Origin of the sequence: Clostridium sp. 10cd*, assembly GCF_044336395.1 — a bacterium.
Taxonomy (GTDB): domain Bacteria; phylum Bacillota_I; class Bacilli_A; order Erysipelotrichales; family Erysipelotrichaceae; genus Clostridium_AQ; species Clostridium_AQ innocuum.
The window spans coordinates 3339643-3454985 of record NZ_CP172347.1; the positions used below are offsets into that span (position 1 = coordinate 3339643).

Sequence of the window (115343 nt, forward strand, 5' to 3'; positions counted from 1 at the left end):
GACGAAGGGCATGCAGAACATCAAGCTGCTTCTGATGCATATCCTCACCAAAGAAGGAGGAAGGCTGTTCCATGGCTGTTATGCTCAAGATCTGAAACAGATGATTCTGCACCATATCCTTTAATGCACCGCTTTGATCATAATAGCCGCCGCGGTTTTCCACCCCGACCGTCTCCATGGCGCTGATCTGCACATGCTCGATATACTTGGCATTCCATACATCCTGAAAAATCGGATTCATAAAACGGATTGCCTGCATATTGCGCACCATTTCTTTTCCCAGGTAATGATCGATATGGAACATCCGCTCTTTTGTGAAGAAGCGTTCCAAATCCTCATTCAGAACTCTGGCAGATTCCAGATCTTCTCCAAACGGCTTTTCAATGATGACCTTTCCCGTGCAGGCCTTTTCCACCTGTTCCAGACCTTTTGCTATCACCGCAAAGAAGCGCGGGGCAACAGCGAAGTAAAAGACATGATTGTGCAAATGCTGTTCTTTGTAAAACGCATTCAGCCTTTCGTAATTTTCCAGCCCTGTAAAATCCATCTGCACATAATGGATCCGTCTGGCAAAGCGCTCAAATTCATCCATGCGGTAGGGAAGACGGGCATACTGCTTGATCCATCCTGCAGCCTCCTCGCAATAACCGGCATGATCATAGTCTCTGCGTCCGATGATCACAATGGAGAAGTCCTCTTCCAGCTTACTTTGCGCCTGCAGATTATACAGTGCAGGCAGCAGCTTGCGAAAGGTCAGATCGCCGGTTCCCCCGAATATGGTAAAGGTCAGCTGCTTCATGCCCACCGCCTCCATTCATGGTGAAAGCTGCCTTCCTCATCCACACGCTCAAAGGTATGCGCACCAAAATAATCACGCTGTGCCTGAATCAGATTGGCTCCGACATGCGTTGCACAAAACAGGTCCAGATAGCTGATGGCGTTGGCCATCGCCGGAACCGGGATACCGCTCAGGATTGCCTGCGCACCGATCTGCCGCAAATTCTTTTCATAGGATACCACACGTTCCTGAAAGAAGCTATCCAGCAAGAGATGCGAAAGATCCGCCTGTTGTTCATATGCTCTGGTGATATCATTTAAAAATTTTGCCTGTATAATGCAGCCGGCACGGAAGATTGACGCGATTTTTCCCAACGGAAGCTCCCAGCCATAGGATGCACTTGCCTGCTTCAGCAGATCAAAGCCCTGTGCATAGGCAATGATTTTTGCCGCATATAAGCCCTGACGAACCTCCTCTTTAAAGGCATCCGGATTGGAGATCTCTGCAATTTCAACATGCGGATACTGCTTCTCAGCTGCTTTCCTGTTTTCATTATTCGACATTACACGGGTATTTCCGGCAGCTGCAATCATGGAAACATCCACACCCTGCTTCAGGGCTTCGATGCTTGTCCAGCGTCCGGTACCCTTCTGCTGTGCAGCATCCCGGATACAGTCTACCAGCTCCTTGCCACCTTTATCGTCCTGTTCACGGAAAATATCGGATGTGATGTGAATCAGAAAGCTGTTCAGCTCTCCCTTTTGATATTCACTGAATATTTCTGCCAGCTGCGCATTATCGAAATGTCCGACATGCTTCAACAGCAGATACGCCTCTGCAATCAGCTGCATATCCGCATACTCAATACCGTTATGCACCATTTTCACATAATGTCCGGCACCATTTTCTCCAATGTAGGTGCAGCAGGGTGTGCCATCCTCTGCCCGTGCTGCGACAGCCTCCAGAATCGGACGGATTTCCTCATAGGCTGCTTTGTTTCCTCCGGGCATGATGCTCGGTCCAAAGCGCGCACCATCCTCACCTCCGGAGATACCCACACCGAAATAATGCAGTCCCTTTCCTTTCAGATACGCCTCTCTTCGAATGGTATCCTCAAAGAAGGAATTACCGCCATCCAGTATGATGTCACCCTGCTCCAGCAATGGAATCAACTGCTCTATGATGGCATCCACCGCTTTACCCGCCTTTACCATCAGCATGACCTTACGCGGCTTTTCCAGCGATGCAACCAGCTCCTCCAGCGTGGAATACCCAGTGAAATTCTCATGCGGCCAAGCTTCCAGCATATGCTCTGTCACCGCATAGCTGCGGTTATAGCCGCCTACCTTATATCCGTGATCTGCCATGTTCAATGCAAGGCTTCTGCCCATGACAGCCAGACCTACCATACCAATATTGTTCGTTCTCATACGTGTTTCCTCCTATTCGTAAAATACGATGCTGACACCCTCCGGTATCGTATCCGTATGTGCCTTTTCCTCCAGCATTCCGCTTATGTGATCAATTTTAAAGGCAACCAGATTGCCACTGCTGCGGTTCGCCGCAAACAGATAATCCCCCTGTGGGGACAGATTGATGTCACGCGGATGATCGCCGCCACTGGAAATGCGCTGCAAAATGCGCCATTGGGCAATATCAATGACATATAGCTGATTGATTCCGCGCACGGAGACATACAGCGTTTCACCACTGCTGCTGATGCGGATTGCGGCACCTCCGCCCTGTTCCCCTTCTTTCAGCAGAGAAAGCTTTCTGGTGATAACACCACCCTGCTCCATATTCATTTCAAATACTTCACAGCTGTCCTCGCTGATCATATACAGGAATCTTCCATGATCGTCCAATACACCATGTCGGATGCCGGTTCCCTTCGGAAAGGAAATAGCGCGTATCAGCTCCATGCTCGTGCGCTCATATACATATACACGATCCAGAAGACGGCAGGGAACCAGTATGGTTGCACCGGTCAGTATTGCCTGATGAGCACCTGCCTCATGCTGAATATGCACAATGCTTTCCTCATGCAGCCCTTCCTCGCTGAAACGATAGCGTATCAGGGTACCGTCATGATAATTTACCGTGTAAACACAATCCTCATCCTGAACCACATAACAGGCGGTACTGTTTTCCAGTCCTGCAAGCAGCTCTCTGCCATTCGCAAGAACACAGAGTCTGGCATCCGCAAGCTGTGTGGGAAACGCCAGTCTGTTTTTATAATATGACAGATACTTTGCATCCTTGACAGGATAAAACAAATCCGTCTTTACAAATGCATCCTTCTGTACATCATATAGGAAGGAATAAATTCCTTTTGCGGGCGCATAGGTTCCCACAAAGCCTTTTATTTCATTCATAGTGAATACCTCCAGTATTTACTTTATTTTTTAAAGTCACATTGTATACCTATCATACAAAAGTATTTCCATAATTGCAAACATCATGCACAAAAGATAAGAAGCGAATATGAAAACCGGTATCCTTTTCAGCAAGCATGAAACTGTTACAGAGGATTGTATATCGATAAATTTATATGTAAATGCAAAAAAATCAAATCCCCTGTTTACATTAGAGAATTTGATTTGTAATCGTATTTAATTAAATTTTCTGGTGATCGGCCTGATTGCCTTACATACCAGCAGGGTCGCAACCGCTCCTAAAATCGCCTCGGCAATTCCATTGGTTGCCACAACGCCAAGCAGAACTGCGATCAAGGTATCGTAAGCAACCTTGATGGCATCCGCATAAGCACTCCCAAAAAACAGGTAAATACCACCAAGCACCAGAACGGTATTGGTAATTGCCCCGGTTAATGCTCCGGCGATGATTCCAACATTTTCGTTAATCCCCTTCCTGCACAGCTTTTCATAAATAAGACCGGCAAGATATCCCAGCAGAATCCTTGGCACAAAGGCGATAAGCAGACTCATCCAGTTTCCGCCGATTCCGCCAATCGTTACAAAGGGGGAAAAGCAGAATGATGTCAGTGTCGGACGGAATGTCGCATTAAGCACACTGGTCAGTCCGAAAACAAAGCCCAGCTGTGCACCTGCCTTTTTACCGAGTGCTATCCCGGCAATGATGACGGGTATATGCATGGTTGTCGCGCTGATCGGTCCGATTGGCAGATAACCCAGGGGTGTGACTACCAGAATGATCTGGATAGCCAAAAACATGGCCATGATGGACATGTACTGCGTTTTTTTCGATTTCATATGTGTCCTCCTACTCTCGCTCTCTTACAGATGCGATGTCTATCGAAAGATGTCCTTCCGTATTGTCCCATTCTTTACAGGTCCAAACAGATCCTGTCAGAATATCTTCTATACACGGATGACGCATTTATTATAATACAATTCCCATTCTCTGCCAATAACTTTGTGTATATTTTCACATGATGCTGAAGTGAAAAGTTAAATTCCACTTTCAAAGTAGCTAAGTAGAAAAGACTCTTACACAACAATCTAGTTGAATTTACACTTACAATTGCATTTAGTCTTTCATATATCCTTTTTTATATCTATGATGAAGGTAACCGCTGGTTATTATCATACACATTACAAAGGGTGATGAATATGGCAACGAACAAAAACAAACATCTGACTCAGGACGATCGCAATGTCATCGCGATCGGCATCGTTAATGGTTCTTCTAAAAAAGCTATTGCTGATAATCTAGGCAAAGATAAATCTACGATAGGTAAGGAAATCCGTGCTCACCGTTATCTCTCTCATAAATCTACACTTTCTCTAGAATGTGAGAACTATGCTCACTGTAAGTTTAAGAGAAAGAATTGTACTGTCAACTGCCCTGATTATTCTAAGTTCCGCTGCAAACGCAGAGATCGTACTCCGGGAGCTTGTAATGGCTGTGAGAAACTGAAAAGCTGCCGCTTTGATAAATACCTCTATAAACCTACGATCGCCTATGAGGAATACCGTAGCGAACTCGTTGAGTCTCGAACCGGAATCAATCTGACCTCATCAGAAGCTGTAGAGCTAGGCAATACCATCAAGCCTCTTCTATTAAAAGGTCATTCACCTTATCAGATCATAGCTGCACATCCCGAACTTGGAATCAGTGAGAAGACACTCTACAACTATATTGAACAAGGTGTATTCGAATGTGTTGGCATTGCTAATATTGACCTTCGTATAAAAGTCAAAAGAAAAATGACCGCTAAGAAGAAGACGATCTATAAAAAACGACAAGACCGTAAATTCCTTGTTGGACGGCTTTACACAGATTACCAATCCTATGTTGAGTCTGAGGAAATCACTCACATTTTACAAATGGATACAGTCTACAATGACATTTCCAATGGACCGTTTATCCAGACTTTCAAATTCATCAAATATGGGCTCCTGTTTGCTGTATATCACGACACGAAGACTGCTGCAGATATGGTTGACGGACTAGCTGTTCTTGATTCCATCCTTGGAAAAAGCCTGTTTGAACAGGAAGCTCATATAACACTCACCGATCGCGGAGGTGAATTTACTGATGCTGAGCATATGGAAAAAAGAGACGATGGTACCAGAAGGACACGAGTCTTCTATTGCGACCCTATGCAGTCCGGGCAGAAAGGAAGCCTGGAAAATATGCATCGTGAATTACGTTATATATTACCTAACGAAGTAGACTTACGCAGTATCGGCCTGACCGATCAGACTTCCTTGAATGTAGCCATCTCACATATCAATTCCAGTGCCAAGGAACATTTGAATGGAAAATTCCCATTTGAGCTATGTGAGTTCATGTGTCCGGAATTAGCGCAGAAACTTTATGAATTTGGTCTACAGAAAATAGATAAGGACGAAGTGATACTTCGTCCAAGCGTATTGACTCATAAGTAACAAACAGATGATATAAAGAATGATAAGAGCAGCGGCAAAGAACAGTTATTTATAGTGTAACTATAAAATAGAAGTGGAATTTAGTTATACATAGGCATAATGGAGCCTATTTTCAGTGCGCTTATTCATTTTATCTATCATTCGCACAATGACCACTTTCTTCACATTTTTACTTACTTCTACCTATTTGAAACCCTTTCTAACGCTATATTTATGCTCTGTATAGACTTTTGTAGAAGAAAGTTCCACATTTTTTATTCGCCTTTTGAAAGTGGAATTTAACTTTTCACTTCAGCATTTTCACATGATACCGATTACATGGCTTCTGTATTTTCCGTGTGCTATAATAAGTCCACAAAAAGGAGGCAGGATTATGGAAAGGAAAGCTTTTACGGTGCTCTCCCTGCGTGAACAACCGCAGCTTCTTAAGGTGGCAGCACAATGGTTTCACAGCAAATGGCAGATTCCCTGTCAGGCTTATGAGGATAGCATGCAGGAGTGTAGTACAGGTACTGCCTTCATTCCGCAATGGTATGTAATTCTGGATTCATCAGGAACAATCATCGCCGGTGCAGGACTGATTGCCAATGATTTTCATGAGCGTAAAGAATTAACGCCAAATGTATGTGCCCTGTATGTGGAGAATGCGTGGCGGGGCAACGGATATGCAAGGACGCTGCTAGATCACATTCGCAGGGAGGCAGGCAGCGAAGGGCTTTCACGGCTTTATCTCATCACTGACCACACCGTATTTTATGAAGTCTGCGGATGGGAATATCTATCCTTGATCAGGGAGGACAGCGGCGATTCTATCCGGATGTATACCGCCAAAACTCTATAAGCACGCAAACAGGCAGTATTTGCAGGATTGCGCTAGTTGCAGATAAAACCTTGGAAGCATTTCCTGTCTTTAAGGAATCAAAAAATCGAGGAGGAAAAGAAGGTCAAAAGAAGTCCAGTCTATAGGAAAAGCCAGTCCTTTTACGGATTGTGGTATGACCGCATTCTTTTTCTTCAGCTTCAACAGCAGCTTAACAATCAATGATGGTAAGCATTTAAAATAGGAAATCCACAGCCTTACTACACAGGCGTAAGAAGCTGGATTTCCTTTTTCATAAACACTTAAATGCGAGCCCTTCTGCTTCTCTGCATTATTTACCCCTGTACTTCCTTAATTGCTCAGATACCAGAATTCCACAGGATACCGCTCCCAGCATAAATAGAGCTGTGCGGCATGCAAGGACAGCTACATCCGGAGTATGCCGCTTTGCAGATAACGTACTTGCATTTGCCGTTACACACGAAAAGCATACACACATTAGAGAAATCCGAATTGCATATTTCACGTTGATACACCTCTTGTTCATCTTAAAAAACCTGCTCATGCATAGCTGTTTCTATTCCTATACGTTTTGAGATGGAAGGGATAGAATACAAGAATATCTAGTTTTTAAATGTTTGGAAGATGGAAAAAGGAGGAATACATACTGTATGAAAAAATTATTAACAATTGTTGCATCTATGGCACTCGCTGTCGGATGTATGTTACCGCAACCGCTACATGCTGAAGAATCAACAGAAGCTACAGTTAAAACAAAAGAACAATTACAGGAAGCAATCAAAAACGTCAATATTTCTACTATTCGATTAGGAGAAAATATCAGTGCAGATGTCGTGATACCAGAAAATAGATCAATAACTTTGGATTTAGGTGGAAAGACGCTGACTAATGAAACAAGCCACACAATTTACAACAAGGGAGTTTTGACTATTGATGGAACTGCTGGTACAGTTGACAATGTAACTCATGCTAAGGCAGCACTGGACAATGATGGTGTAGCAATTTTGAATAGCGGCAATTTTATTAGAAGTAAAGAAAATGGTATCAATAGTACCACTTCTGGTGGAAACTCATTTTATACAATACGAAATCATGGTGATATGACAATCAATTCATCAGTTTCTGTTTCACAAAATGGTCGTTATTCAAGTATGATTGAAAATGGATGGCAAAATGGTAAAGAAAACAAAACAGGAACTGCTTCACTGATGGAAATAAACGGGGGAACATTTTCAGGAGGATTAAATACGATTAAAAATGATGACTATGGTGAACTTACGATAAATGGTGGCTCTTTTTCAAATACAGTACAAGCAGCTTTACTGAATTGGAATATTGCTACTATCAATGGTGGTGAATTCACATCAGATGGTAATGCTATATTAAATGGCAAATTGGATGATGTAATGGATAAAGGACAGTTAGTTATACATGATGGAACCTTTAAAAGTGAAAATTCTTCAATAGCTCCTATGAATGGAAGTTTTGAGAAATTTGGAAGTGTATCGATTACAGGCGGATTATTTTCTTCTGATCCATCATTGAATAAAGGTCATGTTGCTGAAGGATACAAAGTTTTTCTTGGTCAAAAAGGTTATGCTGTTATTCCTTTAGCAACAAACATTGAATTATCAAAGAAAAACATAACCTTAGAGGTTGGGACGAGTGAAATCCTTGTTGCTACTTTATCACCAGATGAATCTAAAACAGAAACTGTAGAATGGTCTTCTAGTGATGAGAAGATTGCCTCTGTTAAAGATGGAAAGGTTACAGCGAAAGTTCCAGGAAAAGTCACCATTATTGCAACAACTGAAGGTGGATTGACAGCAAACTGTGAAGTAACTGTTACCAAGCCTGTAGCAGTAGAAACTCCTTCCATTGATACATCCAAACCTACTGATGAAATCAAGGTCGGTGTAAATGATGAGAAAGCAGAACAGTTATTGAAAGATGTAACTGATCAGATTATTGCAGGCTCCAGTGAGTTCACAGATGCAGATACAGCCAATGCTGTTATTGAAGCTGCAAAAGCAGGCAAGACAGTAACGGTTGTTGCAGATGTGCAGAAGGCTAATTCCGGTAATGCTCAGGTACAGGCTGATGCTAAAAAAATTCAAAAGGAACTGGAAGCATTGACCGCTGAAAGTAATAATACAGCAACAGTAGCAATGTATCTTGATCTGAGTGTCTTAATTAAAGCAGATGATATTGAATTAGGAAATATTACAAATCTGAGTACCCCTATGAAATTTACTGTTGTGGTTCCTGAGAATCTATTAGCAGAAGGAAGAGAATTCTATATACTTCGTGTTCATAATGGAGCTGTTAATAAAATAGTACCAGAGCGTAATAAGAATATTTTAACCTTTGGAACAGATCGTTTCTCTACTTATGCTGTCGTATATGAGGATAAAAAAGTTGAAGATAATGGAACTACCCCGGAACCAAAACCGGAGCCAACACCAGAACCGACACCAACACCAACACCAGAAAAGACGATTTATAATGTTGTCTTTGTCGATATGAATGGCGCAGTGCTGAGAACTGAAAAGGTTGAAGCTAACAAAGCGGCAACAGCACCAAAAGCACCGGAAGTTGAAGGCTATCGTTTTGTGAAATGGGATACTGATTTTACGAAGGTAACCAAGGATTTGCTTGTAAAACCTGTTTATGAAAAAGTAGCAGCTACAGAAAAACCGTCAACACCTGAAAAACCATCCAGTGATAAGAAATCACCGAATACCGGAGATACAACAAATGCAGGTCTCTTTACAGCATTTGCACTGCTTGGATTCGTTTCGATGGGAATTGTTGCTATTCAGCGTAAAAGAAAACAATTGATGAAATAATATCGTCATAAATAAAAACCGGATTGCCGGTTTTTATTTTGTCTCATTCTGTTCCTTTAGATATATGTCAACTTCATGTGAAGTTAAACGTCTTATTTCAGCGTTTGGATATCGTTTAAATCTCTCTCTTTGATATAGAGGTTTCTCATTGAGACATACCTTATGGTTGTTAGTATAAGCGGCTGCAATGGAGGTGCTATTAAAAATCTTATAGGAATGTCGTCCTTTTTTATTTTTGATTTCATAGATTCCGCAATTTGTTTCTGCACAAATATCAGCACTACGCAGATACAGCTTGGCGGTTTCCAGTGTTTTGAAAGGGAAATTCCATCTTTGCAGACCACTTTTCTCCGTCCTATTCACACAGATGCATCTGCCACAGGTTCCACATATGTATTGCAGATGATTTTCCAGACAATCTCTGGGATTCAATATAGGTGTTGAGCGGTTATTGATGCTGTAGCATTCTTCACATTCCTTCATGACAGTTCTCCTTTTTAAATCACAAAGCTGATTGCCGTTATTGTTTCCAATAAGGCATCCTGCTGCTGTATATGACAAGTATACACTATGACACACTGTCAGAGTCAAGGATTGTAATCACATATATAATTAGAAATAGAAAAGATAGTGATAGCAATTCCTAGGAAGACAGGGAATGCCCAACAGAATAGAACGTTTAGTCCATATGAAAAACTTTATCAAACAGAAAAAGGGTTATTATCGCCCTGTGAACTACCGCCAGCTATAGAGCAAGCGGCTTCTAATGAATGCTTGTGCATTCATCAAAACGCATTCATCCCCACCTGTTCATCGACCACTGAGGTGGGCGTTTTCTGCCTGCTTTTTAGATAAAATGTTTCCTTTGCACATTTGCATTATGCAACAGCATTCGTATCTATTTCATAAACAAGCAAAAGCCCTGCTTAGGTACATTCGCTGCAATCATTTCCAATATTATTATGAATTTGGGGAAACAAGCAGATGAAAAACTGTTTTATAAGTGTAAGCCTATAGAACAGTTTCTCTACGTATTTATGTATGATTATTGGCTAATCATAACCTGATCCTTTAGCTCCTGCAATGTATTACATGTCAGTATCAAGCTGGATACATTCTCTATCTGTTCATTGTTCAAAGAAAATAGCCAGACTGAGCAATCCTCATGGTATTTACTATCCAGCAGCTGGAGCAGCAGTGATATCTTTCCTTCTATTCTACCTTTGTGTATACCAACTTTCTCTCCTTCAATTTTACCTTCTTCTTTCCCTTTCATGATTCCTTCTTTCATCCCCTCTTCATAGCTGTCTTCCAAGCCATAGCGGTAACGTGCCTCTCCCATCTGAATCGCCATTGCGGTTGACCACAGCTCATCATCCTTCTGCATTTCCTCGTACTTATCCATGAATACCTTCACCAGCCTTTCCTTTGACTTCAGTATATCATTTTTTTCATTATTTTCAAACAGATACACCAGCTGTTCAAAGTCATTCAGCCTCTGCATTTCCTTCTCCTTTACGATGTCATTGATTGCCGGCATATGAATATAGGTACGAAGGATGAGCGGATAGTAGCTTTCATTCTCTCCCTGCTCATTGCGCATCTGATACTGATTAATCAGATTTCTGTTGTTCCATGCATATTCGTCAATGAAAATAATCTGATATACCGGCTTTAAATCCCTGTACTTCTTACCACTGTTGAGCTGATTGTTCAATGCTCTGGCACCGTAAAATTCAAAGCGCATCATTTCTGCTAATCCCTTGTAGGTCGTCTGCATCTCGATATTGAAATGGCGATTTTGTTCATCCTTCACATGAACATCCAGAATGATGCGCTTCTTTCCAATGATGCCCGGATCCAGATTGGGATTGAGCACGGTGCTTTCCTTTACCCTGATTCCGGTAACACGCTCAATGATGGTGTTGCGGGCGTACACAGAGCCTTCATCCTCACGGGAAAGGGTGTACTTAAAAAATAGATCGTTACTGTAGTTGAGTTGATTTGTTGCATCTGACATTCATATGTCCTTCATTCTGTAAGGGTTCCTTACACCCTTCTATACGTATGGAATCTGTCAAATTCCTAAAAAATCCACAAATTATTGATATTTCATTGATTCTAAACTATAAGATACATGAGCATGCAAACCACTATACAATCTTCTATAGGACCTTTCCGTATAAATTATCAGCATATTTGTAGGAGTTCCCTGTGAACTTTGGTAGCTGGTGGTTCGATTATCCTTTATGGGGCGCTTAATGGCAAAAAATAAAGACAAAGCCTTTGTTATTGCTAGACGCTGATACCCGTAGGTGTACTGCCATACACCGTAGAGTGTTAGCAAGCTGTTAGCAAATGAGCTTAGTTTTTTGCAATTTTTACTTTTTAAATATAAATCATTTGTCACTAGAAATCAAGATACTCGTACCCTTTGGACGTTCAGAAATGAGCGTCCTTTTTATATTTCAGAAAGAAAGGAGAATCAAAAAATTATGATAAAGATTATGAAACGATTGCTTACGGGTGTCCTTACCCTTGCAACCGTCTTTACCGCATTACCTACTACTGCGGTTCATGCAGCACAGACGCAATACTGGACGGAATCTGCGGAACGTGTGGGAATCGTTGAAAAGGTAATGAATGACGGTTCTATCGGCTCAACATTCAACGAGGGTCACATGACCGTTGAGGGCGAAGACGCTTACTGCATAGATATAAACACAAATTTTAAAAATGGCTATAAGACCAGAGATGACGCAAGCACACGCATGAGTGCCGACCAGATAGCTGACGTTGCCTTATCCATAGAATACGTCAAACAGTACACGGACAGTCACAAAGGGATAAGCAGTCAGCACGCCTACCTGTTAAGACAGTTAGTGGTCTGGCAGAGATTGAGCGTTCATTTAGGCTGGGGTTGCGATAACGTGCGAGCTGCCTATGATGAAATTCCCAAAGCGGTACAAGATGAAGTGTTCGCAGGAGCAAAAGCCTTTGTTAAAGAAAATAAAGGACGTTATGACTGTTATGGTTATATCTACTCTGGCGAGGGACAGGAATTAGGACAGTTTTATGCAAAGCTGGCTGTGGGAAATGGCAAGATTCAGAAATCTTCCAGTAATACGGGGATTACAGAATCTAACGACTGCTATTCAATCGCTGGTGCGACTTATGGTGTCTACGCTGATAAAAGCTGCAAAGAACAGCTTGCCACACTTACGACAGATAACAGCGGCAGCACTGAAACTGTGGAGCTAAAAGCTGCGACATATTATGTGAAAGAAACCAAAGCTCCCAAAGGATTCCAGTTAGATAAGAACATGTATACTCTTACGGTCAAAGTTGGCGAAACAGAAATCGTTGATTTAACAGATGAAGAACATTCCGTTTACAACCAGATTAAGCGTGGAGATATTGAGGGCGTGAAAATCGCTGCTGGCACACACAAGCGTCTTGCGAATGTTCCGTTTAGGATCACAAGCAAGACGACTGGTGAAAGTCATGTTATCGTAACGGACGCAAACGGTCAGTTCTCAACTTCTGCTGACTGGGTTTCCCATACACAGAATACCAATGAGGGTAAGACCAGCGAGGACGGTATCTGGTTCGGCACTTCCGCACCAGACGACAGCAAAGGTGCTTTGCCTTACGATACCTATACGATTGAGGAACTGCGCTGTGATTCCAATAAGGGAATGACGCTGATTCCTGCTTTTGATGTGGTGGTTTCAAGAGATAAGACCGTGATTGACTTAGGTACGCTGACAGATGAATACGAACCAGAAATCACTATCCATACAACTGCTGCTGATAAAGCAACAGGTGAAAAATCAATCGTCACTGGTAAAAGTGTGACTATCGTTGATACCGTTACTTTAGACGGTCTGAAAAAAGGTACAAAGTACCAGCTTAAAGGCTGGCAGATGGTAAAATCTGAAAACGCACAGCTACTTGTTGACGGAAAACCTGTAGAAAATGATTACACATTTACCGCAAAGGATTCCAAAATGGAAATCGAAATGGCATTTACATTCAATGCCAGTGCGTTAGGCGGCAGCGAGCTTGTAACCTTTGAGGAATTATACGACCTTTCCAATCCAGACGAGCCTATCAAAGTAGCGGAACACAAGGACATTGAGGACGACGGACAGACCGTGACAATCAAAGAAAGAGTGATTACGGTTCATACCACAGCTACCAGCAAGACGACTGGCGAAAAGATGATAGTTGCTGGCAAAGAAGTGACAATCGTTGATACCGTCACTTTAGACGGTCTGGAAAAAGACACACAGTACCAGCTTAAAGGCTGGCAGATGATAAAATCTGAAAATGCACAGCTATTGATTGATGGAAAGCCTGTGGAAAATGACCTTACGTTTACCGCAACGGACAGCAAGATGGAGGTTCAGATTGAATTTACTTTCAATGCCAGCGAGCTTGCAGGTAAGGAGCTTGTCACTTTTGAGGAATTATATGACGTGACGAATCCAGACGAACCTATCAAGATAGCGGAACACAAAGATATTGAGGACGAGGGGCAGACTGTGACAATCACAGAGCGTATCATCACTATGCACACGACTGCCAGTGACAAGGCAACTGGTGAAAAGACCATCAATGCCAACAAGGAGGTAACTATCGTCGATACTGTTACTTTGGACGGTCTGGAAACAGGCACACAGTACCAGCTCAAAGGCTGGCAGATGATAAAATCTGAAAATGCACAGCTACTGATTGATGGAAAGCCTGTGGAAAATGACTTTACATTCACAGCGACAGACAGCAAGATGGAGGTTCAGATTGAATTTACTTTTAATGCCAGCGAGCTTGCAGGCAAGGAGCTTGTCACTTTTGAGGAATTATTCGACGTGACGAATCCAGACGAGCCTATCAAGGTAGCGGAACATAAGGACATTGACGACGAGGGACAAACCGTGACCGTCAAGGAACAACCAGAACCCCCTGTCACACCAGAGGAATCCGATACGCCAGAAACACCTAGCAGAGCTGGCAACTCTTCAAAAACAGGTGACAATACACCTTTAGCTGCACTATTGGCTATGCTTGGAATTTCCAGTGCTGGTCTTATCTTCGCAGCCTATAAAAGATTTTATAAAAAGAAAGCTGACTAATACGGGAGGTATCAGCTGATGAAAGCAACGTCCCGTTCACCGCCCATCATAAAAAGTCAGCGTATATCTGACAATCTGGCTAAATTCTGCTTGATGATGGCGAATCTTTCTGAATGAGGATTGTCAAGGGTGCAACGCACAACGCCTGCCCTTGATAATCCACAAGCAGACAGATATTATCCCGACAGCAGAATGACACTATCAATAAAATATAGAAAGAAAAGAGGTATATTATGGAATTAAAACACGTTATCCCTAACATGGAAAAAACATTCGGGCATTTAGAATTTGCAGGTGAAAATAAGGTGGAACAGCGTAGGATCAACGGACGCATGGCGGTCGTTTCCCGTAGCTTTAACCTTTATTCGGACGTACAGAGAGCAGATGATATTATTGTCGTGCTGCCTGCGTCTGCTGGTGAGAAGAACTTTGAATCAGAGGAAAGGGTAAAACTCATCAATCCCAAAATCACCGCAGAGGGTTATAAAATCGGCACAAGAGGTTTCACAAATTATATCCTGTCAGCAGACGACATGGTGAAAGCATAAGGAGGTATCGAATCTATGAGATTAGCAAATGGAATCATCATTGACAAGGAAAAAACATTCGGCGTATTGAAGTTTTCGGCTCTTCGTCGTGAGGTACATATCCAGAACGAGGACGGTACGGTTTCTGAAGAAATCAAGGAGCGCACTTATGATTTGAAGTGTAAGGAACAGGGACGCATGATACAGGTAAGTATTCCTGCCACTGTTCCGTTAAAGGAATTTGACTACAACGCAGAGGTGGAAATCATAAATCCTGTGGCTGATACGGTGGCAACCGCTACCTTTCAAGGGGCAGATGTTGACTGGTACATCAAGGCAGACGATATTGTTTTGAAGAACATAGTAACTACTTTAAATGGTTCTCAAAACAAAAATAAGTAATTTTATTTATTCCCATATGATGTTACATAAGGTATAATTATTCTATAAATCAAAAGAAAAGAGGCAATTATGTATGATTAACTATAGTATTCTTAAAATAAAGCTGTTAAGCATTATTGAAAGTATTGATGATTATACCTCTGAACCAATCATATCTGTACCTTGCGCAACTTTAAAAAATGATTTAGAAAACGATACCATGACTATTGATGTTTTAGAATACTGCTGTAATATTATTGAGGATTGGTACAAGGATAACTTATCACATATTTGTAGCAATCAATATGTGATAAGACCTGAAAACCATAAAAAGAATACACAAACCATTAAAGAGATTAATGAAGATATTCAAGTTAATCGGGAAGAATATGAAAAATATTTTTCCAATCCTTCAATTAGTCAAGCTAATCCATCAATCAGCGGTGATAAAATATTTATTGTTCATGGACATGATAATGGCTTAAAAAATGAAGTTGCACGATTTTTAGAAAAATTAAAGCTAAAACCTATAATACTTCATGAGCAAGCTAGTGAGGGTGAAACAATTATTGAGAAAATTGAACGATATTCAAATGTTGGTTTCGGTATAGTATTGTATACTCCGTGTGACAAAGGAGGATTAGCTAACGATGGTGCGGAATTAAGGTGTAGAGCACGCCAAAACGTTGTCTTTGAACACGGGTATCTTATAGGGAAATTAGAAAGAAAAAATGTTTGCGCCCTTGTAAAAGATGATGTTGAAAAACCAAATGACATTTCTGGTGTAGTATATGTTTCCTATGATGAAAGTGGTGCTTGGAAGATTGAAATCGCTAAGGAACTGAAAGCGGCTGGTTATAACATCGATTTTAATAAACTGTTTTAAAATAATGTGTATACAGGCAGTGAATCTAAAAGGTTTGCTGCTTTTTTCGTGGAAAGGAGGATTTTATTTGCCACATTTTCAAAAGCGTGGAAACCGTATCAGAGCCAGCGATAAATCGCTGGTCTTTCGTTTTTCGGCTGGTTCGCTGCTCCTGCTTTTCCTTGCGGTGGTCTTGCTGCTAAACCTAAAGACAATCGCAGCAACGGACTGGAAATCGGTTCATTTCCTACAAGATGGCAGCGTCCATCTGACGGTCACGCCATACATGATAGTTTCTGTCATTGCGGCACTTCTAATCTGTGGGGCGGCTGCCCTCTTATACCGCAGATTCCAGTATGACAGGGTAAAGCAGCTCTTTCACCGTCAAAAGTTGGCAAAGATGATTCTGGAAAATGGGTGGTATGAATCGGAAACCACACAGGACAATGGATTCTTCAAGGACTTGCCAGCGACCAGCAAGAAAGAGAAAATCACTTACTTTCCTAAGATGTATTACCGCATGGAACACGGACTGCTGCATATCCGCACAGAAATTACATTGGGGAAATATCAAGACCAGCTCCTGCATTTGGAAAAGAAACTGGAAACAGGCTTATACTGCGAGCTGGTGTCCAAAGAACTAAAGGACAGCTATGTAGAATACGTCCTACTTTATGATACGATTGCCAACCGTATCACCATTAACGAGGTACAGGCGGAACATGGCAGCCTGCGTCTGATGAAAAATGTCTGGTGGGAATATGACAAGCTCCCCCATATGCTGATTGCTGGTGGTACTGGCGGCGGTAAGACGTATTTTATCCTTACCATTATTGAGGCTTTGCTAAAGGGCAATGCGGTGATGTATGTGCTAGACCCTAAGAACGCCGACCTTGCGGATTTATCCGCTATCATGCCAGAAGTCTATTACAAAAAGGAAGATATAACTGCCTGTATTGACCGATTCTATGATGGCATGATGGCAAGGAGCGAATCCATGAAAATGATGGAAAACTATAAGACAGGTGAAAACTATGCCTATCTCGGTCTTGCTCCCCACTTCCTTATCTTTGATGAATATGTGGCATTTATGGAAATGCTGACGACAAAGGAAAATGCCGCTGTGCTGAATAAGCTCAAACAGATAGTCATGCTTGGTCGGCAGGCTGGGTATTTTCTGATTCTAGCCTGCCAGCGTCCAGACGCAAAATATCTCGGTGACGGAATCCGTGACCAGTTCAACTTCCGTGTGGCATTGGGGCGTATGTCAGAGTTGGGATATTCTATGATGTTCGGTGAGGTTGACAAAGACTTTTTCTTGAAACAAATAAAAGGACGTGGCTATGTCGATACAGGAACGAGTGTTATATCAGAGTTTTACACGCCTCTTGTTCCCAAAGGGCATGACTTTCTAAAGGAAATCGGCAGACTGTCAAAAAACAGGCAGGACGGACAGGCGGCGTGCAGAGCGAAAGCCGCAGGTACGGACTAGCCTGTGTTGGTGTGGCTTGCCACAGCAACCATTCGCCCCCGTTATCTAACAGGGGGGCACAAATTATCTGGAAACAGTTCAATAAATATGGAAAAAACCGCTAAGACAGCGGACTTTTAGAAGATTCAAGGAAATGTGACAATACTGCCAACTATCACATTCTTTTTTTGATTGGAGGGATTATGGCTGAATGATACTGACTGGATAGACCATTTCAAGGAACAACGGACGCAGTACGGCGTTTCCCAGAATCAGCTTGCGGTCATGGCTGGTGTCAGCCGAGAATACATCAGCAGGCTGGAATCTGGCAAAGTAACCTTGACAGAAGAAATCAGGGTGAAACTGACGGACGCACTGGACAAACTGAATCCAGAGAATCCGCTGGAAATGGTCTTGGATTATGTGAGAATCCGTTTCCCCACACAGGACGTTAAGCACATTGTTGAGGATATTCTCAAAATAAGGCTTGATGTGATGATACATGAGGACTTCGGATTCTATTCCTATTCAGAGCATTATGTCTTAGGCGATGTGTTCGTGCTGACTTCGCCCGATGAGGAAAAAGGCACATTGCTGGAACTGAAAGGAAAAGGCTGCCGCCAGATGGAAAGCTATCTTCTGGCGCAGCACAGGAGCTGGTATGACTTTCTTATGGACGCTCTGTTGGAGGGAGGTGTGATGAAACGTCTTGACCTTGCCATCAACGATATGGCAGGAATCTTAGATATTCCAGAGCTGACAGAGAAATGCAACCATGAAGAATGTATTTCCGTATTCCGCAGCTTTAAGAGCTACCGCAGCGGCGAGCTTGTTAAAAGCAAAGAACAGGACAGATACGGTATGGGAAATACATTGTATGTCGGTTCGCTAAAATCGGAAGTCTATTTCTGTATCTACGAAAAGGACTATGAACAGTATGTCAAATACGAGATTCCCCTTGAAGATACGAAAATCAAAAACCGTTTTGAGATAAGGCTAAAGAACGAGCGAGCCTATTATGCGGTGCGTGACCTGCTGACCTACCATGACGCAGAACGTACCGCTTTTGATATTATCAACCGCTATATGCGATTCGCTGACAAGGAGGTGGAAAAGCGACGCAGCGAATGGAAAACCAATGAAAGATGGGCGTACTTTATCGGTTCTGATCGTGGGCGTTTGAAATTAACGACCAAACCAGAACCGTACACGCTCACACGGACGCTGAACTGGATAAGCAGGCAAGTTGCCCCGACTTGGAAAGTCTTGCAGCAGATAGATGATACCAACGGAACAACGTATCTCAAAGATATTTTGAACCATGCAAAACTTACGGAGCGTCATAAAAAACTGATTGAACAGCAGACAACTTCCACAGAAAAAATCACAACACAGGAGGAATAACAACATGAAAAACATTTTATTTGACCTGTTCCTGTTCACACTTGGGGCAGGCTTTGGTGTAGTTATCATGTGCTTTATGCAGACAGCAAAAGCCGCAGACAGAGAAATTGAGATGATGGAAAGGAGAAAAAAATAATGAATTTTGGACAGAACTTATGTGCGACTCGTTCCTTAGTGAAAAGCTAAGGCACTAATAAAAGAACGAAAAAGTTTGATTATTAGGAGAACTGATAATCTGACAGGTGGAATGATGAAGTAACGCTCTGAAACGCCTGCCCTGAGCCTCCGACAAGCATTGAATGAGGAAACTCAGAATGTTTGAAGCTCGGTAAAGACGGCTGAAAGATACCGTAATAGTTGATGAACATATATCTTCTATCGAAAACTATCCAGAGGTGGGTAGCGTATCCAACAGGTCGGGGGTCTATAAAATATCTATGGTTAGAATGTTCCACAAGGGACTGACGAAACAGCGAATGTACGGGTCTAAATTTGTACTTTGTAGAAATGCAAAGGTACGAGAAATCGTAGCTGGTGTGGCAAAGTAAGAATATAGGTTATGAAATGCCATATACCGTTACAGGCGGTATCAAGCCAGCAGGCTTATAGCTAGTGACCTAAGGATATATATGTATAGATAAGATTATCGGAACGAGGAAAGGTATTGGGTTCTCATCAAGAGAATAAGCTGACGAAGAACAATAAGCAGTTGAACCAATGCTGAAAAGCAGAGGGCGAACCTAAGAAATTCTTGTAATGGGAATGGAGGAATACCCTCAAGTCGTGTATATATTAGAAAAGTATTATGTTGCTTTAATAAGGATTACGAGTAAGATAAAAAAGCTCACTCAATTTCAAGCAAAGGAGTGAAGCCTTATGCCTAAAAATAAAAATGAAACATTGTGTGTAGAAGATTTAAGACACGCTGAATATTACGAAATGCAAAACACCTTTGATGATTTATATGCCAAAAGTAAGAATGGAGATATTTTCACTCATCTTATGGATATTATCCTATCGAGAGAAAATATATTACTGGCATATCGAAATATCAAAGCAAATGCAGGCAGTAAGACAGCAGGAACAGACGGTACAATAATTAAAGATATTGGCAAATTGCCAGCAGAAACAGTTGTCAAAAAGGTAAGATATATTGTCGCAGGCACTCCGCACGGGTATCGACCTAAGCCAGTAAGGCGAAAAGAAATACCAAAACCAAATGGGAAAACCAGACCTCTAGGCATTCCTTGTATGTGGGACAGGCTTATACAACAATGTATCAAACAAGTATTAGAACCAATCTGCGAAGCTAAATTTAGTGAAAACAGCTACGGTTTCAGACCTAATAGGTCGGTTGAAAATGCAATAAAAGCAACCTATAACCGCCTACAAATCAGCCAGCTACATTATGTGATTGAATTTGATATTAAGGGTTTCTTTGACAACGTGAACCATTCCAAACTGATAAAACAGATATGGGCTATGGGAATACGGGACAAGCACTTGATATTCATTTTAAAAAGGATATTAAAAGCTCCAATTAAAATGCCTGACGGCACAATAACATATCCAGAGAAAGGAACTCCACAGGGGGGAATTATATCCCCACTACTAGCCAACATTGTTCTTAATGAGTTAGACCATTGGGTAGAAAGTCAATGGCATGAAAATCCTGTTACAAAAAACTATGTGGTTCATATCAATAAAAGCGGTAGCCCATGTAAAAGCAACGCTTACAAAGAAATGAAGAAAACAAAGTTAAAGGAAATGTATATGGTTCGTTATGCAGATGATTTTAGAGTTTTCTGTCGCTACAAAGAAAGTGCTGAAAAAACCAAAATAGCAATTACTCAATGGATCGAGCAACGACTAAAATTGGAAGTATCACAAGAAAAAACAAGAATTGTAAATGTTAGAAAAAGATACTCCGACTTTCTTGGTTTCAAGATTAAAATGATACCGAGAAGAAAGAAGTTAGTTGTTAAATCACATATAAGTGATAAACAATTCAAGACCCAAAAAGACAAGCTGGTATCACAGGCAAAGAAAATTGCTTCTCCCTCAAAGGGAAAAACAGAATTAGAGGAAATAAGACTTTATAATTCAATGGTATTAGGTATGCAAAATTATTATCAGATTGCAACAAATGTAAATCTGGATTGTATGAAACTTAATAGAGCTGTAATGGCTATCTTCACTAACAGATTAGGTGCAAGCAAAAAGGGCAGATTGAGAAAAACAGGCAGACAACTTACAACAAAAGAAGCAACAAGATATGGTAAATCTAAAATGCTTCGATATGTTGCTGGCGAGGGCGAACCTATATTCCCTGTTGGATATATCCAACACAGAAAACCAATGGCAAAAGTGTATTCAGCAAACTGCTATACTCCAGAGGGAAGAAAATTTATCCATACCAATCTAAGTGTTGATAAATTACTGATGTATCAGTTGATGAAATTATCTTTGGAAAATCGCACAATAGAATACGCAGACAATCGAATTTCGCTATTTTCTGCCCAACATGGAAAATGTGCTATAACTCTGGAAGAATTTCAACAAGCTAATGAAATACACTGTCATCATATTGTACCAACTAGGGCTGGTGGTAATGACGATTATAAAAATCTTATTTTGGTAAAAGAGGCGGTACATCGTCTAATACACGCAAAAACAGAAGAAACAATACAAAAATATATAGCTCTATTGAAACTAAATAAAGTCCAGCTCATAAGACTAAATAAATATAGAGTATTAGCTGGCAATCAAGAATTAAACTTGATATAGGTCTACTACATAAATACTTTTCAATATAAACACGATGGAACGCGGAGTGCGGTGAAAGTCGCACGCTCCGTGTGAATGGGGGGAAAAGTTTGAGATATTTATAATATCAGGAACTTACCTATCCATATACAACTGGTTTTTATCTAACGCACAATCCCTTGTGCTTATGGCAATCGCTGTTATCGGAGTGTATCTCGGATTCAAGCGAGAGTTTTCAAAACTTATCGGGTTCTTGGTGATTGCCTTAATCGCTGTCGGCTTGGTATTCAATGCCGCTGGCGTAAAAGATGTGCTGTTAAACTTATTCAATAAGATTATCGGAGCGTAACTCAATTAGAACTCTTTTGTAAAATGCTTTGCTAAATGATATAATACCATTAGTAGAATCTTACATATTCGAGAGGAGAATACTAATGGCAAAGAACAAAAAAAGTCCGAAAATGATGAAAGTGGTTTATTTTGATGAAACAGCGGCAACGGACTATATTACTATACAAAACGGTGGACAAATTGACTGGACAACCACAGAAAATAAAGAAAGATTAGCAAAAATTATTGCCGAAATTGATGTACAAGCTAAAGGCGGATTTAATTTATTTTCATTTATCAAGTCTTCGGTATCTGGAAATACCAATGCAAACTTTGATGCAAACACTAGCAAGTTAATAAAAAGTACAGTTACCAATACTCTTCTAACAGATTATATTTCAATGGCAAGTGAAGATAAAAATATTCAACAATTCCATAATGATGGTGTTTATGCTCCAGAAAATTCTATTTCTATGTATAGGATGTATAGTTCATATCTAAATATTGTACCTAAAGAGCAAATTCCTATAGACCTTGAGGGACTTAATAATGCTCTTCTTGGTGAGAGAGGATATTATCAAATGCTTTTAAATAGTGAAAAAGAGCCTTCTTGTGTTTTGAGGTTTAATATAAACGCATTTAAAAATGATTATAGCTTAGCTGATTTATCGAAAATGAATTTATCGTATTTTGGTGTCAAAGTGGGGCAATGTACGAAAGAACAATTATCTTTAGAAAAGGAATTTGAAATAAAATCATCAACTAATATACCTAATGTTAAGGAAATTGTAACTGGAGAAATAAGTGAGTCCTCGATAAAATACTTAGATGTTTTTGATATTGTGTTGGCGGGGGTGATGAGTATTGAATAAAGTAATCATATATTATGGTTCAAAAGAAAAATTCAATCGAATTATTCCAAAAGAATATAGAAATTTAACTGATTTAGTTTATGAATCGGATAAAGACGGAAAGACCATGAAATTAGTAATACCAAATCAAAATGGTGACTATCCGAAAGAAGACAAGGAAGAAAAAATTTATGTAAAAAATTTTGTGATAAGTTCAGATGAATATGCTGGAGTTCGAGAACATGTTATTACAAATTTTATAAACTTTCTTGCTAAATTTGACGTAGAAAATTTGTATATTCAGAACCCACCACTACAAATAAGTGAACAAATTCTTAGATTATATCCAAATGCAGACGTGAAATATCAAAGATATAAACGGCTGACAACTTCTCATTTACTCAAAATAAATGAAGAATATGACAATAAAATTATAGGGCAGGAAGATGTTAAACTTGAATTATTGCAAGCTCTTTTCCCCCTTACTATGAAGTACAGACAAAAACCTGTAGTTTTATTATTTTATGGTAAATCGGGAATTGGTAAGACAGAAACAGCAAAATATATAGCTAAGATTATAGGCGAACCCATATTTAGAAAACAATTTTCTATGTATCAAAACAATCAATTTGCTACATATTTATTTGGAGGTGCGCATTATGAAAAAAGTTTTGCAAAAGATTTATTAGATAGAAAGTCTAATGTTTTATTGCTTGATGAGTTTGATAAAGCACATCCCTCTTTTCACAGTGCATTTTATCAACTTTTTGATGAGGGTGTTTACGAAGACCAGAATTATTATCTAACACTAAAGAAATCTATTATAATATGTACTTCAAATTATACAGATTTAAAAGACATCGAAGAGAATTTAGGTAGTGCGATTTATAATCGTTTTGATAAGATTATTCACTTTGAAGATTTAAGTGTTGAATCAAAAATGAGGATTGGACAAATGGCATTTGAAAAATATGAAACAAATTTCAAACATCGTTTGGACAAGGCAACAAAGGACAGATTAGAAAAATCATATATACAATGCGATAATGTTCGACAAATACATCATATTATTGAGAATACTTTTGCACTATCAGTAATTTTAAGCAAAACAAAAAAATAGGCATTTGAAGCAGTAAATCTTAACGGTTTGCTGCTTTTTTTATGCAAAATTTTAAGACAGGAGGACAACATGAAAACAGATATTTTTGAGGATATGAAAGATTGGGTCGGCTGCAAATACATTTCCGACCTGCCCTACCGCAAACGTGAGGTATGGGAAATCATCAAGCAGCACTCGCCGCTTGCCTATCCAGAAGAACAACTGGAAAAATTCTGCCATTATGTGTTCGGTGTAGATTACGCTGTCATAATGGGAATACTGGAAAACAGGAAAGGAAGTGATAAACCTTGTATGAAATGCGAATCTATCTTTTAAACAATACCCAGCCTTACCGTGACGACGAGGAAGAGGGTTACGCTGGCGGCTGGTTCAACTGCCCTGTGGATTTGGAGGAAGTCAGAGAAAGACTGGGCGTTGAAAATGAAGAACAGCTAGAGATAGCCGATTATGAGCTGCCTTTTGAGGTACACAGTGAAATGCCCCTGTGGGAAATCAACGTAAAATGCCGCATAGTACAGGAAATCGAGGGTACGCCTATCGGCAACGAAATGAAATCCATCATACAGAGATGGTTTTACGGGTTTGATGAATTTATCGACCATAAGGACGAGATACGCTATTATGACGTGGCTGACGGTGCGGCACTGGCAGAATACCTTATCTGCGAGGAATGTATTTTCGGTGAGATTCCCCACGAACTTCAAAAGCACATTGATTACCGTTCCTACGGAAACGAGCTGGAAATGCAGGACAGATACCTGTTTACACCCAGCGGCGTATTCTGCTATCAGTAAAGGGGTGATGTGATATAGAAGAAATGCGAATCTATATCGCCAATCTTGGAAAATACAACGAGGGTGAGCTTGTAGGCGCATGGTTTACGCCGCCCGTCAATTATGACGAGATGGCGGAGCGTATCGGTCTGAATAAATTTTATGAAGAATACGCTATCCATGATTATGAGCTGCCCTTTGAGATTGACGAATACACACCGATTGAGGAAGTCAACCGTCTGTGTGAGATGGTGGAGGATTTACCAGAGGATATACAGGACGAACTTTCTGAACTGTTATGCTGTTACAGCAGCTTGGAGGAACTTTGCGAACACGCCGACGAGATTATCCACTATCCCGACTGCAACGATATGACAGACGTTGCCTATTATTTTATAGATGAATGTCAATGTCTTGGGGAGATACCAGACAGGATAAGAAATTACATAGACTATGAATCCTATGGGCGTGACCTTGATTTAGAGGGGCGTTTTGTCGTTACGAATCATGGCGTGTTTGAATGTCCATATTAACAAAATATCAACGCAACGACCAGTGAAAACCACTGGCATTTTTTATGCAGCAGCTTGTGAAAACAGGCTGCTGTTTCCATTTAGAAAAGAAAGGAGCTGTGAACATTGAAGAAAATCAAAAGCTATACAAGCATATGGAGCGTGGAGAAAGTCATTTACGCTATCAACGACTTTCAGCTCCCGTTCCCCCTCACGTTCAGTCAGATGGCATGGTTCGTGGTATCGCTGTTCGTGGTGATTCTTTTTGGGGAGCTACCGCCCTTTTCCTTGATTGACGGTGCGTTCCTCAAATACTTTGGAATCCCCGTGGCTTTTACTTGGTTCGTGTCGCAAAAGACCTTTGACGGAAAAAAGCCTTTTGGATTCCTAAAGTCCTGTGTCAGCTTTCTGCTGCGCCCTAAAGTGACCTATGCTGGAAAGGCGGTTCGGCTGAAAAAAGAAACATTCAATCCCATGATTACAACAGTTAGGAGTGTGATATATGTTCCCGATTAAGTATATTGAAAACAATCTGGTGTTCAACCATGACGGTGAGTGCTTTGCCTACTATGAGCTGACACCTTACAATTACTCGTTCCTGTCACCAGAGGAAAAGTATATGGTGCATGACAACTTCCGACAGCTTATCGCACAGAACCGTGACGGAAAAATCCATGCCTTGCAGATTGCCACGGAGGACAGCCTGCGTGCGGTGCAGGAGCGTTCTAAAAAAGGAATCACAGGGCGACTTCGTGATGTTGCTTGTGCAAAGATAGATGAACAGACAGAGGCGTTGGTGGATATGATTGGAGAAAATCAGATTGACTACCGCTTTTTTCTCGGATTCAAGCTGCTGGTAAATGAGGAAGAAATCAACCTAAAGAGCATGAGGAAGTCGGCGGCTATGACCTTTGCTGATTTTCTCTATGAAGTCAACCACAAGCTCATGGGTGACTTTGTTTCCATGAGTAATGATGAGATTAACCGTTTTATGAAGATGGAAAAGCTGCTGGAAAGCAAACTCTCACGCCGCTTTCAGTTCCGCAGGCTGGATAAGAACGACTTCGGCTATCTCTTGGAGCATATCTACGGGAATACAGGAGTTGCCTACAATGATTATTCCTATGAACTGCCTGTAATAAAACGAAAACATGAAACGCTGGTAAAGCGTTATGACCTTATACGCCCCACACGCTGTCTGATTGAAGAAAACCAGCGATACCTAAAGATAGAGCGTGAAGATCAGACAACATATGTTGCCTACTTCACGATTAACAATATCGTAGGTGAGCTGGACTTCCCATCTTCGGAAATCTTCTATTATCAGCAGCAGCAATTTACGTTCCCTGTTTCCACTTCCATGAATGTGGAAATCGTCACCAACAAAAAGGCGCTGACAACAGTTCGCAACAAAAAGAAAGAACTAAAGGATTTAGACAACCATGCGTGGGAATCCAACAACGAAACGGGAAGTAACGTCATGGACGCCCTCGATTCGGTCAATGAACTGGAAACCAGCTTAGACCAGTCAAAGGAATCCATGTATAAGCTGTCCTATGTTATCCGTGTGGCTGCGGATTCTCTGGAAGAATTGAAACGCCGCTGTGATGAAGTTAAGGACTTTTACGACGACCTCAACGTAAAACTGGTTCGCCCATTCGGGGATATGCTGGGGCTGCATGGTGAATTTATCCCAGCAAGCAAGCGTTACATCAATGACTATATCCAGTACGTCACGTCGGATTTCCTCGCTGGACTTGGATTCGGCGCAACGCAGCAGCTTGGGGAAACGGACGGAATCTATATCGGCTATAACCTTGATACTGGAAAAAATGTGTACCTAAAACCCAGCCTTGCCGCACAGGGCGTAAAAGGTTCGGTGACAAATGCACTGGCTGCCGCTTTTCTCGGTTCGCTTGGCGGCGGCAAGTCATTCTGTAACAATCTGATTATCTATTATGCGGTGCTGTTTGGAGGGAAAGCGGTCATTGTAGACCCTAAATCAGAACGTGGCAACTGGCAGAAAACCTTACCCGACATTGCACATGAAATCAAGATAGTCAACCTTACCAGTGAGGGCAAGAGCAAAGGACTTCTTGACCCGTATGTGATTATGCGCCGCAAAAAAGACGCTGAAAGCCTAGCGATTGACATACTCACATTCCTTACAGGTATTTCTTCCCGTGACGGTGAAAAGTTCCCCGTCCTGCGTCGTGCTATCCGTTCCGTGACACAGAGCAGGCAGCGTGGCCTGCTGCGTGTCATTGAAGAATTGAGGAAAGACGGTTCACCTGTGGCAGAGAATATCGCAGACCATATCGAGAGCATGACGGACTATGACTTTGCACACCTGCTGTTCTCGGACGGGAACGTGGAGCAGTCCATCAGCTTAGATAGGCAGCTAAACATCATACAGGTGGCTGACCTTGTACTGCCCGATAAGGACACGAGGTTTGAGGAATACACCACAATGGAGCTGCTCTCCGTAGCAATGCTGATTGTCATAAGCACCTTTGCCCTTGACTTTATCCATTCCGACAGAGGGATTTTCAAGATGGTGGACTTGGACGAGGCATGGACGTTCTTGCAGGTGGCACAGGGCAAAGCTCTTTCCAACAAGCTGATTCGTGCTGGTCGTTCCATGAACGCCGCTGTCTACTTTGTGACGCAGAACTCTGGCGACGTGGACGACGAGAAGATGAAAAACAATATCGGTTTGAAATTTGCCTTTCGCAGTACCGATATAAAGGAAATCAAGAATACCCTTGAATTTTTCGGGGTGGACAAGGAGGACGAGGGCAACCAGAAACGCCTTAGGGATTTGGAAAACGGGCAATGCCTGTTTCAAGATTTATACGGGCGTGTGGGCGTTATCCAGATACACCCTGTATTTGCTGACCTGTTCGCTGCCTTTGACACCAGACCGCCGATACATACGGAAGAATCGAGGTGAAGTCTATGAGGAAACGAAAAATCCTAAGATTCTTCGGTATCACTCTGCTGGCTGTCTTTGGCGTGCTGGCGTTCTTATCCATCACGGGTACGGTGGCTCATGCGGCTGGTCTGGTAGATACTACGGTCAATGACGCTAACGCCTATTCCAAATATCCGTTGGAAAACTACCAGCTTGATTTCTATGTTGACAGTTCATGGGACTGGCTGCCTTGGAACTGGCTGGACGGTATTGGGAAAAGTATTCAGTATGGCTTGTATGCCATCACCAATTTTATCTGGACGGTGAGCCTTTATATCTCTAATGCCACAGGCTATGTGGTGCAGGAGGCTTACAAGCTGGACTTTATCTCTGATACCGCAAACTCTATCGGAAAGAACATTCAGACCTTGGCAGGCGTGACGAAAAGCGGCTTTTCCAGCGAGGGATTTTATGTAGGATTCCTGCTTATCCTCATTCTGGTAACAGGTATCTATATCGCCTACACTGGACTTATCAAGAGAGAAACCACAAAGGCGGTTCATGCAGTCGTCAATTTCCTTGTGGTCTTTATCCTGTCAGCGTCCTTTATCGCCTATGCCCCAAACTATATCAGCAAAATCAATGATTTTTCTTCGGATATTAGCAGCTCGGCTTTATCTCTCGGAACAAAAATCGTGCTGCCCGATTCCAGCAGCAAGGGAAAAGACAGCGTGGACTTGATTCGTGACAGCCTGTTTTCCATACAGGTAAAACAACCGTGGCTGCTGTTGCAATATGGGGAATCAGACATAAAAGAGCTAGGCTCTGACCGTGTGGAAAGCCTGCTGTCGGAAAGCCCCGACACGGACGACAGAGAGGACATTGTGATTGAGGAAATCGAGGATAAGGACAACGACAATCTAAGCGTCACAAAGACTATGACACGTTTAGGCATGGTAGTATTCTTGTTCATCTTCAATATCGGTATCTCGGTCTTTGTGTTCCTGCTTACGGGTATGATGATTTTCTCGCAGGTGCTTTTTACTATTTACGCCATGTTCCTGCCCGTCAGCTTTATCCTGTCCATGATACCAACCTATGAGGGCATGGCAAAAAATGCGGTCACGAAACTGTTCAATACCATTATGATGAGGGCTGGAATCTCTCTGATTATCACTACCGCTTTCAGCATTTCCACCATGTTTTACTCCATTTCCTCTGGCTATCCGTTCTTCATGGTCGCATTTTTGCAGATAGTCACCTTTGCAGGAATCTACTTTAAGCTCGGTGACTTGATGGCAATGTTCAGCCTGCAATCTTCCGACACCCAGCAGGTAAGCCGACGTATCATGCGCCGCCCTTATCTCTTCCTCAACCGTGGGGCAAGACGCTTGGAGCGCAAAATCGGCAGAACGGTTGCGGCTGGTGCGGCTGGCGGTCTTGTGGGCGCAGCGGCAGTATCACAATCCCGTAAGACGGACAATGCAAAACCAGCAGGCAGCGGTCATTCCAGACCAAACCATGACACTTCCGCCGATACGTCCAGCTTTGGGAAACGTGCCGGCGCAAAAGTCGGTGCGGTGCTTGATGGCAGGGAGCGCATGAAAGACAAAGCAAAATCTGTCGGTCAGCAGGTCAAGGATATGCCGACACTGGTACAGTATGCGTTACATAGCGGCGTGAACCAGATACAGGAAAACGTATCTGACTTCAAGCGTGGCATTGTGGAGGAAAAAGCGACCAGAAAACAAGGGCGTGCCAATAAGCAGGCGAAACACAGGCAGACCATTGCACAGAAACGCATGGCAATGGATAAAGTGAAACCGTCCAATGAATCAGCGACAAAAGGAGCTGCCCCATTGCATGAGCGACCAGTGGCAACGCCTGTACCTGCGAAAGTAGCTCCACAGGCAGCGGTTTCCAAAGGAGCGCAGACCATTAAGGAACGCCCTGTCACCACTACAAAGGGACAGCCGCCCGTAAAATCCAAAGAGCCTGTTACAAGGGTACAGGAGGTAAGGACGCAGACGGTCAGAGAATCCACTGCACCTGTCAGACAGCAGACTTCGCAGGCTGCCGCCGATACCACACGACAGACGGTGCAGCGTCACGAACACATACAAAGCGTACAGAAGAAACAGAAAAACAAGACAACCGTAAATAAGACGACCATCGGGAAAGGCGGCAAGAGATGAAACTAAGGCACTTCGTTTTGTTCGGAGGTGTTTTATCGGTGATTATCGCCTTACTGCTGTTCCTGTTTATCGTTACCGCAGATGATAAAGAAAGCAGCACTTCCCACTTTGATTTTTCTGGACTGAACCTTTCTGAAGAAGTGCTGAAACATCAGCCGACGGTAGAAAAATATGCGAAAGAATACGGAATTGAGGACTATGTGAACTATCTGCTCGCTATCATGCAGGTGGAATCTGGCGGCACAGCAGAGGACGTTATGCAGTCGTCAGAATCAATGGGGCTGCCGCCCAATTCCCTTTCCACAGAGGAATCCATCAAACAGGGGTGCAAGTATTTCTCGGAACTGTTAAAATCCGCAGAATCAAAAGGCTGCGACATAGACACGGTGGTACAAGCCTATAACTATGGCGGCGGCTTTATCGACTATGTGGCAGGACACGGAAAGAAATACACCTATGAGCTGGCGGTCAACTTTGCGAAAGAAAAATCAGGCGGCGTGAAAGTTACCTATAAAAACGAGATTTCCATTAAGGAAAATGGCGGCTGGCGTTACAAGTACGGGAATATGTTCTATGTGCGGCTCGTCAAGCAGTATCTGGCTGTCCCCAGTTTCAGCGACGCTACCGCACAGGCAATCTTTAATGAAGCATTGAAGTATCAAGGCTGGAAATACGTCTATGGCGGCAGCAACCCTAATACGTCCTTTGATTGCAGCGGTCTGGTTCAGTGGTGCTATGGAAAGGCTGGTATCAGCCTGCCCCGTACCGCACAGGCGCAGTATGACGCCACCCAGCACCTGCCGCTGTCACAGGCAAAAGCTGGCGACTTGGTGTTCTTCCATTCCACTTACAATGCTGGAACGTATGTAACACACGTCGGTATCTACGCAGGAAACAGCAGAATGTATCACGCAGGAAACCCTATCAGATATGCAGATTTGACAAGCTCGTACTGGCAGCAGCATTTGATTGGCGCAGGACGGGTAAAGACAAAATAGAAAGGAATGGTGCTATGATATTCAAGAAAAAAGAGAAAGAATCGAAACCAAAAAAAGAGAAAGAATCGAAACCAAAAAAAGAGAAGAAACTGCCTGTGATGAAAGTAGGCACGCATAAAAAATCTGTGATTACTTTGTGGCTGGTGCTGCTTGCAAGCGTCAGCTTTGGCGTATATAAAAATTTTACTGCTATTGATATGCACACGGTACATGAAAAGGAAGTCATTGAACAGCGCATTGTCGATACCAACAGAATCGAGAATTTTATCAAAGGCTTTGCAAAGTCCTACTATTCATGGAGCAATACGCAGGAATCCATTGACAAAAGAACCGCTGCCATCAGCAGCTATCTGACACAGAGCTTGCAGGACTTGAATGTAGATACGGTTCGGCAGGATATACCCACAAGCTCTGCGGTGACTGATGTAACGGTATGGGAAGTAGAACAGGCTGGAACAGACGACTTTACCGTTGTCTACTCCGTAGATCAGACGGTAACGGAGGGTGAACAGTCTGCCAGATACACTTCCGCTTACATGGTAGTGGTTCATGTAGATAGCGACGGGAACATGGTTATCACCCAGAATCCGACCATCAGCAGCATACCGTCAAAATCCAGCTATGAACCAAAAGCACAGGAATCCGACGGAACGGTGGACGCTGCCACAGCGGAGGAAGTGACAGAGTTCTTGGAAACTTTCTTCAAACTCTATCCTACCGCAACGGAAAAAGAACTTGCCTATTATGTGTCTGGCAATGCCCTTTCCCCTGTGAACTGCGATTATGCGTTCTCGGAACTGGTAAACCCTATCCTCACCAAAGACGGGGAGCAGGTCAAGGTATCGGTGTCAGTGAAGTATCTCGACCAGCGAACAAAGGCAACGCAGATTTCACAGTTTGACTTGACGCTGGAAAAGGATAGTAACTGGAAGATTGTTAAGTAAAGTTGATTTTATATAAGAGAATGTATATAATTATTCTATCTTAAAGAGAGGTGGTTGAAATGAAACGCTGCATTGTTTTAACTGGAATGGTTATTATATTTTAGCAATGATAGGAGGACTTTAAATGACTATTCCAGAAAATAAAATTTATCCACGTACTGGGGATAAAGAAACAATTTATTTAAAAAATGTAATCAAAAATCCTAATATAGAAGTTGGCGATTACACAATGTATAATGATTTTGTAAATGACCCAACGCTATTTGAAAAAAATAATGTATTATATCACTATCCTATAAATCACGATAAGTTAATAATCGGGAAATTTTGCTCGATTGCCTGTGGTGCTAAATTCTTATTTAATAGTGCTAATCATACATTATCTTCATTATCAACTTATCCATTTCCATTATTTTTTGAGGAATGGAATTTGGATAAGAAGAATGTTACTCAATCATGGGACAATAAAGGTGACATTATTATTGGTAATGATGTATGGATTGGATATGAGGCTGTTATATTAGCAGGTGTAAGTATCGGTGATGGGGCAATTATCGGTACACGTGCTGTTGTTACCAAAGACGTACCACCATATACTATTGTAGGTGGTGTTCCTGCAAAACCAATTAAAAAACGCTTTTCTGACGAAACTATTTCATCATTATTAAGTATTCAATGGTGGAACTGGTCGAAAGAAAAAATCTCTAAAAATATAAAGGCAATACAGGCAGGAAAAATTGACGAATTACAATAACAAATGTGCTAGAAATTAAGGTGATGATATAATGTGTCAAAACAAGAAACGAAAAAATGATGTTTTACTCCATGCAAAGTCAGTAAATATATACGCAATTTGCATGGAGTAAGAAAGCGTAAATGCTGGCTTTGCTTTTAACAATAAGATGTTAAAGGAGTGAGCCTGCATGAAATATATAAAAGCAAACTCAATACTTCCTATCTCTCTGATTGAAGAATTGCAAAATTACATTCAAGGCGGTTATATTTATATACCATCTAGGAATGAGAATAAAAAAGGTTGGGGAGAATTGAGTGGCTATAAGCGTGAGATTGAAAAAAGAAATAAAAAAATCAGAATGGATTATAAACACGGGAAAAGCCTTGAAGAATTATCAAAAAGCTATTTCTTATCCATTCATTCAATTAAAAAGATAATATATAAGTAATTTTAGGAAGAGGTTTGCCACTGTGCGACCTCTTCTCTTTTATGTAAAAAATAAGTCTGTAAATAACATTATATTGTAGTGCTTACTTTGCAATGTTACTATTTTCAAGGAGGTGCTATATGGAAAGAAATTTAATTTTGGTTGATTCTATACCGACTATCGTTTGGGGCAAAAAATCGGAGAAAATATATATTTATGTTCATGGAAAAAACGGGAACAAAGAAGAAGCTCTTTTTTTTGCAAATATTGCTGAAAGAAAAGGTTATCAAACTATCAGCTTTGATTTGCCATCTCATGGCGAGAGAAAAAACAAAGATATAGAATGTAATATATGGAATGGAATACATGATTTAGAATGTATCTGGAAATATGTTCAATGTAACTGGGATAGAATTTATTTATATGCTTGCAGCATAGGCGCATATTTCAGTCTGCACGCTTATAAGAACAGAAATATTGAAAAATCTCTTTTTCTTTCGCCTATACTAGATATGGATTATTTAATACATAATATGTTTTCATGGTTTGATGTAAGCGAGAATGAATTAAAGGAAAAACAAAAAATCGAAACACCGATTGAAACTTTATCATGGAAATACTACCAATATGTAAAAGACAATCCTATTAAACACTGGGATATACCAACAGATATTATGTATGGCAGCAAAGATATATTGCAATCAATAGAAATTGTTCGTCATTTTTCAATGAAATTTAATTGCCAATTATACATAGCAAAAGAAAGTGAACATTCATTTATGAGTGATTCTGATAGAAAAATTGTAACTGATTGGATAGAGGGAAGTATTTGAATCTCATATTTTGTATAATTGCTACTGGATTAGTTGAAAATCTAATGTTTCCCATCATTTTGATGATTACCATTTCAATAGTTTGTTTTGAAATTGCAATAAAATTTTTTAGATGGAAATTTTCTTCCGTCGTGTTCTGGTATACTTGCCAGATCAACGACAAGAAGAAATTATGTATCATTTTAAAAAAGTTGTTGAAAATCATTTTAATTGCCCTTACTATTTACGTGTTGAAGTCGACATCAACAATTTTATTTTTGGAGGTAATGATTTGAAAATAGAAGAATTTAAAGATATTACAATCGCTTATATGCGTAATACAGGTGAATATGGCAAACAAAATGAAAAGTTAATGGAAGATTTTAAAGAGTTTTTGAGAAAGAACAAATTGTTTACAGAAGAAACCACTATTTTAGGGATTGCATTAGATAATCCTGCCCTTACACCTACTAATAGACTAAGATATGATGTAGGACTTGTCATAGATAAAAAATCGGAAATAAACCTAGCTACTCGCAAAATTGATGATGGGAAATATGCGATATTTGAGGTCAGTCATACTAAACAAGATGTGTTGCAATTTTGGAAAAATATCCAAAATCTAACCGCAGATTTATCAGTGGACGATAAGCGACCAATTATTGAACGCTATGTCTATAATAAAGTTGCTAATCATTTATGCGAATTTTGTATTCCGATATTATAAGGCAGGTGAATTTATTAAATGGATAAAGAAACTTGGGTAATGTGTCCTATTTGCAAAAATAAGACACGAACAAAAGTAAGACCAGATACAGAATTGATAAACTTCCCTTTGTTCTGTCCTAAATGCAAACAGGAAAGTATCATCAATGTAAAAAGACAGCAAATAACCATTATAGAGCCAGACGCTAAGACGCAGAGCCGATAACACTGAGAGTGCTTAAAATTCTTGGGTTATCGGCTTATTTTATTTGAAAGATAAAAAGCGGAGGATTACTCGTCCTCCACTTCCTTAGATTTTATGATTCCGTCAGCAACGCTTTCCATGATGATTAAATCTTTATCAGATAAGCTATCAAGCTGTTTTTCCAACTGTCGTCTTCTGGTGCTTTTCACTAGATCAGACGCAGGCAGGAAAAATTCATCAACGGAAACTTCCAGTAATGATACAAGGTCATAGAACACCTGTAAACTTGGGTGCTGCCCTTTATTCTCGATATTTGTTAAGTAACGAGGGTCAATCTCAATCATTGTTCCCACTTGTTCACGGGTCAAACCTTTTTTCATACGAGCCTTTTTGATGGCAAGACCAAAAGCTCTAAAATCGTATTTATCTTCTTTTTTACGCATATGTAATCACCTCACCACATTTTACTGTTCCTATTAATTTTCTGAAAGGTATAGTAAAACGTATTGTATGGTTTATTAGTTCCTATTATGCGTATCAAAATCAAAAAGTGCTGCCTAGCGGTAAATAAAAAAAACCGCTATCGGCAGTACCACTTTTGCGTACAAATATTTCATTTCTATTTAAATAGCGGTTAAAAGCCGCTTTTTCTTTTTTCCAGCAGAAAATAGCATATTGGTTTTTGTTTAGCGGCTCTAGGAGATAGCCGCATTGAAAATACCATATAGACGATATTCTTCGATTTATCCGTTACTGTCAAAAAAATCTTAACTTACATAACGGTACAATCTACTTTTGGATGTGGTTTTTTACATCATATAACAGGAATAATTCTTAAAGCACAAGAACAGCATTTTCATCATGCTCTTGTGCTTTTTTGCTGTTTAAAAATATTTTTCAAATTCTTTTCTGAAAGCGCAACAAATAGCTGCTGCGTGGGTAGCTACTGTGCGGAAAGGGGGATAGAGGGAAAACAACCCTCACTCACTCTCACGCAGAAAGGAGGTGAAAATATGAAGTCATCTTCTTTCGAGCAGGCTATTCAAGCACAGTTTGATTGCCTTACGAAAAAAGTCATCAAGAGAGCAGCAATGAAGTATAAGCGCAGTATTTCAAGACGTTTGCAGCATGAAATTCCTTTCTCTGATGTATCGGATTTGGAATTGAATAAAGCTGGCGTTTACGATAATTATTCCTGCGATTATACCGTGTTCAATGTTCTTGGCATGGAAGTACAAGTATCTGACGACCAGTTAAGCAAAGCTCTTAAATGTTTACCAGAGAGAAAGCGCAATATTATTTTGTTGTCATACTTTATGGATATGTCTGACGCAGAAATCGGAGAGCTTATGAACGTGGTTCGCTCCACTGTTTACCGTCACAGGACAAGCACTCTGGAAGAAATACGAAAAATGATGGAGGAGGAATAAGTGTGGAAAATAACACAAAACGTATACCGTTTGCTGTGATTGTGGCGGCTACCAATGGTGATGAAACCGCAATACAGGAAATCTTGAATTTCTATGACAGTTACATATCAAAGTTGAGCCTACGCAAATTGTACGACGAGTACGGTAATGTCTATATGGTAGTCGATTCTGAACTAAAAGGCAGAATACAGGCTGCGGTTATGGATATGATTGCAAACTTTGAGATTATCGTAGTTTAACAATTCTGACGGGCAGAGCTTTCCTCCCTTTCCCTCTGCTTGTCATTCTATGAAAGTCTATTATTCGATAGTAGATTTTCATAGACTGGCAAACACAGTCGAGTGGTCTTTGAAAACTGAATAAACAATCAGATACGTTTGATATGCAGCGAGCCGACGGATATTGTACGCCATGACCTTTCAAAACAAAGTGAGCGATTCATGCAATGATCCGTGAGCGACTTTTGGAATGGTCGTCCTGCCATGACCTGTATATCTGTATAATGATACACCCGTATGACACGGTTCACCCATCAGAATGGGAATGGTGAAAGTCCAGTGAGCTTTTCCAAAGCTATTTGATTGTTAGAAAAAAGATATTTTCAGCAGCAAAATGTATGTTCGCTTTTTGTGAAGTTATGCTATAATGATTTCATTAAGCGAGTGTGTTTTGTTGCTGTCACAAAGAAAGGAGTCTTTTTAGTGATAAGTGATACACAAAATGCACACCCTCTAAAAAAGGAAAAAAAGACTTATACAGTGGAGGAAATTGCTGAACAACTGAATATTAGTAAGAAAGCAGCTTATTCATTGGTGAAAAGCGGTCAGTTTCATTATGTCCGTGTTGGTAAAGTCATACGAGTATCAAAAATTTCTTTCGATAAATGGTTGAATCAAATTTGACTATTAAGGAGAGAAATTATGGCTACAATCAAACAAAGAAAATCAACTTTTTCCGTTATTTATTGGTACTTAGACAATACAGGTAAGAGAAAACAAAAATGGGACACGCTGGAAACAAGAAAAGAGGCAAAGCAGCGAAAAGCCTTCGTAGAATACTATCAAGAAAAATATGGTTATGTATTAGTTCCTTTAGAGGAACAATTTGCACGCCAGATTGAGGATTCAAAAAAAGAGCTGGAAGTTGCTGACGAGGAAATTACATTGCGTGACTTCCTAAAAATTTTCGTCAATCTCTACGGTACATCTAAGTGGTCGCCTAGCACATTCAGCAGTAAGGTAAGCAGTATTGAGAATTATATCAATCCGATTATTGGTGATTGGAAACTCAATGAGATTACAACAAAAGGCTTATCAAAATACTACAATGATTTGTTGAGCGTACCAGAAGTACCACGTTCAAACAGAAAAGCAACTGGTCGTTGTGTGCAGCCTGCGAACATCAAAAAGATACATGATATTATCCGCTGCGCCTTGAATCAAGCTATCCGTTGGGAGTACATAGACACAAGCAAGAGAAATCCTGCGTCATTGGCGACTTTACCAAAAGTTCCAAAAGTCAGACGTAAAGTGTGGAGTATACAGACATTCCGTCAAGCGGTACAGGCTGCGGAAGATGATTTACTTTCCATCTGTATGCACTTAGCTTTTTCCTGTTCAATGCGTATTGGTGAAATTACGGGTCTTGCATGGGAAGATGTGATTATTGATGAAGAATCCATTGCTACGGATAATGCAAGGGTAATCATCAATAAAGAGCTTTCAAGAGTAAATGCTGCGGCTATGCAGAAATTGAAAGAAAAAGACATTATTAAAATCTTTCCTACACAGAAACCTCATTGTACGACAAGACTTGTTTTGAAAACACCAAAAACGGAAACAAGTAACAGAACCGTCTGGCTGCCTAGAACCGTTGCACAACTACTGGTACAGTACAAAAAAGACCAGCAGGAATTAAAAGAATTTCTCGGTAGTGCATATAACGATTATAACCTTGTCATTGCCTTAGAAAACGGAAATCCCGTAGAAAGCCGCATTGTCAGAGATAGGTTTCAAAAACTCTGTGAAGAAAACGACTATGAAATTGTGGTATTCCACAGCTTACGTCATTTGAGTACAGGTTACAAACTGAAAATGACAAACGGTGATGTAAAATCCGTACAGGGTGATACAGGACATGCAGAGGCAGAAATGGTTACAGATGTTTATTCCAAAATCATTGACGAGGACAGACGTTTCAACGCACAGAAAATGGACAAAGAATTTTATTCCACTCTCAATGAAGATACCAGCAATCAACCGCAAGATACTGGTTTTTCGGACAGCGATATGGCATTGTTGGAGCTGTTTAAATCCCTTTCGCCAGAGATGAAAGAACAGCTTTTAAAGCAAACACTCAAAAAGTAATTTTTCAAATGTGTTAGCAAATTTTCAAAAATCCAGAATTTTTTCATCAAAAATAAAAAAGTGTTAGCAAACCTACTTCCTTAAAAAGTCTTTATAAAGTATCGAATTGAAGTCATAAAGAAAAATAGCTCCCCTTTTCAGCTAGGATAGAAACGCCAGAATTAAAAAAGCTGAAAACCTAGAAAAATCAAGGCTTTCAGCGTTGTTTGTGGCGTCCCAGACAGGAGTCGAACCTGCGACGTTCCGCTTAGGAGTAGAACCATTTGCCAGCAGGCAGCTCCCTCTTAGTGTTATCTAATCCCTTTATTTCCTTGCTTGTCACGGATTCAAAATGTTATCTCGTACCGACCTGTGACTGCTGATTTTAAGGCGTTTTAGATGCTCCATTTAGCAAGCGATTAGCAAGGGAATTGAATTTAGGGAAATGTCACGCTGTAAAGCCTTTCCCGGTTAATACCTGCATTTCACAACTAATCCCAGAATAGTTTAAGCTGTTTGGATTTTCTAAGGTCGCAAATTGCGACCTCAAAGAGTTTCTCATTCCTCTGCTTCCAGTTCCAACCTTTGCAGGATGTCCTTGATGATGCCTGCATCTTGAATTAAATTGATTCCAAAACACTTTTTTCCTGCATCTTTCAATGATGCTCCTACATGATAGGCTGTCGCTTGGTCAAGAATCAAAAACCTGTCATGGAATACTTTGGTATATTTTATCTTCAATGTCGGGTATTGTGCATTGAAATTCTTAACATCGGCTTTCGTTAGCTTCGTCTGTTTCTGCGTATAAATTGTAACTGCAACATCAGACTTTTTCTTTGAAAGCAGATTCAATGTCCCAACATCCACATATCCATCTATGAGAGTGATTTCTATCTCTGCTTTTTGAATCAAATTCACTATCAAACTGAACGCATCATAAATCTGTCCGTCAAAAAATACCTTTTGGCTGGATTCCTCATGTTCGGATATGTACTCAAATATCTGCTCTAATTTCTCGTCTGTCTGTTTCTGATATTCTAATTGCCGTAATTCTACTGTGCTGATACGTTCAAAAAGCAAGGCATTATTAGCTATAAAACGCCGCATCTCTACAAAAGATTTCATTATACTAATGCTTACTTGTATAGCTACATCACTTCGTAAAACAGCAGACAACATGGCGATTCCCTGTTCCGTAAAAACATAGGGTAAATATTTACGATGTTTCCCTCGACCATCATTTTCGTTTAAGGTCGCAAATTGCGACCTTAAAGATTCTGTTTCTTCTGCGGTTAGTTGAAAACGGAATTCTTCTGGAAAACGAGCTATATTTCTTTTCACTGCTTCATTGAGCCTTTTAGTTTCTACTTGGTATAACATCGCTAAATCACTATCTATCATAACCTGCTGATTACGAACAACATAAATCATGCTTTTTATATCAAATTGAGTTGTTTCAGTATTTGGCTCTTGGACACTGTTATTAACCTCTACTAAAGTTTTTTGTTCCATATCTGCCATCTTTATCATCCTTTCCATTTTGAAGTACCAGATTGGAACCTCAAACTTTATGTATTAGTTCTGACTGTTTCTCCTATACATTTTTTTCTATCAAGCATCCATCCGTATATCTTTTAACCGGTATATTTCTAATTCTTTAATCTGCGGAATTAACTTCTTCGCTTTTTTGTAGACATCTGCTTGAAAATTTTCTGTGATAACAGCATCAACATAAGGTGCAATACTACTAATCAATACATCCATTACATCATTTGGCTTTATAGTCTTTTGAGTTTTAAAAATACGCAAAAACTGTGAATATTCCATCATCCTTGATGCAGGTAGCTTTGATATATCTATATTAGAAGTAACAGGGATACCAAAATTAACTAAATCTTTTACAACAGTTTGTGCTTCATGAAATTTATAAAATTTATCATCAATCATATTTAATGGCAAATGCTGCTGTTTTAACATCCATTTTGTATTATCTCTTTTAAACTCCCAGTCTTTAGCAATAGAGGGGAAATTATTTATTTCTGAATGAATAGTATCCATTAAACTTGTCTGATTTACAAGATTATCAAAAAAATGCTTACAGTTATAACCTATTTCTGTTGAAAGTGGAGTAAACGCATAAGCAACTTGATTGGTAATCTCAAAAGGTATTCCTTTCGTATAACAATCAACTTCCACTTGAAAAATACTCTTAGCTGGAAAAGTCATCAGACAAGGAATTATCGAAAAGTATTCCAAAAATTTCTCATAAATATCTTCATAAGGCATCAATTCAATCACATTATAAATTGAAAAACAGGGGGCATAACTGCTTTCACCAGTAAAAAAAGTTTGGAGAAATCCCTTTCCAGAAAGATTGGTATTTGTAACTATTTCCCTTAATGCGTTCGTATCTAATAATATTAGCTTATAAGTGTTCTGACCTATTTTCATTTTAACCTCATCCAATCATTATAATAAATCAAATAAAGACTTTAACAAGATTATACTCTATTCTTGTCTAAAGGAAAAGACTTATTACTCCAATTTGATTCACCGAAAAATCAGTCAATAAAAGGCAACCTAAAAAAGATTGCCTTTATAATCCTTATAAGTTTTTTGCAAGTGATTTCAGCAACGCCGCCATCTCTGGATTGGCAAGCAGCTTTAGAAGCATTTCTTGGTCTGTCTGCGATGCCGTTTCAGCCTTTGTTTCTTCCTGCACTTCCTCCGCAGCGGGAGCATTTTTGCTTTGGTAAAATTGTTCTTCAAACCTCTGTGCATTTATCCGTCTGTCATCGTCTATAATATGGGAATACACATCAGCTACCATCTTGACCTGTGCGTGTCCAGAATCGCCCTGCACGGATTTCATGTCGCCGCCGTTGAGCTTCAGCTTATAAGTGATGCTTGAATGGCGGAAGCTGTGAAAGACGACTGGCGGCAAATCATTATCCTTAATGAGTTTTGCCAATGCCCGATTGATGACCTGTCCCTCAATGGGTCTGCCGCAGGAAGAAGCAAATACCAGATTGAAGTCCATATATTCCTCCCCGAACAGCTCCTTGAGGTTTTCTATATCCTCATGCCTTTTCACAAGCATTTCCGCAACCGTCTTAGGCAGGAAAATCTTTCGGATACTGGTCTTTGTTTTCGGCTCTTTCAGCACCAGAGCAGTGTGTGTGCTTGCCACCGCAGGCGGGAACTTGAACATTACACCCTTTTCGCCTAACTGTTCCAGAGCATTGCGGTTGACACGTTGCAGCTCCTTATTTACGAAAATGTAAGCACAATCGTTCTTAATGCTCCGTTCGGAAATATCAATACAGTCCCAAGTCAGACCGAGCATCTCTCCCATACGCAGGGAACAGGAAAAAGCAAGGTTTAACGCCAGTGACAGGTTATCATCATCGCAGACCTCCAATGCCTTAAATAAGGTTTCGACTGTCCATATGTCACGCTCCTTGTGTTCTTCTTTCGGGAGAGTGGCATTTTGTACGGGATTCCTTGACATCAGCTCCCATTTTACACCTTGATTGAAAGCATTGCGGAGCAGTTTATGGATTTCCCTTACTGTATGGGCTGTGAGGTATTCATGGTTCGGCTTGCGGTTGTTGACTACCTTTGCCTTAACAGTCAGCAGGCTCTGGTAATATTTATCCATCGTCCTCGGTGTCACCTCTTCCAGTTTCATATCCCCGATAATCGGATTGATATAATTGAAAATCAAACTTCTTCTTGCTTCATAAGTTGACATTGCCCAAGTGTTCACACCGTAAATGGACATATATTCTTCAAGCAGGTCGCTGACGGTACTTGCAGTAGGGATGGTAAATGTTCCTGTTTCCTGCTCAAATTCTACCTGCACCTTACGCTTTTTTGCTTCAGCATTGGTGGCAAAGGTTTCCCATTTCTGCCTTTTCACACCGTTTTCATCCGTATAGGTATAAACTACGGAATAACGGTTCTTTCTCTTTACGATTGATGCCATGCTTTCTCACCTCCTTACATTGTGCTGTCGAGCCAAGCGTCAAAGCTGCTTTTTACAATTCGGATGCCGTTGCCCATGCGGATGCTCTGAAACAAATTCTTCTTTATCAGTGCGTAAGCGGTAGGTTGGCTTATGCCAAGTATCTGCTGAATTTCCGCAACGGAATAGCTTTTCTTGTTCTGGGCGGTCTTTAAAACCCCGTCCATCTCTGCAATATGTTCTTTCATAAGTCTATAACCTCCTTATGTACGTCAGCTTTTATGTAATAGGTCTGGGATTGATACCATTCCTCAAAGCTGTCTTTATAAATCCTTGTAGCCTGCCCCACCCGTGCGGTACGGAACACATTTTTCTTTAACAGCTCGTAAACGCTGCTATCAGAAATGCAGAGCAGCTCTGCCACTTCCCGAACAGAAAATGTGATGCCTGTCCAGTTCTTCCCTGGGGGAGTGCCGTCAACCTTTTTATAATGGAGCTGATTATCATACCATTTTTCAAAGCTGTCCACTATCACACGCATTTTTCCTGCAATAATGACTGTTTCAAAATATCCTTTCTTTACAAGCCAGTAGGAATCTGTTTTCCCAATCCCAAGCAACAGCCGCATTTCCGTAACGGACATACTTTTCTTATTCATCAGCCTGCACCTCCCTCTGGAAGCCAAGCCATCTGTCAAAGCTCTCTTTAGATATACGGTAATTCCTGCCTACTTTGATGCAATGGAAACAACCCTGTTTTACCAAATCATAGGCGGCTGTCCTGCTTATGCCTAAGATACTGCGTATCTCGTCTACGGTATATACCCGCTTCTCGTATGTAGTAAGAGGGGGAGAAGTTATGCTGCCCCCAACTGTTTTATTTTTGCACATTGATTTACCTCCGTGATGTTTATATTCGGCTCGTCAGCCGTTGCAGCCTGCTATATAGCCAAGCATCTTTGCTTGGCTATATAGTATTGCATCACGGGTCAAATGTGAAACGTACAAAATCAGCTTTTCAGACGGATTCGCACACTTGACAAGAGTTCATTTCATTATCAAGCCATTCATCAAAACTCTTTTTCGATATGCGGATATTTCCACCTATGCGGACGCTGTGGAACACCCCCGACTTAACAAGGTTGTATGCGGCGTTCCTGCCTATGCCCAAAATGTCTTGTATCTCATCTACCGTATAAATCCGTTTCTCATACGGCAGTGGAATTTCTGTTTCTTCCTTATTTAATGCTGTAATCCTATCCTCAAACATTCTCTGCCCTCCTGTCTGCTTTCTGCATATTCTTAACGCCGATGCTGATAAGCAGGGGTAATGTGATTTCATCCATGCACCGCTCATCAAGCTGTGCCATCCTCTCTTTCAGCCGCTTTTTATCTATTGTGCGTATCTGTTCAAATAAAATAATGGAATCTGCGGGAAGCCCTGCTATTCCATCCAAACAAAAATGTGTCGGCAGTTTTCCTTTTTTTGGTCTGCTCGTAATGGCGGCAATAATGACTGTCGGGCTGAACCTATTGCCCGTGTTGTTGGATATGATAAGTACGGGTCGTGTGCCGCCCTGCTCCGAGCCGATAACGGGATTAAGCTCTGCGTAGTAGATGTCGCCACGCTTTATAATTCTATCCATAGTGTATTGACCTCCTATTTGGATTTAGGCAGATATATCCTGCCTATGTAGCAGCCAGACACAAGGAAGCATTTAAGGTCGGGAGAGCATAAAACAAGCCCTGTTTTCCTCTTTACTGCCGTATGGCATCAAGGTATCCCCGTAGGGGATTCCATAGACCGCCTTGCATCTGGCTTTATGATAAAAAGCATTTTCTATTTGTCCTCGACACCCCGAAAATGCCATTGCGATAAACGCAAGGGAAGTCGCCAAACGGTCAGCAGCGAACTGACGCCACGGGAGTTCCACCCCAACTGTCGGTCTGACAGAGCCGCCTAATGCTATAAACATTCAAGACGGGAGTACCATTATTCTCTTTGCGGGTTATGGCGGAATCGGGAGCTACCCGATATTTTCAGTCGGTATTTACCGCTCGTTGCCTTTTGGCAGGTCATGGCGTACCGCTGCACACGCTTATGCTCTCACAATCACAAAGAGGAAGTGTTTGACGAATGAGTATTCAGTTTTCAAAGAGCTGTCCCGTTTTCGTTATACAAAAGAAAATGGGGTAAAGGCTTTTTTTGCCTTACACCCCATAGTCCTCGGCAACGTCCGTTTTTGGACGCTACTTTAAAATTTTTTTAATTTTTTCTTTGAGCCTGTTCACACGCTTGTAAATTGCCTGTTCGGTCATCCCAAGCAACGACGCTATATCATGTGTAGAATAGCCTTGCATTTTCATCACAATGATTTGCAGGGTAAGCCTGTCCACCTTAATCAAAACATGATATAGATGCTGATTTTCGATGCTGTCAAGAAAATCCTCTACCGTCTTTACTTCGGGCTGTGCCGCATCCTCGGCAAATTCTTCAAGATATGTACCTGCATCTTTTAGCCTGCGGTAATACTTCCTGTCAGAATTAAAAACTTCCCAATCGTGAGTGTGGAGCTGCTCGATAGTATCCTCGCTGACACCCAAGCTCCGTAACTGCTTTTCTTCGGCTTCTTTCCAGAGCCGCCATTTCCTTTCTTCTCTGCCATAATTGAATGACATTTCCTTTACCTCCAATCTGAATTTTTTTGAAAATCCAGATTGGCAGGCGGCGAACGGCAGTGGGCGTTAGAAACAACCTTGCGACGTATTACTGCAAAAATCGACAAAAGAAAAACCGCAAAGGCTGTTAGACCTTTACGGTTTATGGAGATTATATTTCTAATATATAGAAATTTGACTTCTACTCGCAGGGTGCAAAGCTCCCTTGTGCTGATAAGGATTTTTTTAACGGTTTACCCGTCCATCCTTTATGTGGTATATGTAAATAGAAGTTGCTGCTTGCAAGCAATAAAAATCCCTCCAAACTTCCAAAAGCGAAGTCGGAGAGAGGTCAGAGCATGACAAATTAGCTCACCGAAACATCGTTTTTTTTATTCGGTGGGCTTGTCCTACCTGATTAAAGAAAGAGCCGATGCTCTGTGATATTCACAAATTCATCGGCTCTGCGTCTAAAGCGTCTGGCTCTTTAATGACAATTATTTGTAAATCCTTTACTTCAACCAAACTTTCTTGTTTACATTTGGGGCAATATAAAGGGTAATTTCTTAAGACTGTATCCTTTCTGATTTTGTTGCGGGTTTTGTTACCGCAGATAGGACACAACATCCACTCACATTTAATCGCAACCATCTCCTTTACATTCCGAGCTAAAATCTCCATATATAAGATATTAAATCTCTATCAACAAGAAATTTTATCTCGTTTAATAAGAAACCACATTTCCGTACAATTATAGAATGAAAAATTTATATGTACGAAGGTGGAAAATATGAATACTATCAAAAATTTCGATTTTATGGCACTAGGTCAAGCAATAAAAAATGCTCGTGAAGCTAAAGGAATTACCAGAGAGCAATTAGCTGAAATTCTTGACCTTGCTCCAAGACACATTCAATCTATTGAAAACGAGGGACAACACCCAAGTTTTCAACTATTTGTACGTCTGATTACTATGTTTGATATATCGGCTGACCAATACATCTTTCCAGACAAGAAAACAGACAAATCAACTATTCGTAGACAGATTGATACTGTACTTGACACATTCAATGATAACGAACTTACAATTATTAAGGGTACTATCAATGGAATCTGTGCCGCAAAAGGGCAGACGAAAGAGTAACAGCTTTCGTTTGCTTCCTACTTTATTCGAGAGATTTTAAAGAGTATCTGACAATTCCGATATTCTTTTTTCAATCTCTTTGATTACTGTTTCAAACATAGAATCACTTTCTCCTGTTGGGTCTGGAAGTCCCCAATTATCATCAAAGGCTCTTCCTATATATGGACACCCTACGTCACATCCCATTGAAATCGCAATATCGGGCGTAGGAATATCTGAAATCAATTTAGAATATTGTTCCTTTTCCATATCAATTCCATAAAGTTTTTTCATAATGCGTACAGCATCCTTATTGATTTGAGGTTTTGTTTCTGTTCCTGCGGAATAAAAGTCGAACTTTTCCCCTGCAAAATGTTTTCCAAGAGCTTCTGCTATTTGACTTCGGCAGGAATTGTGTACGCATATAAACGCTATTTTTTTCTTATTCATTTTTAAACCAACCTTTCGTATGATTTGCAATTCTTACAAGGAATAGCATAACAGGCACTTCCGTCAATACACCTACTGTAGTAGCCAATGCTGCGGGCGAACTCGTTCCAAATAAAGCAACTGCGACTGCAACTGCAAGTTCAAAGAAATTTGATGCCCCTATCATGCCCGCAGGAGCGGCAATATTATATGGTAATTTTAAAAATTTACAAGCTATATATGCGATTGCAAATATTAAAAGTGTCTGTAAAATAAGCGGTACTGCAATCAAAATAATGTGTAACGGATTCTGTAAAATAGTGTTTCCTTGAAAAGAAAAAATCATTATTAACGTCAATAAAAGTCCGACACTTGTAGCATTGTCAAATTTATGTGTAAAAGTGTTATCAAAATAGTCTTTGCCCTTTTTCTGAATAATAAGATAACGTGTGAACATCCCCCCTATAAGCGGCGTAACTACAAATAATACAACCGAGAGAATAAGTGTATTCCACGGAACTGAAACTTTCGATACACCTAGTAAAAATTTCACAATCGGTACAAATGCTATAAGAATAATAAGGTCATTTGTCGCTACCTGCACTACGGTATAGGCAGGATTTCCTTTTGTCAAAGAACTCCAAACAAAAACCATTGCCGTACAAGGTGCTGCTCCAAGCAGGACAGCCCCTGCAAGATATTCCGTTGCAAGTTCTGGTGTTATAAATTCCTTGAAAATCACAAAAAAGAATACACTTGCAATGCCATACATTGTAAAAGGCTTAATAAGCCAATTTGTTGCCCAAGTAACAAATAATCCCTTCGGATTTTTACCAACATCTTTTATACTTTGAAAATCCACTTTCATCATCATGGGATAAATCATCAGCCAAATCAATAATGCCATTGGAATTGACACTTTAGCATATTCAAATCGGTTAAGGAAATTAGGGATGATTGGCAAATACTTGCCAATCAATACCCCAATTACCATGCAGAGAATTACCCATACTGTTAAATACTTTTGAAAAGCACTGATATTACCTTTTTCCTTACTCATAAAATATCTCCTTTAAAAGCCTAATTTGTGCAATAACTTTTCCACATCTCCGCTTTTCAAAACCTTTCCCATAGAAACAACCTTTTCATTTACTACAAGGGCGGGCATACTCATTACACCGTATTCCATAATTTTTTGCATATCGGTCACATATTCTACTTCTACGGATAATCCCATTGCTTTTACTGCTTCTTTAGTGCTTTCCAGTAAAGCATGGCAGCTTTTACATCCAGAACCAAGTACCTTAATGCAACAGATACCATCTTTTGCTGCATTGCAGCAATCATTTTCGATTTTATCACTTTCGCTCGTTGAGCATCCACCGTTGCAAGCACAAACTGGCTTTTTGTTTTCCTCCTCTTTGTTCTTTCCTAAGTTAAATAATGCCATAATGTTTACCTCCATAAATGATATTTTTGTTAAAATGCAAGCCAAAACATATATAAACCAATCAGTAGAATTACAGCCCCTATTACAATTTTCAAAATAGTCGCCGTCTTTTTATAATTATCACTACTGTTGATTTTTTGAATAAAACCTACCGATGTTCCTGCTACCATGACAAGTGTACTATGTCCAATGGAATAAAGTAACATCAGTATGATACCCCATACAAGATTTCCCTCCCCTGCCACAATAGCCAACATAGCAATAAGTACAGGAGTTGAGCATGGGGATGAAAATATACCTCCAAGAATACCCGCCAGAAATGCCCCTATAAATCCTCTCTTTTTATTCTTTGATAATAAATTTATTGATGGGATAAAATTAAATATTTCCCATATTTGTAGAGCCATAAGCACCATCAAAACGCCAAGTAACAAATACCAGATAGAAGATGATGTTCCCATTAATCTACCCGCCGATGTTGCTATTATTCCTAACAGAACAAAAGTAACCGCTGTTCCAAGTGAAAATATGGCAGAATATATAAACGCTCTTTTTGTATTTTTTTCACCGACACCGCCAACATAACCAATTATAAGCGGTACATTCGACAATGAACAGGGTGTTACAGAAGTCAATATACCAGCAAGCAAAGTAAGAACAGGGGCAAGCCACACGTTGTTTCTAATCATTTCCGCAATCTGAGAAAGCAAACTGTCAATCATATCTACTCAACTCCCATCTCTGCAAAAATTTGTCGCATTTCTTCTTCTGTGATTCCTCCTTGATGAACAGTAAAAATATGTTCATTGCTTGCTTTGTCTGAATACATATCAAACTGCACTTTTGAAGCAAGGATGTCGCTTGGAACAAAGGGTGTACCATCAGCATTAAAGAAAACTTGTGTTGGTATCACTTGTATAGGGAATTTATCTACTCCCTCTGTATATTCCCATACATCCATAAATTGTACTGCCGCTTTACCCTGCCATTCATTATTAAGTGTTTTAAGGACAGGAGCCATTTGTTTGCATGGAATACATGAATCAGAACCAAAATCAATGACCGTAGGGACACCATACTGCTTAATTTCCTCCAAATCAACAGATGTAATCTTTAGTGAAAAAGTCTTATCTGTTTGGTTATCACTATCAATTACAGATGGAGAGTTCTGCGTATTTTTTATAAAGAATATCCCAACGATAATTGCAACAATTAAAGTGGAAACAAGTATTTTTACTATCAAAGGCTTATTCTTAACCATCAACCCATCTCCCTAAATAATTAAGTATTGTATTGCATTAAAGAAATAACCTACAACGATAATACCAATGCTACAAATAGCAATAAAAACACCAAGTAATTTTGGCTTAACTGCTTTGCGGAGCATAATCATTGACGGTAATGATAATGTTGTGACACCCATCATAAACGCTAATACAACACCAAGCAATGCCCCTTTACCGAGTAGTGCTTCGGCAATCGGAATTGTACCGAAAATATCTGCATACATTGGAACACCTGCAATAGTAGCAATAACCACACCAAACGGATTATTATCACCAAGAACCTTTACAATAAAATCTTCTGGTATCCAATTATGAATAAAAGCACCAATGCCAACACCAATAAGAACATAAGGGAATACCTTTTTTGCAGTTTCCAAAACCTGTTCCCAAGCAAACTTCATACGTTCTTTAAAATGTAATTCCTCCTGTGCCACATCAAGGGCATGACCGTTCCTAATATAATCTTCAACTTGATTTTCAAGGTGTAATTTTTCAATAATTGTACCGCCCGCAACTGCAATAACCAATCCAAGCACTACATAAATAATTGCAACTTTCCAACCAAAAATACTCATAAGTAATACCAGTGAGCCGAGGTCAACCATTGGTGATGAAATAAGAAATGAAAATGTTACGCCAAGCGGTAAGCCTGCACTTGTAAAACCAATAAATAGTGGTATTGAAGAACAGGAGCAAAAAGGTGTCACTGTACCGAGTAAAGCTGCAATTATATTTGCTCCGATTCCATGAAAACGTCCTAAAATCTTTTTGCTTCGCTCTGGCGGAAAATAGCTCTGTATATATGAAATAAGCAAAATTAAAACACCGAGTAGCACCATAATTTTTATTACATCATAAAGAAAAAACTGAATACTTCCTCCGATTTTTCCAGATGTATCTAAACCGCAGGCGTTAAGCAGGTTACTAATTAGTCGGCTTAACCATCCCATACCAAGAACTTCATTCTGAAAAAAATCCCATATTGTTCTTATTGTTCCCATAATTAAAACTTCCTTTCTTAGATAGTTATATTGAAATATGTCGATATGTTGTCCTTTTTGTAAGCCGTGTGGAAAAGCAATTTTTTACTTATCACAACACGACTTATTTTCCGTAGCAGAATTTACCTTTGTCATCTCTTGCAGACAGTTTATCGCATATTCTGTTCCCTCTGATGAAATGGAGTAATACATCCATTTACCCTCTTTTCTTCCAATAACAATACCAGAATCACACAATATTTTCATATGATGTGACAAAGTGGGCTGCGTAACGTGAATTTCCTCAAGAATTTTACAGGCACATTTCTCACCAGAACGCAAAAGTTTAATAATACGGACACGGTTTTCATCACAAAATGCTTTGAATATTAAAGCTATTCTTTTTTCATCTGTATTCACTTTATCACCTCCAATAGATGAATGTCTATATGTTATTATATTCATTACATAGATATTTGTCAATATGTTTTTTAATTTTTTATGTAAGGCAAAATAACCAGAGAAATAAACCTCTGGTATTCTTTTGCCTTTTTCCTAATAAGCAGGTAAACCGTAACCGTAAATTGAACTGCTCCCGACTGGATAGCTCTGCTGTTTGCAGGCATCCCCAGAATTGCCCTCCACGGTGTAGACCGTGCCATTCTCGCATTTCTCCACGATTCCCACATGGTCGATTGAGCCGTCATTTCCCCAATCAAAAAAGATAAGGTCGCCTGCCTGCGGCTCATAGTTTTTGTCCTGCCATTGCCCCCTGCCTTTGAACCAGTTTACACCGTCCGAGCAGAGGGAAAATTTCGGGATAATGCCGCTTTCCAGATAGCCGCACTGTTCACTGCACCACGAAACAAAACAGGCACACCATTCCACACGCCCGTCAAAGCCGTACCAGCTCCAATAAGGCTGTCCGCCCTCATTGCCGAGCTGCGTTAAGGCAACCTCCACAATGGCTTGATTGCCGCCGCTTGTAAATGCCCGTCCGTATGGGTAATAGCGTAACACATGGGCGGGGTACTGCGTGTCGCCGTATTTTTCCCAACCTAATCGTTGTGCCTGCATAGCAGAAAATTCCACCGCATTTGCATAGGAATAGCCGCCGTAGTTGGTCTTTGCCCATGAGATATAGCCGTTGCCGAAGTTATAGCCCTGCAAGGCGAGCTTGATACGCTCCATGTCAATCGGGCTTTCCACCTCGGCTGATGTGAGGGCGGCTTTTAATTCCTGCACGCCGCACTCGATGGAATATTCGGGGTCTTTGATGCCGTTCGGCTCATGGGGGTATTTCTTGTTGAAGCTACCCTCCGCCGCCTGCATCGGGTCGCTGCCCTTTCCCCCAGATTCCTGCATCATTACCGCCTTGATAAGCTCCACATATTCGGGGATTCCGTACTGCTTTGCATATTTCTGTATCAGCGGCGTATAGGCTTCCACTTCCGCACTGACAGGGGTATAGGAAGTGCTGTCGCTGCCGCCGCCAAACAGGGAAACGGCACACCCAAGCAGGACAACGATAAGGATTATCAATACGGCAACCCAGCCGCCTGCGATTATCGCAGAAATAAGGGCTTTCGTCCCTGCTATGATTGCCTTAACCGCAGCAATGGTGGCTCTGACCGTCGCTTTTGTTGCTTCGGCTGTCGCCTTTGCCGTGGCTTTTGCGGTCTGTGCTGTTTTCTGGGCGGCTTTGGCAGATGCTTTTGCCGTTTTCTGTGCCGCCTTTGCGGTCTGCTCCGTGGTCTTAATCGTCGTCTTTGATGTCGCCTTTGCGGTTTTTACGCCTTTTTCCGTCGCCTTGACCGTCCCTTTTGCTGTGGTCTTGACGGTTCTCTCCGCATTTCTGGCTGTGGTCTTGATAGTCTTTTTCCCCTGCTGTCTTGTCTTTATCAACTGGCTTGCCCCTGTCTGGGTCTGGGGCATTTCTCCCTGCTTGGGAACATCGGAGACAGGCGAACGGCTCGCTGCCCCGTTTCGGATCAGCGAGCCGTTCTGTTCTGCAACAGCCTGTGCTTTTTTCTGCTCGGCAGCTTTCACCGCACGTTTGGTCTTAAATTCGGCGATTTTATCTTTTGCCCTGCCGATATTTTCTTTTGTGGTCGTAACGCTCCTTTGCCCCTGTTTATTGAATTGGTGGATGCCCTCATCCTTAATACGCCCTGAAGCACGGGAAACCTTATCAGAAGCATATTCCGTAGGGGAATTTTCCTCTGCATAATATCCCTGCTCTGCCTTATCCTTTGTCTTGGCATAGGCGGACTTCATGCGTTCCCCTGCAATGGCAGCTTTATCAAGGGTCTTTATCGTACCTTTGACCGCATCTCTGGTCTTTATATCAGCCATAAACACCGACCTCCTTTCCCAGAGGATTTGCGGTCATGTCAGTTTACCTTTTTTGCCACGACTACGAGCCTGCCGTTTTGGGCGGAGTATTCGCAGGTGGAAAGCGTAATAAGCTTATCTCCATATTCAGCGGTCACGCCCGTATTATATAAGGCAAGCTCTTTACACTTCCCGACATAAGCATCAAACTCTTTTTCATTTTCCGCATCGACAAAATCATAATAACGGTAGCCCTGTGAGCTGTACGCCACGGTCTTAAATACGGCAATGATTTCATACTTGCCCTGTTCCGTGAGGGTGTCAAACTGGATAGTCTTATGCTTCTCATAAAAGCTCTTGGATTTGTAATCTTCCAATGCCCCGAACATCCTGCCGCCTTTGATATGGTGTCCGTAAATAATCAGATTGTCACTTGTTGCAAGGTCGCAATCCTCTTGGATATAAGGCACTCCTAAATCGCTGTATTCCTTTTCAAAGCTGTGCTTCAGATAGAAATTCGGACTGTTCCTGCTCTGCATGACAGGGTAATTGATGCTTGTGCCGTCAATGGCAATCCAACCAACCATATCCTCATTCTGCAAATACAGCTCCTTGTATTTCGCAAGAATATCCTCGCCCTCGCTGACAGGTATATCTTTATCTCTGGGCGGTTCTTCCTCTGGCTCGACGTTCTCCACGACCTCTGCAATCTCCGCAAAAGCTTCGGTCTGCTCGTCTATCTGTTGATAATGGCTGTAAATCTTGAAGCCACAAAAAAACGCCGCTCCCAAAAAAGCAACAGCGGCGGCGGTGCAGATGACAGTTTTATAGTTCTTTACATTCATAGGCTTTTCCTTTCCTTAATTTCGCCCTGCTTTCTGGGCATAGAGGGATACCCGCAGGGCATTTCTTTTACTTTATTTTTACCGTGTATGCTCCGTCTGCTTTTTAGGGGCGGGTAAATCCCTGCAATATTCGGGATACCTTACTTTGATGCCCTCCATGAAATACGGGGCAAACTCGCAGCAGAACAGTTCCTCTGGCGTGAAATATTTCTCACGCCCCTCCTCTGCGTAGCCGTTCCAGAGGTTAAAGGCAAGGTTGCAGACCTTGACCGTGCCGCTTGTCTGCCATCCTGCGTGCATCCCCTCTGGCTCAATGCAGTCCGTCTTGAAGTTGAACATGGAATTGATATTTTTTCTTGTTTCCTCCGCAATCCCCATCACATAGAAAAATGCCCTGTGGTAACAGTCGTTGACTTTACATTTCATCATATTTTCCAGAAAAAAATCACGGTGAGCTGCATTGCGAAACCTTATCTCTGACATAAAAACTCCCCCTTTCCTAAACTTCCCCGAACTTGGTCGTCATCAGCTTGTAAAGCTCCGTATTCCGTGGGAACTTATTGACGAACGGCACAAGGGAGCTGCCCACTTTCAAAAGCCCCTGCCCTGCACCGACATTCGTAATATAGCTCATCTGCAAATCGGAAATGTTAAGGAGCTTCGCAAGCTCGATACGGTCTGTGGATGCTTGGTTTAACATAATGATAAACTCGCTGTTGGCAAGCATCGTCCTCGCAGTATGGCTCTGTAACAGGTCGTCCACATTCTGCGTGATTCCAGTACAGTACGCTCCGTACTTACGCACACGTTTCCAGAGGGTAAAGAGGAAGTTTGCAGAATACTCATGCTGAAACAGCAGATAGATTTCATCAATGAAAATAAACGTATTTCTGCCTTTCGCCCTGTTCATCGTGATGCGGTTCAAGATGCTGTCGAGGACAACGAGCATACCAATAGGCTGTAACTGCTTGCCTAAATCCAAAATGTCATAGCAGATAAGGCGGCTGTGGGTATCTACGTTGGTATGCTTGGCAAAGGTATTGAGAGAGCCGTCCGTGAAAAGCTCAATCGCAAGTGCGATTTCCTGTGCTTCTGGCTCATTCTGCTTTAACAGTTCCTCACGGAAGTCCTGCAAGGTCGGCGGCGTCCCCATATAGTTCCCCTGCTGATAATAGCGGTATACGCTTGCCGTACAGCGGTCAATGATAGACTTCTGCTTTGCCCCAAGGCTTGCACCGCCAATAAGCTGCTCGCAGAGGGATAAAATAAACTCTGATTTCAAGATGACAGGATTTGCACCGTCGCCGTAATCAGAGTTCATGTCCATAGCGTTAATGTGGTTTTCGCTTGTAGCAGAAATGTGGATGACCTCGCCCTGCATCGCTTTCACAAGTGGGGAATACTCTCGCTCTGGGTCTATAACAATTACATCTGCGTTAGGGTCGGTCAGAATAATGTTCGTCATTTCTTCTTTCGCCGTAAAGGATTTTCCTGCACCAGACACGCCGAGGATAAAGGAATTTCCATTTAGCAGATGGCGACGGTTGGCAATTATCATATTTTTGCTGATAACATTCTGACCGTAATACACACCGTCCTTGTGATAAATTTCCTGCACACGGAACGGGATAAACACCGCAAGGCTCTCTGTCGTCAATGTCCTTAACGCATCAATCTTCCTCACGCCGAATGGCAGGGCGGTATTCAGACCGTCCATCTGCTGATACTTCAGTACGGCAAACTGGCAGAGATGCTTTCTTGCAGTAGTTAAGAGAGCTTCCGTGTCATTGTCAAGCTGCTCTTTGGTATCAGCAGTATGCACCATCGTAAGCACGGCAAACATCATCCTCTGGTCACGGGTCGTCAAATCATCGAGGAACTCCTTGCTTTCCTTTCTCTGCTGCTCCAAGTCATAGGGGATAACAGCGGAAAAGTTATTATTCTGGTTCTGTTTCCTCTGCCAGTTCGTGATATTCGTTTCTACCCCAAGCAGGCGGTTTTCCACCTCACGCACGGCTTCATCCGTGGGAACAGGGACAACATCAACAGAGAGCATCATGTTACGGTTTAATTCGCAAAGCTCCGCCACCATGCTGTCCTTGATATAGGCGGCATACTCTCTAAGGAAAATCACACGACCGTAGCGGTTGCCGATGCGGAAATAATCTTTCTCAAACTCAAAGGAGTCGGGGCAGATATAGTCCTTGAAGTCGTGACCTTTCCGCATGGTCTGTGCCATGTCAAAGGAAAACGCCGTTTCCTCACCTGTGCGGTAGAAATCATGGAAGATACGCAGCTTGTCATTCGCATCCAGTTCCGTACACTTTGAGCCTAAACGGTTAAAATGCCCGATAAGGTCAGCACCCACACGGGCAAAATAGTTCCTCGCTTCCTCAATGTTCTTCTTGCATACGGAGATAGTCACATACTTATCCTGCACGATGGAGTTCGCCCCCGTCGCCTTATCCAGAAGCATCTTGTTATACTCTTTACGGTATTTATCTAAGCCGTCATCGGCGGCTTTGCCGTCCTTTGCCGCCATCGGGATAAGGATGGTCTGCTCAAAATCCGCCTTGTTGAGCCTGCGGTTGTTGATGGTGATTTTCGTGGTCGCCCCACTGTCGAGGGCATTTAAAAGCTCCGAGTATTCGAGGAACATCGCTTCCTTGTCCTCACGGCTCGCCACGGCATAATTGATGTCCTCAAATTTAAAGGTTTTGGCGTATTTGTTCCTGCCTACGAGGAAAATGCCGTCCTCCCACATGGTCTTTAACGGGATGACCGCCTGCACCGATTTCGGCACGGCAAATTTCTCCTTATCCTGCTTAAACAGATTCCTGAGCGTCTTAATCATAGTTTGCCTCCTTACGCTTTCTTGCTTTCTCATTCTTCTTTTTTGCCTTTTCCGCCTGCTTTCTCCGTTTCCTTGCTTCCTTACGTCCTTTTGCCCTGCGTTTTCGTTTCTTCCGCTTTTTCTGCACGGCGGGCGTTCCCTTTTCATGGGCTTCAATGGCGTTCTTCATTGCTTCGTAATATAAATTCTCTGGCACAAACAGGAGCTTCTTCGGCATGATGAACTCCGATTTTATCCATGCCCACACGAACTGCTCTGCGGTCATGCCGTTGTACCTTACAAACCCCATCACCGCAAAGGGCGAAGCACCAAGAACGCACATCCAGCTCACGGTTTCCGTCCCGAACCTCCCACGGAGCAGGAAAAACAAGCCCACCGCCACGCCGCAGGCAAGGACAGAAAAAAGGAACTGCCGCATCGACAGCCCAAAAAACATACTCTCCGTATAATTGCGGATTTCCTTATTTATCTTTACTTCCAATCATTCACACCTCCTATCGTTCCATTTCCTGTTTATGGCGGGGCGAAGTCTGCCTTTCCCTCTGGGGGACTAAAAACAAATCCCCGTCAATTTCCCTTGTTTGGGTAGGACAGCCTAAGACTTTCAAGGCTTTCTGCAAATCTGGCACGCAATCTTTCTCTGGCTTGCAGACGCCGATTGCCAGATACATCTGCAAGTCCCCGTACCACTTTTCATTTTCAAAATTATCCGCCCGAAAAAATATATCCTCTTTGATTTCCTCAAGCGGCGTTTCAAATATCCTGCGGTATTCCGTTTCAAAATCGTACAAAGCTGCACCTCCTATCGCTCCATTTCCGATTTTCTCTTTGGCGGCTTCTTCTGTGACGGATAGGGGATAAATTCTTCCTCTCCCACAATGATGCTGAACTCCGCCCGAAGCATCGGGTGTGTTTCCTGTTTCTGGTACTGGCGGATAAGGTCAACCGCACTTTCCCTTGTGGCTGTGCTTGCCTGCTGTACCCCGTCCTTAAAAATATAAACACGTTTCATCTGTTTCCTCCCTTACAAGCCCATCATTTCCCTTACCACACGGTCTGCCATCTTGACCGCACCGACAAGGACGAGCATATTGAATACCAGTTCCCCGATATAGCCCCATACCATTGTGACCGCAGCCGCATCGGGGTTGACGACGGGCGGGGAAGCCGCAAACACCGAAAAGATGATGCAGGCAAGCACGATGATTGCCCCCTCAAGGCACACGGCACAATAACTCTTGATAAAGCTCCTGCCCACATTCTGGCTCGGCTCTCCTGCAAATGAAGATAATGGCACGGGAGCGATTGCGGTATAAAGGTACAGCTTGAAAAACCTGCCGTACACCGACATTATCATAATGAACGACAATACCGTGATGAACAGCCCGCCGATAAGCGTAACCGCCCATAGGGGGATGCTCTCGAAAAAGCCGCAGTCCTCAACCGCCGTCACAATCTCCTGTGGGAGTACCGTCTTTTGAGCCGTACCGAAGCCTGCGGCTTTCATAATCGTGGAAATCACGCCCTGCACTATCTGGAACAGAGCCATCATCAGCTCCAAGCCGTAAGTCACCGCACCTTTGGCAAGTGCGAAGCGGATAAAAAGCTTCAATGCGTGTTCGGGCTTCTTGACCTGTGCGAAGTCGCCGCAGGTACGCATCACGCCCACGACAAAGAACAGCACGAGCAGGGCAAGCCCTATCGCCTGCAATGCACCGTGGATGTCAACAATGACTTTCCATATCGCACCGCCTTTGAAATTCTCTGGGGACTGGGTAATGAGCTGCCATATCTCGGCTAACTTCTCATTCCAAGTGTTAAGGGCGTTCTCCAAGTTCTGGACTACCCAGTTATCTGACATTCGACCACCTCCGTTCTTAAAATCGGACAGCGGGGCAAGTTCCGCAAAGCGGATCTGCCCCGTTGTCCCTGTCTTATATCAGTCTGCTATCTTAGTTTTCTTTGCATTAGCCTGTGATAAGTGTCAAAATCTCTTTTGCAAAGGTAATCACAACGCCGCCTGCAAGGGTCAGAAAACCGTTCGCCCTCTGGGACGGGTCGTGTGACTTCAGCGACAAGCCCACCTGCACGATGCCGAAGCCGAGCATAATCATCCCGACCGCCTTAATCAGACCGAAGATAAAGTTTGACAGGTTGTTGACCACGGCAATCGGGTCATTGGCGGCAAAGGCGGTAGTTGTACCAAAAACCATGCAGCATACCAAAGCGGCATACACGGCAAACGCCTTTTTTGTCTTTCTGCCCATCGGCAGTTTCTGGGTTGCTTTGTTCTGTCTGTTCTCGTTCTTCTTAAAAAGTTTCATAGGGTAAATCCTCCTTATAAATTGAATATTTCTTCCAAGTCCTCATCGGACAGAAGCTCATAGGATGTGCTGACCGCTTTCACGCTCACGGCGTTCATAGGAATATCACCGTCAAACACAAGGGTTGCGACTGCCTGTGTCGGCTCGCCGTGGATATACGGCGGCTTCCCTCCGTCAGCAGTCAGTTTCACATTCGGGTGTTTTAAAATGTCATACTTTAAATCCATGACGGGGCGTTCCCCTCGCACAAAAAGAAGTGCGTAGCGGTTGTCAAGCATACGCACTTCGTCTGGGGTTAAAAGCTCACGCCCCGAAATCTGGTAGTTTGTGGAATAGTTGCCGCTCCGTCCAGAGCTTTTCCCGTAGGTGTTCGTGTCTATCGTGGATTTGCCTAAAAGCTCCGACACAAACTTATGGGTACTCTGCTCGTTTCCGCCCAGGTAGAGGAACTCATCAGCGTTTCCGACGATGCTTTCCCACTGTTTCTCAAACAGGGCTTTGAGCTGTGCCAGATTTTGCAGGATAATCGAAACGGACACGCCCCTTGACCTCATAACTGACAGTATCTTGTCAAAGTCATCTGGCAAACTGACGTTCGCAAATTCGTCCATAATAAACTGGCAATGGACGGGCAGACTCCCGCCGTACTTATGGTCGGCAAGATAAAATAATTGTTGGAATAGCTGCGTATAAAGAATGCTTACCAGAAAATTAAAACTGGTGTCGTTGTCTGGTATCAGAGCGAACAATGCGACTTTCTTCTCGCCTAAAGACGGCAAATCAAGCTCGTCCGTGGCGGTCAAAGATGCAAGGCTTTCCAGATTGAACTTCTCAAGCCTTGCGGCAAGGGTTATCTGGATGCTCTTTAGTGTCTTTGCCGAACCAGAATGGTAATCTCTGTAATACTTTAATGCGATATGCTCTGGGTCTACCATCTCCAAACGGTCAAACAGTTCGTCAAGCGGGCTTACATAGCTGTCGTCGTCCTCCCTTACCTCGCCTGCCCTCAAAAGCTCCATCACCATCGGGAAATTCTGTTCCTCTGGCGGGGCTTCATACTTCAGATAGAACACGAGGGATAAAAGCAGCATACTCGCCGCCGTGTCCCAGAACGGGTCTTGCGACTGGCTTCCTTTCGGCGTGGTCGCCTTAAAGAGATTCGTCACAAGCCGCTGCACATCGTTATCATTTCTTAAATATACAAACGGATTGTAGCAATGGCTCTTGTGCATATTGATTAAATCAAGCACCCGCACCTCATAGCCTTTCTTCTCTAATAACCCTCCTGTGTCACGGACAATCTCGCCTTTCGGGTCTAAGATTACCATTGAAGTGTTGCACTGCATGACGTTCGGTTTGCAAAAAAACCTTGTCTTTCCCGCACCAGAGCCGCCCACCACAAGAATATTCAGATTCCTCCTGTGCTTCTTCCCGTCAAGCCCGATGCGGACGCTCTGGGTCAGCAGCTTGTTTTCCGATGCGTCCTTATCTCGGTACTTTTTATTGAGAGTGCCTGCGTTGCCCCATTTTGCAGAGCCGTGTTCCTCCCCTTTGCGATAGTTCCTGCGTGTGGAAAAATAGACACCGATTCCCATGCCGTAGGCAAGCAGAAAAATAAGGACAGTCCTTATGCTGTCCCCGCATACCGTTATGGAAAACGGATTCTCGATTGCCACGGATAAATTGCCGATTATCTCCACGATGCCGCCGCTGACATAGGGTGCTGTCAGCAGGGCAAGCCACACGACAGGGATAATGCCGCATAAAGAGAGGATTAAGCCCGCCTTGTAATCATCACCGTTCTTCATGGCACCTGCACGGGGCGACCTTTACTTTCTTGGTCGGGGCGTATGCCACCCTGCTTATCAGCTCGTCAACAGGCTCGGTGGGGCGTTCCTCCTGTATCTGCTGTGTCCGCAGGGTATTGAGGGCATTGAGGACGATGTTTTTATCATATTTATCCAATGCCAGATGGTATCGTTCTTCTTTCATAGGCTGCACCTCCGATTAGCGTTCCTGCTCTTTGGATTTGGGCGGCTTGTTCTTCTCAAGGCTCTTATACATATCCGACTGGATTTCTCCGAGGACGTCACGCATCGAGCCAAGCTCCCCCTTGAACGCCTGCGTTTCCATGCCCTCAAATTCTTTTGGGAGTTTGTCAAAGTTAAAACCTTTCGTGTCCACGCCGTAACGGGAGCTTACCATATAGGCAACGCAGAATGATTTGAAATCGGAATCATCACGGCTTTCCTTATGCTTACAGTCAAAGACCGCCGCCGACACTTCCTTTGCCATGCTGACAAAAAGCTGTTCCTCGGAAAGCCCCGTCTTGATGAAGATGGTCTGCTGTGAGCTGTCATAGAACGCAGGCAGCTCAAGGTCATCGACTGGCACAAAGGAAACGGGGCTTGCGTCAATCATCGCCGACACAAGCTCACGCATGTTTTTCTGCTCCTGCGGCTGCTGCCTGTCCTTTGCCGAAGTCTGGGAAACGTCGTATACCACTTTCGCATTGTAGCCGACCGCCTTTGAGCCGTCGTCACGCTGGTACTCTTTCCCTGGCTCAAGGATAGTCACTTTCTGTGCGTCCTTATCCACATAGACACGGCTCTGTTTCCAACTGCCATAATCTTTTAACTGCGTCGCTTCGGGCATCTGTGCCGATACCAGAATTGCATTGTTGACGGAGTAACGGTCAAAATGCCCCTGCACGTCAAGGTACTGACGGAAGCTGTCGCCGTTTTCCATCATTTCAGAGCAGGTATTGTCAATCAGCTCATAGGCTTCTTTCCGCTGCTCCTGCTTTTGGGCAGCCCACTCCTCTTTATTAAAGGCTCTGCTGCCGCCGCTGAATACATCATAGATACTCATAGGTTATCTTTCTCCTTTCGATTTTGGTCTGCGTTTCCGCTTCTGGGGCTGCTTATGCTCCGTCTTTCCTGCGGGCGGCTTCTTCGCCCTGTCGGAAGATTTCTCTTTTGCAGGGGAAACGTCCGCTTCCTGTTCCTTTCTTCCCTCTTTTATCTTCCGCAGCTCTTCCCTGACTGACGGCTTTTCCGCCTTAGTCATAGTAGCCCCCTCTGCGGACTTCCTTTGCTGCTTTAAGGTAGGCTCGGACAGAGGGGATTTTTCTGTCTTTGCCAATGAGGGGTTTGGGGCATTTTCTTCTTTCTTTACTGGCTTGCCCATCAAAGCGTCCATGAGCCTGTCTTTCTCCGCTTTTTCCTCCACGCCGATGTCTGGCTCTGGCTGACCGTCCTTTGCCCCTGCGTCCTTTTCTCCTGCGGTCTTGGCATCTTTCAGCTTGCCCTTTGCTCCTTTCGATTTCTCCGCTTCGGTCACGATAGAAGCGGCATCCACCGACGCAAGGTTGAAACGCTCCACGATGCGGCTGATTTTCGATGCGTCCTCCGCACGGGCTATCACATCCACCTCCGCATTGGGGTCTTTGTTCCCCCTGTCCGCCAAGACGCAATAGAGTACGCCGTATTTCTTTGCTTCCTGCGTGAACTTCTTCAAGTCGCCGCTTTTTACGGTAAAGACTTTCAGCTCCTTTCCAGAGCGGAGCATATTTGTGAGCCTTGCCTTTCCTTTGGTTTTCTGTTCTTCCTTTAAGATGGAATATAAAAGGATGGCAATATTCTTCGCACCTGCTCCCGTGATTTTGGCTGCGACCTCAAATCCCTCCAAGCTCATCCTCACGATTTGCTCTGCCGCTTCGCCGCCTGTGTTCATGCTTCATCAGCTCCTTTCTTTGCTGTTCTTTTTCATCTGCCCGTATGGTCTGTAACTTCTCCTTGATGGTGTCGCTTCGGGCAAAGACACCATCGCACAATCTGACCTCCTTTCGGATTATTTTCATCCGCTCCGTGATTTCCGACAGCCGAGCCTTGACCGCTTCTTTTTCTTCCCCGACTGATTTTCGGGATTGGGAGTAAAGCCCCTTACGCTGCTCGGTCAGCTCCTGCATCTCGGATTCCAGAGAGCCTTTATAGGACAAAAGCTGCTCCGCCGTGTCGATATGGTTGCGGCAGAGCAGCCTTGTTTCGTCTGTGATAGCGTCCATCTTCATCAAGTCGTCTTTCAGAAGATAGTGAAGCCTTGCATAGTTCTGTTGTTTCTTCTTTGGCAAAATGCCGAGCCTGTAACAGTAATGGAGATACAGCCCACGCAAGCCGCCGATTTTCTTTGCGTCTTTCAGAGAGCCACGGACACGGTACACTCTGACCTGCGGCTGCTCTTTGGAAAAGCTCTGGAATTTGACTGCATAGGAATTTTCCCGTATGCGTTCCGTTATCCTCTCGTTGGTGTAATCCTCGCCGAGCTTATAGAGCCGCTTCGGTCTTTGCCACCCTTTCCCGATAATCGTCCAGTATTTGCGGTTGGGGTCAAAATTGATGCGGTATCCCATTTCCGACAACTGGCGGTCAAAATCTTTCAGCGTGAACGATTTGCTGATGGCTTCGTCCACCGCCTGCCGTGCCACGGTATCCCTTGTGGGCAGACCATTCTTCTCAGCTTGGTATAAAGCATAAGGTTTCTTCCTGCCGCTTGGGTGTTCGATGACCGACAAGGAATACTCACGGCACAATTCATCTGAACGCTTACGGAGCAAACGCAGGTTTTTCTTATTGTCGTGATAATGCTTGCCGTCAATATAAGAAATGGAATTGACGACAAAGTGGTTATGCAGGCACTCCGTATTCAGATGTGTCGCCACAATTACTTGGAATCTGCCGCCCCACATCTTCTCCGCCAGCTTTACGCCTACCTCATGTGCCTGCTCTGGCGTGACCTCGCCCGCCTTAAAGCTCTGGAAGCCGTGGTAGCAGACTATTTCGCTCTGGTCGTTCCATTGTGCTTTGGCTATCATCATCTCGTCCCTTGCCGTAGACGGGTCGCAGTTTACGCCCGTGACAAAAAACTGCTGCTCGGTCTTGTCGCCGTTGGTGGCATACTTCATCACATCGACCATCGCCTGCAAGTCCGCATCCGTGTATTTTGGGTTGGCAGTCTTTTCTGGATTCTCGGCATAGTCGATGGGGTGGTCGAGCCTGCCCTTTACGTCCCAGATTTCGCAGACCGCCATCAGCCAGACTTTTTCCTCGGAACAAGGTAGCTCCTGCTCACATCCAGACGGAAGTCCCGCCACCGCTTCGCTTCGTCATAGAGCATCGGCGTGTCCACAAAGTTTAAGGCGTTCGCCTTTGCCGCAAGCTGGTTGATGCGGTTGCCGATTGCCGACAGCTCCCGCATGATTTTATAAAACTCTGGGTCTGGTTTCTCGCATAAGCGGTAGCCCATGACCATCGACTGGAGCAGGGCTTGTCTGGAATGCCCTGACCTCTCCGCAAGGGAACAGAGGTATTCAGCTTCTTCCTCGGTCAGTCGGAACAGTATCTGCACGTTTCGTTTCCGCATCTGCATCCCCCTTTCCCTCGGTCAGCCTGTGAATCTGCAACACACACATAGCCGCTACGCCGAACATCCCGCCGAGCGTTGTGCCGAGGATAAAATATATAAAATCACTCATCCTTAAAAAACTCCTTTCTTTCTGCCTGCCGTCCTCTGGCGGCGGTCTTTTCCACGGGGTATTAGGGGCGTCCCCTAACAAGCGAATTTTGTTTCCATCGGCAGATGGATAACCAAATTCAGTGCTTGGTAAGACGTGTCTTTAATCTTCGCCCTCATACATACATTCTCCGCACACGGGGCAGAAGTACGGACAGTCGGAACAATCCTCATTCTCAAAGCCACCGCCCTCGCTCTCCATTTCTTCACATCCGTCCTCATTTTCATCCTTAATATCCGCTTCTCCGCAGACAAAATCCCCATCGGAAAACCTAACAAGGTCGGTATCAAACAGGATAATCTTTAACTTTTCCGCTGCCTGTTCGGGGCTGTCTGCATAGATGGAAACGGTCTTTTCAAAGTGACCTGTGAGCGTTACTTCATACTGTTTCAATGGCAATTTCCTCTCTTTCTTTTTCAGTTTTTCTTCACTGTCTGGCTGTTTTTAGAAAAAATCATATCAGAAAATCAACGGGCATCCCCCCTTTCACGGCTCTGTTTCTGCCTTGCAATCCCCAGATAGGACATTAAAAAATCGTTGAAGTCCTTGCCGACTGGCGGCGGTTCATCAACGATTCGGTAGTCTTTCTGCAACAATTCTTTTAAGGCGGCGGTACATAACCGACCTGCTTTATCCTTATCCAGATGCAGATAGATGGTATTGATTTGTGGGTTTGCTTTCAAAAAAGTCGTGAGGGCAACGGGGATTTTGCTGTCTTTTATCTCTTTCTTTGGCTGATACACGCCCGACAGGGAGAGCAGGTTTTCCGCTTTGTAATCCCTGCCCTCACACTTTAAATAGGTGGCATAGGAGAGTAAGTCAATGGCGGCTTCAAATAAATGCACCGAAGCACATGGACTTCTCGCCAGAATCCGAAACGAATACCGTTTATCGCTGCCCGATGCGTCACGCTTGAAACTGCTGATTGTGCCACGGCAGGCGGCGTATTTTGGCGTTCCGCTTTCATCTTTTCCGATAAAAACAGCGTTGTGGTAATCGGCACTCTCGAAAATAATCCCATCGGCGATGCACTCTTGGATAAGCTGATAATCAATGCCACGCCCGAAAAGATACTCGGTAACCCTGTCGCAATTTTTGTTCTTTGGCGGCAGGAGCAGCACCTTTGGCTCGTCTTTTTTCATAGCAGGGGGCGGCGGTTTCCAGTCCGCCATCGTCTGCCCTGTGAGGATTTCCACGGCTTCCACAAAGCCGTATTCCTTAACTTTCATCAGATAATCAAGGGCTGAATAGCCGCCGAAGCCCCTCGACCACCAGTACCATTTGCCGTTGGAAATCTTTAGGCTGTCATGCTCGGCGGTACAGTACACGTTCGTTGTGCCTTTGACCTTGACAAGGTTGCTTGGCTCGTAGGCTCGAAGATAGGAAAGCAAGTCTATCTGCCTTGCCCACTCAAGCACGTCTGGGTCAATCTGCACATAGGGTCTGTTACTTCTCATTCAAGAAAAAATCACCTCTCTTTCCCAGACAAAATCTTTTCCGTCTTAACCATATATGCCTTAACATCAGCGACAGTCTGGCGTAATTCCTCCGCATGGGAAACATCCTTTTCCATCCATTCTTCATAGATGTCCTGCAAAAGATTTGGGGATTTCATAAGGGCTTTTGCTGCCTGCGTGGAATAATCCACACTGGAAAAACACTCGGCAATCTCATTTTTTATTGCAATCTGATATGCAGCACCGTAAATTTCCTGCGGCGTTTTTGCCTGCATTTCTTCCCGAAAAGAGGAAAGCTCCCGCTGTACCTTGTCGGTCAGCCTTTGGTTAAGGGACTGTCTGTTCTCTTGGTAATTCAATCACACACCTCCTTGAAAATAAAATAAGCCGAGGGATTTTCTTTGTGAAAACCTCTCGGCTATGTAAAAGACGGCATCAGCACTACGCTGACACCACCTTTTTCTCGGTCAGTCCGTTATAAAATCCCTGCTTTTTTCAGATACCCTACGCTGTCATAACAGCCACGGAAGTAAACCGACTGCATCTCCATATCCGTAAGTTTGTTTCTAAGTTCCATCACTTTAATCAGTGCGGCACATTCTTCCTCCGTCAGTTCCGCCGATGTTTCCGTGTCAAACACACCTAAGACTTTCGGATATTTCTCATAAAGGCTCTCAATTTCAGCTCTTATGGCACGGTATTCCTCATTTGCTCTGGACAGCTTTGTTACAACAGAGCCAAGGTATTCATTAAAAATATTGCTGTGAACGTCTACAAAAGTTTCAAATCTGAACGCATCTGACATTCTTCCTCACCTCCGACTTTTTCTTACCGTCACTTATTATACTGCCCAAAATAAAGCAATACAAATGTGCAAACTATATTTTACCTCTCCCTGTCCTCACTTTTTTTCTCTGCCGGCTCATCGTTCTGCTCTGGCTCATCGTCAATAACAGCATTGTCCTTTTCATTCAGATTCAGTTCGATATTGAGGGCGTTCAGCCGCTCCGTCTTTTCTTTCAGCTCATCTTCAAAGGCAAATGGTTTCTTTACTTCCTCTTTTGCGGTTTCAAGCTGTGCGATGGTTTCCTCCTTTCTGGTCTTGGCGGCTTCCAGACGGGCAGGGAGCTTGGCAATCTCATTCTCAATTCTGGTCAGATTGCCGAGGGCATCCGTTCCTAAATCCACCTTATATTTTCTCATTCCGCAGAGATTCAGACAATAGTGTGCATTGACAATATCATAATAAACCTCCATCTGAAAGCCACGGTAGCTGCCAATTTCCACTGGATTTGACAACGGGTTTTCCTTGCAGATGGCAAGGAGCATCTCGCCTGCGTCCGCTTTTTCCTTATAAGTCACTCCCTTTAAGGTCATGGGGCAGAACTTATCCTCGCCCTGCGGCTTATGCTGACTGGCAATCTCTGCATCATTCCCATAGGCTGTAATGCGTTCCTCATAGTCTTTAATCTCCTGCGGGTAGTGCTTCAGTATCCTGTCCTCAAGGTCGTAATGCTCGGAAAGATAGCTCTGCTTCAAGACTTTCAGCTTTGCCACCTGCATATCCAAATCCATTTTTTCCTTGAAACGCTCATCGCCTGTGGCAAGCATTTTGACCTCTGCAAAGGAGAGAGCCACTTCGTCCACGTCCTCGGCAGAGCGGACGGGGCTTTTGCTCGTCATTATCTGGCTTATAAATTTCTGCTTTCCCTCCACCAACTGAAAGAGGTACGCATCAAAGGTCTGTTCCGTCACATATCGGTAAACTTCAACCTCTGGGAACATATTGCCCTGCCTTTCAAGTCTACCCTGACGCTGTTCCAAGTCCGATGGTCGCCACGGGCAATCTAAATTATGGATGGCGATTAGCCTGTCCTGCACGTTTGTACCTGCACCCATCTTCGGGGTAGAGCCGAACAGCACACGCACCTCGCCGCTCCTTACCTTTGCAAACAGTTCTTTTTTCTGTGCATCGGTGGTCGCTTCGTGGATGAAACGCACCTGCTCCGCAGGGATGCCACGCTGTATGAGTTTCTTCCTCATATCATCATAGACATTATCAAACTGGTCGGGAATCATTTCATAAACATTTTCTCTGGCTTCCTGCGTTTCTATTATCTTTTTATTGGCAGGTGTCGATAAATCACAAAAGACGAGTTGTGCCGCTTTGGTGTCGGCGTGTTCCTCCCAGATGCGGTAAATATTGTCCACGCAGGCGTTGACTTTGCTCTCTGGGTCGTCTGGCAGCATCGGGTCAATCAGCCTCTGGTCGAGTGCCAGTTTCCTCCCGTCATTCGTGATTTTGAGCATATTATCCTGCTGCGGCTTTACAAGCCTTGCCCTTACTTTCTCGGCTCTCTTGGCAAGCCCCGCCACCATTTCCGTCTGGATTTCGCTCGGCTTGGTCTTGATATTGTGGTAATTGACCTTTGGCACGGGGAGTTTCAGCATATCGGCGGTCTGGATGTCCGCAACCTCACGGAACATCTGCATCAGCTCTGGCAGGTTATAAAACTTCGCAAACCTCGTCTTGGCTCGGTAGTTTGTCCCCTCTGGGGAAAGTTCCAGAGCCGTGACCGTTTCGCCAAACGTGGACGCCCAACTGTCAAAATGCTGCAATCCGTTCCTCGCAAGCGTGTCATATTGCAAGTACCTCTGCACGGAATACATCTCGACCATCGAGTTTGAGATAGGCGTTCCCGTTGCGAAAATCACGCCACGGCTGCCTGTGATTTCGTCCAGATAGCGGCACTTCATAAAGAGGTCGGAGCTTTTCTGGGCTTCGGTCTGGGCGATGCCGCCCACGTTCCGCATCTTGGTGTAAAGGTAAAGGTTCTTGTAAAAATGGCTCTCATCTATAAAGAGCCTGTCTATGCCCAGTTCTTCAAAATTTATTACGCTGTCTTTCCGCTTGGTGTCATTGAGTTTGTCGAGCTTTGCCTTGATAGCTTTCCTTGTTTTCATGAGCTGCTTGACCGTGAACTGCTCCCCGTGGGATGCCTGCACATCGTCAATGCCACGCTCAATGTCGTCAAGCTGACGCATGAGCTGTTCCCTCTGGCGTTCCTCGCTGATGGGGATTCTCTCGAACTGACTATGCCCGATAATCACCGCATCATACGCTCCCGTCGCAATCCTGCCGCAGAACTTCTTGCGGTTTCCCGTTTCAAAATCCCGCTTGGTCGTCACAAGGATATTGGCAGATGGATAGAGCCGCAGGTACTCCGACGCCCACTGACCGACAAGGTGGTTCGGCACGACAAACATGGATTTCTGGCAGAGTCCGAGCCGTTTGCTTTCCTGTGCGGCGGCGACCATTTCAAAGGTCTTGCCCGCCCCTACTTTATGGGCAAGGAGCGTGTTGCCGCCGTAAAGGATATGGGCGATGGCGTTCACTTGGTGCGGTCTTAGCTGAATCTCTGGGCTGATGCCGCCAAACGTGATATGGCTTCCGTCATACTCACGGGGTCTTATGCTGTTAAACGTGTCATTGTAATAGCGTACAAGCCTGCTCCTCCGCTCTGGGTCTTTCCAAATCCAGTCCTGAAACGCCTGCTTTATCACCTCCTGCTTTGCCTGTGCCGCCGTGGTTTCCTTATGGTTCAGCACTGCTTTTTTATTATTGTGTTCGTCATAAATATAATCAAAGATACGGGTGTCACGGAGATTCAAAGTGTCCTCTATGATGCGGTAGGCACTCGCCCGCTTTGTGCCGTAGGTGCTGTCCGCCTTGACATTCCCAACGTCGGAACTCTTATTCTCGATGAACCAGTCGCCGTTATATGCCGTGTAGCGTACTTTCAGCTTGCCCTCCGCATAGCTTGACGGCGTTAAAAGCTCCATCATAAACTGCTGTATATCCTCCTGCGGTATCCACGTCGTGCCAAGACGGACGGAGATTTCACTTGCGGGCAAATCCTTTGGGATGACCTTTTCCAGAGCCGACACATTCACGGCAAGCTCTGGGTCTGCCTTTGCCGCTATCCCTGCGATTTTCAGTTTCTCCCGCACATTCCCCGATAAATATTCGTCTGCGGTCACATACCTTGCAGGCTCGGAAGATGGCACTTTATAGATAACGCCCTGCAAATCCTTTATGATTTCCTCCTGCGTCCTGCCTGTGAGCTGTGCCATAAAGGATAAATCGACACGGGCTTTCTCCCCGATGGAAAGGGCAAGTGCTTCACTGGCGGTTTCCACAAAGGTCACTTCACGGTGGGGCTTTATCGTCCTCTTTGAGAACATATCCGCCTTTCTCTTAAATTTCCCCTCATCGTCAAGTACTTCCAAAGAGCATAACAGGAAATAGCTTTCATCTGCCGCAAAAGCAAGGTAGTTCCCCCTGCTGTTAATCAGACCGTACTTTTTTGTAAACGCATCGTATAAGCGGTTCAATTTTTTCTGTTCGGTCTGTATCATTTCCTCTGGGTAATCGTCGGTCTGGTACTGGATGAGCTTTCTCACGCAATCACGGATTTCCAATAATCCCTTAATGCGGTTTTCTGCGGTCATGGATGCCTTTGCAGGGGTCATGGTGTTATTCTCTCGGAAGTAAACCCTGCCATCCACAAGGGCAAAAGAGAAGTTCCGCACGTTCGGGTCGGCAGGGATGGATTTATCCTGCTCGTCAGAGATTCGGTCAATCTCATTTTCAATCTCTGGGATTTCGCCGTCTATCCGCTGCATGGCTTCATGGAGAAGCCCCGCAAGCGGCATATCGGGATAGGCTTTGCAGGCACTGTCCATGCCGAACCTTGTGCTTTCCATCTTCATCTTGCCTAAAATCATTTCTGGGCGGGATACAAAATAGCTGTTCATCGTGACGCCGTTTTCATCTGTGTCAAGGTGTACCCACTCTGGCTCAATGTCAATGATACTGTCACGCTTTTGCAGGATAAGGATGTCGCTTGTGACCTCCGTGCCTGCGTTTGCCCGAAACGTGTTGTCGGGAAGCCTTACCGCCCCTAAAAGCTCGGCTCTCTGTGCGATATACTTCCGCACCTCTGGGCTTGCCTTGTCCATTGTGCCCTTAGAGGTAATGAACATCACAACGCCGCCTGCCCGTACTTTATCCAGAGCCTTTGCGATAAAATAATCATGGATTAAGAACTTCTGGGCATTGTAACGGCTGTCATTGACTTTAAACTCCCCGAACGGGATATTGCCAAGCACCACGTCAAAGTGGCTGTCTGGGAGCTTTGTGTCCTCAAATCCCTCAATGGCGATACTGGCTTTCTGGTAGAGCTGCTTCGCAATCCTGCCCGATATGGGGTCAATCTCAATGCCGTGCAGCTTTGTTTTCTCCATGCTGTCGGGCAGAAGCCCTAAGAAATTGCCTGTGCCGCAGGACGGCTCCAAGATGTTCCCCTGCGAGAATCCCAGACGGTCAAGTGCTTCATACATCGCTTTAATAACAACGGGCGGTGTATAAAAAGCGGTCAGCGTGGATTCCATAGCGGCATGGTATTCCTCATCGGAAAGCTCTGCTTTCAGCTCCTTGTATTCGTTTGCCCATGCCGCATTTTTTTCATCAAACGCCATAGACAGACCGCCCCATCCCACATACTTTGCAAGGGTTTCCTGTTCTTCGGGCGTGGCAAGTCGGTTTTCTATCTGAAGGTCGTGGAGAAGTCGGATTGCTGCCATATTGTTTCGGAACTTCTCTTTTGCACCGCCAACGCCTAACGCATCATCGGTAATACGGTAATTGTGGCGGTCAGCAGAAACAGCAGGAGAAGTCGGGCTTGCCGTTGGAGCTTCTGCTTTTTCTTCGGGCGGTAATTCTTCCTGTGCCTGCTCCAAGAGCCTGCGGACATAGCCGATTTTCTCCACACGGTTTATTGGGAAGCCTGTGCTGTTCTGGAAAGTGACGTCACGCATGGAAACATCGCCGCTGATTTTACCAACGCTTTCTATTACATAGCGGCGGTTGTCAATCACAAGCTCTTTGCCGATGAGGTCGGAATTATCCTGTGCAGGCAGAAGCCCTCTGTCTTGGCTCTGCGTAGGCTCGACCGCCTTTTCCGCTTTCGGGCGGTGGGAGTACAGAGCTTTTTCCGCTTCATCAAATGTGTCAAAGCCGCCTGCTGTCGTATTGGCAGTATCCCTTTGCTCATCGTATCCGTATCGGTTGTAATATTTGCCGTTAGGATACTGCATGATAACGACGGCTTCATCACCAGACAGGTATCTTGCTATGATAGGGCTTGCCGCTTCCTTATCCGCAGCGGTTTTTCTGACCTTTAAAAGTCCTGCTTCGGCATCTTCCTCGGTTGGATAGGTCAGTACCATACCGTCCCCGTTGATATAATAATCCCCACGGCTGTTGTCCCAGATAGCATAAGCATCTTCGGGGTCTGGGAAAGCGTCGGAAGTCATTGTGACCTCAAACCGTTCTTGTAGCGGCTCGGTTTCCTGTTCCTTAGCAGACATTTCATCAATGGCAGGCTGTTCCTCTTTATTTTCTATTTCTTCGGTCTGTTCCTTATCCCCGCCTTTCCTGTTCCAGTCGGATTCGGTAGCCAAAATCTTAGCAAGGAGCTTTTCATCCTCTGGTGTCAGCTCGGTGTGCTGCTCTAAGAATGGGATAAACACATCCTGCCCGAAACGCAGGGTTTCCATCTGCTCCCTGTAATAATCCTCGCCCTGCCGTTTCCATTCTGGGATAAACGGACAGTCGGGGGAGAGGGAGTATTCATAAAAATTTCGGATATGGGCAAGCAAATCACCCTCGCCGTCCCCGATGTCAAACCGTCCCTCGTAATTAAATTCCTCCCCGCCGATGACTGCATGGATTTCAAAGTCGGTCTTTTTATACCAGCCGACGCCCTTACTCTCATCCAGTCTTTCATAATGCTGTTTTTCATCTAAAACGCCAAGCAGCCTGTTCCCAAGTGCAAAGCTAAGCTCCGTAAATCGGTCGTTCAGCTCCCTGTCATAAAAGGCGGGATGCTCGGAGAACCCGATGGAAAATGTGATGCTGTCGGGCTTTTCCTCGGCAAGCGTTTCTGTTTTCTGGCTTTCGGTAATGACTGTTTTCAGATGGTCGTTAGCAGGGTTTTCACGGAGCTTTTCTTCAAAATCGGCTCGGCTGAACTCTTTGCCGAACAACGGAAATTCTGCATTTCGTAAAGATACGGCGTTTTCATCAAAGGCTATGACCTCATATTTGTCCGCCCCGATATACACCACATCGCCCTCATGGTAGAGGTAATGGAGAGGGTACAGCTCCGTAAGCTCCTGCGAAAAACGCCACGCATTACTTCGGCTGTAAACGCTTGTAGTCTTTTTCTGCACTAAAGCTAAAAAATCAAGCATTTCCTGCACGTTATCTGGATGCTGCAATGCCTGCTCCATAAGGTCAGCAGGCATATCCGCAAAATCCTTGCAGCCAACCACGCCCAACAAATCTTTCTCATATCCGTCCAAATCTCGGATAAAATCAGAGAGCCGCAGGGCGAGCGTATCCCTCTTGTCGGCAGGCGGCAGCTCCCTTTTTCTTCGATAAACCGCTGCCTTTTTAACTTCCTCTGGGTGTCAATTTCATACTGCGGGGCAGATATGCTTTCCAGATAATCGGCATAATGGTCTTTCTCTTTGGGGTTGAGATAGCGGTTATCTTTAATCAGCTCACGCAGGCGTTTTTCTATTTTCGCCCAACTAAGCACAAGGTCGTGTTCGGTGGAAATGCCGCCACGGTCAATGGAAATGCCTTTACTGTCATGCCATGCATAACCTTTTGTCCCGTCTGAAAAAGTAACGGGAGTGCCGCCGCTGACGCCGTATTCTTTTTTAAGAAATTCAATATTGCTCTTTTTATCTTCCCGCTTCTGGAACTGATGGTAGATGCGGTATTTACCATCCGCATAGCTGCTTCCTTTTACAAGGACGGCATCAATATCCTCCTGTGAAACGGCAAAAGCAGAGGATTTTTCGTCCTCTGCTTCAGCAATCATTTCAATCTGTTCGTCTACGGTCGGGAGATTTGCGGCAACTTCTTCCCCGTTGGCAATGCTTTCTTTTACATTTTCTTTCTGTTTCTCTGGCTCTGCTAATTGTAAATCAGTTCGTTCAAGATGGCTTCCTCTGCCTGGCTGCGGATGGCGTTCATCGCCTGCACCCACTGCATCGGTGCTTTCTCTTTCAGTTCCTCCGTCACGCCCTGCTCTTTGGCGAGTTGCTTCGTCAGAAGCTCCAGCCGCTGCAATGCCGTCTGCTCGGTCTGGTGCAGGTGTGCGTTCAGCCTGCCCGATGTCAGCAGGTTGAGGTAGGTCACTCTTTTGTGGTTCTCCAGATAATCCCTGTGCATCAAAGCGTACCTGCCAAGCGGAAGCTCTGGCTCTGTCGGTAATGTTAGGTCGGGAATAAGATAGTCGCCCTGTTTCGTGTAAGTGATTTCGCTCATTGTATTCGCTCCTTTCGGGTTGTTTCCTGCCTTTATCATACTGGCTTGTGATATTTCTTGCAAATGTGCGGTTCTGACCTCTAGCTTCGATTTGCACATTTCGGACTGCCGCAGAGATTTCCCGCAACGCCATCTCGGAAATGTCGCTTGTGGCGATGCCGATGGCATTAAGGGTGGCAGGCGTATTGAAATTTGTGATGTCAACAAAATCCTCACGCTCAAAATATCCGTCCGCATCCAGTCCGCAGCGGCTCAACAGCATATAGGCGACGCTATTTGCGGCAAGCCGCTTGTAAATCACTTCTATATTAAAATCGTCCAGTTCCTCTAAAAAACTGTTTTCCGTACAGCCTTTAAGCTGTGAAAGGTAATCGGTTAAATTGTCCTCCACGGCGTTCTCCGCCGTCTGCATTAAGAAATTGGCAAGGTCGCCGCCCTCCGTGCCGCCGAACCTGTCCGCAAGCCGTTCCATGACAGGCTGCTCGTACCGCTTATCCATCTGCCATATCGGGACGGGTCGGCTACCGTAATAGCCCTCATGGGTGTCGGAAACGTCAAAATAATATTTCAGCGTGTTCCTGCGTCCTTTCGGGTCAAAGACCGCAATGCCTTTGCTGTCCTTATTTACCCAACGCTTAAAGAGCCTGTTCCAAGTGCCAATCTCGGCAACTGCCGTGGCGTCTGGGCGTTGTGCATAGATTAAGAGCTGCTCGTCAAAGCGGCACTTGTAATTGCGGCAGGCAGAGGATAAAAAGCCCTGCCAAGCCTGCGGGTTTCTCGTGACGTCCCTCCCTGTGCGGCGGTACAGCTCTGTGATAAGCTGGTACTTTGCAGCCATAGGCTCACACCTCCTTATCGTTCCAAATCTTTGTTTTTCTGCTTCTTATCGTATTCCCCGCACCGTTCGGCGATTTCGGAATACATCTTTTCCCGCATCTCACGCTCATAGGCTCGGTATTCCTTTGCCTTTTCCGTGGGCTTATACCAGACGGTTTTCTGGTCAGCTTCGTCCAAGCCCTCATAGCGTTCGTCAATCTGGTCAATAAACCTCTGATAGATGGCACGGGCGGCAGGGGCGTCCTTTGCGTATCGGTAGCGGTCAAGGCTTTTATGCGAGCCACGAAGCTCGGCATACTCATAGAGCATACGGATAACCTCACGGTCAAGCCCTTTCTGCCCCTCGGCGGCATAGATTTCCGACAAGCCCTTGCACCTCCATGAATGGTAGGGAGAGGTGTCATTGGAGCTGTGGGAAGATACATACACGCCGTCTTTCTTTACCGTAATGCGGTTGATAAGCTCGGTACTCAATCCCTATCACCGCCCGATAAAACAATCTGTTCCATAAAATATCAATCCTCCTGTTGTCCATGCCCCGCCTTTAGGCAGGGGCATAGCTGATTTTGTTTTGTTCCATCCTCCTTGCAAACTCCCGAACGGCATATCTTACGCCGTCAATCTCTGCATGGGTTTCATCTAAATAATGGCAGACGGCAAAATAATCCTCCCCGTTCCCATAAAGCATACGGATGATGCCGCCATCGGGGACAGAGAAAAGCATCCTGCCTACACTGTCCGTCATGCAGATTTTTTGTCCTCCGCTCATTCCGTGCCACCTCCCAGAAATGAGATGACCTTGTTTCCTTTGATGCTCTTTTGCAGCTCGTTGATGAGCGTGATGTCCGCAACCGTGATTCCCTGCATGGAGAGAATATCATCCATTGTCATGGCGGCAATCGCCTTTTCATCGGTAAAGCCTGCTTCAAAGACTTTATTTAATACTCTGACCGCTTTTGGGTTTACAGCCATTTTAAATCCCTCCTATCGCTCATACTCTTTCTTTTTCGGGGCTTTCGCCGTCTGCACATCTTCTGGCTTCGGCTCATAGGTGTGTCCGTTCCTCTCCATTCGCTCTGCAAACTCGCAGATGTGGTAAAGGTTGCTGCCCACCTCAGTATGGTACTCGTCAATATAGCGGCAGCTCTTTTCCGCCTTTTCTCCCCAATCATAAGTGATAATGATTTTGCCGCCGTCTGGGATGCGGAACTTCTCTTTGTATCCAGAGTCGATAAAGCGGATGCCTTTCTCGGCATTTTTGATATGCTTATCAAGCCACTCTTTCACATAGCAGTAGCAGTAAAAATTATAATCACCTTTGGTCGGGTTGCAGCGGAGCAGGAAAGCGTGTTTCTCCGTATCCACACGGAAGCCGTACTCCGCACAATAGTTACCCTTAAAAGCACTTTCGGGATTCTTCCCCGCAAACGCCGCCATATCATAGCGGTTGTGGAGAATTCCTTTATCTTCACGCAGGGCATTTATCACATCATCAAGCTCCGACTTAAATTCATCGGTTTTCCATTGCTCCCTTGTATCAAACCAAGTAGTATAAAAGCCATATCCAGAGGGGGCAAAATCCCCTCGCAGATGCCCGATGCACCCCGTCTGCCCCTCAAGCTGCATACTCTGGGCATAGGTGTATTTATGTTCGGGCTGCGTCAAAGCTCGTATCTCCATCAGCGTTCCTCCCTGCTCTTTGTTTTTTTCGCCTTTTCCTGTTCCTTGATTTTAGAAAGGGCTTCCTTTGCCCAATCGGGCATTTTTTCTGGCTTGATTTCGCCAAGCACATCGTACCTTTCCCATCGGGCGTGCTTGCCGTCTGCAAGCGAAGTCCCAAACACCGCCTGCCCCCTGCCTCCCCTCGCACCGTGTCCGCCGTCCACCAATACAAGCTGATAGGCGGAATGTCGGTACTCATAACGGTTGACCTCGGCATTGATAGCGACGACCTTTCCCACAATGCTGTCATTTTTATTGTCTGGGATGCAGTCGTCTATGGTAAACGGCGTCATGTCGAACTTGAATTGTTCCTGCTCGGCTCTCACAAGCCCTATCTGCTCCTGCACCCTGTCAGTAAAAATCTGCATGGCTTCCAGATAATCGTCTGAGCCGACCGCATCCGTCACCCATTCTGCGGACAGGGGATTGTCATAAGTGCAGTAGCAGACTAAAAAAGGATATTCCTCTTTCAAATCCACACCGAACACGACTTCCTTTTTACCGATATGGATGCTCTGTGTGACCTCATAGGAGCTAATAATCCGTTTTTCTTCATTCTCCATCGGGCTTCTCCTTTCCCTGCTTTTTCTCCCTCTGCTCATCTAAAATCTTTCGGATACAGACATCGCAGAAGATGGTACGGCTGTCCTTATATCGGGGATAAGGACAGGTCGTGCAGTCATATTTCTTATAGTTTTCATTACTGCTCATGCTACCGCTCACGCCCATCGTGCTGCTTCGCCTTTTTATCGGGCTGCTGATTGTACGGCATCTGACACTCCGACTGGTAGCGTTCATTCAGCTTTTCCCTTGCAGCTTCAAGGGTGTTGCAGTAACAGCCCCAGTAATAGTTGTCGCCGCCTTTGCAGTACCAACATACATACGGGTTCGGGGCTTTCGGGTGATGCCCGATGACAAGCTCCGTATTCCCGATAGTGCAGCTCTCTATGATTGCATAGCCCTGATTGGAGCGTGTTTCACCGTTCATAGGCGTTCCTCCTTTCCTTGTTCTGCCCACGTTCTCTGGGCATAGAGGTATGCCCTTGTGGTATTTCCTGTTGTTTTCCGTCTATATATTGCTGCAATTCATACTGGCAGGGGACGTACAGCCTGCCGTTCTCCACGCAGCGGAAAATATCGCATTTCTTATCCGTGGATGCAGCATAAAAATCATCATAAGAGTAGGAAAATTTCTGGCTTCCCTTACCGTAATAATCAGCGGCAAAAAAGCCAAGTTCCTTGTCTGTTTTTAATCTGCGGGTAATCTTGAAAAAATCATCTTCCCGTTTTGTAAACTGCCGTTCTGGGATAAAATGATACCCTCCGTATTCAAAAGACATTTCCTGCATCATCCACCTCACGATTCTTTGGCATATTTACGGTATGCCTTTTCCCCTGCGGTTCTAAGCCGCCGTACTCTTGTGCTGCCAAGCAGTTCTGGGTATTTCTCCTGCAACTTGCGGCGTGTCCTGCCCACGCTCTCAAAGCTCGGCAAGCCAAGCTCCTTATGCCGTGTCATTATTTCCGCAAGCGGCATCGTGCCTGCATTTTTTAGATAAAGATTGCAGAGGGCAAGGTACAGCACCATGTCATCATTTCTGGCATCCTCATTCTTTTGCAGGACAGCTTTCACTTTTCCCTCTACGGTTTTCAGATTATCCATAGCTACCTCCATATATGGAAAAGGGGCGGTATCTTTCAATCGCCCCAATCCACACAAAATCTGCCTAATTTATTTCTTTCTGCGGATATGCAGCCACGCAGCCGCACCACCGATAAACGCCACAAGCACAATAGCGATAATGGTTTTTTCTCTCATTCTGCTTAGTCCTCCTTTTTCTTTCTTCCGCTCTTATAACCGATGAACCCAAAGATTCCTGCACCGATTGTAAATGCCACCGCAAGGCTCACCCATAAGCCTAAGCTGAAATCATCGCCTGTTTTCGGCGTGTCACGGAGTTCGTTGTGCATGGTAACGGTCGCCGTTTCGTCTGTCTTGATGGTCACTTTCTGGTCGGCAGGCAGGATATAGCCAGAGGATGCCTTGTCGCTGACCTCGGAAATGGTGTATTCGCCGATACGCAAGCCGTCAATGACGATTTCGCCGTTCTTGTCGGTGGTAAAGGTCTGGTCGTAATCTTTGCCAGTCACATGGAAAGAGAAGCCCTCTACCTTGCCGTCAGAGGATGTCTTGACGATTTTAAGTGAACCTTTCTGTGCTTCATTTAAAAATCCTTTGCCCGCTTCATTCTCCACGTTGTAGGTCTTGCCGTTTTCCTCGATGGATACGGGATAGATGTTCTCATCAAGCACGAAGCCTGTCGGGGCGGTTTTCTCACGGACAAGGTATCTGCCGTAACGCAGGTCGTCCATTTGGTACACGCCTTTTTCCACCTCGCCCATCTCGCCGAGCAGCTCATCTTTCTTATCCAGTTTTCCATCTTCATTCGTATCCGAGTAAACCTCAAATACCGCACCCGTGAGCTTGTTTTCTGGGTAGTCCTTGTCTACCTTAGTCAGAGCGATATTGCCCGTGATGAAGTAGTTGACAAGCTCTACCTCTACAACTTCATCAACCTCACTGATTGTCACGCTGATTTCTTCCTCGGAGAGTACATAACCTTTCGGGCTTTCGATTTCACGGATGACCCATGTGCCATACGGAACTTCCTCAAAAGAAAAACTGCCATCATCCTTGGATGTGGCAGTTGCGATTGCATTTTCCTTTGTATATTCTGTTGTTCCCGTCTGAAAGATGCCGATTAACGCACCGCCTAAATCTTCGCCGTCCTCATTGGATTTCCTGCCGCTGACAGAGCCGTAAATCAGCTCGTTTTCAATGGCTTCTCCCCCGTTCGCCGTGATATGCACAACGGCGGTTTCCTGCCCTGCGTACTCAAAATCAACAGGATATTTCTCGTCACTTATAAGATAAGCGGAGTTTGTTTTGATTTCCTGCACATAATAGCTGCCAATCGGCAAATCACTGATAGCCTTTCCGTGAACGTTTTCATCAAAGAAGATAACCTCAATCAGACCGTCCGCAGGAATTGTTGTGCCGTCTGCGGCGGTCAGTTCCTCGGCGGCATACAGACCAAACGTAACGTCTTTGATTTCGCCGTTATTTCCCACACCGTATGCTTCATCCACCTCAAGGCTCTTGATTACGTCGATTTCCACACGCTGACGCTCATTGTAAAAGTCCGTGCCTGCTTCCGTCACTTCGATTTCCTGTCCCGCATACACAAGCTCCACAGCGTGGACTTCCTCACTTAATACCATGCCATACGGGGCGGTCACTTCCTTAATCTCATACTTTCCAAGGTAAAGCTCTTTGCTTTCCGCCGTGCCATCCTCGCCTGTGGTAAGCGTGTCCACAACCTCGCCTTTTTCGGCTCTTATTGTTCCGTCTGTTGTAATAATGTCCTCGGCTGCGGTAATCTCATAGACTGCACCCTCAAGGCTGTCCACTGCAAAAATCGGCTGATACAGCCCCTTGTTTCCCGATACCCTTCTGAATACCTCCCCAGACTTTCCTACCGTGATTTTCCCTTTCTGTGCCACATTGGAGCGTTCCACCTTGACAACCGTGATGCCGCTTTCATCCTCGGAATTTTCCTGCTCCACGTCAAAATAGACTGGCTCGGAATCCAGAACATAACCATACGGAGCCTGCACCTCAACGAGAGAATAGCCTTTGCCGTATTCTAAGGTCTGCGGCGTAATAAGCTCGCCCTCTGCCGTGGTGTAGAACGTGTCAATCTTTGTCACTTCGGGATAAGTGAATCTCATTGTCACAAGCTCCCCATTCGGGTCGTAAATCTGGAAGCCTGCACCTGCATACGGGATAACCCTGCCTGTTTCTATATCCTTTTTCACAATTTTGATATAGCTCTCAAAGTTGGCGTTGTTGATAAGATAGCGGTAGGTCTGGCTGTCCTTGCAGATGAACACGTCAAAATCTTTCATCAGCTCACGCCCGTCCCATCCAGAGGTCTGGTGAACCGTATAGATGCCGTATGGCATATCCTTTGTCTGGGCAAAACCGTTTTCATCGCAGATAAGCGTGTCACGTTCCGTTTCCTCCGCCGCATCAAAGCTGCCTGCGGATTTCAAATATACCTCAAAAACAGCCCCCTCTTCTGGCGTTTCAATCTGGGTTTCGCCGTTGTCAGTGTGCTTGATGATGGCGATATTACCTTTGATGACCTGCTCGTTTACATCATTCTTTGCAGAATTATATTCCACGGTGTAAAGCTGCGGCTCTGCACCTACATGGTGTACGGTCGTATCCAGAAGATAGCCCTCGGACGGGGTAATCTCACGGATGCTCCAGTCATCGCCGCAGATATAATATTTTGTTGTGAACTGCCCGTTTTCATCTGTGGTGTAGGTGTCAACCAGTTCCTCGCCCTTATAAATGCCATAAACCGCACCCGCAAGGGAAGCGTCGCCCTGCGGCTTCTTGCCTGTTTCCACATCGGTCTTTAATACCGTGACATTGAACTTCTTCAAAATGTTGTGGAAGCTGCGGTTTGTGACTTTCTTCCACTCAATCGGGGCGGTCTGGGATGCAGGGACAACGTAACGGACTGCCGTATCCACTTCTTCAAGAGTGTACGGTGTACTGCCGCTGATAAGGACGTTTTCAAACTTTGCCAGTCCGTTCTTATCGGTTATGGCATATTCATCAACAGCCAAGCCACTCAGTGATGTTCCGTAAAGGTGGAACTTCACGCCCTCCACAAGATTATCCTCGGATGTTTTTACAACTTCCAGACTTCCACGCTTTAAGGTATTGCTGAATGTGACCGTTGATGTTTTTCCTCCGATAATCGTCACGGTCTGGATTTTCTGCGGCTCGTAGCGGTCAATGGACTGCTCCGTAACAGTATAAGTGCCAGGGAATAAGCCCTCCACCGTGATGTTTCCATTCTTATCGGTTTTTACGGTCTTATTGAAGCCGTCACCCTTGATGGTAAAGGAAATCCCCTCAACAACACCGTCCTCGGAAGTCTTTTTGAGTGCAACCGTGCCTGTCGGCGTTTCCACGTTGATATATGCCATCATGGTATCCACGTTTTCCACACCCGTGATGACGTCCTGCAGGTTCGGGTCGCCGTAGGCAATCATCATCGCACCGCTGCTGACGGTCGGCGTGTTGTTTCTTGCTGCGGTAATCCTTGCCTTGCCGTCAATCGCTTTTGATGATGTGATAGTCAGCTTGTTTCCAGACTTGGACACTTTTACATTGCTGTCAGAGCTTGTAAAGGAATATTCGGATAATACGCCGTTGCTGTCGGTCAGTGTAAGGCTGTATTTGCCGTCCTTATAGGCAAGCTCCTTTGTGATGTCTTTTTTCCCTGCCGACATGAAGCTCGGAATCGTGCTGTGCCTTGTCATCAGCGACACAATCTGGTCGTAAGCCGCCCTTGCCCCGCTGTTGGCATAGTTTGAGCCAAAGTGCAGGCTGTAAACGGTCATGCTTGTCTGGCTGTACGGGCTTGTGGCGTTGCGGCATCCCGTAACAAACTCCCATACAAGGGTCTGGGTGGCAAGCCATTTCTCATCATCGCTCCCAGATAAATTCCCGCTGTTGCCCTGATACCCATAGAGCAGGGCAAGCCCCACCGCTTTTCTCTGTTCTGCGGAGAGGGCGTTCCAAGCGTTGGAAGATGCCTTTGCAAGCGTGTTGCCTGTTTTTAAAGGCACACCCGGCTGAAGGCAGAACGCCGTTTCCCCGTCCACATACATACGGTACTTGTATTCGCCCGTTCCTCCTGCGGTATGACCTCCAATGTTGGCACTGGAATTATACCTCATGGCGTTCCCTGCACCGTCGTAGGTGTGGGTAAAGCTAATCGTGCCGATGTCGCCCGCTGCATACGCTGTCGTGGCAGGGACGACGGACAATGCCGTGACCGCAGCCAAAGCAAACGCCGCAGCCCTTTTGAATAATTTACGAATCTTCATTCATTACCTCCTGTTCGTTCTCATGTTGATAGTTGACTTTCTGGCAGAAAAAAAGCCGCCCTTGTGGACAGCTTTAATAATTCTTTTCTCGGATAGTTACTGGCAGTATCAAGGGGGAGAGGTGTGGAGAGGGGGAAGCGGAAAAAAATTTGCTGTCCCCCAAAGGGCAGACTTCTCCCTCGGCGTTCCATGCCCAAATCCCTATTTTGTTCGTTTTACCTCTCGTGAGCCTTGTTCCGCTGCAAGTGGCGGTTATAAAACTCCAACGCCTTTACGACAAAATCCGTTTCCTGCCCTCTGGGGATGGATTTCGGTATGAGCTTGGTTATCCGCTCGTCCTTAAAGGCAGGCTTCTCTTTCTGGTTCGGCTTATCCTCCTGCATGATGCTCTGGATAACCTCGTCCGTGAGCTTTCCCTCCTGCATGAACTTTTTCATCTTGATAGCCTGTGCAAGTGAGGGCGTGGCATCGTTGTAACCCATTGCTTCAAGCAGGGTGTATTGCTGTTCTTCGGAAAGATAAGAAATTTCTACCGCAGGATTAAAAGCAATTCTCCTTTCATCTACCATTTGCAGGATTTCGGGTACAAGTTCGGTTAAGCGGATATAGCGGCGTATCTGTTCACGACTTTCACCAACTTTGTCGGCAAGTTCTTCGTTAGACCTCAACTTCGACACAAGTTGTGTCGAAGTTAAATCCGCTCTATTCCCCTGTCTGTTCATCGCTTCAAGCCGCATCTTATAGGCAAAGGCTTTTTCACTCGGAAGAATAACAGAGCGTTGGAGATTACTCTCAACCATGACAATAATCGCTTCATCATGTGTAAGCTCCTTAACCTCACATTTCAGCGTTTCAAGACCTGCAAGCTCGCAAGCCTTTTTCCGCCTGTGACCGCTGATTAGCTCGTACCGTCCGTCCTCTTTTTGCCGAACTGTCGCAGGGGTCATTACGCCGCTCCGACTGACACTTTCAACAAGCTGTTCCATATCCTCATTCATCAAAACTTTGAATGGGTGGTCTGGGAACTCATCAATTTCGGAAATGGGTATCTCCCTTATCTTGCTTAGATTCGCTTCTGCTCGGCTCTCGTCTGTTTCAAAGAGGTCATCGTATGCGGTCAGCTCGATTTTGCTTTCTCTGTTTTTCGCCAAGCTCTGCCACCTCCTTTCCGAACTGCTCGTAAGCGGCGGCTACCTTGCCGCCTTTGTCGTAGGCAAAAATGCTTTTTCCCTCTGCGGTGGCTTCTACTGCACGGATGGAATGGGGTATCTGTGCATCGAAAACTTTAATCCTCTGCCCGTAGGCACTCTTTACCGTTGCGGTAATCTCTTTAGAGATGTTCGTGCGTGGCATTACCATCGTCATTAAGATACCGTCAATCCGCAGATGGGGATTGATTTGCCGCTTGACTTTAGACACGGAGCGAAGCAACAGCTCTAAGCCTTTAGCAGAAAGATAATGGGGCTGTGTCGGGATAACCACGCTGTCAGCCGCCGCAAGAGCATTGATTGTCAGCATACCTAAACTCGGCATACAGTCAATAAGGACAGTATCATAATTCTTTTTTACCTCATTGATGCAGGTTTTCAGTACACTTTCACGGCTTATGGCGTTAATCAGCCTTACTTCCAAGCCCGACAGTTCAATGTTGGACGGGAGCAGGTCAACGCCCTCGTCATGGTGCAGGATGCTTTTGGAAACATCGACGGATTTATCATCAATAATATCCTGCATAATGGTTGAGAGTGTATTGGGTAAATCGTCTGGTCGGCTGTAACCGAGCGACATCGTTAAATTTGCCTGTGCATCGGCATCAATGAGCAGGACTTTCTTACCCTGCTGTGCCAGAGTTACTCCCAGATTGACCGCCGTGGTGGTCTTTCCCACACCGCCTTTCTGATTCGTCAGAGCGATTACTTTGCAATTTGACATAGATGCGTCCTCCTTTCGCATAGATTTAGCCACTTTGTCAAGGTGGCTATGTAAAGGATTCATGGCAATAAAAAAAGCCGACTGGCTGTTTTGTTATAAACTACACCAATCGGCTATGTAAAAATCTATTCAGTTTTATTATCTGCCTTACCTGTTCTTTCGTGATAAAGCTTCCCTTATTCTCTCTATATCCCATTTCTCTGGGAACAATACCGCCATAATATGAAACGCATCTATCAGTCCTGCAATATACGCATGGGTACCGTATTCAAAATCCTGCTTATCCCTGCAATCTATAAGATGTTGACAGACTTCCCTTTGTTTCTCTGTCAAATCAAGCTGATTAAAGGCATCCTCTGCACTTCCCTCATTATTACTATCTTTTTGATAACTTGCATCCGCTTGTAACAGTTTCAATACAGATTCGTCTTTCAGTTTCTCGACCGCTATTTTCACCAGTTCTTTAAATTCCTTATCACACATCACTTCTTCCTGCCATTTCTACCCTTAACTTTTTTACAGGTGCATGGATAACCTTGATAATAAGCTCATCAACGCAATCCGTATATCTTCCTTGCTGTATGAGCTGATTTTTTAATCCCACAAGGCTATGCAACAGGAGTTTTCTTTCTTCACTATCCACATATAAATGATTTTTCTTTTCCCTCACTCATATCACCGTCCTTTTTTCTTTCATTATATAAACGGACGGCAATATATTCAAACATACGGGATTATGTAACACCAGAAAAAAGCTCTTTGAACGAGTAACTTTTGCCTTTTCAATTAGCAGACTTTTTTGCACGATTTTTTCTCCGATTAGCAGGAGAGACATTTTGATTAGCAAAAACATCAAATTTCTTGCTAATCATTAGCAAGCTAATCGGTGACGATAATTAACAGTTCAATTTCTCTGTGGTCAAATCTGATTAGCAAAAATCGCTCCTGCTAATCGCACATTGCTACGAGTTCAAATTTATTTGGAAAATGAGAAACGCCGAAAACCTTGAAAAATCAATGTTTTCGGCGATGTTTTCAGCGTCGCTAAGAGGATTTGAACCTCCGACCTACCGCTTAGGAGGCGGTCGCTCTATCCAACTGAGCTATAGCGACAGTTACAAAATCTATATTTAGTTTTACTTGTTACCTTTTTCCTTTTCCTCTTAGGCGAGTGTTATAACACTTTCTTAGGAGGCGGACCCTCTATCCTGCTGAGGTACTGGGACATTTTCAAAAATCTATTCAAATTTATCTAGTTATCATTTCAAAAGGCGATTGCTCCAACTAGCCCTTAGGAGACGGCTGTTTTATCCCGTAAATAACTGCAATCAAAAGATTTTAAAGTATTTTCATGCAGAATCATGTTGCTATTTTTATTTCCGTTATTACACGCTGTGGCGCTCGCACATGGTTTACCTGTGTGAATGGTATATTTCATAAGCTCTTTCCCATAAAATCTTTTTCGTAGGAACCGCTTTATGCTACAATAAGGGCAGAGGTGAGCAAACATGAAGGAAATAAAAATTACAGATATCAAAGGCTTTCAGGTTGGGCAGGCAGAGAATCAGAAGGCGGGGACAGGTTGTACCGTTATCCTATGCAGAGATGGCGCAGTTGCGGGAGTCGATGTCAGAGGCGGTGGACCGGCTACCAGAGAAACCGATCTTCTGCATCCGATCAATATGGTACAGAAAATTCATGCTGTAATGCTGAGCGGAGGCAGTGCCTACGGCCTTGATGCTGCCAGTGGTGCCATGCAGTATCTGGAAGAACACGGTGCAGGCTTTGACATGCAGGTAGCCAAGGTTCCTATTGTCTGTGGTGCGAGCTTGTTCGATTTGTCCGTTGGCGATGCACATGTCCGGCCGGATAAGGAAATGGGCTATGCGGCATGCGTGGACGCAGAAAATGATACGGTATTAGAAGGAAATCACGGGGCGGGGACAGGAGCGAGCGTTGGAAAGCTGCTGGGCTTTGAGCATGCTATGAAAAGTGGTATCGGAACCTGCGGTATACAGGTTGGTGACCTGCAGGTTGCTGCTATCGTAGCTGTAAATGCCTGTGGAAATGTAGTGGATTATGAAACAAATGAGCTGCTGGCGGGTGTTTATGATTCCCATAGCGGATCAGTTTTAAAGGCACAGGATGTTCTGTTTCAACAAATGGATGCTCTGCGAAAGCTGCCGGAAGGCAATACGACAATCGGCTGTATTGTGACAAATGCAAAGCTTGATAAGGCGCAGTGTACCAAGATTGCAGGAATTGCACATAATGGCTATGCGAGAGCGATTCATCCGGTACATACCATGAGTGATGGAGATTCTATATTTGTACTCAGCAGTGGTGAGGTTGAGGTTATGGCTGATGCTGTCGGTATGCTTGCGACAGAAATGATGGCAAAGGCGATCAAACGCGCGGTTTTACACGCAGAATCAGCTTATGGGCTACCGGCCCATAGTGATGTAATATGCAAATAACCTTCTATCACTGGGGATATCAGTGTCCTATCATTGCAGAAATGCTGGAGCTGTTTCAAGAAGCTGCCATGGATGATGTAACCTGCATTGATATCACAGGTCAGGAAAAGCTTGCATTTGAAAAACAGCTGTATTATCCCTTTCTAACTATTTTCAATCAGCAGCTGCACTGGTATGGTCCTGTTACAGCTGCGGTATTAAAGGGAGTGCGGGATGGAGCCATTACAAGGGAGAAACCGTATGTTATTGAGCAGTCCTACGAGGAAAAAAGAGGTGAATTGCTTCCACTTACCAGTGAAACCCTGGCATTGACCGCAAAGGGATGCACACTGTGTGCGGATTGCGCACAGATGAAGAAAAAATCGGATTTTCTCAGCTCCTGCGGACTCACCACATTTGGTTTTATCCATCAGCTGGAGGGACAAATCGTAGGCGGTGTTGAATGGATGCCATCCTTACAGGTTCCATATCCGATTCCCAAGGATGCGCACACGGCTTTTCTAACATGTGTATATCATTCCAGTGAAGAGGCAGACTATAAGGCCTGGCCCTTGCAGTGTATGGAGAAAGAGCTGTTTAAAACCTACCGGAGAATACTGGTGATATGTGATGAGAATAGTACGTTTCCCAACGGGACGAAAGATTGGTTTGAACGACAAGGGTATTGTGATCTTGGCTTGATACAGGTATTGGATGGCTATGCCAGACTGCACTTACTGGAAAAGAAGCGAAGCGAATAATATGGGATGAAGACAGTATACGCTATCTATAATGGATACTGTCTTTTTTATGAATAACCGTTTTGTGATATACATTTAAACTTTTATAGAAAATCATTGTCATTCATATCGAGGGGAAGTATACTATATATATCTAATATATACAGCATTGTATACGTTTGAATACAACTATAGTATAGCGCTTAAAATGTCACTTTGCAACCATTCTTTTTAAAGGATATTTGTATGACACACATATGATTTTCTGCAAAGCTCATATGATACAGAAGAGATTATCCGATTTCTGTACAACAGAAAACAACATAAAAAGCTGCTTTGACAATCTCTATTTCAATAAAGCTTTACTTGACAGTAATAATCCTATACAAAAAAGCAATAGTTGCATGAAAACCATTGCTTTTCAAGGCTTATTTATTCTGTAGCAAAAACTGCTGTTCATCCATATTCATAATACGACATGCATTCTGATAATAGACTTTTCGCAAAATTTCATCCGATAGACCGATTCCATAGATTCGCCATCTCCCCTGTCCCGGAAGCTCGCCATTTGGCTGATATGGAAAATATTCATCCATGGTTTCCAGAAACCGGTAATAAATAGAATGCTGTCCCAGATCCAGCGGACAGCAATCCGTTCCGAATACAATGCGTTCTGAATACGTTTCAAAGAATGCTTTACTGGAATAGGGCACTCTCCCCAGCTCTGCTACACGCGCCGCCATATCCACATACATATTATCGTATCGATCCAGACGCAGTGCAACATGCTTCAGATTTTCCGCATAGCTGCCGAAATGTGCAATTATAAAGGTTGTTTGCGGGTGGTTCTCCACCATACGATCCTGCATATCCATAAGTTCTTCAAAGCACAACTGCCCCGGTTTGCCAAACTGCCAGTCAGGATGACAGTTCAATTCCTCAAAGCGTTCATTATGACGATCAGCAGGCTTAAAAAACGCTACTGGATCCGCAATATGAATTAAAATTGGCATGTGCAGTTCCGCTGCTGTTTGATACACAACATCCAGACGCGAATCATCTGTTCGAATATACCTGCCGTACGTATCCCTGTATTCCAGTGAAATGACCTTCCACATCTTGATACCGCGTGCTCCCTTCCGATAAGCTTCCATCAAATGATTACGCACCCATTGCTTGAAATCCGGATCATCAATTCTGGATACATCGATCCATACAAATGTAGTTATATAATTCTCAAAACCCTCCGTCTTACGAATCATGGCATCAAGCTCATTTCCCCAGACACCATCAAGATTCACGATATGTGCAACGCCAGCATCCTGCAAAGCTTCGACATAATCCGCAGTATTATACAGTGCCGCATAACCGGGGCCGGGAACCAGATTACCCATATGTGTATGCATATCGAATACCGGAAATTTCGGTTTGCATATCGGATGCTGTGGTGTTATACATTCTGCATACGGGTCAAACTGTGATAAATAGAGATCGTTCATGAATGAATTGCCTCTTCTGTTTCCGGATCAAAGAAATTCATACGGTTCGCATCTATCGTCAGTTTCAGCATCTGATGCGGCTGCAGCTCCATACGCGCATTTACCTTGGCAACCATCGGCGTATTACCGATCGTCCCATGCAGTATATATTCATTTCCCAGCAGTTCCTTTACATCCAACTGATAGTCTATGACAGATTTTGGATAGGTCTGTGCTACGATTTCCTCCATGTAGATGTTTTCCGGACGGATTCCCATGATAATTCTTTTATTCTCATAGGTTTTCAGACTCTCCTTCGCAAGATTATTTACTTCAATTGAATGTGCATCAAAGCAGAACATACCTTCCTTATACGTTCCCTCGATGAAATTCATAGCTGGACTTCCTAAAAAGCCTGCCACAAACATATTAGCCGGATGCTCGTAAATTTCCTTCGGTGCTCCGATTTGCTGGATATACCCATCCTTCATAACAACAATGCGGCTCGCCATCGTCATAGCCTCTGTCTGATCATGAGTAACATAAATTGTCGTCGCTCCGATGCGTTCATGCAGCTTTATGATTTCAGAACGCATCTGCACGCGCAGCTTGGCATCCAGATTAGATAACGGCTCATCCATCAAAAACACCTTGGCATTGCGGACAATTGCCCTCCCCAGAGCAACTCTTTGCCGCTGTCCGCCGGATAGTGCTTTTGGCTTGCGTTTCAGATATGGTTCGATTTCCAAAATTCGCGCTGCTTCGTGAATACGCTTATCTATTTCATCCTTTGGCACCTTTTTGATTTTCATGCCGAACGCCATATTATCATAGACACTCATGTGCGGATATAGCGCATAGGATTGAAATACCATGGCGATATCACGGTCCTTACTTGGCACATCATTTTCCAGTACATCATCAATATACAGACTGCCGCTGGATATTTCCTCGAGACCGGCAATCATGCGAAGCGTCGTGGATTTGCCGCAGCCGGACGGACCTACAAAAACAATGAATTCCTTATCCTTGATTTCCAGATTGAAATCAAAAACAGCCTGTACCTTATTATCATATATCTTATTTATATTCTCTAACCTTAAATTTGCCATATCTGCTCTCCTTTATTTCATACCTGTCATCGCGATACCCTTGATGAAATGCTTCTGGAAAATCATGAAAACGACAGTAACCGGCACCATAATCAATGCAGAAGCAGCCATTGTTGCGGAAAGGTCAGCCATATGCTGCGATGCGAAGAAGGACAAAGCCAACGGCAACGTCATTTTCTTAACCTCATTCAGCATAATCAGTGGATTCAGATAATCGTTCCAGTAATTCAGGAATGTGAAGATAGCCAATGCACCAAGTGCTGGTCGTATCTGAGGAATAATGATTTTCCAGAAAATCGTGAAATCTCCTGCCCCGTCCAGCTTAGCACTTTCAATAAGCTCTCTTGGTATCTCATCACAAAACTGCTTGCATAGATATATACCGAAGGCGTTTACGAAGGAGGGTAGAATCAAAGCGCCTGCACTGTTATACAATCCCAGTGAATTGATCAAAAGGAATGAAGGAATCATAGTTGTCTGTGCGGGAACCATCATACTGGCAAGCAGGATGGCAAACAATAGCTTTTTGCGTTTGAATTGAAATTTTGAGAACACATAGCCTACCAGTGCGCTGGTGAACAGAATAATGACGGTATTTGTCACCGTAATAAATGCACTGTTTTTAAACCAGGTGAAGAACGGGGATTGTGTCAATACCTTTTCATATCCGCTGAGTGTTGGCTCCAGCGGCAAAAGATGTCTTGGATTAACTAGAATCTCCTGTGTGCTTTTGAAAGAATTAGACAGCATCCAGAAATACGGCATGATGAAGAAAATTGCAAGGATCGCAAGACCGATAAAGATACTATAGCGGACAGCCTTTTGTTTCGTCATTTTATGTTTTTTCATATCAATACTCCCATTCTACCTTATTAGCACGCTGCTGGATGAGGGAAACAACCATAATAATCATGAACAATGCCAGAGAGATTGCCGAAGCATATCCCATGTCCTTAGTTTCAAAGGCTGTCTTATAAATATAGCTGGTCAAAACCAATCCTGAATTCTGCGGGCCATTACGAACTGCCATGACAGCGAACTGCGCAAATGCCTGAAAGTGAGAAATCAGTGTCATAATGGTCACAAATGTAAAGGTTCGCTTCAGCAGAGGCAATGTGATATGACGGAATTTCTGCCAGCCGCTGGCGCCATCCAAATCAGCTGCTTCATAGAATTCACCAGGGATTCCATCGATACCTGCCGTAAAGAGGATGATGTTGTAGCCGATATCTGCCCATATAGAGAATACAATGATGGACCACATGAGCACATCAGGGTTTCCAAGCCAATTCACCTCTGCTAAACCAAGGGTACGCAATGCCATATTGGCCAGTCCGTTTGTGGTAGGTAAAATACTCTTTGCCCAAACTACACTGGAAGCGACCAAGGGGGCAACACATGGCAGGAAGAAAATCATACGGAAGAGACTTCGGGTCTTGTTAGATTTAAACATACTGATCAGCTGTGCGATTCCCAAGGATATCACGATATTCAGTGCAACGGTAATCACAACGAAGAACAATGTGTTTTTCGTTGCTTTCCAGAATACTGGATCCTGTACAAGACGGACAAAGTTATCTAAACCTACGAAATGGTTATCGGATCGTAAAGGATTATAATCGAAGAATGATATCGCAAGACCTCCGATAATGGGACCAATCATAAAAATCATAAGATGGAGAAAGATTGGAATCAGGACGATGAGAACGAATTTTTTGTTTTTCAATGGGTTCACCTTCTTTTAGATTAGGGAAGAGCGATGTCCTCTTCCCTATACTGGCATTATTTTTTTATAATACCGTTTAATTCCTTCTCCATAGTAATTAGTGCCTGATCAACATTTTTAATATCACCGCGTACCAGCTTTTGGAAGGTTGCATTCACCTTTTCCTTAAACTGATCTGTATTGAAATGACCAATGAATTGCGACTTGTCAAGAATTTTTACAAGTGGTTCGGCATATGGCATCTGTTTGATAAATTCCGGATTGGATGCGACAGATTTTTTCGGAGGAATTTGAGAGCATGCGATATTATGTTTCATCAGCACATCATCCTGGAAGAAATATTCAAGAAATTTGAATGCTGCTTCCTGTTGCTTGCTGTTTCCATTAACCGCCATAGACCATCCAGTTTCTGCAGCAAATGCCGGCTTATCACCAAACCATGGCATAGATACATAATCAAAATCTTTTCCATATTCCAGGCCGAAGGAGGTGATGCCCTCCGCAATTGTCCACGGACCGCGCGGAACCATAACAACATTTCCTGCATACAGCTGCTGATATCCTTCCATATCACCGCCTCCATCAAGACCTTCCATTGTTGTGACACCATCGACCTTCACCATATCATACAACTCCTGCAGTGCTGCCTTTGCCTGTGGTGTCTGCAGATTGAAGCTACCGTCCTCGTTTTGATAGGTGCCTCCAGTGGACAGAATCATGGACAGGAACATATATGGTACAGAATCCCAATTCACAAAATCAAAGCCCTTGATTGTAATGGTGTCCCCATCCTTTTTCGTAGCTTTTTTCGCTGTTTCTCTTAATTCCTTCCAGGTGGTAGGAGTCTTTAAATTATGTTCACTCATCAATTTCTTATTGACAAGCATAGCACCATTTTCAATATTGAATTCCATTGGCAGACCATACAGCTTGCCTTCATATTCCAAAGCGCCAATCGTAGATGGGTACACATCGTCATGAATGGTCTTTGACAGATTTTCCGGTATCTCAGCAAGCGCTCCGGTACTGGCGAAATCCAGACCCCAGCCGCCCCATAGCTCGTAAATATCCGCTCCGCCTTCCTTGGAAATCAAGGATGTTTGGACCTTGGATTCAAATTGATCATATGGGAAGAATTCGATATTGATATGAATATCCGGATTCTTTTCCTCAAATTCTCTGGCAATTTTCTGATAAGAAGCTGCCCATGGTTCATTCTGGTGTCCCCAGAAGGTCAATTCCACCTTATCCCCATCAGATCCCCCGGAAGATGAACTACAGCCGAACATCGTTGCACTTAACAGCGCTGATAATCCACAGCAAACTAATTTTTTCATCGATTTTCTCCTCGCTTTGCTTTAATGTTTTGATTTACTCCCGTCTTAATCCTTTAAATCCAGTGTTTTGAAATATGTCAGATAGTCTTTGTTTTTATGCAGCATTTCCTGTACCATATCGTGAATTTCCTGCATACTCAGTACACTTGCCGTCAATGGATCAAAGAGTATCGCCTCAAAGATCAGCTGTGGATCGCCGTTTAGCGCTCCTTGTACAGCAAGCTCCTCGATGCGAGCAGAATGATCCACCATCAGAGCCAGATGATCCGGAAGCGTAATCTGCTGAATGGAATGAATCCCCTTGCTGGTCGCAACAACCGGAACCTCCACACAGGCATTCTCCATAACGTTTCGAATATAGCCTTTGTTTCGCAAATTGCCGTTGAAGAAATACGGTGTGTGATCTCCGAAGATGGCATTGAAGATATTGGATGCATATTCATCTCCCCGTTTCAAATCAATGTCTCCTTGATTCACCCAATCACGGTACTCCTGTTCCCAGGTATCCTCACGTTCCAGATATTCATCCAGAATATAGGCATATGCTCCCGGATTCCAGCCGGTTCCATGCGTACAGTAGGTTTCAATCAGATCCTTGCGTTTGCGGAACCAAGGATTATATTCGGAATTGTGCCCACTGGATTCGGTTGGAAAATACCTCAGATGCCGGTACATCTCGATTCGAACCATTTCCTCATTGGCAACCTCTTCTCGCTGAATAGCATTCTGAATCAGCGGATAGGCATCTTTCCCCTTCCATTCGTAATTTAGATAGAAGGCCTGATGATTGATACCGGCACAGGTATAGGAAATCTCCTTTGGATCGGCTCCAATCCAGTTTGCCAGCATTTCTGCTGTTCCCTGTACACTGTGGCACAAGCCAGTGACATTAACTTCTGTCTGCGTTTGCAGATAGCTGACCAGCATTGCCATAGGGTTTGTATAATTCAATACAATGGCATTCGGACAAAGCACCTCCACATCACGAATGATATCCAGTAGAACCGGTGCCGTACGCAAAAACCGAAAGATGCCAGATGGCCCGCGTGTATCTCCGACACAGATATCAACTCCATATTTCTTTGGAATTTCGATATCATGCCGCCAGACTTCAACACCTCCCTGCAAAATAGTGATCAATACACCGTCAGCATCCTTTAAAGCCTCTTTGCGATCAGTTGTCGCATGAACGACTGCAGGATACTTTCCTGCCTCCACAATGCGCATAACACCATCCTTGGCATATTTCAGACGTGTTTCGTTGATATCCATCAGCATGATTTCACAGTCTCTGAAAGCATCAAATGTCAGGATATCCCTTACCAGTCCTCTGGTAAAGTCAAGAGAACCGGCTCCAATAAATGCAAATTTCCTTTTCATAAACAGTTTCCTTTCTTTGTTTACTAAACATTTGTTTATTGTTTAGTTGATTACAACCACAGTATACCGCAACACTTTCTGTTTGTAAAGGCTTACAGACAATATTTTTACTAAATTATTTGCTTTTTCCCTAATTTTGTTCTATAATGTTTAGTAAACAGAGAGGAGATGGTTATATGTCAACACTTCGCGATGTCGCTAAGTTGGCTGGTGTATCCCTTGCCACTGCATCCCGTATCCTATCCAACGATGAATCCTTCAAAGCGACAGAGGCTACACGAAAAAAAATTGAAGATGCAGTCCGTGAACTGAACTACACCTTCAAAAGCAAAGCCAAGACCAGTAAATACAATATCGGCTGTATCATGGCAGTTACTTCAGAGAAATACGGTGATCCCTTTTTCAATTCTATTTTAGCATCCGCGGAGGAGGAAAGCACGAAATATGGGATGGCAATTTCTTCCATAAAAAATTACAATGAATTAAAAGATCCCGCTATTTTATCGGAAATGTGCAGACAGAATCTGGATGGACTGCTTTTAATGGAGGATTTGCCAAAGGATACCTTCGCGGCTTTAACAGCATCCATCCCTTACATCGTAGGAATCGATCCATACTGCTGCGACTATAACAACGTCGGATTTGATCATATTGAGGCAACCTTCCAGGTGATGGATCATTTTCTAGCCTGCGGATGTCGCAGAATCGCCTATATCGGTGGCGGAGCGCCAAATACCTGCTTTTTAGATAGCAAGCGGATGATCGCATATCGTGAATCTCTGCGCAAAGCAGGAATTCCCTATGATCCCTCAATCGTAATTGATTGCGATTGGGATATTGAAAAATGTGTGCAGGAAACCGAACAGCTGATGCTGCAGGAGAATCGCCCAGACGCTATTTTCGCGGGAAGCGATACACTCGCATCCGTCATCCTTGGAAAGCTGTATGAAATGGATATTCGCTGTCCAAGAGATATTTCCATCATCGGTTTCAACAATCTTTCCACCACTGCACATATGATTCCACCGTTATCCACGGTGGATGTACCAACACATGAAATCGGAAAACGTTCGGTTCAGCGGCTGTATCAGCTGATACACGAGCATGATGAGACGATACTCAATATTCTGTTACCAACAAAATTCATCGAACGAAACTCTACAGCACGAAAGGATATGAAAGAATGAACTATTATCTGGGAGTAGACGGGGGAGGAACCAAGACAAAATTCATCATCTGTGATGCATTTGGCAGAGTACAGGCGCAAAGCATACAGCCTACCTGTCATTATCTGCAATGCGGATTGGATGGTGTCACCAAAGTCATGCAGGACGGCCTGTATGACTGCCTGAATAGCAGTGCGATAAAGGTAGAGCAAATCGCCGCTGCGTTTATCGCCTGTGCAGGATATCGGGATATAGAAAAGGACAGTCCCGCCATCGAAAGGGCTGTCAAAAAAGCTTATCCGCAAATACCGCACATGCTAGGCAACGATATGGAAAACGCACTGGCAGGATCCCTGGCTGGAGCTGCAGGAATCAATGTAATCGCAGGCACCGGTTCCATAGGACTTGGAAAAAATGAACAGGGGCAGATGTGCAGAAGCGCAGGATGGCACCATATCTTCGGCGGTGATGAAGGAAGTGCCTACTGGATCGCCTGTCGGCTGATTCAGCATTTCACTAAACAAAGCGATGGCAGAGAACCAAAAACTGCATTATATGAAGCTGTGAAAACACAATATCATCTACAGGAGGACAGTGATATCCTAACCACTTGTGTTGTGAATTGGAACTTTGACAGAACCAGAGTTGCCGCGATGTCGCAGACAGTGTTTACACTTGCAAAGCAAAATGATCCTGTCGCAATGAAAATTTTTCAGGAAGCCGCAAAAGAGCTTGCTGATATTTATCTAGCGATTTACCGGCAGCTGCCCTTCACTTCCAAGAATATCCCTGTTTCCTATAGCGGAGGCGTATTCAAAAGCGGTAGCTATATTCTGGAGCCGTTAAAGGAATATTTGTCCATCGAACCAACATTAACGCTCACTGCGCCAATCCTTTCTCCCGATGCAGGCAGTATCATACTTGCAATGCAGTACGACAACCGCTTGATAGATGAGAAAATCATTCAAAATTTACGCACCTTATAGCTGATTTTCATCCATTTCTTCGTATAAAGAAACACACTTTGGAAGCCTTATGCTTCAATACATGTGTACAAGCTGCGCTGTTCACATACAGAAAAGCTGATACCTCCCCTGTTAAAGTACGGTATCAGCGTTTTTTTCAGTTTATAATAGGAGATATTCATGTGGCACTTATTGGAAATAGACGTATACATGAGCCACCATTTATAAAAAACGCATTATCCTAAGAAAATGTGCAGTCTGCATATATGCTCAAATAAGCTGTTTTTGTTGTTGAAGAGACGATTTTCCCTGCCTTCCTCTACATAAAATATTTCCTTTGCCAGACCCTGTGTATATGAAATGCATCATCCATTAACATCAAATCCGCATCATAGCCAGGCTCTATTGATCCTTTTTTCCAGCCATACAGCCTTGCGGGATTATATGCCGCCATACGCACCGCACTTTCCACACTGCAACCGGTATATCTGCACATATTGCGCAGGGCAGTATTCATTGCCAGCGTGCTTCCTGCAATTCGCCCGGTTTCCTTTACCGTAGCTTTTCCATCCTGAATGACAATATTCTTGCCGCTAAACGGATATTCTCCATCCGCTACCGCCTTATATGGATTGGCGTCACTGATGAGTATGATGCGATCATCCCCTAAAGCACGATAGGTGGCATGAACGACATCCGGATGTACATGAAATCCGTCCACAATCAGCTCGCACATCAGATCGGAAAGCAGTGCACCTGTCACCACACCGGGATTACGGTGCTCATGCTGACTCATCGCATTATACAGATGGGTAATCCCCTTTGCTCCGTTTCTCTGAGCCTGCATCACCTGCTGTGCATCTGCCATGCTGTGTCCGATATTCATGACAATGCCCTGCCTTGTCCCCTCCTTGATCAGTCTTTGCGCATCAGGCAGCTCCGGTGCTATCGTCATTGAGGAAACATGGGAAGAAACACGCAGAAACTGTCGAAATTCTTCAATATTCGGCAAACGCAGAAATTCTTCCTTCATGACAGCCTTCTGCTTCGGATTCAGAAACGGTCCCTCCAGATGAATACCGAGTAAGGAATCCGTTACCTGCGAATCCAGCAGCTGCAGCCGCTCCATCGTCATTGCATGATTCTCCACAACCAGACTGGCCAGAAAACCGGTGACCCCTTCCGCATGCTCCAAAGCGATGATTTCCTCTATTGCTTGGGCAGTACACGTATTAAAATCAAAGCCGCCGATTCCATGCGTATGTGTATCCAGCAGTCCCGGTGCCAGATACAATCCCTCTGCATCAATAACCTGCTCGGCATGAGGAAGCTCACATTCCGAAGCGATATCCAAAATCGTGCCATCTTCGATCAGAACGGCTTCCTCCTTCACACACCGCTGTGCATGCATAAGCACCCGTGCATTTATTATCATTGTCTTCATTTATGTTTTTCCTTCTTTCATAAAGAACACGGGAACCTGCCATGCAGATCCCCGTCTCTGTTTATTCTTCCTCTTCTTTCTTATGCTGTGCAATAATACCGTCCGCAATATTGGATGGTACCGGCTCGTAGCGGTCAAAGCTTTGTGTATATACTCCGCGTCCCTGTGTCATCGCACGCAGCTCGATCGGATATTTCTGTACCTCAGCCAGCGGTACCTGTGCTGTGATTTCCTGATAGCCGTCAACCATATCCATGCCCATGATTGCTCCACGGCGCTTATTGAAATCGCCGATGATCGTACCGGTGAATTCATCCGGTACCTTAACGGTAATATTCACGATCGGCTCCAGCAGGATCGGCTTCGCTTCCGGAATACCTGCCTTATAGGAAAGACGGGCAGCCAGCTTAAACGCCATCTCACTGGAATCGACATCATGATATTTTCCATCCAGCAGAGTTGCCTTGATATTGACTACCTTGTAGCCTGCCAGCAGACCATGCTGCATACATTCCCGAAGACCTGTTTCCACCGCCGGGAAATACTGACGCGGAACGGCGCCTCCGAATACCTTTTCCTCAAATACCATTTCCTCTTCATCCGGATTCGGTGCAAATTCCACGAAAACGTGCCCAAACTGTCCATGACCGCCGGACTGCTTCTTATGCCGGCCTTCACCGACTGCCGTTTTCCGAATTGTCTCATGATACGGTACCTTCGGTGTTTCCAGGCGCACCTCCACTTTATATTTGTTCTTCAGCTTATTCAGTACAACATCAATATGCTGATCACCGATTCCATACAGAATCGTCTGCTTGGTTTCCTTGTTGTTTTCCAGACGCAGGGTAGGATCCTCCTCCACCATGCGTGCAAGCGCACTGCTCATTTTATCCTCATCATTCTTGGAATTCGGGAATACCGCCATACCAAGCATCGGCTCCGAGAATTGAATCGGTTCTACCAGATAGTGCTTTCCCTTTTCACACAAGGTATCATTGGTCTGTGTAGCCTGCAGCTTGACAACGGCTCCAATATCACCTGTAAACAGCTTTCCAACTGCCGTCTGGTGTTTCCCCTTGACGATAAAGATGGTTGAAATCTTCTCCACCTGATCCTTGGTTGCATTATATACGACAGAGTCACTGCTCATCACTCCGGCCAACACCTTGATATAGGAAATACGTCCGACAAACGGATCGACAACCGTCTTGAATACCTGTGCACACAGCGTTTCCTTCTCATTTGTTTCCAGCATAACCGGTTCCTTGGTTTCGGCATCACTGACCATGATACTTCCTGCTTCTCCATATGTCGGGAAGTATTTCACAATCAGATCCATCAGACGCTCTGTACCGACACTATGCGTAGCACTTCCGCTGAACACCGGTCGAATTTCTCCATTCCGCACACCCAGACGTACTCCTCTTGTCAGCTCCGCCTCGCTGAATTCCTCACCGCTGAAATATTTTTCCATCAGCTCATCATCACTCATGGCAATCGCTTCCGCAATCTGATTCTTATATTCGGCAACGATATCCGTCATATCCTCCGGTACCGGCTGTGCCTTGTTCGGATCAGCCAGCGATCCTTCAAAATACCATGCCTTGTCACGCAGAATATTCACGGAGCCGATGGTCTTTCCATTTTCCATAATCGGTACTTCAAACGGAATAACGCTCTTACCGAAGGTTTCCCGCAGAACGGAATATGCCTGATCAAAGGATGCATTATCCTCATCCAGCTTATTCACAAAGAAGATTGTCGGAATGGAGCGCTTCTGTGCTGCCTCCCATGCCTTGATCGTCCCGGGCTGTACAGCATCCTTGGCATCCACGACAATCAGGGCACTGTCTCCAACCGCGATTCCCGCTTCCGCACCGCGAATAAAATCCGCATACCCCGGTGTATCGATAAAGTTGATTTTGCAATCCTTCCACTCGATCGGCACCAGCGAAGCATACACGGAGATACCGCGTCGTATTTCCTCCGGATCATAATCAATCAGTGAGCTTCCCTCACTCGTAACACCAAAGCGATCACTCGCCTTTGTAAAATACAGCATACTTTCCATAACTGCGGTTTTACCGACACCGCTGTGTCCGAGTACGACTACATTTCGTACCTCATGGCTCAGATAGTCTCTCATACAGGCTACCTCCTACTTCAGTATCGGCTTCAGCTGAGCCAGACAGTCTTCGCGTACATAGTGAATTGCCTTGTGACCTTCCTTATCGATCAGGTCCTTATCCGCACCGTTTGCCAGCAGATCCTCCACAAGTCCCACATATCCGCCATATGCCGCACGCATCAATGCCGTACAGCCATTGTTATCACAGAGATTCACATCCGCATTTCGTTCAATCAGCATACGGATAACATCCTTTTTAAATGCAACGCAGGCTTCCATTAACGCACTTCTGCCCACCTCATCCTGCGCATTGATCTCAGCACCGGCATCCAGCAGCACCTCAACGCAGCGATCATGTCCAAGAAAAGCAGCACGCATCAGCGCAGTTCTGCCGCGATCATCCGACGTATTCACATCCGCACCTGCTTCGATCAGCTTCTTGCAGATGGTTTTATTTCCTTTTTTCGCTGCCCCCATAATGGCGGTCTTTCCTTTATTATCTTCCAGATTTACCTCTGCACCATTATCCAGCAGCACGCGTACGATATCCTTGTAATCACGCTTGGCAGCACGCATCAGACCCGTTCTTCCATCACCGTTCTGATAGTTGATGTCAGCACCCTTCTTGATTTCCGCACATACCGTTGCAAAATCACCGTTTGCACATGCATCCCAGAATGCTTTGTTGAATTTCTGATCCATTTTAATTCCTCCTTTAGTTTATACTGAATCATCTGAATAAAAAAACGGACGCAAAGCAATCGCACTTTACATCCATTCTAAGGCCGCGAAGAAACTACGTACATCTTCATCAGGTACGTCAGGGAATGCACTGTCTGTATCAGGTTTTTTCATGATTCTGTTTGCTGTCACAAAACACACGCCCCTTTCTTGCATCACTTCTAGTATAGTTATATTGTATCTTATTTTATGATTTTTGCAAGCGATTTCATGTATATTTTGCCGTTTTTTTCGTTTCGTGAAAAATGAAAATGTTTCATGGAATTTTCGCCTCCCGCTTCCTGAAACCAAAGACCATTGACAGCGAGGGCACACAGTTGTAAAATATGTAAATCACATATAATAAGGAAAGGAAGTCATGCATATGGATATTTCACTGTATGAACAGCAGGTAGAGGAATTGAACCGCAAGCTGACATTTCAGCGTTCCCGTTATCTGAAGGAAGAATACGAGCACTATCGCATTACCGACATGCAGTATTCCGTGCTCTCCTATATACAGCAGCACCCCTGCACCACAATCGGTTCTGTCGCAAAGGCACTGCACACCGATGCAGGCAATATGTCGGCTCTCTGCAAAAAGCTGGAGCACAGCGGCTATCTGATCCGCAAAAAAAGGGAACAGGATGAACGTATTGTGGAGCTTTGCACAAGTCAAAGCGGAGCACTTTGCGTACAGACGATATCGCGTAAGATCCAACAGCACTATGAGGAGCAGTGGAAGCAGTACAATTATAAGGATAAGGAAATCATCGTGAAGGGACTGGAGAAGCTGAACCAGTTTCTGGATGCGATTATGCGAAAGGAGAACATGCGATGACAAAAAAAGGAATTCTGTTTGACATGGATGGAACGCTCATCAACACCTATGAGAATATCAACTTCAGGCAGGCACTGAGCGAATTGAAAACGGTACAGAAAACACTGATTCTGAAAATACTGAAATCCCGCGTTCGCAGCTTTGCGGAAATGGAGACCCGCATTTTGCAGGAGGTGGAAGACCCTGCGGAAGGAAAGGAGCTTGTACGCCGGGTGAGTGATTTTCTGCTGGAGCATTACGACAACGCCCCGTTGAAAAAGGATGCACTCATGTTTCTGCAGTATGTAAAGCAAAAGAATTATAAAATCTGTCTATGCACCAACAATGCGACAGAAATCGTATCCCATATATTGCGGGAAAAGCACATGGAAGCCTATTTTGATTATGTGATAACCTCCCAGCAGGTTACCCGCTCCAAGCCGGACCCCCAGATGTATCTGGAGGCATTGCACAACATTGATCTAACCGCAGAGGAATGCATTGTGTTTGAAGATACCGAAAACGGCGTTATGGCAGCGCGCAATGCCGGAATTGATGTGATCGTAGTGAATGACAAGGAAAAGCGCAAGTACAGTGATGCCCTTATGACGATTCGCGATTTCGGCGATTACCGTCTGTATCAGGAGTTTTAAGAGGATCGTATGGAGCTTATCTTATATTTCTTCCTGTACAGCTTTTTCGGCTGGCTCTGCGAATGTATCTACTGCAGCATCCCCGCGCATACATTTATCAACCGCGGATTTCTCGCCGGTCCCTACTGTCCCATCTATGGCTGCGGAGCACTGGCGGTGCTTCACATTCTCGATCCTTTCGGTTTCAGCATTCCCCTCATGTTTGTTATGGGCATCGTCGTAACAAGCGCCCTGGAGTACGTTACGAGCTGGGGCATGGAGGTTCTCTTTCATACCAAATGGTGGGATTACTCAAGCTATCCATTCAACATTCACGGCCGTGTCTGCCTGAAAAACTCCCTGCTGTTCGGCTGTATGGTGCTGGTTGTCTATTATCTCATCCATCCGGCAATCCAGGAATTTGTGCATCTGTTTTCCCCCGGGATGCAGACTATGCTTTGTACAGCCGCTCTTTTCGGGTTTGGCTATGACCTGTATAACACAGCACTTGCACTGCTGCGCAAGAACAAGGATTTTCAGGAAATCGAGGAAAGCATTCGCGAGCTGCGGCAGGAATTTGCAAATGCCAGCATTACTTTGCTTCAGGAGAATCTAAGCGATGCGGTAGCACGGGTTCTGGATTCCACCAATGCGGATGAGATTCTTCTGGAGCGTATCGAAAGGCTGCGGCAGCGCATTACATCCCTTCACACCAAACGCAAACGCACCCATATCCGATTACAGAAGGCATTCCCGACAAGAATAGAAGCTATCTCACGGATCAATGCAGAGCGGCTGTTTTCCATCATCAATGAACGCAGAAAAAAAGAGGACGGGAAGTAAATGGGTCCTTACTTGATCGCCGGTAAATTTAAAGCATAAGAATTCAACACGATCGTATTGATCGATAGAAGCTGTATTCACTCTGTTAGCACACACAAAAAAGTAAAAAAGAACCGTAAGCTGTATCTGTATCCTGAGTATATGACAGGAATCCGCACACTTCTCGGTTCTTTTTTTCTATACTGTATCTATACTCTCTGTATAGCATCAAAAATAGGTTTTCCAAACCCGGACATGCCCTGCCGGACAAGCACAAGGCAGCTTGTGCAAACATCATCCGCCACCGCTGTTCTTTCATACATCAGCTGTTCAGCATTGCAATCCGTCTATAAAGCATCTGACAACAAACATTTCCGCGGATTACGAAGCAACCGCAAAGGAGGAAGTATTATGAATACGGAAAAACAAAGAGCCTTTATCATCCATTTTGTTTACAGCTGCCTCATACTTGCACTGCTGTATCTGTTTCTACGCTATGTGATGTATACGATCATGCCCTTTCTGATTGGTTTTCTGATTGCCTTCATGCTGCGTCCGCTCATCAAAAGGCTGACAGCGCTGAGCGGCGGTCATGAAAAGCTTTGGTCATCAATTGTGATTCTGGTCTTTTATGCGACCATCGGTGCCTTTGTGACACTGCTATTTATGAAGGGCTTTGCATTCCTGAAGGATTTTGTGGAAGACATACCAAGACTGTATCAGCAAAATCTGGAGCCGTTTCTCAACGATACGCTGGGAAATGTGGAAAGTGTATGGAAGGAGGTGGATATCACAGGTGCGCAGGCCATCCAGTCCTTTCTGGACGGCCTGCAGTCTTCTTTATACAGTATCATATCCTCCCTGTCCAAGCATCTAGTATCCCTGTTCACCGGCTTTGCGTCCTCCCTTCCCAATCTGCTTATCGCCTTCTTCTTCGCCATCATATCCTCCTTTTTCTTTAATGCCGATTATCCGCGCATCATAGCCTTTTTTATCCGGCAGCTTCCGGAGAAGGGAGCACAGATCGTCTTTACCTCCCGGCACTATTTCACTGATACGATTGCACGCTTCGCCGTCGCCTATGGCAAAATCATGCTACTGACCTTTTTCGAGCTGACCATTGGACTGCATATACTGGGGATTGAAAACGCACTCGTCATTGCCTTTCTGATTGCTATTTTTGATGTACTGCCTGTGCTTGGAACCGGTGGCATCATGCTTCCCTGGATTCTAATCAGTTTTTTGAACAATCAGGTGAAAACAGGTGTGGGTCTGCTCATTCTGTATCTTGTCATCACCGTGATACGCAATATCATTGAACCGAAAATCGTTGGAAAACAGATTGGTCTGCATCCTCTGCTGATGCTTATGTGCATGTACCTGGGGGCAAGGCTGTTCGGCTTTCTCGGTATCTTCATACTTCCGATTCTCATATTGATTGTACAGAATTTAAACGATACCGGCATCATCCATATTTATAATTCGTAACTGTACTACGTATATTCATGTATTCGTAAAAGGCGTCATCCCTGGAACATCCTGCGATGTTCTTTTTTATTGATTTTTCGGCTGTCTCTAATGAAATCATAAATACCAGCAGGTGTGTAAATGCGGGAACCGGATGCTACGTCCCGCACTATAGCATGCTTCCACTTTATTGTATTTTTATCGGATACAAGTAGGATACATGCATTTGCTACCTTATATACGGAAGAAAAAAACAAGGAGGGTCGTGATATTTACACGAAAAAGAGCAAGCACGTATGCAGACGTTTCCTTTGGAAATTATCTGGTAAACAAAAGAGGATAGCGCTACACAAAAGGATTGCTGTCAAGCTGCTTGTGATTATCGCTTCTCTGTATGCATACTTTCGTAGGTAAGCAATTGCGGTATACAGCTATATGCCCCTGTCTGCTTCTGCAGGCAGAAAAAAGAGCCTGCTCAGCTATTGCCACTGACCAGACTCACCTGCACGTATATGATTTTAAATGTCATCAGAAGAAAGACTACTCTTTCCTCTGCTGCATGTATGGCGAACAGTCTCTACATATGCATAAGGTTTACAAGTATGCAACTGCCTCTTCCAATCAGCTGCATGGCATTGCCCGCCTACAGTGACTGTGCATGCTCCTATTCAACAACTGCCGGATTTGTCTTTGTTTACAGCTTTTCAAACAATGCCGCAGGTGCACCGCATAACGGACATACATAGTCCTGTGGAAGCGGATCTCCTTCATAGATGTAACCGCAGATTGTACATCTCCAGCCGCTTTTTTCACTCTTTTCCTGATAGCTCGGTGCATTCTTCGGGGTAGCTCCGTTTTTCACCTGATGATAGTAAGCATAGGTCATAACCTCTTCCTCACTGAGCACTTCTGCCTCTTCCACTTCCCCAACAAACATGACATGCGTACCCAAATCAAGTGTTTTTACAACCTTGAGACTGTAGCGTGCCGCCATGTGCTCACTGGGATAGGGAACCCCGTGTGTATCTCTTCGGTAAGTGCACTGCGCGAATTTGTCATTGTCCCTGCTGGAACAAAAGCCGAAATTTTTAATGATATCCATACCGCAGTTCTGCGTTAGCACGACTGCACTGAAGCGTCCTGATTTTTCAATCAGCTGCTCCGTATAATTGTCCTTGTTCAGGGTTACCGCAAGCTGTGCAGGAGATGAGGTTACCTGATGCAGGGTATTTGCAACGCAGCCTGCATCCTTTCCCTCTGAAGTAGTTGAAATGATGTATAAGCCGTAGCTCAATTTAAAAAATGCTGTTTGATCCATATTGCTTCCTCCTTTAATATTAAGAACCGTTCTTATTTATACATATAGTATGCGCCTTTTTCAGACATTTGTAAAGAGAATTGCCCAGTCTTCATTTAAGCTTTTTTAAGAAGTTCTCCGTATGCGCAAACAGGGTTTCATGTCATAATACATATGAGCAGGATTCGACTAATTTATACAAATTTCTATAAATTTTTCAAACTTTCTTCCTGTAATATGCGTCTAATAACTGAAACAGCAAGATAGGAGACACGGTACATGAAACAGCGACTGCATCCGGACGATCTGGAATTCTATTTAAAATCGAATGAAAAACGCCTGTATCGTCTGGCATATTCTTATATGCATAGCGATGCGGATGCCAAGGATATGCTGCAGAATGCAATCCTAAAGGCATTTACCGGTCTGACCAGATTGAAAAACATGGAGTATATGGATACCTGGTTCTACAGAATTCTCATCAATACCTGTCTGGATCAAATCCGTAAGCAGCGTCGGGAATCGGTATATCCGCTGGAGGAAGACATCATGCTGCAGGAGCATACCGACATGCTGCTCAGTGAGGAGCTTCATCAGCTGCTGTTTGCATTGGATCCGAAAACCAGAACCATTCTCATCCTCCGCTTTTTCGAAGACCGCAAGCTGGATGAAATTTCGGATATCCTGTCAATGCCTTTAAGTACCGTAAAGACACGGCTTTATAAAGGATTGAAGGACATGCGTATACAGATGGAGGAACAGGATGTATGAAAAAGGTAGATAAGCTACGACAGGAATATGAGGAAATACAGACACCGCAGGATTTGGACAGCTTTATGGATACCTGCATCGATCAGGCACAGAAAAAGCAGAGCCGCTTTACCTTTTACAGGCTATGGAAGCCTGCGCTCAGTGCTGCCCTTATAGGTTATCTGATTGTGCTGAACACCGTACCGGCGTTTGCCCAAAGCGTATTCGCGATTCCTCTGCTGGGCGATGTCTCCCGTATTCTGTGCGTGCGGGAATATCAGAAAACCAGTGATGTGGATTCCTTAAGCGTCAAGGTTCCGGAGGTGAAAAACACGGGAAATCCAGAGATGGAGGAGCGTGTGAATAAACAGATTGAGGAGCGCATCAATAAAACCACCGAGCAGCTGTATAAGGACAGTGCACAGGTTCGGGAAATGATGAAAAAGGAAAAGGTGGAATCGCTGACCGCAAAAACAGAGGTCACAATCGATTATAAAATCACCTGTAATCAAAAGAACCTGTTATCCTTCCAGATTATGACAAACTATCAGCTGAATACCTCCATGCAGGAATATCAGACCTTCAATCTGGATTTATCCAGTGGAAGAGACATCACACTGCAGGATTTGTTTGGCAAGGATTATGAGGATACTATTAACACCAGTGTCCGCAGACAAATCAAAGAGCGTACAGAGCAGAATGAAAATGCAAGCTATTTTGACGGAGCGATGGGATTTCAGGGAATCCGTAAAAATCAGCCATACTATATTGACAGCAAGGGAAACGTTGTCATCATCTTTGAAAAATATTCCATTGCCCCCGGGTATATGGGAACACAGGAATTTAAAATACCTTGCAGTGAGCTTCACAAGTATACAGGAGGAAAGTAATGATGAAACAGGAATACAAACGGAACAGACATGTCAACCCAAAGCGGCTTATGCTGCTGATACTGATACCGGTTCTGCTGCTGGCAGGCGGCTTCGGGATTTATAAAATCATGGCTGAGGATGCGTATGCGGCCTACAACACCTATGACGAAAGCAATAAGAAGGAAGGTACGATGGAGCATTTCACCGAGGAGAAGGAGGATACCTATTATCTTTCCTTCTATTATCCGAAGTTTGAAGATAAACAGCTCAATGAAATCGTACAAACCTATCGCAGTACAAGTATACAGACAAAGCGCAAGCATGAAGGCATGCAGTATATCGCGATTGATTATGCCAGTGAAAAGCTGTTTGATCAGTATGTGAATCTAACCTTTATACAGAAGATTTATGATGCTGATGAAAAACAGGTGGATGAAGTCAGAAATCACTATACCTATGATACCAAACAGAGAAAGCTAATCACCGTGCAGGATGCCCTGCGTCGGGATTATGTGCAGGTGGTAAAAAAGCTGGCAGAGACAGCAGGCATAAAAACCCCCAGCATCACTTCCCTGCAGGTGCAGGTTGAAAAAGACGGGCTTATGCTCTATACCGGCAAGGAAACAAAAGGGATGGCCTTTCCCTATAAGGAATATAAGAAATACATCCGCCTTGCGAACCGAAACATTCCTTCACTATATCAAAAAGACGCGATCATTCCGACAGAGCAGAAGGTGGATCCCAACAAGAAAATGATTGCCTTCACCTTTGACGACGGTCCGCATTGGCAAAATACACAAATCATCATGAAGGAATTTGAAAAATACAACGGACGTGCCACCTTCTTTATGCTGGGACAGAATGTGAAGGACGACACGACCGGTGTGGATCACACGGATATCGTTCGCGATATGTATAAACGCGGCTTTGAGGTGGGAAATCATTCCTGGGACCACTCCATGCGGATCGCCGCAAGCAAAAGTGATGCGATGAGCAAAGCTGAAGTAAGTGATGAAATCTATAACACGCAGGACGCCATATTTGCGGCATGCGGTGCGGATGCGACGATGTTTCGTCCACCCTATGGTGCATTGAATAACAATGTACGTGCCGTATCCACTCTGGATTTCGCACTCTGGGATTTGGATACTCTGGATTGGAGCAATAAAAACGCAGATATCATCACCCAGAATATCATGCAGAATGTGCATGACGGCTCCGTTATCCTACTGCATGATATCCACGATTTTTCCAGAGATGCCATCCTGCAGGTGCTGCCGAAGCTGGAGGCAAAGGGCTATCAGTTCGTTTCCCTTTCCACTCTTCGCAAATATAAAAACGAAGAGCTGGTAAATGAAAATATCGTCATCCCTGCCTCCATGAAGTAACATCATATCAATTCGCTATTTTCAATTCAGTGTATTGCCATACCGCTGCAGGTATGGCTTTTTTGTACAGCCTGTAATGCAATCCAATGTATGAAAGACCGTTTGTAATGCCTATGCAATTGGAATCCATATGACAGCAATACGCAACCTTCCATATGAAATACACAGTGGTATTCATTGCTACAGGATCCATTTCGCCAACAGACCTCATTATTTCCCATATCTTACAGAGTTATGAAATTTATGATTTTTCAACCACTACAAGGTAATTTATGTAAAAGGATGCTATAATATTACCGGATAGCTATTTTGGAGGGATTATGAATACGAGAAGAAAAAAAATAAGGAAGGATCGACTGGCAATTTTACTGGTACTCTGTGCCGTGGTGATAACCACAATCGGCTTCGGAATATGGAAAATCAGCGGCATGCTGTTTCATGATCCGTACGAAACATACAAAGCCTATGAAACAAAAGGAAAAGATTACGGAGATATACAGCAGGTCAGTAAGGAATATGAGAACGAGGCGTTTGTATCCTTTACCTATCCTGCATATGAAGAAAAGGAATTAAACAGCCTTGTCAAGGCATACGAGAAAAAGACTGTGCCAGCGGCCGGTAAGACAAAGAAGCAGATTACAAGCATTGATTATGACAGCTCACTGCTTTTTGACCGCTATGTGAATCTGGCATTCCACAGACACACATACAATGTTGATGGTGTGCAAACGCATACAGAGACCACATGGATGCTGTATGATAAAAAGCAGAAGAAGCAGCTGGTGCTGGAGGATGTATTGCGCCGTGAGTATCCTGCTTTGGTGAAAAGGCTGGCCGGGGAACAGGGCTGGAAAAAGGATATAAAGCGTGATACTAGTGCCCTTTCCATGACAAAGACAAGCCTGCGTATCCATCTGGATGAAAAGCATACCGTTTCCATTCCATATAAGGAATATAGGAAATACATAAGACTGAAGGATTCCCATATACCGTCATTGTACCAGAAGGATACAGCGGTTGCCAGGGCACAGCCAAAGGTTGACCCTAAAAAGAAGATGATCGCCTTTACCTTTGATGACGGGCCAAGTGCCTATACCTCGGAGGTCATGGATATATTTGAACAATACGACGGACGCGCCACCTTCTTCATGCTTGGACAAAACGTGGAGGCAAACCGTGATACAGTAAAGGAAATGTATAACCGCGGCTTTGAGCTGGGGAATCATTCCTGGGATCATTCCATGGATCTTGCGGCTTCCAAAAAAGGATACATGTCTGTTTCACAGGTCACGGAAAACATTTATAAGGTTCAGGATGCAATCTATGCCATCTGCGGTGCAGAGCCGCAATATTTCCGTCCGCCATATGGTGCGGTAAACAACAATATGCTGAAGGGCAATCATCTTGGCTATGCGTTCTGGGATATCGACACAAGAGACTGGTCCAGCAAGAATGCCGCCAGCATCACTGCTGCAGCATTGAACGGGGCAAAGAACGGCAATATCGTTATTTTGTTTCATGATATATATGAGCCAAGCGTGGAAAGTCTGAAATCCATCCTGCCGGAATTAAAGAAGCAGGGCTATCAGTTTGTCACCTATTCCACTTTAATGAAATATGAAAAGGACTACCTGTTGAAGCTGGATGCCGGCTACGGCGTATCGGAAGCATACGCAAACGGTCATTAGATCTGCGCATTATTCGCAGGTCTTTTTTCTTCATTTGTGCTATACTGAAGAAAAAGGAAAAGGAGGAAAAGCATATGCTTACTGAAATATGGACAAGGCAGAGTATACGCCGCTATGAAGATCGGACAGTAGAAAAGGAAAAGCTGGAGGAGCTACTTCGCGCCGCCATGCATGCGCCTACGGCAAGGAATACACAAAGCTGGCGATTTATGGTGATTCGCAATCGGAAAGCTCTGGATGAGATGACAACCCTGCAGCCTTATACAGGAATGATGAAAACAGCGCCCTGCGCCATTCTTGTGATGGGTGATCAAAAAGCTACCGATTTGGATGAATATCTGTACTGTGACTGCAGTGCCGCAATCCAAAACATCCTGATAGAAGCACGGCATCAGGGACTGTCAACCTGCTGGTGTGCCGTGGGACCGCGAAAGGAGCGCATAAATAACTTTCGCAATTATTATAAGTTGAAGGAGGATTTACTCCCGGTTGCGGTCATTGCTGTGGGCTACGGTTGTGAAGATAAAGAAATTGCGGATCGCTTTGACCCAGATAAGATTTCATACTTCGACTGATGGATGAAGGATACTTCGTTTCTCGTAAATGAAAATACGCAAAGGTATCGCTGTTATAGGAAACCTTTGCGTTTTCAATTTTAAAAATCACAATGCTGCAACAGGCCTGAAAATGTCTGTTCATTACCAGATCCATTTGCTTCAGCTACCATGCCTGCTGTTTTCAGTATCACCGCTGATGTAAGGGAAGTATTTCTGCCTGTCATAGCATGTAATCTCCAGTTCAATACCTTCACTGTCCTTCAGAAAAAATGCATAATAGTCCTCACAGTATTCCGGATAAAATCTTGGCGCATGAACAATCTGCATCTTCATCTGCAGGACCTGCTCGTATAAGCGATCCACTGTTTGCGTATCATCTACCATAAATGCCACATGATGCAAAGCTCCAGGCTTCCTGCGGCTGAGCTTTTCCTTTTCAAAACAGCTCCGCGGACTGACAATACCGATGGAGAACGCCGCATGATGGTATTCTATTATTTCATATGCATTTGCTTCCTTACGGTCATATTCCTTATAACGCAGATCAAAGCCAAGCAGTGGCAGAAATTGATCATAAAAGCGTTCTGCACGTTTTAAATCACGAACGGTGACATGCAGATGATCAAGTAAAGGAGTCATATCAATCACCGCTATATTGCTTCAACCATGCTTCATCGGCAGGAAAACAGCGATGAACTCCGTTTTCATATGCCGCGACCATGAGGGTTACCTCACCATCCTGTGCCACAACATAAGGAAATTCCTTTAAATTTGTCACAGCAGCACAGTTCCCCTTTGTATCCATGGCAATCATGGATATGGCATCACAGTCGTTTCCAGCCTGCTTCATACGTGCCATATGGGTATCCAGCACCTGAATCAAAGCATCCTGTACGGCTATCCCTGCACGCATCAGATCAACAACCCGAACAGACAGACAGCCACGCATAATATCTTCTCCTAGACCGGTTGCCGCTGCACTGCCGGCCATTGCGTCACTGTAAAAGCCGGAGCCGATGACCGGGCTGTCCCCCACTCTGCCGGCATGCTTTAAAAACAACCCGGAGGTAGACACACCCGCAGCCATTTCATTATCCTTTGCGGCCAGCACGCAAACCGTGTCATGACCGTCATATGCCTTTAAATCCGCATCCTTCTTAGCCTGTTTCCAACGCTGCTTCGAAGCCTCGGTAAGATTATTTGCAAAAGCGAAGCCTTCCTCCTGTGCATAGCCTTCCGCTCCCTTTCCGGCAAGCAGACAATTGCAATGCTTCCCGCACAGGGATGCTGCGACCTCGATTGCGGATGCCACATTCTCCATCTCAATCACACCGCCAAAATTTAATGTTTTCCCATCCATATAGGCTGCATCCAGCTGCACATGCCCGTCGATATTGGGAAGACCGCCCTTTCCGACCGACACAAATTCCTCGCGCTGTTCCACATCCTGTATCGCTGTGCGTATGGCTTCCTTTACACTCTGCTCCCGCAAAACCGCTGCTCCCCTGCGGATACCGTCAAATGCCATCTTCCAGGTTCCTATCATCGTCTGCTTCATTGTTCATTCCTCCGTTTTCATCTGATGTATGCTCACTCTGTTTTTCCATGTTTATTATACAGGAAAAACGCGCAGGGATGAAGCATAATTCACACGCTCGCATACCGTAAGCTCTTAGATCCTTCCATAAATTATTTTGAACCTCATACTGCTGTACCTCCAAATGACCGGTATAAAAAAAGAAAGCCGGCAAATTCCCGGGTTCTTTCTTACGTTAGGGTATTTGCAAAAGGGAGACTTCAGCTTCTATTGATAAAAACAATAATATGTAAGTCTCCCTATGTTAAGTTTACCCACAATCAAGAAAGAACCAATCCCTGTAAGCAGGGACGCCTGACTTTCCATTTTCTGCACACTGGACTGGCAATGCGCTGTTTGTTTTCTATAGCAGCGGATCAACTGCATCCGTGTTGATATCACGAATCGTTTCACAGCTCTGGTTAAACTTCGCCTGATCCACTTCATTCAGATCCAGCTTTACGATTTCACGGATCCCCTGACGGTTGACAACTGCCGGTACACCGATATACAGCCCCTCTTGACCATATTCGTTATTCTGATACGCAGACACTGTCAGAATAACATTCTCATCATCCAGAATGGCATGCACCAGCCGGTTCAGCGACAGTCCGATTCCATAATAGGTGGAACGCTTGCGCTTCACGATTTCATACCCTGCCTGCTGTACATTTGTGTAGATGTCATGCAGATCGGATAAATCTCTGCCCTTTTCATCCAGCAGGTCCAGCAGATTCTTGCAGCCGACATAGGCATTGGTCCATGGCACAAAGCTGGAATCGCCATGCTCGCCCATGATATACGCGTGAATATTGCTGGTGGAAACATCCAGATATTCGCTCATCATATAGCGTAGACGGGCTGTGTCCAGAATCGTTCCGGAGCCGATGACACGCTCCGTCGGCAGTCCGCTCACCTTTTGCGCAACATAGGTCATGGCATCCACCGGATTGCTGGCAATGACCAGGATACCGTCAAAGCCGCTTGCCATAATCTGCTCGGTTACGCTTTTCATAATCACCGTGTCTCTCGCTGTAAGATCCAGACGTGTTTCCGTCGGCTTCTGCGTAACACCGGCTGTTATCACAACGACTGCCGCATCCCGACATTCCTCATAGCCACCTGCCTTGATACTCATCTTACCTCTTGCGTAGGGCAACCCATGCTGCAAATCCATCGCCTCTCCGATCGCCTTTTCCTGATCCACATCGATCAGCACCAGCTCGTCGATCCCTCCGGTATTCAAAAAGCTGTACGCCATGCTCATACCGACAAAGCCACAGCCAACCAGTACGATTTTTCTTTTCTCATTCATAAAGAAACTACCTCCAGATATTCCAATCATTCTTTACTTTACCATAAAAAAGAAGATAAGAAAACAGCAATCATTTCCTTATCTCCTGTAGAAAACTGTCTGAATCAAAGCAGCGGATCAATGATGTCCCGGTTGATTTCTTTCAAGGTCCTGCAGCTGCTGTCAAATTTAGC

The 115343-nt window shown here is 44.1% G+C and carries 120 protein-coding genes and 1 tRNA gene (2 of these 121 only partly in view); 45 read left to right on the forward strand and 76 right to left on the reverse strand.

What is annotated here, in order from left to right; translation table 11 throughout:
* The 4 genes from zwf to ACG3M1_RS16655 all read right to left on the reverse strand — a co-directional run.
* Positions 1-799, reverse strand: partial view of a glucose-6-phosphate dehydrogenase gene (gene zwf, locus ACG3M1_RS16640; RefSeq protein ID WP_008817919.1) — the 5' portion only. It extends 605 nt beyond the left edge of the window; the window shows 799 of its 1404 coding nt (coding positions 1-799); its start codon is at positions 797-799; its stop codon lies beyond the left edge, outside the window.
* Positions 796-2208 carry an NADP-dependent phosphogluconate dehydrogenase gene (gene gndA / locus ACG3M1_RS16645; RefSeq protein ID WP_008817920.1) on the reverse strand — a complete coding sequence of 471 codons (1413 nt, stop codon included), beginning with the start codon at positions 2206-2208 and terminating at the stop codon, positions 796-798. Before gndA ends, zwf begins: the two co-directional genes overlap by 4 nt.
* A 12-nt stretch (positions 2209-2220) precedes the next feature.
* A complete protein-coding gene (locus tag ACG3M1_RS16650) occupies positions 2221-3153 on the reverse strand; it encodes a lactonase family protein (RefSeq protein ID WP_002609598.1) in 933 nt (310 codons plus the stop codon).
* Between the two features lie 237 nt (positions 3154-3390).
* Positions 3391-4011 carry an ECF transporter S component gene (locus tag ACG3M1_RS16655; protein WP_008817921.1) on the reverse strand — a complete coding sequence of 207 codons (621 nt, stop codon included), beginning with the start codon at positions 4009-4011 and terminating at the stop codon, positions 3391-3393.
* 360 nt (positions 4012-4371) lie between these two features.
* On the opposite strand from ACG3M1_RS16655, the gene ACG3M1_RS16660 reads away from it, so the two are divergent.
* The 3 genes from ACG3M1_RS16660 (at position 4372) to ACG3M1_RS16670 (ending at position 9342) form a co-directional block, all read left to right on the forward strand.
* On the forward strand, positions 4372-5652 hold the full coding sequence (locus tag ACG3M1_RS16660) for a transposase (protein WP_395814339.1): 1281 nt from the start codon (positions 4372-4374) through the stop codon (positions 5650-5652).
* Between the two features lie 373 nt (positions 5653-6025).
* Positions 6026-6493 carry a GNAT family N-acetyltransferase gene (locus ACG3M1_RS16665; protein ID WP_008817923.1) on the forward strand — a complete coding sequence of 156 codons (468 nt, stop codon included), beginning with the start codon at positions 6026-6028 and terminating at the stop codon, positions 6491-6493.
* 650 nt (positions 6494-7143) lie between these two features.
* A complete protein-coding gene (locus ACG3M1_RS16670) occupies positions 7144-9342 on the forward strand; it encodes an Ig-like domain-containing protein (RefSeq protein WP_008817925.1) in 2199 nt (732 codons plus the stop codon).
* A gap of 33 nt (positions 9343-9375) precedes the next feature.
* Here ACG3M1_RS16670 and ACG3M1_RS16675 read toward each other — a convergent pair whose 3' ends face one another.
* Together ACG3M1_RS16675 and ACG3M1_RS16680 are read right to left on the reverse strand one after the other, a co-directional pair.
* Positions 9376-9825: a hypothetical protein gene (locus tag ACG3M1_RS16675; protein WP_008817926.1), complete on the reverse strand. Its 450-nt coding sequence runs from the start codon at positions 9823-9825 to the stop codon at positions 9376-9378.
* A 562-nt stretch (positions 9826-10387) separates the two neighbouring features.
* Positions 10388-11362 (reverse strand): Rpn family recombination-promoting nuclease/putative transposase, encoded by a 975-nt coding sequence (locus ACG3M1_RS16680; RefSeq protein WP_055200359.1) that lies wholly within the window; start codon positions 11360-11362, stop codon positions 10388-10390.
* A 751-nt stretch (positions 11363-12113) separates the two neighbouring features.
* Between ACG3M1_RS16680 and ACG3M1_RS16685 the strand changes: the two genes are divergently transcribed.
* From ACG3M1_RS16685 to ACG3M1_RS16800, 24 genes are all read left to right on the forward strand, one after another.
* Complete coding sequence (locus tag ACG3M1_RS16685; RefSeq protein WP_395815464.1) at positions 12114-14477, forward strand: VaFE repeat-containing surface-anchored protein; 2364 nt, start codon at positions 12114-12116, stop codon at positions 14475-14477.
* 233 nt (positions 14478-14710) lie between these two features.
* On the forward strand, positions 14711-15025 hold the full coding sequence (locus ACG3M1_RS16690; RefSeq protein WP_008817929.1) for a YdcP family protein: 315 nt from the start codon (positions 14711-14713) through the stop codon (positions 15023-15025).
* A 15-nt stretch (positions 15026-15040) separates the two neighbouring features.
* The gene (locus tag ACG3M1_RS16695; protein ID WP_008817930.1) at positions 15041-15406 is read left to right on the forward strand and encodes a YdcP family protein; all 366 of its coding nucleotides are present in this window, start codon (positions 15041-15043) and stop codon (positions 15404-15406) included.
* A 73-nt stretch (positions 15407-15479) separates the two neighbouring features.
* On the forward strand, positions 15480-16271 hold the full coding sequence (locus tag ACG3M1_RS16700; protein ID WP_008817931.1) for a TIR domain-containing protein: 792 nt from the start codon (positions 15480-15482) through the stop codon (positions 16269-16271).
* A gap of 67 nt (positions 16272-16338) precedes the next feature.
* On the forward strand, positions 16339-17742 hold the full coding sequence (locus tag ACG3M1_RS16705; RefSeq protein WP_008817932.1) for an FtsK/SpoIIIE domain-containing protein: 1404 nt from the start codon (positions 16339-16341) through the stop codon (positions 17740-17742).
* A 171-nt stretch (positions 17743-17913) separates the two neighbouring features.
* Positions 17914-19125 carry a MobT family relaxase gene (mobT, locus tag ACG3M1_RS16710; protein ID WP_008817933.1) on the forward strand — a complete coding sequence of 404 codons (1212 nt, stop codon included), beginning with the start codon at positions 17914-17916 and terminating at the stop codon, positions 19123-19125.
* Positions 19126-19129: 4 nt separating this feature from the next.
* The gene (locus ACG3M1_RS16715; RefSeq protein ID WP_008817934.1) at positions 19130-19261 is read left to right on the forward strand and encodes a DUF3789 domain-containing protein; all 132 of its coding nucleotides are present in this window, start codon (positions 19130-19132) and stop codon (positions 19259-19261) included.
* 740 nt (positions 19262-20001) lie between these two features.
* Entirely contained in the window at positions 20002-21912 is a 1911-nt protein-coding gene (gene ltrA, locus ACG3M1_RS16720) for a group II intron reverse transcriptase/maturase (protein ID WP_003436850.1), read from the forward strand.
* A 103-nt stretch (positions 21913-22015) separates the two neighbouring features.
* Positions 22016-22240, forward strand: coding sequence for a hypothetical protein (locus ACG3M1_RS16725; protein WP_242407888.1), 225 nt, complete (start codon positions 22016-22018; stop codon positions 22238-22240).
* 85 nt (positions 22241-22325) lie between these two features.
* Positions 22326-23093, forward strand: a complete 768-nt coding sequence (locus tag ACG3M1_RS16730; RefSeq protein ID WP_008817935.1) for a DUF6414 family protein — start codon at positions 22326-22328, stop codon at positions 23091-23093.
* Positions 23086-24192: an AAA family ATPase gene (locus tag ACG3M1_RS16735; protein ID WP_008817936.1), complete on the forward strand. Its 1107-nt coding sequence runs from the start codon at positions 23086-23088 to the stop codon at positions 24190-24192. Before ACG3M1_RS16730 ends, ACG3M1_RS16735 begins: the two co-directional genes overlap by 8 nt.
* A 69-nt stretch (positions 24193-24261) precedes the next feature.
* Positions 24262-24507 carry a hypothetical protein gene (locus tag ACG3M1_RS16740; RefSeq protein WP_008817937.1) on the forward strand — a complete coding sequence of 82 codons (246 nt, stop codon included), beginning with the start codon at positions 24262-24264 and terminating at the stop codon, positions 24505-24507.
* Positions 24489-24986, forward strand: a complete 498-nt coding sequence (locus ACG3M1_RS16745; protein WP_008817938.1) for an antirestriction protein ArdA — start codon at positions 24489-24491, stop codon at positions 24984-24986. Before ACG3M1_RS16740 ends, ACG3M1_RS16745 begins: the two co-directional genes overlap by 19 nt.
* Positions 24987-25009: 23 nt before the next feature.
* Positions 25010-25498: an antirestriction protein ArdA gene (locus ACG3M1_RS16750; RefSeq protein ID WP_008817939.1), complete on the forward strand. Its 489-nt coding sequence runs from the start codon at positions 25010-25012 to the stop codon at positions 25496-25498.
* 105 nt (positions 25499-25603) lie between these two features.
* Complete coding sequence (locus tag ACG3M1_RS16755; RefSeq protein ID WP_008817940.1) at positions 25604-25993, forward strand: conjugal transfer protein; 390 nt, start codon at positions 25604-25606, stop codon at positions 25991-25993.
* A complete protein-coding gene (locus ACG3M1_RS16760; RefSeq protein ID WP_008817941.1) occupies positions 25980-28430 on the forward strand; it encodes an ATP-binding protein in 2451 nt (816 codons plus the stop codon). The genes ACG3M1_RS16755 and ACG3M1_RS16760 overlap by 14 nt, the downstream gene beginning before the upstream one ends.
* 5 nt (positions 28431-28435) lie before the next feature.
* The gene (locus tag ACG3M1_RS16765) at positions 28436-30586 is read left to right on the forward strand and encodes a CD3337/EF1877 family mobilome membrane protein (protein WP_008817942.1); all 2151 of its coding nucleotides are present in this window, start codon (positions 28436-28438) and stop codon (positions 30584-30586) included.
* Positions 30583-31584 carry a bifunctional lytic transglycosylase/C40 family peptidase gene (locus tag ACG3M1_RS16770; RefSeq protein WP_008817943.1) on the forward strand — a complete coding sequence of 334 codons (1002 nt, stop codon included), beginning with the start codon at positions 30583-30585 and terminating at the stop codon, positions 31582-31584. Before ACG3M1_RS16765 ends, ACG3M1_RS16770 begins: the two co-directional genes overlap by 4 nt.
* 14 nt (positions 31585-31598) lie before the next feature.
* Positions 31599-32528 (forward strand): conjugal transfer protein, encoded by a 930-nt coding sequence (locus tag ACG3M1_RS16775; RefSeq protein ID WP_008817944.1) that lies wholly within the window; start codon positions 31599-31601, stop codon positions 32526-32528.
* A 124-nt stretch (positions 32529-32652) separates the two neighbouring features.
* Positions 32653-33282: a CatB-related O-acetyltransferase gene (locus tag ACG3M1_RS16780; protein ID WP_008817945.1), complete on the forward strand. Its 630-nt coding sequence runs from the start codon at positions 32653-32655 to the stop codon at positions 33280-33282.
* A 169-nt stretch (positions 33283-33451) separates the two neighbouring features.
* Positions 33452-33712 (forward strand): CD3324 family protein, encoded by a 261-nt coding sequence (locus tag ACG3M1_RS16785; protein ID WP_008817946.1) that lies wholly within the window; start codon positions 33452-33454, stop codon positions 33710-33712.
* A 119-nt stretch (positions 33713-33831) separates the two neighbouring features.
* Entirely contained in the window at positions 33832-34524 is a 693-nt protein-coding gene (locus ACG3M1_RS16790; protein WP_008817947.1) for an alpha/beta hydrolase, read from the forward strand.
* 172 nt (positions 34525-34696) lie between these two features.
* A complete protein-coding gene (locus ACG3M1_RS16795) occupies positions 34697-35230 on the forward strand; it encodes an AraC family transcriptional regulator (protein ID WP_253643572.1) in 534 nt (177 codons plus the stop codon).
* Between the two features lie 18 nt (positions 35231-35248).
* A complete protein-coding gene (locus tag ACG3M1_RS16800) occupies positions 35249-35434 on the forward strand; it encodes a cysteine-rich KTR domain-containing protein (protein WP_044947932.1) in 186 nt (61 codons plus the stop codon).
* A 65-nt stretch (positions 35435-35499) separates the two neighbouring features.
* On the opposite strand, the gene ACG3M1_RS16805 is transcribed toward ACG3M1_RS16800, so the two are convergent.
* Positions 35500-35856 (reverse strand): helix-turn-helix domain-containing protein, encoded by a 357-nt coding sequence (locus ACG3M1_RS16805; RefSeq protein WP_008817949.1) that lies wholly within the window; start codon positions 35854-35856, stop codon positions 35500-35502.
* A gap of 570 nt (positions 35857-36426) precedes the next feature.
* Here ACG3M1_RS16805 and ACG3M1_RS16810 point away from each other — a divergent pair.
* The 4 genes from ACG3M1_RS16810 (at position 36427) to ACG3M1_RS16825 (ending at position 39209) form a co-directional block, all read left to right on the forward strand.
* Positions 36427-36843: an RNA polymerase sigma factor gene (locus ACG3M1_RS16810; protein ID WP_008817950.1), complete on the forward strand. Its 417-nt coding sequence runs from the start codon at positions 36427-36429 to the stop codon at positions 36841-36843.
* Between the two features lie 2 nt (positions 36844-36845).
* Positions 36846-37082, forward strand: a complete 237-nt coding sequence (locus ACG3M1_RS16815) for a helix-turn-helix domain-containing protein (RefSeq protein ID WP_008817951.1) — start codon at positions 36846-36848, stop codon at positions 37080-37082.
* Positions 37083-37544: 462 nt separating this feature from the next.
* Entirely contained in the window at positions 37545-37745 is a 201-nt protein-coding gene (locus tag ACG3M1_RS16820) for a helix-turn-helix domain-containing protein (protein WP_055200357.1), read from the forward strand.
* An 18-nt stretch (positions 37746-37763) separates the two neighbouring features.
* Positions 37764-39209, forward strand: a complete 1446-nt coding sequence (locus ACG3M1_RS16825; RefSeq protein ID WP_055200356.1) for a site-specific integrase — start codon at positions 37764-37766, stop codon at positions 39207-39209.
* A 537-nt stretch (positions 39210-39746) separates the two neighbouring features.
* On the opposite strand, the gene ACG3M1_RS16830 is transcribed toward ACG3M1_RS16825, so the two are convergent.
* The 10 genes from ACG3M1_RS16830 to ACG3M1_RS16875 form a co-directional block, all read right to left on the reverse strand.
* Positions 39747-40709 (reverse strand): ORF6N domain-containing protein, encoded by a 963-nt coding sequence (locus tag ACG3M1_RS16830; RefSeq protein ID WP_008817955.1) that lies wholly within the window; start codon positions 40707-40709, stop codon positions 39747-39749.
* A 90-nt stretch (positions 40710-40799) separates the two neighbouring features.
* Positions 40800-41639, reverse strand: coding sequence for a hypothetical protein (locus ACG3M1_RS16835; protein WP_055200354.1), 840 nt, complete (start codon positions 41637-41639; stop codon positions 40800-40802).
* A gap of 154 nt (positions 41640-41793) precedes the next feature.
* Positions 41794-43176 (reverse strand): tyrosine-type recombinase/integrase, encoded by a 1383-nt coding sequence (locus ACG3M1_RS16840; protein WP_008817958.1) that lies wholly within the window; start codon positions 43174-43176, stop codon positions 41794-41796.
* 14 nt (positions 43177-43190) lie between these two features.
* The gene (locus ACG3M1_RS16845; protein WP_395814342.1) at positions 43191-43403 is read right to left on the reverse strand and encodes a helix-turn-helix domain-containing protein; all 213 of its coding nucleotides are present in this window, start codon (positions 43401-43403) and stop codon (positions 43191-43193) included.
* Positions 43400-43813, reverse strand: a complete 414-nt coding sequence (locus ACG3M1_RS16850; RefSeq protein WP_008817960.1) for a helix-turn-helix domain-containing protein — start codon at positions 43811-43813, stop codon at positions 43400-43402. The genes ACG3M1_RS16845 and ACG3M1_RS16850 overlap by 4 nt, the downstream gene beginning before the upstream one ends.
* Positions 43806-44045 (reverse strand): helix-turn-helix domain-containing protein, encoded by a 240-nt coding sequence (locus ACG3M1_RS16855; RefSeq protein ID WP_008817961.1) that lies wholly within the window; start codon positions 44043-44045, stop codon positions 43806-43808. Before ACG3M1_RS16855 ends, ACG3M1_RS16850 begins: the two co-directional genes overlap by 8 nt.
* A 127-nt stretch (positions 44046-44172) precedes the next feature.
* On the reverse strand, positions 44173-44424 hold the full coding sequence (locus tag ACG3M1_RS16860) for a helix-turn-helix domain-containing protein (RefSeq protein WP_008817962.1): 252 nt from the start codon (positions 44422-44424) through the stop codon (positions 44173-44175).
* Entirely contained in the window at positions 44417-44800 is a 384-nt protein-coding gene (locus ACG3M1_RS16865) for a type II toxin-antitoxin system PemK/MazF family toxin (RefSeq protein ID WP_008817963.1), read from the reverse strand. Before ACG3M1_RS16865 ends, ACG3M1_RS16860 begins: the two co-directional genes overlap by 8 nt.
* 604 nt (positions 44801-45404) lie before the next feature.
* Positions 45405-45833, reverse strand: a complete 429-nt coding sequence (locus tag ACG3M1_RS16870; protein WP_008817964.1) for a sigma-70 family RNA polymerase sigma factor — start codon at positions 45831-45833, stop codon at positions 45405-45407.
* Positions 45834-46259: 426 nt separating this feature from the next.
* Positions 46260-46463 (reverse strand): cysteine-rich KTR domain-containing protein, encoded by a 204-nt coding sequence (locus tag ACG3M1_RS16875; protein WP_044947991.1) that lies wholly within the window; start codon positions 46461-46463, stop codon positions 46260-46262.
* Positions 46464-46602: 139 nt separating this feature from the next.
* On the opposite strand from ACG3M1_RS16875, the gene ACG3M1_RS16880 reads away from it, so the two are divergent.
* Complete coding sequence (locus tag ACG3M1_RS16880) at positions 46603-46956, forward strand: helix-turn-helix transcriptional regulator (protein WP_008817965.1); 354 nt, start codon at positions 46603-46605, stop codon at positions 46954-46956.
* A gap of 36 nt (positions 46957-46992) precedes the next feature.
* On the opposite strand, the gene ACG3M1_RS16885 is transcribed toward ACG3M1_RS16880, so the two are convergent.
* From ACG3M1_RS16885 to ACG3M1_RS17105, 45 genes are all read right to left on the reverse strand, one after another.
* Positions 46993-47385: an arsenate reductase ArsC gene (locus ACG3M1_RS16885; protein ID WP_008817966.1), complete on the reverse strand. Its 393-nt coding sequence runs from the start codon at positions 47383-47385 to the stop codon at positions 46993-46995.
* Positions 47378-48424: an ACR3 family arsenite efflux transporter gene (arsB, locus tag ACG3M1_RS16890; RefSeq protein WP_008817967.1), complete on the reverse strand. Its 1047-nt coding sequence runs from the start codon at positions 48422-48424 to the stop codon at positions 47378-47380. The genes ACG3M1_RS16885 and arsB overlap by 8 nt, the downstream gene beginning before the upstream one ends.
* Before the next feature lie 12 nt (positions 48425-48436).
* Entirely contained in the window at positions 48437-48814 is a 378-nt protein-coding gene (locus ACG3M1_RS16895; protein ID WP_008817968.1) for a thioredoxin family protein, read from the reverse strand.
* Between the two features lie 29 nt (positions 48815-48843).
* Entirely contained in the window at positions 48844-49536 is a 693-nt protein-coding gene (locus tag ACG3M1_RS16900; RefSeq protein WP_008817969.1) for a cytochrome c biogenesis CcdA family protein, read from the reverse strand.
* Positions 49537-49538: 2 nt separating this feature from the next.
* Positions 49539-50075: a thioredoxin family protein gene (locus ACG3M1_RS16905; protein WP_008817970.1), complete on the reverse strand. Its 537-nt coding sequence runs from the start codon at positions 50073-50075 to the stop codon at positions 49539-49541.
* A 12-nt stretch (positions 50076-50087) separates the two neighbouring features.
* The gene (locus ACG3M1_RS16910) at positions 50088-51101 is read right to left on the reverse strand and encodes a permease (protein WP_008817971.1); all 1014 of its coding nucleotides are present in this window, start codon (positions 51099-51101) and stop codon (positions 50088-50090) included.
* Positions 51102-51185: 84 nt separating this feature from the next.
* A complete protein-coding gene (locus tag ACG3M1_RS16915) occupies positions 51186-51500 on the reverse strand; it encodes an ArsR/SmtB family transcription factor (protein WP_008817972.1) in 315 nt (104 codons plus the stop codon).
* A 135-nt stretch (positions 51501-51635) separates the two neighbouring features.
* Positions 51636-53435, reverse strand: a complete 1800-nt coding sequence (locus ACG3M1_RS16920; RefSeq protein ID WP_008817973.1) for a lysozyme family protein — start codon at positions 53433-53435, stop codon at positions 51636-51638.
* A 38-nt stretch (positions 53436-53473) separates the two neighbouring features.
* A complete protein-coding gene (srtB, locus tag ACG3M1_RS16925) occupies positions 53474-54259 on the reverse strand; it encodes a class B sortase (protein WP_008817974.1) in 786 nt (261 codons plus the stop codon).
* 78 nt (positions 54260-54337) lie between these two features.
* Complete coding sequence (locus ACG3M1_RS16930) at positions 54338-54742, reverse strand: DUF6075 family protein (protein WP_008817975.1); 405 nt, start codon at positions 54740-54742, stop codon at positions 54338-54340.
* Positions 54743-54758: 16 nt separating this feature from the next.
* Complete coding sequence (locus ACG3M1_RS16935; protein ID WP_008817976.1) at positions 54759-57113, reverse strand: VirB4-like conjugal transfer ATPase, CD1110 family; 2355 nt, start codon at positions 57111-57113, stop codon at positions 54759-54761.
* Complete coding sequence (locus tag ACG3M1_RS16940) at positions 57106-57594, reverse strand: PrgI family protein (protein ID WP_008817977.1); 489 nt, start codon at positions 57592-57594, stop codon at positions 57106-57108. Before ACG3M1_RS16940 ends, ACG3M1_RS16935 begins: the two co-directional genes overlap by 8 nt.
* Before the next feature lie 13 nt (positions 57595-57607).
* Positions 57608-57904: a hypothetical protein gene (locus tag ACG3M1_RS16945; RefSeq protein WP_008817978.1), complete on the reverse strand. Its 297-nt coding sequence runs from the start codon at positions 57902-57904 to the stop codon at positions 57608-57610.
* A gap of 11 nt (positions 57905-57915) precedes the next feature.
* Positions 57916-58125 (reverse strand): hypothetical protein, encoded by a 210-nt coding sequence (locus tag ACG3M1_RS16950; RefSeq protein ID WP_008817979.1) that lies wholly within the window; start codon positions 58123-58125, stop codon positions 57916-57918.
* Positions 58126-58137: 12 nt separating this feature from the next.
* Positions 58138-58974: a hypothetical protein gene (locus ACG3M1_RS16955; RefSeq protein ID WP_008817980.1), complete on the reverse strand. Its 837-nt coding sequence runs from the start codon at positions 58972-58974 to the stop codon at positions 58138-58140.
* Between the two features lie 106 nt (positions 58975-59080).
* Positions 59081-59437: a glutamyl-tRNA amidotransferase subunit A gene (locus tag ACG3M1_RS16960; RefSeq protein ID WP_008817981.1), complete on the reverse strand. Its 357-nt coding sequence runs from the start codon at positions 59435-59437 to the stop codon at positions 59081-59083.
* Positions 59438-59451: 14 nt separating this feature from the next.
* Positions 59452-61245, reverse strand: coding sequence for a VirD4-like conjugal transfer protein, CD1115 family (locus tag ACG3M1_RS16965; protein ID WP_008817982.1), 1794 nt, complete (start codon positions 61243-61245; stop codon positions 59452-59454).
* Positions 61232-61429 carry a hypothetical protein gene (locus ACG3M1_RS16970; protein WP_008817983.1) on the reverse strand — a complete coding sequence of 66 codons (198 nt, stop codon included), beginning with the start codon at positions 61427-61429 and terminating at the stop codon, positions 61232-61234. Before ACG3M1_RS16970 ends, ACG3M1_RS16965 begins: the two co-directional genes overlap by 14 nt.
* 15 nt (positions 61430-61444) lie before the next feature.
* Complete coding sequence (locus ACG3M1_RS16975) at positions 61445-62308, reverse strand: hypothetical protein (RefSeq protein WP_008817984.1); 864 nt, start codon at positions 62306-62308, stop codon at positions 61445-61447.
* A gap of 3 nt (positions 62309-62311) precedes the next feature.
* Positions 62312-63172, reverse strand: a complete 861-nt coding sequence (locus tag ACG3M1_RS16980; RefSeq protein WP_008817985.1) for a PcfB family protein — start codon at positions 63170-63172, stop codon at positions 62312-62314.
* The gene (locus ACG3M1_RS16985) at positions 63114-64526 is read right to left on the reverse strand and encodes a relaxase/mobilization nuclease domain-containing protein (RefSeq protein ID WP_008817986.1); all 1413 of its coding nucleotides are present in this window, start codon (positions 64524-64526) and stop codon (positions 63114-63116) included. Before ACG3M1_RS16985 ends, ACG3M1_RS16980 begins: the two co-directional genes overlap by 59 nt.
* Positions 64526-64858, reverse strand: coding sequence for a plasmid mobilization protein (locus ACG3M1_RS16990; protein ID WP_044947935.1), 333 nt, complete (start codon positions 64856-64858; stop codon positions 64526-64528). Before ACG3M1_RS16990 ends, ACG3M1_RS16985 begins: the two co-directional genes overlap by 1 nt.
* The gene (locus tag ACG3M1_RS16995; RefSeq protein WP_008817988.1) at positions 64806-64970 is read right to left on the reverse strand and encodes a DUF3789 domain-containing protein; all 165 of its coding nucleotides are present in this window, start codon (positions 64968-64970) and stop codon (positions 64806-64808) included. Before ACG3M1_RS16995 ends, ACG3M1_RS16990 begins: the two co-directional genes overlap by 53 nt.
* Positions 64971-65111: 141 nt before the next feature.
* Positions 65112-65402 carry a hypothetical protein gene (locus ACG3M1_RS17000; protein WP_008817989.1) on the reverse strand — a complete coding sequence of 97 codons (291 nt, stop codon included), beginning with the start codon at positions 65400-65402 and terminating at the stop codon, positions 65112-65114.
* Positions 65403-65476: 74 nt separating this feature from the next.
* Positions 65477-66466 carry a DUF3991 and TOPRIM domain-containing protein gene (locus ACG3M1_RS17005; RefSeq protein WP_008817990.1) on the reverse strand — a complete coding sequence of 330 codons (990 nt, stop codon included), beginning with the start codon at positions 66464-66466 and terminating at the stop codon, positions 65477-65479.
* 11 nt (positions 66467-66477) lie between these two features.
* Positions 66478-66825 carry a DUF3848 domain-containing protein gene (locus tag ACG3M1_RS17010; protein WP_008817991.1) on the reverse strand — a complete coding sequence of 116 codons (348 nt, stop codon included), beginning with the start codon at positions 66823-66825 and terminating at the stop codon, positions 66478-66480.
* 116 nt (positions 66826-66941) lie between these two features.
* Entirely contained in the window at positions 66942-67271 is a 330-nt protein-coding gene (locus ACG3M1_RS17015; RefSeq protein WP_008817992.1) for a DUF6664 family protein, read from the reverse strand.
* Positions 67272-67351: 80 nt separating this feature from the next.
* The gene (locus ACG3M1_RS17020) at positions 67352-73870 is read right to left on the reverse strand and encodes an LPD25 domain-containing protein (protein ID WP_395814346.1); all 6519 of its coding nucleotides are present in this window, start codon (positions 73868-73870) and stop codon (positions 67352-67354) included.
* On the reverse strand, positions 73768-74589 hold the full coding sequence (locus ACG3M1_RS17025) for a hypothetical protein (RefSeq protein WP_395814349.1): 822 nt from the start codon (positions 74587-74589) through the stop codon (positions 73768-73770). Before ACG3M1_RS17025 ends, ACG3M1_RS17020 begins: the two co-directional genes overlap by 103 nt.
* A complete protein-coding gene (locus ACG3M1_RS17030) occupies positions 74517-75107 on the reverse strand; it encodes a TnpV protein (protein WP_335673982.1) in 591 nt (196 codons plus the stop codon). The genes ACG3M1_RS17025 and ACG3M1_RS17030 overlap by 73 nt, the downstream gene beginning before the upstream one ends.
* A gap of 615 nt (positions 75108-75722) precedes the next feature.
* Positions 75723-76181: a hypothetical protein gene (locus ACG3M1_RS17035; protein ID WP_008817995.1), complete on the reverse strand. Its 459-nt coding sequence runs from the start codon at positions 76179-76181 to the stop codon at positions 75723-75725.
* A gap of 70 nt (positions 76182-76251) precedes the next feature.
* Positions 76252-76476 (reverse strand): hypothetical protein, encoded by a 225-nt coding sequence (locus tag ACG3M1_RS17040; protein ID WP_008817996.1) that lies wholly within the window; start codon positions 76474-76476, stop codon positions 76252-76254.
* Complete coding sequence (locus ACG3M1_RS17045; RefSeq protein WP_008817997.1) at positions 76473-76679, reverse strand: hypothetical protein; 207 nt, start codon at positions 76677-76679, stop codon at positions 76473-76475. The genes ACG3M1_RS17040 and ACG3M1_RS17045 overlap by 4 nt, the downstream gene beginning before the upstream one ends.
* A 12-nt stretch (positions 76680-76691) precedes the next feature.
* Positions 76692-77387, reverse strand: a complete 696-nt coding sequence (locus ACG3M1_RS17050; RefSeq protein WP_008817998.1) for a hypothetical protein — start codon at positions 77385-77387, stop codon at positions 76692-76694.
* Positions 77387-77992, reverse strand: coding sequence for a hypothetical protein (locus ACG3M1_RS17055; protein WP_008817999.1), 606 nt, complete (start codon positions 77990-77992; stop codon positions 77387-77389). The genes ACG3M1_RS17050 and ACG3M1_RS17055 overlap by 1 nt, the downstream gene beginning before the upstream one ends.
* Positions 77982-78140: a hypothetical protein gene (locus tag ACG3M1_RS17060; protein WP_172681060.1), complete on the reverse strand. Its 159-nt coding sequence runs from the start codon at positions 78138-78140 to the stop codon at positions 77982-77984. The genes ACG3M1_RS17055 and ACG3M1_RS17060 overlap by 11 nt, the downstream gene beginning before the upstream one ends.
* Before the next feature lies 1 nt (position 78141).
* Positions 78142-78417, reverse strand: a complete 276-nt coding sequence (locus ACG3M1_RS17065) for a hypothetical protein (protein ID WP_008818001.1) — start codon at positions 78415-78417, stop codon at positions 78142-78144.
* Entirely contained in the window at positions 78407-78778 is a 372-nt protein-coding gene (locus ACG3M1_RS17070) for a hypothetical protein (RefSeq protein ID WP_008818002.1), read from the reverse strand. Before ACG3M1_RS17070 ends, ACG3M1_RS17065 begins: the two co-directional genes overlap by 11 nt.
* Positions 78779-78786: 8 nt before the next feature.
* Entirely contained in the window at positions 78787-79092 is a 306-nt protein-coding gene (locus ACG3M1_RS17075; RefSeq protein WP_008818003.1) for a hypothetical protein, read from the reverse strand.
* Positions 79093-79253: 161 nt separating this feature from the next.
* The gene (locus ACG3M1_RS17080; protein ID WP_055200346.1) at positions 79254-83402 is read right to left on the reverse strand and encodes a SpaA isopeptide-forming pilin-related protein; all 4149 of its coding nucleotides are present in this window, start codon (positions 83400-83402) and stop codon (positions 79254-79256) included.
* Positions 83403-83617: 215 nt separating this feature from the next.
* Entirely contained in the window at positions 83618-84553 is a 936-nt protein-coding gene (locus ACG3M1_RS17085) for a ParB/RepB/Spo0J family partition protein (protein ID WP_008818005.1), read from the reverse strand.
* Positions 84507-85334 carry a ParA family protein gene (locus tag ACG3M1_RS17090; protein ID WP_008818006.1) on the reverse strand — a complete coding sequence of 276 codons (828 nt, stop codon included), beginning with the start codon at positions 85332-85334 and terminating at the stop codon, positions 84507-84509. Before ACG3M1_RS17090 ends, ACG3M1_RS17085 begins: the two co-directional genes overlap by 47 nt.
* Before the next feature lie 147 nt (positions 85335-85481).
* Positions 85482-85817 (reverse strand): hypothetical protein, encoded by a 336-nt coding sequence (locus tag ACG3M1_RS17095; RefSeq protein ID WP_008818007.1) that lies wholly within the window; start codon positions 85815-85817, stop codon positions 85482-85484.
* The gene (locus tag ACG3M1_RS17100) at positions 85810-86004 is read right to left on the reverse strand and encodes a hypothetical protein (RefSeq protein WP_044947940.1); all 195 of its coding nucleotides are present in this window, start codon (positions 86002-86004) and stop codon (positions 85810-85812) included. Before ACG3M1_RS17100 ends, ACG3M1_RS17095 begins: the two co-directional genes overlap by 8 nt.
* Before the next feature lie 369 nt (positions 86005-86373).
* A tRNA-Arg gene (locus tag ACG3M1_RS17105) sits at positions 86374-86447 on the reverse strand.
* A gap of 395 nt (positions 86448-86842) precedes the next feature.
* On the opposite strand from ACG3M1_RS17105, the gene ACG3M1_RS17110 reads away from it, so the two are divergent.
* Together ACG3M1_RS17110 and ACG3M1_RS17115 are read left to right on the forward strand one after the other, a co-directional pair.
* On the forward strand, positions 86843-87811 hold the full coding sequence (locus ACG3M1_RS17110; RefSeq protein ID WP_002609589.1) for a P1 family peptidase: 969 nt from the start codon (positions 86843-86845) through the stop codon (positions 87809-87811).
* On the forward strand, positions 87802-88551 hold the full coding sequence (locus ACG3M1_RS17115; RefSeq protein ID WP_008816818.1) for a hypothetical protein: 750 nt from the start codon (positions 87802-87804) through the stop codon (positions 88549-88551). Before ACG3M1_RS17110 ends, ACG3M1_RS17115 begins: the two co-directional genes overlap by 10 nt.
* Positions 88552-88958: 407 nt before the next feature.
* On the opposite strand, the gene ACG3M1_RS17120 is transcribed toward ACG3M1_RS17115, so the two are convergent.
* From ACG3M1_RS17120 to ACG3M1_RS17145, 6 genes are read right to left on the reverse strand one after another with little or no spacing between them, the layout of a single operon-like run.
* A complete protein-coding gene (locus ACG3M1_RS17120) occupies positions 88959-90029 on the reverse strand; it encodes an amidohydrolase family protein (protein WP_008816819.1) in 1071 nt (356 codons plus the stop codon).
* A complete protein-coding gene (locus ACG3M1_RS17125; RefSeq protein WP_002609583.1) occupies positions 90026-91120 on the reverse strand; it encodes an ABC transporter ATP-binding protein in 1095 nt (364 codons plus the stop codon). Before ACG3M1_RS17125 ends, ACG3M1_RS17120 begins: the two co-directional genes overlap by 4 nt.
* A 12-nt stretch (positions 91121-91132) precedes the next feature.
* Positions 91133-91969 (reverse strand): carbohydrate ABC transporter permease, encoded by an 837-nt coding sequence (locus ACG3M1_RS17130; protein ID WP_002609581.1) that lies wholly within the window; start codon positions 91967-91969, stop codon positions 91133-91135.
* 1 nt (position 91970) lies between these two features.
* Positions 91971-92846, reverse strand: coding sequence for a carbohydrate ABC transporter permease (locus ACG3M1_RS17135; RefSeq protein ID WP_009270866.1), 876 nt, complete (start codon positions 92844-92846; stop codon positions 91971-91973).
* Positions 92847-92902: 56 nt separating this feature from the next.
* Positions 92903-94183 (reverse strand): ABC transporter substrate-binding protein, encoded by a 1281-nt coding sequence (locus ACG3M1_RS17140; protein WP_008816823.1) that lies wholly within the window; start codon positions 94181-94183, stop codon positions 92903-92905.
* Positions 94184-94228: 45 nt separating this feature from the next.
* Positions 94229-95563: an alpha-glucosidase/alpha-galactosidase gene (locus ACG3M1_RS17145; protein ID WP_008816824.1), complete on the reverse strand. Its 1335-nt coding sequence runs from the start codon at positions 95561-95563 to the stop codon at positions 94229-94231.
* Positions 95564-95739: 176 nt separating this feature from the next.
* On the opposite strand from ACG3M1_RS17145, the gene ACG3M1_RS17150 reads away from it, so the two are divergent.
* Positions 95740-96750, forward strand: a complete 1011-nt coding sequence (locus ACG3M1_RS17150) for a LacI family DNA-binding transcriptional regulator (protein WP_002609572.1) — start codon at positions 95740-95742, stop codon at positions 96748-96750.
* Positions 96747-97715, forward strand: coding sequence for an N-acetylglucosamine kinase (locus ACG3M1_RS17155; protein WP_009588576.1), 969 nt, complete (start codon positions 96747-96749; stop codon positions 97713-97715). The genes ACG3M1_RS17150 and ACG3M1_RS17155 overlap by 4 nt, the downstream gene beginning before the upstream one ends.
* A gap of 298 nt (positions 97716-98013) precedes the next feature.
* Here ACG3M1_RS17155 and nagA read toward each other — a convergent pair whose 3' ends face one another.
* The 3 genes from nagA to ACG3M1_RS17170 all read right to left on the reverse strand — a co-directional run bounded on the left by nagA (position 98014) and on the right by ACG3M1_RS17170 (position 101968).
* The gene (nagA, locus tag ACG3M1_RS17160; protein WP_008816827.1) at positions 98014-99138 is read right to left on the reverse strand and encodes an N-acetylglucosamine-6-phosphate deacetylase; all 1125 of its coding nucleotides are present in this window, start codon (positions 99136-99138) and stop codon (positions 98014-98016) included.
* Between the two features lie 61 nt (positions 99139-99199).
* A complete protein-coding gene (fusA, locus tag ACG3M1_RS17165) occupies positions 99200-101284 on the reverse strand; it encodes an elongation factor G (RefSeq protein ID WP_008816828.1) in 2085 nt (694 codons plus the stop codon).
* Positions 101285-101296: 12 nt separating this feature from the next.
* Positions 101297-101968, reverse strand: coding sequence for an ankyrin repeat domain-containing protein (locus ACG3M1_RS17170; RefSeq protein ID WP_002609564.1), 672 nt, complete (start codon positions 101966-101968; stop codon positions 101297-101299).
* A 403-nt stretch (positions 101969-102371) separates the two neighbouring features.
* Between ACG3M1_RS17170 and ACG3M1_RS17175 the strand changes: the two genes are divergently transcribed.
* The 4 genes from ACG3M1_RS17175 (at position 102372) to ytvI (ending at position 105748) form a co-directional block, all read left to right on the forward strand.
* A complete protein-coding gene (locus ACG3M1_RS17175) occupies positions 102372-102827 on the forward strand; it encodes a MarR family winged helix-turn-helix transcriptional regulator (RefSeq protein ID WP_002609563.1) in 456 nt (151 codons plus the stop codon).
* Positions 102824-103459 (forward strand): HAD family hydrolase, encoded by a 636-nt coding sequence (locus tag ACG3M1_RS17180; protein ID WP_002609561.1) that lies wholly within the window; start codon positions 102824-102826, stop codon positions 103457-103459. The genes ACG3M1_RS17175 and ACG3M1_RS17180 overlap by 4 nt, the downstream gene beginning before the upstream one ends.
* A gap of 9 nt (positions 103460-103468) precedes the next feature.
* Positions 103469-104281 carry a putative ABC transporter permease gene (locus ACG3M1_RS17185; protein WP_008816831.1) on the forward strand — a complete coding sequence of 271 codons (813 nt, stop codon included), beginning with the start codon at positions 103469-103471 and terminating at the stop codon, positions 104279-104281.
* 390 nt (positions 104282-104671) lie between these two features.
* Positions 104672-105748 carry a sporulation integral membrane protein YtvI gene (ytvI, locus tag ACG3M1_RS17190; RefSeq protein WP_022300474.1) on the forward strand — a complete coding sequence of 359 codons (1077 nt, stop codon included), beginning with the start codon at positions 104672-104674 and terminating at the stop codon, positions 105746-105748.
* 673 nt (positions 105749-106421) lie between these two features.
* Here the strand turns inward: ytvI and ACG3M1_RS17195 are convergent.
* A complete protein-coding gene (locus ACG3M1_RS17195; protein WP_008728528.1) occupies positions 106422-107045 on the reverse strand; it encodes a flavin reductase in 624 nt (207 codons plus the stop codon).
* Positions 107046-107303: 258 nt separating this feature from the next.
* Between ACG3M1_RS17195 and ACG3M1_RS17200 the strand changes: the two genes are divergently transcribed.
* From ACG3M1_RS17200 to ACG3M1_RS17220, 5 genes are all read left to right on the forward strand, one after another.
* Entirely contained in the window at positions 107304-107795 is a 492-nt protein-coding gene (locus ACG3M1_RS17200; RefSeq protein ID WP_002609553.1) for an RNA polymerase sigma factor, read from the forward strand.
* A complete protein-coding gene (locus tag ACG3M1_RS17205; protein WP_008816834.1) occupies positions 107792-108664 on the forward strand; it encodes a DUF3298 and DUF4163 domain-containing protein in 873 nt (290 codons plus the stop codon). The genes ACG3M1_RS17200 and ACG3M1_RS17205 overlap by 4 nt, the downstream gene beginning before the upstream one ends.
* Positions 108664-110034, forward strand: coding sequence for a polysaccharide deacetylase family protein (locus tag ACG3M1_RS17210; RefSeq protein ID WP_008816835.1), 1371 nt, complete (start codon positions 108664-108666; stop codon positions 110032-110034). The genes ACG3M1_RS17205 and ACG3M1_RS17210 overlap by 1 nt, the downstream gene beginning before the upstream one ends.
* Positions 110035-110354: 320 nt before the next feature.
* Positions 110355-111722 carry a polysaccharide deacetylase family protein gene (locus ACG3M1_RS17215; RefSeq protein ID WP_009270877.1) on the forward strand — a complete coding sequence of 456 codons (1368 nt, stop codon included), beginning with the start codon at positions 110355-110357 and terminating at the stop codon, positions 111720-111722.
* A gap of 74 nt (positions 111723-111796) precedes the next feature.
* Positions 111797-112297 (forward strand): nitroreductase family protein, encoded by a 501-nt coding sequence (locus ACG3M1_RS17220; protein WP_008816837.1) that lies wholly within the window; start codon positions 111797-111799, stop codon positions 112295-112297.
* A gap of 141 nt (positions 112298-112438) precedes the next feature.
* Here the strand turns inward: ACG3M1_RS17220 and ACG3M1_RS17225 are convergent, their stop codons facing one another.
* The 4 genes from ACG3M1_RS17225 to ACG3M1_RS17240 all read right to left on the reverse strand — a co-directional run.
* Complete coding sequence (locus tag ACG3M1_RS17225) at positions 112439-112918, reverse strand: VOC family protein (RefSeq protein ID WP_008816838.1); 480 nt, start codon at positions 112916-112918, stop codon at positions 112439-112441.
* Position 112919: 1 nt separating this feature from the next.
* The gene (locus ACG3M1_RS17230) at positions 112920-113837 is read right to left on the reverse strand and encodes an isoaspartyl peptidase/L-asparaginase (protein ID WP_008816839.1); all 918 of its coding nucleotides are present in this window, start codon (positions 113835-113837) and stop codon (positions 112920-112922) included.
* 382 nt (positions 113838-114219) lie between these two features.
* On the reverse strand, positions 114220-115170 hold the full coding sequence (locus ACG3M1_RS17235) for an L-lactate dehydrogenase (protein ID WP_002609542.1): 951 nt from the start codon (positions 115168-115170) through the stop codon (positions 114220-114222).
* 104 nt (positions 115171-115274) lie between these two features.
* Positions 115275-115343 carry the 3' portion of an L-lactate dehydrogenase gene (locus ACG3M1_RS17240; protein WP_002609540.1) on the reverse strand. Its footprint extends 882 nt past the window's final position, so only the last 69 of its 951 coding nucleotides appear in the window; the start codon falls outside the window, past its right edge; its stop codon occupies positions 115275-115277.

Bases quoted from the DNA above. Each gene is read 5' to 3' on its own strand.
- gndA (WP_008817920.1), bottom strand. From the start codon at position 2,208: ATGAGAACGAACAATATTGGTATGGTAGGTCTGGCTGTCATGGGCAGA.
- ACG3M1_RS16650 (WP_002609598.1), bottom strand. From the start codon at position 3,153: ATGAATGAAATAAAAGGCTTTGTGGGAACCTATGCGCCCGCAAAAGGA.
- ACG3M1_RS16655 (WP_008817921.1), bottom strand. From the start codon at position 4,011: ATGAAATCGAAAAAAACGCAGTACATGTCCATCATGGCCATGTTTTTG.
- ACG3M1_RS16660 (WP_395814339.1), top strand. From the start codon at position 4,372: ATGGCAACGAACAAAAACAAACATCTGACTCAGGACGATCGCAATGTC.
- ACG3M1_RS16665 (WP_008817923.1), top strand. From the start codon at position 6,026: ATGGAAAGGAAAGCTTTTACGGTGCTCTCCCTGCGTGAACAACCGCAG.
- ACG3M1_RS16670 (WP_008817925.1), top strand. From the start codon at position 7,144: ATGAAAAAATTATTAACAATTGTTGCATCTATGGCACTCGCTGTCGGA.
- ACG3M1_RS16675 (WP_008817926.1), bottom strand. From the start codon at position 9,825: ATGAAGGAATGTGAAGAATGCTACAGCATCAATAACCGCTCAACACCT.
- ACG3M1_RS16680 (WP_055200359.1), bottom strand. From the start codon at position 11,362: ATGTCAGATGCAACAAATCAACTCAACTACAGTAACGATCTATTTTTT.
- ACG3M1_RS16685 (WP_395815464.1), top strand. From the start codon at position 12,114: ATGAGTGCCGACCAGATAGCTGACGTTGCCTTATCCATAGAATACGTC.
- ACG3M1_RS16690 (WP_008817929.1), top strand. From the start codon at position 14,711: ATGGAATTAAAACACGTTATCCCTAACATGGAAAAAACATTCGGGCAT.
- ACG3M1_RS16695 (WP_008817930.1), top strand. From the start codon at position 15,041: ATGAGATTAGCAAATGGAATCATCATTGACAAGGAAAAAACATTCGGC.
- ACG3M1_RS16700 (WP_008817931.1), top strand. From the start codon at position 15,480: ATGATTAACTATAGTATTCTTAAAATAAAGCTGTTAAGCATTATTGAA.
- ACG3M1_RS16715 (WP_008817934.1), top strand. From the start codon at position 19,130: ATGAAAAACATTTTATTTGACCTGTTCCTGTTCACACTTGGGGCAGGC.
- ltrA (WP_003436850.1), top strand. From the start codon at position 20,002: ATGCCTAAAAATAAAAATGAAACATTGTGTGTAGAAGATTTAAGACAC.
- ACG3M1_RS16730 (WP_008817935.1), top strand. From the start codon at position 22,326: ATGGCAAAGAACAAAAAAAGTCCGAAAATGATGAAAGTGGTTTATTTT.
- ACG3M1_RS16740 (WP_008817937.1), top strand. From the start codon at position 24,262: ATGAAAACAGATATTTTTGAGGATATGAAAGATTGGGTCGGCTGCAAA.
- ACG3M1_RS16745 (WP_008817938.1), top strand. From the start codon at position 24,489: ATGCGAATCTATCTTTTAAACAATACCCAGCCTTACCGTGACGACGAG.
- ACG3M1_RS16750 (WP_008817939.1), top strand. From the start codon at position 25,010: ATGCGAATCTATATCGCCAATCTTGGAAAATACAACGAGGGTGAGCTT.
- ACG3M1_RS16760 (WP_008817941.1), top strand. From the start codon at position 25,980: ATGTTCCCGATTAAGTATATTGAAAACAATCTGGTGTTCAACCATGAC.
- ACG3M1_RS16765 (WP_008817942.1), top strand. From the start codon at position 28,436: ATGAGGAAACGAAAAATCCTAAGATTCTTCGGTATCACTCTGCTGGCT.
- ACG3M1_RS16770 (WP_008817943.1), top strand. From the start codon at position 30,583: ATGAAACTAAGGCACTTCGTTTTGTTCGGAGGTGTTTTATCGGTGATT.
- ACG3M1_RS16775 (WP_008817944.1), top strand. From the start codon at position 31,599: ATGATATTCAAGAAAAAAGAGAAAGAATCGAAACCAAAAAAAGAGAAA.
- ACG3M1_RS16780 (WP_008817945.1), top strand. From the start codon at position 32,653: ATGACTATTCCAGAAAATAAAATTTATCCACGTACTGGGGATAAAGAA.
- ACG3M1_RS16785 (WP_008817946.1), top strand. From the start codon at position 33,452: ATGAAATATATAAAAGCAAACTCAATACTTCCTATCTCTCTGATTGAA.
- ACG3M1_RS16790 (WP_008817947.1), top strand. From the start codon at position 33,832: ATGGAAAGAAATTTAATTTTGGTTGATTCTATACCGACTATCGTTTGG.
- ACG3M1_RS16795 (WP_253643572.1), top strand. From the start codon at position 34,697: ATGTATCATTTTAAAAAAGTTGTTGAAAATCATTTTAATTGCCCTTAC.
- ACG3M1_RS16800 (WP_044947932.1), top strand. From the start codon at position 35,249: ATGGATAAAGAAACTTGGGTAATGTGTCCTATTTGCAAAAATAAGACA.
- ACG3M1_RS16805 (WP_008817949.1), bottom strand. From the start codon at position 35,856: ATGCGTAAAAAAGAAGATAAATACGATTTTAGAGCTTTTGGTCTTGCC.
- ACG3M1_RS16810 (WP_008817950.1), top strand. From the start codon at position 36,427: ATGAAGTCATCTTCTTTCGAGCAGGCTATTCAAGCACAGTTTGATTGC.
- ACG3M1_RS16825 (WP_055200356.1), top strand. From the start codon at position 37,764: ATGGCTACAATCAAACAAAGAAAATCAACTTTTTCCGTTATTTATTGG.
- ACG3M1_RS16830 (WP_008817955.1), bottom strand. From the start codon at position 40,709: ATGGCAGATATGGAACAAAAAACTTTAGTAGAGGTTAATAACAGTGTC.
- ACG3M1_RS16835 (WP_055200354.1), bottom strand. From the start codon at position 41,639: ATGAAAATAGGTCAGAACACTTATAAGCTAATATTATTAGATACGAAC.
- ACG3M1_RS16840 (WP_008817958.1), bottom strand. From the start codon at position 43,176: ATGGCATCAATCGTAAAGAGAAAGAACCGTTATTCCGTAGTTTATACC.
- ACG3M1_RS16845 (WP_395814342.1), bottom strand. From the start codon at position 43,403: ATGAAAGAACATATTGCAGAGATGGACGGGGTTTTAAAGACCGCCCAG.
- ACG3M1_RS16850 (WP_008817960.1), bottom strand. From the start codon at position 43,813: ATGAATAAGAAAAGTATGTCCGTTACGGAAATGCGGCTGTTGCTTGGG.
- ACG3M1_RS16855 (WP_008817961.1), bottom strand. From the start codon at position 44,045: ATGTGCAAAAATAAAACAGTTGGGGGCAGCATAACTTCTCCCCCTCTT.
- ACG3M1_RS16860 (WP_008817962.1), bottom strand. From the start codon at position 44,424: ATGTTTGAGGATAGGATTACAGCATTAAATAAGGAAGAAACAGAAATT.
- ACG3M1_RS16865 (WP_008817963.1), bottom strand. From the start codon at position 44,800: ATGGATAGAATTATAAAGCGTGGCGACATCTACTACGCAGAGCTTAAT.
- ACG3M1_RS16870 (WP_008817964.1), bottom strand. From the start codon at position 45,833: ATGTCATTCAATTATGGCAGAGAAGAAAGGAAATGGCGGCTCTGGAAA.
- ACG3M1_RS16875 (WP_044947991.1), bottom strand. From the start codon at position 46,463: ATGGTTGCGATTAAATGTGAGTGGATGTTGTGTCCTATCTGCGGTAAC.
- ACG3M1_RS16880 (WP_008817965.1), top strand. From the start codon at position 46,603: ATGAATACTATCAAAAATTTCGATTTTATGGCACTAGGTCAAGCAATA.
- ACG3M1_RS16885 (WP_008817966.1), bottom strand. From the start codon at position 47,385: ATGAATAAGAAAAAAATAGCGTTTATATGCGTACACAATTCCTGCCGA.
- arsB (WP_008817967.1), bottom strand. From the start codon at position 48,424: ATGAGTAAGGAAAAAGGTAATATCAGTGCTTTTCAAAAGTATTTAACA.
- ACG3M1_RS16895 (WP_008817968.1), bottom strand. From the start codon at position 48,814: ATGGCATTATTTAACTTAGGAAAGAACAAAGAGGAGGAAAACAAAAAG.
- ACG3M1_RS16900 (WP_008817969.1), bottom strand. From the start codon at position 49,536: ATGATTGACAGTTTGCTTTCTCAGATTGCGGAAATGATTAGAAACAAC.
- ACG3M1_RS16905 (WP_008817970.1), bottom strand. From the start codon at position 50,075: ATGGTTAAGAATAAGCCTTTGATAGTAAAAATACTTGTTTCCACTTTA.
- ACG3M1_RS16910 (WP_008817971.1), bottom strand. From the start codon at position 51,101: ATGGGAACAATAAGAACAATATGGGATTTTTTTCAGAATGAAGTTCTT.
- ACG3M1_RS16920 (WP_008817973.1), bottom strand. From the start codon at position 53,435: ATGGCTGATATAAAGACCAGAGATGCGGTCAAAGGTACGATAAAGACC.
- srtB (WP_008817974.1), bottom strand. From the start codon at position 54,259: ATGAATGTAAAGAACTATAAAACTGTCATCTGCACCGCCGCCGCTGTT.
- ACG3M1_RS16930 (WP_008817975.1), bottom strand. From the start codon at position 54,742: ATGTCAGAGATAAGGTTTCGCAATGCAGCTCACCGTGATTTTTTTCTG.
- ACG3M1_RS16935 (WP_008817976.1), bottom strand. From the start codon at position 57,113: ATGATTAAGACGCTCAGGAATCTGTTTAAGCAGGATAAGGAGAAATTT.
- ACG3M1_RS16950 (WP_008817979.1), bottom strand. From the start codon at position 58,125: ATGAAACGTGTTTATATTTTTAAGGACGGGGTACAGCAGGCAAGCACA.
- ACG3M1_RS16955 (WP_008817980.1), bottom strand. From the start codon at position 58,974: ATGTCAGATAACTGGGTAGTCCAGAACTTGGAGAACGCCCTTAACACT.
- ACG3M1_RS16960 (WP_008817981.1), bottom strand. From the start codon at position 59,437: ATGAAACTTTTTAAGAAGAACGAGAACAGACAGAACAAAGCAACCCAG.
- ACG3M1_RS16965 (WP_008817982.1), bottom strand. From the start codon at position 61,245: ATGAAGAACGGTGATGATTACAAGGCGGGCTTAATCCTCTCTTTATGC.
- ACG3M1_RS16970 (WP_008817983.1), bottom strand. From the start codon at position 61,429: ATGAAAGAAGAACGATACCATCTGGCATTGGATAAATATGATAAAAAC.
- ACG3M1_RS16975 (WP_008817984.1), bottom strand. From the start codon at position 62,308: ATGAGTATCTATGATGTATTCAGCGGCGGCAGCAGAGCCTTTAATAAA.
- ACG3M1_RS16980 (WP_008817985.1), bottom strand. From the start codon at position 63,172: ATGAACACAGGCGGCGAAGCGGCAGAGCAAATCGTGAGGATGAGCTTG.
- ACG3M1_RS16985 (WP_008817986.1), bottom strand. From the start codon at position 64,526: ATGGCGGTCTGCGAAATCTGGGACGTAAAGGGCAGGCTCGACCACCCC.
- ACG3M1_RS16990 (WP_044947935.1), bottom strand. From the start codon at position 64,858: ATGCGGAAACGAAACGTGCAGATACTGTTCCGACTGACCGAGGAAGAA.
- ACG3M1_RS16995 (WP_008817988.1), bottom strand. From the start codon at position 64,970: ATGAGTGATTTTATATATTTTATCCTCGGCACAACGCTCGGCGGGATG.
- ACG3M1_RS17005 (WP_008817990.1), bottom strand. From the start codon at position 66,466: ATGAGAAGTAACAGACCCTATGTGCAGATTGACCCAGACGTGCTTGAG.
- ACG3M1_RS17015 (WP_008817992.1), bottom strand. From the start codon at position 67,271: ATGTCAGATGCGTTCAGATTTGAAACTTTTGTAGACGTTCACAGCAAT.
- ACG3M1_RS17030 (WP_335673982.1), bottom strand. From the start codon at position 75,107: ATGCGGACGGATATTTTGAGCGTGAGGATTTTGTTGACATCACAAATT.
- ACG3M1_RS17040 (WP_008817996.1), bottom strand. From the start codon at position 76,476: ATGAGCGGAGGACAAAAAATCTGCATGACGGACAGTGTAGGCAGGATG.
- ACG3M1_RS17045 (WP_008817997.1), bottom strand. From the start codon at position 76,679: ATGGCTGTAAACCCAAAAGCGGTCAGAGTATTAAATAAAGTCTTTGAA.
- ACG3M1_RS17050 (WP_008817998.1), bottom strand. From the start codon at position 77,387: ATGGAGATACGAGCTTTGACGCAGCCCGAACATAAATACACCTATGCC.
- ACG3M1_RS17055 (WP_008817999.1), bottom strand. From the start codon at position 77,992: ATGGAGAATGAAGAAAAACGGATTATTAGCTCCTATGAGGTCACACAG.
- ACG3M1_RS17060 (WP_172681060.1), bottom strand. From the start codon at position 78,140: ATGAGCAGTAATGAAAACTATAAGAAATATGACTGCACGACCTGTCCT.
- ACG3M1_RS17065 (WP_008818001.1), bottom strand. From the start codon at position 78,417: ATGAACGGTGAAACACGCTCCAATCAGGGCTATGCAATCATAGAGAGC.
- ACG3M1_RS17070 (WP_008818002.1), bottom strand. From the start codon at position 78,778: ATGCAGGAAATGTCTTTTGAATACGGAGGGTATCATTTTATCCCAGAA.
- ACG3M1_RS17075 (WP_008818003.1), bottom strand. From the start codon at position 79,092: ATGGATAATCTGAAAACCGTAGAGGGAAAAGTGAAAGCTGTCCTGCAA.
- ACG3M1_RS17080 (WP_055200346.1), bottom strand. From the start codon at position 83,402: ATGAAGATTCGTAAATTATTCAAAAGGGCTGCGGCGTTTGCTTTGGCT.
- ACG3M1_RS17090 (WP_008818006.1), bottom strand. From the start codon at position 85,334: ATGTCAAATTGCAAAGTAATCGCTCTGACGAATCAGAAAGGCGGTGTG.
- ACG3M1_RS17095 (WP_008818007.1), bottom strand. From the start codon at position 85,817: ATGTGTGATAAGGAATTTAAAGAACTGGTGAAAATAGCGGTCGAGAAA.
- ACG3M1_RS17110 (WP_002609589.1), top strand. From the start codon at position 86,843: ATGAAGGAAATAAAAATTACAGATATCAAAGGCTTTCAGGTTGGGCAG.
- ACG3M1_RS17115 (WP_008816818.1), top strand. From the start codon at position 87,802: ATGCAAATAACCTTCTATCACTGGGGATATCAGTGTCCTATCATTGCA.
- ACG3M1_RS17120 (WP_008816819.1), bottom strand. From the start codon at position 90,029: ATGAACGATCTCTATTTATCACAGTTTGACCCGTATGCAGAATGTATA.
- ACG3M1_RS17125 (WP_002609583.1), bottom strand. From the start codon at position 91,120: ATGGCAAATTTAAGGTTAGAGAATATAAATAAGATATATGATAATAAG.
- ACG3M1_RS17130 (WP_002609581.1), bottom strand. From the start codon at position 91,969: ATGAAAAAACATAAAATGACGAAACAAAAGGCTGTCCGCTATAGTATC.
- ACG3M1_RS17140 (WP_008816823.1), bottom strand. From the start codon at position 94,183: ATGAAAAAATTAGTTTGCTGTGGATTATCAGCGCTGTTAAGTGCAACG.
- ACG3M1_RS17145 (WP_008816824.1), bottom strand. From the start codon at position 95,563: ATGAAAAGGAAATTTGCATTTATTGGAGCCGGTTCTCTTGACTTTACC.
- ACG3M1_RS17150 (WP_002609572.1), top strand. From the start codon at position 95,740: ATGTCAACACTTCGCGATGTCGCTAAGTTGGCTGGTGTATCCCTTGCC.
- ACG3M1_RS17155 (WP_009588576.1), top strand. From the start codon at position 96,747: ATGAACTATTATCTGGGAGTAGACGGGGGAGGAACCAAGACAAAATTC.
- nagA (WP_008816827.1), bottom strand. From the start codon at position 99,138: ATGAAGACAATGATAATAAATGCACGGGTGCTTATGCATGCACAGCGG.
- fusA (WP_008816828.1), bottom strand. From the start codon at position 101,284: ATGAGAGACTATCTGAGCCATGAGGTACGAAATGTAGTCGTACTCGGA.
- ACG3M1_RS17170 (WP_002609564.1), bottom strand. From the start codon at position 101,968: ATGGATCAGAAATTCAACAAAGCATTCTGGGATGCATGTGCAAACGGT.
- ACG3M1_RS17175 (WP_002609563.1), top strand. From the start codon at position 102,372: ATGGATATTTCACTGTATGAACAGCAGGTAGAGGAATTGAACCGCAAG.
- ACG3M1_RS17180 (WP_002609561.1), top strand. From the start codon at position 102,824: ATGACAAAAAAAGGAATTCTGTTTGACATGGATGGAACGCTCATCAAC.
- ACG3M1_RS17185 (WP_008816831.1), top strand. From the start codon at position 103,469: ATGGAGCTTATCTTATATTTCTTCCTGTACAGCTTTTTCGGCTGGCTC.
- ytvI (WP_022300474.1), top strand. From the start codon at position 104,672: ATGAATACGGAAAAACAAAGAGCCTTTATCATCCATTTTGTTTACAGC.
- ACG3M1_RS17195 (WP_008728528.1), bottom strand. From the start codon at position 107,045: ATGGATCAAACAGCATTTTTTAAATTGAGCTACGGCTTATACATCATT.
- ACG3M1_RS17200 (WP_002609553.1), top strand. From the start codon at position 107,304: ATGAAACAGCGACTGCATCCGGACGATCTGGAATTCTATTTAAAATCG.
- ACG3M1_RS17205 (WP_008816834.1), top strand. From the start codon at position 107,792: ATGAAAAAGGTAGATAAGCTACGACAGGAATATGAGGAAATACAGACA.
- ACG3M1_RS17210 (WP_008816835.1), top strand. From the start codon at position 108,664: ATGATGAAACAGGAATACAAACGGAACAGACATGTCAACCCAAAGCGG.
- ACG3M1_RS17215 (WP_009270877.1), top strand. From the start codon at position 110,355: ATGAATACGAGAAGAAAAAAAATAAGGAAGGATCGACTGGCAATTTTA.
- ACG3M1_RS17220 (WP_008816837.1), top strand. From the start codon at position 111,797: ATGCTTACTGAAATATGGACAAGGCAGAGTATACGCCGCTATGAAGAT.
- ACG3M1_RS17225 (WP_008816838.1), bottom strand. From the start codon at position 112,918: ATGACTCCTTTACTTGATCATCTGCATGTCACCGTTCGTGATTTAAAA.
- ACG3M1_RS17230 (WP_008816839.1), bottom strand. From the start codon at position 113,837: ATGAAGCAGACGATGATAGGAACCTGGAAGATGGCATTTGACGGTATC.
- ACG3M1_RS17235 (WP_002609542.1), bottom strand. From the start codon at position 115,170: ATGAATGAGAAAAGAAAAATCGTACTGGTTGGCTGTGGCTTTGTCGGT.